Source organism: Streptomyces sp. NPDC002734 (assembly GCF_040295685.1).
Classification (GTDB): domain Bacteria; phylum Actinomycetota; class Actinomycetes; order Streptomycetales; family Streptomycetaceae; genus Streptomyces.
The window spans coordinates 285,980-368,520 of sequence record NZ_JBEOVU010000001.1 but is presented as its reverse complement, the minus strand read 5'-3'; the positions used below and the strand labels follow the sequence as shown (position 1 = coordinate 368,520).

73 protein-coding genes, 1 rRNA gene and 1 pseudogene are annotated in these 82,541 nt (G+C 72.5%); 52 read left to right on the top strand and 23 right to left on the bottom strand.

Annotated features, from left to right (window positions below):
• Positions 1 to 144: 144 nt before the first annotated feature.
• From rrf to ABT026_RS01645, 7 genes are all read left to right on the top strand, one after another.
• Positions 145 to 261 (top strand): 5S ribosomal RNA (gene rrf, locus ABT026_RS01675).
• A 69-nt stretch (positions 262 to 330) separates the two neighbouring features.
• Positions 331 to 975: an HAD family hydrolase gene (locus ABT026_RS01670; protein WP_351110987.1), complete on the top strand. Its 645-nt coding sequence runs from the start codon at positions 331 to 333 to the stop codon at positions 973 to 975.
• Between the two features lie 18 nt (positions 976 to 993).
• On the top strand, positions 994 to 2,166 hold the full coding sequence (locus ABT026_RS01665) for an acetoin utilization protein AcuC (protein WP_351110985.1): 1,173 nt from the start codon (positions 994 to 996) through the stop codon (positions 2,164 to 2,166).
• Between the two features lie 1,300 nt (positions 2,167 to 3,466).
• Positions 3,467 to 3,679, top strand: coding sequence for a helix-turn-helix domain-containing protein (locus ABT026_RS01660; protein WP_159105670.1), 213 nt, complete (start codon positions 3,467 to 3,469; stop codon positions 3,677 to 3,679).
• A gap of 155 nt (positions 3,680 to 3,834) precedes the next feature.
• Positions 3,835 to 3,933 carry a 30S ribosomal protein bS22 gene (locus ABT026_RS01655; RefSeq protein ID WP_003948845.1) on the top strand — a complete coding sequence of 33 codons (99 nt, stop codon included), beginning with the start codon at positions 3,835 to 3,837 and terminating at the stop codon, positions 3,931 to 3,933.
• A gap of 231 nt (positions 3,934 to 4,164) precedes the next feature.
• A complete protein-coding gene (locus ABT026_RS01650; protein ID WP_351110983.1) occupies positions 4,165 to 5,217 on the top strand; it encodes an NAD-dependent epimerase/dehydratase family protein in 1,053 nt (350 codons plus the stop codon).
• Positions 5,218 to 5,237: 20 nt separating this feature from the next.
• Positions 5,238 to 6,326 carry a lysophospholipid acyltransferase family protein gene (locus ABT026_RS01645; RefSeq protein WP_351110981.1) on the top strand — a complete coding sequence of 363 codons (1,089 nt, stop codon included), beginning with the start codon at positions 5,238 to 5,240 and terminating at the stop codon, positions 6,324 to 6,326.
• An 84-nt stretch (positions 6,327 to 6,410) separates the two neighbouring features.
• On the opposite strand, the gene ABT026_RS01640 is transcribed toward ABT026_RS01645, so the two are convergent.
• From ABT026_RS01640 to ABT026_RS01625, 4 genes are all read right to left on the bottom strand, one after another.
• Entirely contained in the window at positions 6,411 to 7,643 is a 1,233-nt protein-coding gene (locus ABT026_RS01640) for a DUF5667 domain-containing protein (RefSeq protein ID WP_351110979.1), read from the bottom strand.
• A gap of 222 nt (positions 7,644 to 7,865) precedes the next feature.
• A complete protein-coding gene (locus tag ABT026_RS01635) occupies positions 7,866 to 8,636 on the bottom strand; it encodes an ECF subfamily RNA polymerase sigma factor, BldN family (RefSeq protein WP_351110977.1) in 771 nt (256 codons plus the stop codon).
• Between the two features lie 367 nt (positions 8,637 to 9,003).
• Entirely contained in the window at positions 9,004 to 9,918 is a 915-nt protein-coding gene (locus tag ABT026_RS01630; protein ID WP_351110975.1) for an HAD family hydrolase, read from the bottom strand.
• Positions 9,919 to 10,057: 139 nt separating this feature from the next.
• A complete protein-coding gene (locus ABT026_RS01625) occupies positions 10,058 to 10,303 on the bottom strand; it encodes a glutaredoxin family protein (RefSeq protein ID WP_502967875.1) in 246 nt (81 codons plus the stop codon).
• A gap of 465 nt (positions 10,304 to 10,768) precedes the next feature.
• Between ABT026_RS01625 and ABT026_RS01620 the strand changes: the two genes are divergently transcribed.
• The 6 genes from ABT026_RS01620 (at position 10,769) to ABT026_RS01595 (ending at position 17,261) form a co-directional block, all read left to right on the top strand.
• Complete coding sequence (locus tag ABT026_RS01620) at positions 10,769 to 11,560, top strand: redox-sensing transcriptional repressor Rex (protein ID WP_351110971.1); 792 nt, start codon at positions 10,769 to 10,771, stop codon at positions 11,558 to 11,560.
• The gene (locus ABT026_RS01615) at positions 11,557 to 13,350 is read left to right on the top strand and encodes a glutamyl-tRNA reductase (RefSeq protein WP_351110969.1); all 1,794 of its coding nucleotides are present in this window, start codon (positions 11,557 to 11,559) and stop codon (positions 13,348 to 13,350) included. Before ABT026_RS01620 ends, ABT026_RS01615 begins: the two co-directional genes overlap by 4 nt.
• Positions 13,347 to 14,306 carry a hydroxymethylbilane synthase gene (hemC, locus tag ABT026_RS01610; protein ID WP_351110967.1) on the top strand — a complete coding sequence of 320 codons (960 nt, stop codon included), beginning with the start codon at positions 13,347 to 13,349 and terminating at the stop codon, positions 14,304 to 14,306. Before ABT026_RS01615 ends, hemC begins: the two co-directional genes overlap by 4 nt.
• Entirely contained in the window at positions 14,303 to 15,991 is a 1,689-nt protein-coding gene (locus ABT026_RS01605) for a bifunctional uroporphyrinogen-III C-methyltransferase/uroporphyrinogen-III synthase (RefSeq protein WP_351110965.1), read from the top strand. Before hemC ends, ABT026_RS01605 begins: the two co-directional genes overlap by 4 nt.
• A 264-nt stretch (positions 15,992 to 16,255) precedes the next feature.
• Positions 16,256 to 16,867 carry a LysE family translocator gene (locus tag ABT026_RS01600; RefSeq protein ID WP_351110963.1) on the top strand — a complete coding sequence of 204 codons (612 nt, stop codon included), beginning with the start codon at positions 16,256 to 16,258 and terminating at the stop codon, positions 16,865 to 16,867.
• Positions 16,868 to 16,883: 16 nt separating this feature from the next.
• The gene (locus tag ABT026_RS01595) at positions 16,884 to 17,261 is read left to right on the top strand and encodes a VOC family protein (RefSeq protein WP_351110961.1); all 378 of its coding nucleotides are present in this window, start codon (positions 16,884 to 16,886) and stop codon (positions 17,259 to 17,261) included.
• A gap of 76 nt (positions 17,262 to 17,337) precedes the next feature.
• On the opposite strand, the gene ABT026_RS01590 is transcribed toward ABT026_RS01595, so the two are convergent.
• Entirely contained in the window at positions 17,338 to 19,428 is a 2,091-nt protein-coding gene (locus ABT026_RS01590; RefSeq protein WP_351110959.1) for a PE-PGRS family protein, read from the bottom strand.
• A 15-nt stretch (positions 19,429 to 19,443) separates the two neighbouring features.
• Positions 19,444 to 20,949, bottom strand: coding sequence for a transcriptional regulator (locus ABT026_RS01585; protein WP_351110957.1), 1,506 nt, complete (start codon positions 20,947 to 20,949; stop codon positions 19,444 to 19,446).
• Positions 20,950 to 21,172: 223 nt separating this feature from the next.
• Between ABT026_RS01585 and ABT026_RS01580 the strand changes: the two genes are divergently transcribed.
• From ABT026_RS01580 to ABT026_RS01565, 4 genes are all read left to right on the top strand, one after another.
• Complete coding sequence (locus ABT026_RS01580; protein ID WP_351110955.1) at positions 21,173 to 21,952, top strand: DUF4232 domain-containing protein; 780 nt, start codon at positions 21,173 to 21,175, stop codon at positions 21,950 to 21,952.
• 192 nt (positions 21,953 to 22,144) lie between these two features.
• Positions 22,145 to 23,137, top strand: coding sequence for a porphobilinogen synthase (gene hemB, locus ABT026_RS01575; RefSeq protein ID WP_351110953.1), 993 nt, complete (start codon positions 22,145 to 22,147; stop codon positions 23,135 to 23,137).
• Positions 23,138 to 23,319: 182 nt separating this feature from the next.
• Complete coding sequence (locus ABT026_RS01570; protein WP_351110951.1) at positions 23,320 to 24,201, top strand: SAM-dependent methyltransferase; 882 nt, start codon at positions 23,320 to 23,322, stop codon at positions 24,199 to 24,201.
• Between the two features lie 69 nt (positions 24,202 to 24,270).
• On the top strand, positions 24,271 to 24,681 hold the full coding sequence (locus ABT026_RS01565) for a hypothetical protein (protein ID WP_351110949.1): 411 nt from the start codon (positions 24,271 to 24,273) through the stop codon (positions 24,679 to 24,681).
• 61 nt (positions 24,682 to 24,742) lie between these two features.
• Here the strand turns inward: ABT026_RS01565 and ABT026_RS01560 are convergent, their stop codons facing one another.
• Entirely contained in the window at positions 24,743 to 25,558 is an 816-nt protein-coding gene (locus ABT026_RS01560; protein WP_351110947.1) for a DUF4253 domain-containing protein, read from the bottom strand.
• 179 nt (positions 25,559 to 25,737) lie between these two features.
• On the opposite strand from ABT026_RS01560, the gene ABT026_RS01555 reads away from it, so the two are divergent.
• From ABT026_RS01555 to ABT026_RS01545, 3 genes are read left to right on the top strand one after another with little or no spacing between them, the layout of a single operon-like run.
• A complete protein-coding gene (locus tag ABT026_RS01555) occupies positions 25,738 to 26,166 on the top strand; it encodes a hypothetical protein (RefSeq protein ID WP_351110945.1) in 429 nt (142 codons plus the stop codon).
• Positions 26,167 to 26,187: 21 nt separating this feature from the next.
• Positions 26,188 to 28,509, top strand: a complete 2,322-nt coding sequence (locus ABT026_RS01550) for a hypothetical protein (protein WP_351110943.1) — start codon at positions 26,188 to 26,190, stop codon at positions 28,507 to 28,509.
• 38 nt (positions 28,510 to 28,547) lie between these two features.
• Complete coding sequence (locus ABT026_RS01545; protein ID WP_351110941.1) at positions 28,548 to 29,168, top strand: hypothetical protein; 621 nt, start codon at positions 28,548 to 28,550, stop codon at positions 29,166 to 29,168.
• Positions 29,169 to 29,225: 57 nt separating this feature from the next.
• Here the strand turns inward: ABT026_RS01545 and argS are convergent, their stop codons facing one another.
• Complete coding sequence (argS, locus tag ABT026_RS01540; protein WP_351110938.1) at positions 29,226 to 31,016, bottom strand: arginine--tRNA ligase; 1,791 nt, start codon at positions 31,014 to 31,016, stop codon at positions 29,226 to 29,228.
• Between the two features lie 212 nt (positions 31,017 to 31,228).
• On the opposite strand from argS, the gene lysS reads away from it, so the two are divergent.
• Together lysS and ABT026_RS01530 are read left to right on the top strand one after the other, a co-directional pair.
• A complete protein-coding gene (lysS, locus tag ABT026_RS01535) occupies positions 31,229 to 33,007 on the top strand; it encodes a lysine--tRNA ligase (RefSeq protein WP_351110936.1) in 1,779 nt (592 codons plus the stop codon).
• Between the two features lie 165 nt (positions 33,008 to 33,172).
• Positions 33,173 to 33,352, top strand: coding sequence for a hypothetical protein (locus ABT026_RS01530; protein WP_351110935.1), 180 nt, complete (start codon positions 33,173 to 33,175; stop codon positions 33,350 to 33,352).
• 33 nt (positions 33,353 to 33,385) lie between these two features.
• Here ABT026_RS01530 and ABT026_RS01525 read toward each other — a convergent pair whose 3' ends face one another.
• From ABT026_RS01525 to ABT026_RS01515, 3 genes are all read right to left on the bottom strand, one after another.
• Complete coding sequence (locus ABT026_RS01525) at positions 33,386 to 34,912, bottom strand: DUF2637 domain-containing protein (protein ID WP_351110933.1); 1,527 nt, start codon at positions 34,910 to 34,912, stop codon at positions 33,386 to 33,388.
• 210 nt (positions 34,913 to 35,122) lie between these two features.
• Positions 35,123 to 35,929, bottom strand: coding sequence for a DUF3558 family protein (locus ABT026_RS01520; RefSeq protein ID WP_351110931.1), 807 nt, complete (start codon positions 35,927 to 35,929; stop codon positions 35,123 to 35,125).
• A 178-nt stretch (positions 35,930 to 36,107) separates the two neighbouring features.
• The gene (locus ABT026_RS01515) at positions 36,108 to 36,998 is read right to left on the bottom strand and encodes a DUF3558 domain-containing protein (protein WP_351110929.1); all 891 of its coding nucleotides are present in this window, start codon (positions 36,996 to 36,998) and stop codon (positions 36,108 to 36,110) included.
• Between the two features lie 192 nt (positions 36,999 to 37,190).
• Here ABT026_RS01515 and ABT026_RS01510 point away from each other — a divergent pair, with 192 nt between their 5' ends.
• On the top strand, positions 37,191 to 38,384 hold the full coding sequence (locus ABT026_RS01510) for an RtcB family protein (RefSeq protein WP_351110927.1): 1,194 nt from the start codon (positions 37,191 to 37,193) through the stop codon (positions 38,382 to 38,384).
• Positions 38,385 to 38,447: 63 nt separating this feature from the next.
• On the opposite strand, the gene ABT026_RS01505 is transcribed toward ABT026_RS01510, so the two are convergent.
• The 5 genes from ABT026_RS01505 to ABT026_RS01485 all read right to left on the bottom strand — a co-directional run bounded on the left by ABT026_RS01505 (position 38,448) and on the right by ABT026_RS01485 (position 43,501).
• Entirely contained in the window at positions 38,448 to 39,326 is an 879-nt protein-coding gene (locus ABT026_RS01505; protein ID WP_351110925.1) for a hypothetical protein, read from the bottom strand.
• 155 nt (positions 39,327 to 39,481) lie between these two features.
• Entirely contained in the window at positions 39,482 to 40,885 is a 1,404-nt protein-coding gene (locus ABT026_RS01500) for a HAMP domain-containing sensor histidine kinase (protein WP_351110923.1), read from the bottom strand.
• 4 nt (positions 40,886 to 40,889) lie between these two features.
• Positions 40,890 to 41,609 (bottom strand): response regulator transcription factor, encoded by a 720-nt coding sequence (locus tag ABT026_RS01495; protein ID WP_351110921.1) that lies wholly within the window; start codon positions 41,607 to 41,609, stop codon positions 40,890 to 40,892.
• A 111-nt stretch (positions 41,610 to 41,720) separates the two neighbouring features.
• Positions 41,721 to 42,347, bottom strand: a complete 627-nt coding sequence (locus tag ABT026_RS01490) for an FMN reductase (protein ID WP_351110919.1) — start codon at positions 42,345 to 42,347, stop codon at positions 41,721 to 41,723.
• Entirely contained in the window at positions 42,344 to 43,501 is a 1,158-nt protein-coding gene (locus ABT026_RS01485; protein ID WP_351111027.1) for an LLM class flavin-dependent oxidoreductase, read from the bottom strand. Before ABT026_RS01485 ends, ABT026_RS01490 begins: the two co-directional genes overlap by 4 nt.
• Before the next feature lie 146 nt (positions 43,502 to 43,647).
• Between ABT026_RS01485 and ABT026_RS01480 the strand changes: the two genes are divergently transcribed.
• The 10 genes from ABT026_RS01480 (at position 43,648) to ABT026_RS01435 (ending at position 55,997) form a co-directional block, all read left to right on the top strand.
• Complete coding sequence (locus ABT026_RS01480) at positions 43,648 to 43,983, top strand: YnfA family protein (RefSeq protein ID WP_351110917.1); 336 nt, start codon at positions 43,648 to 43,650, stop codon at positions 43,981 to 43,983.
• A gap of 184 nt (positions 43,984 to 44,167) precedes the next feature.
• Positions 44,168 to 44,953, top strand: coding sequence for an SDR family NAD(P)-dependent oxidoreductase (locus ABT026_RS01475; RefSeq protein WP_351110915.1), 786 nt, complete (start codon positions 44,168 to 44,170; stop codon positions 44,951 to 44,953).
• A gap of 308 nt (positions 44,954 to 45,261) precedes the next feature.
• Entirely contained in the window at positions 45,262 to 47,265 is a 2,004-nt protein-coding gene (gene glxA, locus ABT026_RS01470) for a radical copper oxidase GlxA (RefSeq protein ID WP_351110913.1), read from the top strand.
• Positions 47,266 to 47,553: 288 nt separating this feature from the next.
• Positions 47,554 to 49,341, top strand: a complete 1,788-nt coding sequence (gene ctaD, locus ABT026_RS01465; protein WP_351111025.1) for an aa3-type cytochrome oxidase subunit I — start codon at positions 47,554 to 47,556, stop codon at positions 49,339 to 49,341.
• Position 49,342: 1 nt separating this feature from the next.
• Entirely contained in the window at positions 49,343 to 49,654 is a 312-nt protein-coding gene (locus ABT026_RS01460; protein WP_351110911.1) for a hypothetical protein, read from the top strand.
• 172 nt (positions 49,655 to 49,826) lie between these two features.
• Positions 49,827 to 50,837, top strand: a complete 1,011-nt coding sequence (locus tag ABT026_RS01455) for a hypothetical protein (protein ID WP_351110909.1) — start codon at positions 49,827 to 49,829, stop codon at positions 50,835 to 50,837.
• A 97-nt stretch (positions 50,838 to 50,934) separates the two neighbouring features.
• A complete protein-coding gene (locus ABT026_RS01450; RefSeq protein WP_351110907.1) occupies positions 50,935 to 51,996 on the top strand; it encodes a hypothetical protein in 1,062 nt (353 codons plus the stop codon).
• A gap of 111 nt (positions 51,997 to 52,107) precedes the next feature.
• Entirely contained in the window at positions 52,108 to 52,851 is a 744-nt protein-coding gene (locus tag ABT026_RS01445) for an NUDIX hydrolase (RefSeq protein WP_351110905.1), read from the top strand.
• A complete protein-coding gene (locus ABT026_RS01440) occupies positions 52,852 to 54,021 on the top strand; it encodes a 5'-methylthioadenosine/S-adenosylhomocysteine nucleosidase family protein (RefSeq protein WP_351110903.1) in 1,170 nt (389 codons plus the stop codon). It begins immediately after the preceding gene.
• Positions 54,018 to 55,997 (top strand): hypothetical protein, encoded by a 1,980-nt coding sequence (locus tag ABT026_RS01435; RefSeq protein ID WP_351110901.1) that lies wholly within the window; start codon positions 54,018 to 54,020, stop codon positions 55,995 to 55,997. The genes ABT026_RS01440 and ABT026_RS01435 overlap by 4 nt, the downstream gene beginning before the upstream one ends.
• Positions 55,998 to 56,099: 102 nt before the next feature.
• On the opposite strand, the gene ABT026_RS01430 is transcribed toward ABT026_RS01435, so the two are convergent.
• Positions 56,100 to 56,723: a hypothetical protein gene (locus ABT026_RS01430; RefSeq protein ID WP_351110899.1), complete on the bottom strand. Its 624-nt coding sequence runs from the start codon at positions 56,721 to 56,723 to the stop codon at positions 56,100 to 56,102.
• Between the two features lie 323 nt (positions 56,724 to 57,046).
• Between ABT026_RS01430 and hemL the strand changes: the two genes are divergently transcribed.
• From hemL to ABT026_RS01390, 8 genes are all read left to right on the top strand, one after another.
• Positions 57,047 to 58,363 carry a glutamate-1-semialdehyde 2,1-aminomutase gene (hemL, locus tag ABT026_RS01425; protein WP_351110897.1) on the top strand — a complete coding sequence of 439 codons (1,317 nt, stop codon included), beginning with the start codon at positions 57,047 to 57,049 and terminating at the stop codon, positions 58,361 to 58,363.
• A complete protein-coding gene (locus tag ABT026_RS01420; RefSeq protein ID WP_351110895.1) occupies positions 58,360 to 59,061 on the top strand; it encodes a histidine phosphatase family protein in 702 nt (233 codons plus the stop codon). Before hemL ends, ABT026_RS01420 begins: the two co-directional genes overlap by 4 nt.
• A 96-nt stretch (positions 59,062 to 59,157) precedes the next feature.
• Positions 59,158 to 59,781, top strand: a complete 624-nt coding sequence (locus ABT026_RS01415; RefSeq protein WP_351110893.1) for a TlpA family protein disulfide reductase — start codon at positions 59,158 to 59,160, stop codon at positions 59,779 to 59,781.
• A 1-nt stretch (position 59,782) separates the two neighbouring features.
• On the top strand, positions 59,783 to 60,556 hold the full coding sequence (locus tag ABT026_RS01410; protein WP_351110891.1) for a cytochrome c biogenesis CcdA family protein: 774 nt from the start codon (positions 59,783 to 59,785) through the stop codon (positions 60,554 to 60,556).
• Between the two features lie 3 nt (positions 60,557 to 60,559).
• Positions 60,560 to 62,479 carry a cytochrome c biogenesis protein ResB gene (resB, locus tag ABT026_RS01405; protein ID WP_351110889.1) on the top strand — a complete coding sequence of 640 codons (1,920 nt, stop codon included), beginning with the start codon at positions 60,560 to 60,562 and terminating at the stop codon, positions 62,477 to 62,479.
• 65 nt (positions 62,480 to 62,544) lie between these two features.
• Entirely contained in the window at positions 62,545 to 63,576 is a 1,032-nt protein-coding gene (gene ccsB / locus ABT026_RS01400) for a c-type cytochrome biogenesis protein CcsB (RefSeq protein ID WP_351111023.1), read from the top strand.
• Between the two features lie 117 nt (positions 63,577 to 63,693).
• Positions 63,694 to 64,476 carry a CDP-alcohol phosphatidyltransferase family protein gene (locus tag ABT026_RS01395; protein ID WP_502967874.1) on the top strand — a complete coding sequence of 261 codons (783 nt, stop codon included), beginning with the start codon at positions 63,694 to 63,696 and terminating at the stop codon, positions 64,474 to 64,476.
• A 111-nt stretch (positions 64,477 to 64,587) separates the two neighbouring features.
• Positions 64,588 to 65,565 (top strand): DMT family transporter, encoded by a 978-nt coding sequence (locus ABT026_RS01390; protein WP_351110887.1) that lies wholly within the window; start codon positions 64,588 to 64,590, stop codon positions 65,563 to 65,565.
• Here the strand turns inward: ABT026_RS01390 and ABT026_RS01385 are convergent.
• The 3 genes and pseudogenes from ABT026_RS01385 to ABT026_RS01375 form a co-directional block, all read right to left on the bottom strand.
• Positions 65,540 to 66,361 (bottom strand): annotated as a pseudogene (locus tag ABT026_RS01385) (LysR family transcriptional regulator); the annotation flags it as partial. The gene ABT026_RS01390 and the pseudogene ABT026_RS01385 sit on opposite strands and share 26 nt — an antisense overlap.
• A 5-nt stretch (positions 66,362 to 66,366) precedes the next feature.
• On the bottom strand, positions 66,367 to 66,771 hold the full coding sequence (locus tag ABT026_RS01380; RefSeq protein WP_351110885.1) for a PLD nuclease N-terminal domain-containing protein: 405 nt from the start codon (positions 66,769 to 66,771) through the stop codon (positions 66,367 to 66,369).
• Positions 66,772 to 66,941: 170 nt separating this feature from the next.
• Entirely contained in the window at positions 66,942 to 67,361 is a 420-nt protein-coding gene (locus ABT026_RS01375) for a PLD nuclease N-terminal domain-containing protein (protein ID WP_351110883.1), read from the bottom strand.
• Between the two features lie 136 nt (positions 67,362 to 67,497).
• Between ABT026_RS01375 and ABT026_RS01370 the strand changes: the two genes are divergently transcribed.
• Positions 67,498 to 68,961 carry a menaquinone biosynthesis decarboxylase gene (locus tag ABT026_RS01370; RefSeq protein WP_351110881.1) on the top strand — a complete coding sequence of 488 codons (1,464 nt, stop codon included), beginning with the start codon at positions 67,498 to 67,500 and terminating at the stop codon, positions 68,959 to 68,961.
• Positions 68,945 to 69,874: a menaquinone biosynthesis prenyltransferase MqnP gene (gene mqnP, locus ABT026_RS01365; protein ID WP_351110879.1), complete on the top strand. Its 930-nt coding sequence runs from the start codon at positions 68,945 to 68,947 to the stop codon at positions 69,872 to 69,874. The genes ABT026_RS01370 and mqnP overlap by 17 nt, the downstream gene beginning before the upstream one ends.
• Before the next feature lie 139 nt (positions 69,875 to 70,013).
• Here the strand turns inward: mqnP and ABT026_RS01360 are convergent, their stop codons facing one another.
• On the bottom strand, positions 70,014 to 70,628 hold the full coding sequence (locus tag ABT026_RS01360) for a rhomboid family intramembrane serine protease (RefSeq protein WP_351110877.1): 615 nt from the start codon (positions 70,626 to 70,628) through the stop codon (positions 70,014 to 70,016).
• A gap of 223 nt (positions 70,629 to 70,851) precedes the next feature.
• Here ABT026_RS01360 and ABT026_RS01355 point away from each other — a divergent pair, with 223 nt between their 5' ends.
• The 8 genes from ABT026_RS01355 to ABT026_RS01320 all read left to right on the top strand — a co-directional run bounded on the left by ABT026_RS01355 (position 70,852) and on the right by ABT026_RS01320 (position 78,600).
• Entirely contained in the window at positions 70,852 to 71,544 is a 693-nt protein-coding gene (locus tag ABT026_RS01355) for a UbiX family flavin prenyltransferase (RefSeq protein ID WP_351110875.1), read from the top strand.
• Positions 71,545 to 71,654: 110 nt separating this feature from the next.
• Positions 71,655 to 72,110 carry an Lrp/AsnC family transcriptional regulator gene (locus ABT026_RS01350; RefSeq protein ID WP_351110874.1) on the top strand — a complete coding sequence of 152 codons (456 nt, stop codon included), beginning with the start codon at positions 71,655 to 71,657 and terminating at the stop codon, positions 72,108 to 72,110.
• Positions 72,111 to 72,273: 163 nt separating this feature from the next.
• Positions 72,274 to 72,798, top strand: coding sequence for a GNAT family N-acetyltransferase (locus tag ABT026_RS01345; protein ID WP_351110872.1), 525 nt, complete (start codon positions 72,274 to 72,276; stop codon positions 72,796 to 72,798).
• 91 nt (positions 72,799 to 72,889) lie between these two features.
• Positions 72,890 to 73,150 (top strand): DUF4229 domain-containing protein, encoded by a 261-nt coding sequence (locus tag ABT026_RS01340; protein WP_351110870.1) that lies wholly within the window; start codon positions 72,890 to 72,892, stop codon positions 73,148 to 73,150.
• Positions 73,151 to 73,514: 364 nt separating this feature from the next.
• A complete protein-coding gene (locus ABT026_RS01335; protein WP_502967873.1) occupies positions 73,515 to 74,855 on the top strand; it encodes a dicarboxylate/amino acid:cation symporter in 1,341 nt (446 codons plus the stop codon).
• A gap of 224 nt (positions 74,856 to 75,079) precedes the next feature.
• On the top strand, positions 75,080 to 75,667 hold the full coding sequence (locus ABT026_RS01330; protein ID WP_351110866.1) for a TetR/AcrR family transcriptional regulator: 588 nt from the start codon (positions 75,080 to 75,082) through the stop codon (positions 75,665 to 75,667).
• 18 nt (positions 75,668 to 75,685) lie between these two features.
• A complete protein-coding gene (locus tag ABT026_RS01325; protein WP_351110864.1) occupies positions 75,686 to 77,875 on the top strand; it encodes an MMPL family transporter in 2,190 nt (729 codons plus the stop codon).
• Between the two features lie 71 nt (positions 77,876 to 77,946).
• A complete protein-coding gene (locus ABT026_RS01320) occupies positions 77,947 to 78,600 on the top strand; it encodes a TetR/AcrR family transcriptional regulator (protein WP_351110862.1) in 654 nt (217 codons plus the stop codon).
• Positions 78,601 to 78,627: 27 nt separating this feature from the next.
• Here the strand turns inward: ABT026_RS01320 and ABT026_RS01315 are convergent, their stop codons facing one another.
• The gene (locus tag ABT026_RS01315; RefSeq protein ID WP_351110860.1) at positions 78,628 to 79,599 is read right to left on the bottom strand and encodes a MaoC/PaaZ C-terminal domain-containing protein; all 972 of its coding nucleotides are present in this window, start codon (positions 79,597 to 79,599) and stop codon (positions 78,628 to 78,630) included.
• 4 nt (positions 79,600 to 79,603) lie between these two features.
• On the bottom strand, positions 79,604 to 80,917 hold the full coding sequence (locus tag ABT026_RS01310) for a 3-oxoacyl-ACP reductase (protein WP_351110858.1): 1,314 nt from the start codon (positions 80,915 to 80,917) through the stop codon (positions 79,604 to 79,606).
• 162 nt (positions 80,918 to 81,079) lie between these two features.
• Here ABT026_RS01310 and ABT026_RS01305 point away from each other — a divergent pair, with 162 nt between their 5' ends.
• Entirely contained in the window at positions 81,080 to 82,402 is a 1,323-nt protein-coding gene (locus tag ABT026_RS01305; protein WP_351110857.1) for an acetyl-CoA C-acetyltransferase, read from the top strand.
• The last annotated feature ends 139 nt before the right edge of the window (positions 82,403 to 82,541 follow it).

Sequence of the window (82,541 nt, the reverse complement as noted above, 5' to 3'; positions counted from 1 at the left end):
GTTGATAGGCCAGATCTGGAAGCCCGGTAACGGGTGGAGGTGACTGGTACTAATAGGCCGAGGGCTTGTCCTCAGTTGCTCGCGTCCACTGTGTTGGTTCTGAAACCACGAACAACCCTTTTGCCGGTTGTTGTTTCAAAGTGTTTCGGTGGTCATAGCGTGAGGGAAACGCCCGGTTACATTCCGAACCCGGAAGCTAAGCCTCACAGCGCCGATGGTACTGCAGGGGGGACCCTGTGGGAGAGTAGGACGCCGCCGAACAAATATTGGGAAAGCCCCCGCACCTTGTGCGGGGGCTTTCCGCATTTCCGGAGAGTTTATGGTCTGAGCATGCGCTACGACCTGGTCCTTTTCGACAACGACGGTGTGCTCGTCGACAGTGAGCCGATCTCCAACCGGCTGCTGGCCGGCTACCTCACCGAACTCGGGCACGAGACCTCCTACGAGGACTCCGTCCGGGACTACATGGGTTCGGCCATGCACCGCATCCACGACCTGATCCTCGAGCGGACGGGGCAGCGGCTGCCGGAGGACTTCGACGACGAGTTCCACGCCCGTGTCTTCGCCGCGTTCGAGCGGGAGTTGAAGCCGGTGCCGGGCGTCGCGGACGTGCTGCGGCAGCTCGCTGCGGCCGGGGTCCCCTTCTGCGTGGCCTCCTCGGGGAGCCACGAGCGGATCCGGGTGGGTCACCGGAAGACCGGGCTGGACCGGTGGTTCGACGACGCGCGGATCTTCAGTGCGCAGGACGTCGGCCGCGGGAAGCCGGCGCCGGACCTGTTCCTGCACGCCGCACGGTCGATGGGGGTCGCGCCGGAGCGGTGCGCGGTGGTGGAGGACAGCCCGCTGGGGGTTCGGGCGGGTCTCGCCGCGGGGATGGACGTGTACGGGTTCACGGCGATGACGCCGGCGGAGAAGCTGGTGGGCGTGAAGGCGCCGTTCACCACGATGGGGGAGCTGGCGGCTCTCCTGGCCTGAACGGCTACCGTGGCGTTCATGAGCGGCCGCGCGCAGATGATGTGGGACGAGGCAGTCACCGGCTACGACTTCGGGCGAGGGCACCCGATGGACCCGGTCCGCCTGAAGCTGACGCGGCGTCTGGTCGCGGCGCTGGAGCTGGACCGCGAGGTCACCGTGGCCGGGGGCAGGGCGGCGGGGGACTCCACGCTGCGGCTGGTGCACCGCCAGGACTACATCGAGGCGGTGAGGGCGGCCTCGGCCGAGCCGGAGGCCGCGGACCCGGCGTACGGGCTGGGCACGGAGGACGACCCGGCGTTCCGCGGGATGCACGAGGTCTCCGCGTTGATCGCCGGCCTGTCGGTGGGGGCGGCGGAGTCGGTGTGGCGGGGGGACGCGCTGCACGCGGTGAACTTCGCCGGCGGGCTGCATCACGCGATGCCGGGGGCGGCGTCGGGGTTCTGCGTCTACAACGACGCGGCGCTGGCCGTCGCGCGGCTCCTGGAGCTGGGTGCGGAGCGGGTCGCCTATGTGGACGTCGACGTGCACCACGGGGACGGCGTCCAGGCGGTCTTCTGGGACGACCCCCGTGTGCTGACGATCTCCCTGCACGAGCACCCGCGCACGCTGTTCCCGCAGACCGGCTGGCCCGAGGAGACGGGCGCTCCGGGCGCGGAGGGCACGGCGGTGAACGTGGCGTTGCCGGCGGGGACGGGTGACGCGGGGTGGCTGCGGGCGTTCGACTCGGTGGTGCCGGAGCTGCTGGAGGAGTTCCGGCCGCAGGTGCTGGTCACGCAGCACGGGGCCGACACGCACTTCGAGGACCCGCTGGCGCATCTGGCGGTCTCGCTGGACGCGCAGCACGCGGTGCAGGCGGCCTGTCACGGGCTGGCGCACGCGCACGCGGACGGGCGGTGGATCGCCCTCGGTGGCGGGGGTTATGAGGTGGTCGACGTGGTGCCGCGGTCGTGGACGCATCTGGTCGCCGTGGCGGCGGGGCGGCCGGTGGCGCCGGAGACGTTGGTGCCGGAGGGGTGGCGGCAGGAGGTGTACGCGTTGACCCGGCAGGCGGGGCCGCGGCGGATGACGGACGGGCGGTGGCCGGTGACCTTCCGGTCGTGGGGGGACGGGTACGACCCGGCGGATCGGTTGGACCAGGCGATCCTCGCCACGCGGAAGGCGGTGTTCCCCCTGCGGGGGCTGATGCCATGATCCTTCGCGGTTCCCCCTGCGGGCGCGGACGTCGCCTCGTGCGGCAGTGAGGTCATCCGGCCCTGCGAGCCCTGGCGCGCGGTCCGGGCCGCCTCCGCCCTTGCGGGCCTGGGCCGTCCACGCCCGCCCGTCCTGCGGGCAATCGTGCCGCTGGGGCGATGGGGGTCCCCCCGGACGAAGTCTGGGGGAGGGTGGGCGCAGGGCCTTATGTCCTCACGTGACGGCTCGCTTGCCGGAACGTCAGGTCCCTCCCGGGAAGGGGGCGGGTCGGGGGAACAAGACAGTGCGCTCTACCGGGGCTCGGCCTTGGGTCGTTCTGAGGTTCGGGTTGCGTGCGTACGGTGCCGTTGGCTTGCGGGGTGGGGGAGCCGCTCGCCGCGGAGGCTGGGGCCTGCGCCCGCCCTCCCCCAAGCTCTCGGCTTCGCTCGAGCAGGGGGGACCCCCATCGCCCCCTGGGCGGCCCAGCCGCCCGCAGGGGGTCGGGCACGCCGCTCCGCAGGGACGGCGACTCCGCAGGGACGGCGACGCGGCGGTGGGTTGGTGTGGTCGGGATTTAGTGGGTTGTGGTCGATTGTTGGCGGGTGGGCGGGCAGTATGTGATCGGGGACGATCGCGTCGACGAGACGGTCCGCCTCGTCCCGGAGCCAACCGGAACCCCCGCCGCAGGCCCTGGCCACCGGGGAGCCCCCGCTTCCGGGGGCCGGCGGAGCGCGCCCGGTGCCAGTCGCGCTCGGACCGGGCGGCAGCCGGGCTCTCGACGTTCCGCGGTGATGCGCTGCGTCCGATGCAGGGCGGCAGTGTCGACAAAACGACCCGGTTCCGACTACGCATCAGCAACCCCGGCAGCCCCGCGCCCGTCCCCCCGCCGGTGGTGCGGGGATTCCGCCGCCGGGGGCGCACCACCGCGTGCCGTGGCCGGCGGCGGGTGCGGTGGCCGGCGTTCCGCGGGGCGGGTGCCGGGCCCGCGGGGAGGGGAGGCTTCCGGGACCGCCGGGCAGGTCAGTGCGGGTGCGGCGAGGCGTGCGGGCCGGGGCGGGCGGGGCGGTGAGGGCCGCCGGTGGTGCGGGGGGCGCGGATCTCCGCCGGCGTTCCGGTTGGGGTGGGTGTGGGGCCCGGGTGGCGTCCCCCGCTTATCCGTTGCGTGCTCAATCGCGGGTGTCTGTCACGGTAGGCCGGTGATGGCTGCTCCTCTTCCCCACTCGCATCATCCGCCCCTACCTTGGGGAGTGAGCACGCAGCGACGAAGAGTCACCGGAAGGGGAAGCCGGTGGCCGTCGAGTGCGAAGGGTTCAGGTGTGTCATGGCAGCTGGCAGCGAAAGGCCTCTGAACGAGGTTCAGTTCCTTACCGTGGCGGAGGTCGCCTCGGTGATGCGCGTGTCCAAGATGACCGTGTACCGGCTGGTGCACAGCGGTCATCTGCCCGCCATCCGGGTCGGACGGTCGTTCCGGGTCCCGGAGCAAGCGGTTCACGAGTACCTTCGCGAGAGCTATGTGGGGGTGGAGACGGCCTGAGGCAGTCGCTCGCGGCGGTTCCGGGGCTCTCCCGGGCCGTCGCGCAGCCCCTCGATTACGACCTCATGGCCGGGGGAAGGTAGGCTTTCCCCTCGAAGGTCGTATGGGCCCATGGCGCCCAACGCCGAGTGATGAGAAGTGAGCGAGGGTAAGTCGTGGGCTCTGTTATCAAGAAGCGGCGCAAGCGGATGGCCAAGAAGAAGCACCGCAAGCTGCTCAAGCGCACGCGCGTCCAGCGTCGCAACAAGAAGTAACGCGACGCGGCACACGCCGCGCGAAGCGTACGTCTGTGGCCCCCCACCGGTTCGGTGGGGGGCCACAGACGTTCCCGGGGTGCTGTGGTCGGCTCTCCGTGGGGCAGACGTGTGGGAGGCGTGGGCGGAGGGCAGTGGCAGCGTGACAGCCATACCCGCGCAACACGGAGCGACTAAGTTGTCGCATACCGCCGGGAGGGAGCCCGTGCGGACGACGGGAGGGCGCTGGTCTTGGGCAGGATCGTGCTGGTGACCGGGGCGGCCCGGCGGCTGGGGAGCCAATTCGTGCGCCGGGTGCTCCAGGACCCGGACGTGGCCCGGGTGGTGGCGGTGGACGCCGTCACCCCGGAGCACGACCTGGGCGAGGCGCTGTTCGTGCGCGCGGACATCCGGCAGCCGGCGATCGGCCGGGTGCTGGCCGAGCACGCCGTGGACACCGTGGTCCATCTCGACGTCACCGGAACGGCGTTGGCCGGTGGCGGTCGGTCCTCGGTGAAGGAGACCAACGTCATCGGCACCATGCAGCTGCTGGGCGCCTGTCAGCAGTCGCCGACGCTGCGGCGGCTGGTGGTGAAGTCCAGCACCACCGTCTACGGTTCCGCCTCCCGCGACCCCGCGGTGTTCGGTGAGGCGACGACGCCGAAGGTGCTGCCCAGCGGCGGCTTCGCCAAGGACGCCGTCGAGGTCGAGGGCTACGTGCGGGGCTTCTCGCGGCGGCGGCCGGACGTGGCGGTCTGCGTGCTGCGGTTCGCCAACATCCTCGGGCCGGGCGTGGACACCCCGCTCGCCTCCTACTTCCGTCTGCCGGTGCTGCCGACCGTGCTCGGCTACGACCCCCGGCTGCAGTTCGTCCACGAGGACGACGTCACCGAGGTCCTGCTGCGGGCCTCCCGGGAGCCCGAGCGGGGGACGCTGAACAGCGGCACCTTCAACATCGCGGGCGACGGCGTGCTGACGCTGTCGCAGTGCGCGCGGCGGATGGGACGGCCCACGGCGCCGGTGCTGCTGCCCGCGGTCACCCTGACCGGGTCGCTGCTGCGGACCCTGGGGCTCTCCGACTTCTCCCCCGAGCAGATCCGGCTGCTCACCCACGGCAGGGTCGTCGACACCCACGAGATGCGCGAGATCCTCGGCTTCGAGCCGCGCCACAGCACGGCGGAGACCTTCGCGGACTTCGCCTCGGCCGCCGGGCCCGGGCTCCTGCCGCCCGCCGCGCTCGCCGCGGCCGTCGACCGGATCGCCCGGCACGTGGCGCCGGACACCAGCACCCAGGCCGAGCGGTAGACGTGAGGAGCACAGTCACCATGGCGGACGCGAAGGTCATACCGTTCGACGACGACCGCGCCAGGCGCCGCTCCGCGCCCCGCGGCGCGAGGTCCGGCGACGGAGCCGCAGTCCCGCTGCCGGCCCAGGGCCGCGGCGCGGGAGAGCAGGGCGACGAGGGAGCCCCCGGCAGCGGTCAGGGAGCCCCCGGCAGCGGCAAGGGCGCCTCCCACGGGGGCGCGGACGCCCCTCGCGGCGGTGAGGGCGCCCAGGACCCGGCGCACGGCGGCGGCGGGCTGGAGCGGCGGCTGGCGAAGGGGCTGGCGTTCCTGCGGCGGCGGGTCACCGGTGAGTACGAGGTCGACGACTTCGGCTACGACGCCGAGCTCACCGACGAGGTGCTCATGGCGATGCTGCGCCCGCTGTACGAGAAGTACTTCCGGGTCGAGGTGAAGGGCATCGAGAACATCCCCGCCGAGGGCGGGGCGCTGATCGTCGCCAACCACTCCGGGACCATCCCGCTGGACGCCCTGATGATGCAGGTCGCCGTGCACGAGAAGCACCCGGCGGGCCGTCACCTGCGGCTGCTGGCCGCCGATCTGGTCTTCACCCTGCCCGTCGTCAACGAGATCGCCCGCAAGCTCGGCCACACCCTGGCCTGCGCCGAGGACGCGGCCGAGCTGCTGGGGCGGGGCGAACTGGTCGGCGTGATGCCGGAGGGCTTCAAGGGCATCGGCAAGCCGTTCGGTGAGCGGTACAAGCTGCAGCGGTTCGGCCGGGGCGGGTTCGTCTCCACGGCGCTGCGGGCGCGGGCGCCGATCATCCCGTGCTCGGTGGTCGGCGCGGAGGAGACCTATCCGATGGTGGGCAACGCCCGGACGGTGGCCCGCCTGCTGGGGCTGCCGTACTTCCCGCTCACGCCGACCTTCCCGTGGCTGGGGCCGCTGGGCGCGCTGCCGCTGCCCACCAAGTGGACCATCCAGTTCGGGGAGCCGATACCCACCGACGGGTACGCGCCCGAGGCGGCGGACGACCCGATGCTGATGTTCAACCTGACCGACCAGGTCCGGGAGGAGATCCAGCACACGCTGTACAAGCTGCTGGTCCGGCGGCGGTCGATCTTCTTCTGACCGGCCCGGAAGGCATGCGGAGGAAGGCACGGGAAGGCATGCGGAGGAGGGGGACGCCCGGCGGGCGTCCCCCTCCTCGCGACGTCACTCCGACGAGTCCCCGCCGAGACCGAGGCCCGGGAGGAGGTCGGGGAGCAACGGGGGCAACGTGACCCGGTGGCCGCCGTCCTCCTCGTCCTCCGGCTGGGAGGTCGAGCCCTGGTCCTCCTCGTCCGGCGGGTCGAACAGGCCGCCGGTGCTGCCGCCGAGCAGACCGTCGGTGTCCGAGGACGGGGAGGCCTCGGGCTCGCCCCCGGTGCCGGTGGAGGAGCCCTTCTCGCCCCTGTCCTTGCCCGGGGCGGTGGACTCGCCGGACGGGGACGAACCGGGGGAGCGGGAGCCGGTCTCGTGGCCCGGCCGCGAGTCGTCGCCGGGCGAGGGCGCCTCGGGCAGCAGGGGCCGCAGCGGGGCGACGTCCTGCTCCATGGCGTCGAAGACCGACGAGACCTCCTCGCTCACGTCGCCGAGCTGCACGGGGAGCCGGCCGCGCAGCTCGTGCCACGTCCGGCCGTGCCGTTCGGTGAAGGAGGAGAGCGCCTGGATGGGGGCCAGGGAGTCGGGGTCGCGCCGGTAGGCGTCGTGGAGCAGGCGGTGGCCCTCGACGGCGTCCTCGCGCATGCCGGAGAGGGTGCGGCGGATCTCGACCACCGATTCGTGGTCCAGATGGCCGCCGCGGCCGCGCTCCATCAGCCGCCGGGTCTCCGCGAGACGCCGGGAGGCCTGGTCGAGGAGCATCTCCCCGCGCTCCGTGCCGTCGTCGGCGAGACCGAGACGGAAGTCCTCGATCCCGCGTTTGAGGCCGTAGAGGGAGTCACCGGGGAGGGCGTCGGAACTGGCCGCGGCCACGCCTCCGAAGGCACTGGCCGCCACGCCGACGCTGAGCCCGCCGGCGGCCAGGCCCTTGGTCAGGCGGGAACGCGGCCGGAGCTTTCCCAGGGCGCTCGCCCGGTGGGCGCCCCGCGCCCGGGGTGAGCGTTGGCCGGGAACCTGCGCGGACGCGTCCGTGCCCAGGGCGCCCTCCTGGACCATGGCCTCCATGGCGGCCACCAGTTGGGCGCGCTGGACGACCTTCACCTCGGGGTCGAGCTCCGGTTTGGGCAGTTCGCCGAGACCCGTGGCGACGGCCGTCATGGCCGCCTGCCCGGTGTCTTCCGCGGCAGCGGGGTTCGGTGCCGCCGATCCCTGTGGCTGCTCGGCCGCCGTGCCCCGGTCGGACAGCTCCTCCAGGGCCTGGGCGAAGGCGTTCGCCCGCCTGTGCGCCGATACGTTCGCGATCACTGGCGGCACCTCCTCTCGTCATGACGGACGACTCCCGGCGTGGACCTCGGGGAGTCCGCAGGGAGCCTGTATCCCGGACAACGAGCGGCTGGGCACTTCGGTTACGGACTTCGGGCGGACTGGCGGTGGAATCAACCGCCTTTCACCTTAAGTGAGTTGATGATTGCGGAGGGTGGCCTCCCGAGACGCGGCCGCCGGGGGCGGCCGCAGGCCCTCCCCCGGTCAGCGGGCGTCGTCGGGAAGCAGCCTGGCCAGGGTGCGGACGGCGCGGTACTGGAGCGTCTTGATGGCGCCCTCGTTCTTGCCCATGACCCGCGCCGTCTCGGCGACCGAGAGCCCCTGCAGAAAACGGAGCGTGACGCATTCCTGCTGCTGGGGGTTGAGCCTTCGGACGGCGTCGAGCAGGGCGGCGTTGGACAGATGCTCCAGGACGGAGTCCTCGGGCGAGCGCTCGACCTCGTTGGCGTCGAGCATCTCGCCGGTGGTCACCTCGAGACGGAAACGGCTGGACTTGAAATGGTCGGCGACCAGGTTGCGCGCGATGGTGACCAGCCACGCGCCGAAGTCCCTGCCCTGCCAGGTGAAGGTGCCGATCCGGCGCAGGGCGCGCAGGAAGGTCTCACTGGTGAGGTCCTCGGCGGTCGCCCTGCTGTTCACCCGGTAGTAGATGTAGCGGTAGACGGTGTCGCTGTACTGGTCGTACAGCCGCCCGAAGGCCTCGGCCTCCCCTCCTTGGGCGCGTTCGACCAGATCCATCATGCGTGCGCTGTCGCTGTCCGCCGCGGGACGGCGGGCGGGCGCGGCGGCGGTGGCGCCCGCGCGGCCCCTCCGGACGACCGTGCCCGAGCTCTCGGCGAGGGCGTAGCACGGGCCGGCGGGGGCGGCGAGGGCGGGAACGGCGTACGCGGTGGGGACGAAGCCGCGCAACAGCTCCAGGGCCGCTGAGCGGAGCGCAGCCAGGCCCGAGGCGTCAACCCCGACGTGTGGGTACACGGGACTCCCAGAGGCAGAGCTTCCATCACGTGCAGTGCGGAACCGTTCACCCGTCGTGGCGACGGAGGGGTACCGAATTGCGTCTGAGGAGAATAACGCTTCGTGCAGGGCCTGCTACGCCGAGTTGCCCAAATCATCGATTACGTCGCTTCCCTGGCCGGTTCGGGTCGAATTCGATGACATGGAGAGATCGTATGGCGACCACATCCGGCCATGTTGCGAGCATCCGGTGTCCGGCTCCGGCCGATGTGAGCGGAGCGTCAGGGCGGCGAAGGGCGCGTACGACGACGCCCGACGGCATCGCCGGCCGGGAAGGGCCGGGCGCCGTCGGGCGTCGGACGGGCTGAGGGGTGAGGGAAAGCGCCGGTCAGGCCAGGCGCCGGCGGCGGTGCAGGGCCAGCGCGGCGGCGGTTCCGCCCGCGACCGCGCCGACTCCGGCGGCCGCCGGGATGCCCACCATGGCGGCCTTGCGGCCGGTGCGGTAGTCACGCAGTCGCCATTCCCGTTCGCGTGCGTATTTGCGCAGCCGGGGGTCGGGATTGACCGCATAGGGGTGGCCGACCAGCGAGAGCATCGGGATGTCGTTGTACGAGTCGCTGTAGGCGGCGCAGCGCGTCAGGTCCAGGCCCTCGGCGGCGGCGAGGGCGCGGATCGCCTCGGCCTTGGCGGGCCCGTGCAGGGGTTCGCCGACCAGGCGGCCGGTGTAGACGCCGTCGACGGACTCGGCGACGGTGCCCAGGGCGCCGGTCAGGCCGAGCCGGCGGGCGATGGTCTGGGCGATCTCCACCGGGGCGGCCGTCACCAGCCACACCTTCTGCCCGGCGTCGAGGTGCGCCTGGGCCAGGGAGCGGGTGCCGCTCCAGATGCGGCCGGCCACGTACTCGTCGTAGATGTCGTCGCCGATCATCTCGAGTTCCTCGACGCGGTGCCCCTTCACGATGGACAGGGCGGCGTCGCTGGCCTCCTGCATGTGGGCGGGGTCCTCGATGCCGGCCAGCCGGAAGTAGGCCTGCTGCCAGGCGAACCGGAGCAGCTCCCGGGTGTCGAAGAACTTGCGCTTGTACAGGCCCCGGCCGAAGTGGAACAGGGCCGCGCCCTGCATGACCGTGTTGTCCAGGTCGAAGAAGGCGGCGGCGCTGGTGTCGCCGAGGACCGGGAAGCGGTCCTCCTGCTCGAGCGCGCCGGAGGACTTGCGGGCGGCCTCCGCCGCGGCCTCGCCGGCCAGGACACTGCGCGCCGTGGCGAAGCGCTTTCGGGGGAGGAGCCATCCAAGTGCGGCCATGCGGTGAGCATATCCAGATCGTGGGACGGGTTCGGGGCGGAGAGGTTGTCGTCCTGTGAACACCGCGGGGCCCTCCCGTACGCCGGCGGCACACCGGCCGCCGGCGCACGGAGCGGGTCCGCCCGGGAGGTGCAGCGGTTCAGGCGAGGGCGGCGCGCAGGCGGGACTCGTCCACCCGCCAGAAGGTGTGCTGCCGCCCGTCGATCAGGACCACCGGGATCTGCTCCCAGTAGGCGCGGTGGAGTTCTGGGTCCTCGGTGATGTCCTTCTGCTCCCAGCGCACGCCGAGTTCGTCGCAGACCTTGGACACCACCTTCTCCGCGTCCTCGCAGAGATGGCACCCGGGCTTGCCGATCAATGTCACCAGACCACTCATGTCCGCCATTGTCCCGTGCCCCGCAGCGGTCACGCGCAGGCGTGGGCGGCGGGCGGACGGTGACGAGGTCGTGATCGTCTTCACGAATGCGGCGCCCTGTCGACGGTCGTGGACGCCCCGTTGAGGAGAGATAGCTCTCACGGGACCCCGGAATCAGGCGCTGACCTGCGGATTCGCCAGACGTGACGGTTCGGCGGAACCGGCTGTGTGGCTTACGATTTGACCGCGAATTTGCTTGCGGGGGCGTGCATCGAACGAGGAGCGTGTGCTGCTTTGTCCCCGACGAGTGAGGGAGCCGGACGTCTGTCCGCCGGTTCCGCGCGCGTGCGTGAACACCGCGTGACCCCGGTCACGTCGGTGGGGCAAAACGGACACCATCTTTGTGCACACGTTCACAAAGACATAGCCTGCATCCGACGAGGCGGTCCGGGGACGTGTGGCCGCCCCCAGCCCCGCTCTACCCGCAGGAGCATCGTGGCAACTGGCCGAACTCACCGACCGGCGACCCGCAGCCGAGGAATTCCCGAGGCCACCGTCGCCCGGCTTCCGCTGTACCTCCGCGCGCTGACCGCTCTGTCGGAGCGCTCGGTGCCGACCGTCTCCTCCGAGGAGCTCGCGGCCGCCGCCGGGGTCAACTCCGCGAAGCTGCGCAAGGACTTCTCCTACCTGGGCTCCTACGGCACCCGGGGCGTCGGTTACGACGTCGAGTACCTCGTCTACCAGATCTCCCGCGAGCTCGGTCTGACCCAGGACTGGCCCGTGGTCATCGTCGGCATCGGCAACCTGGGCGCGGCGCTCGCCAACTACGGCGGCTTCGCCTCGCGCGGTTTCCGGGTCGCGGCGCTGATCGACGCCGACCCCGCGATGACCGGGAAGCCGGTCGCCGGGATCCCCGTGCAGCACGCCGACGCGCTCGAGGACATCGTCCGCGACAACGGCGTCTCCATCGGCGTCATCGCCACCCCGGCCGGCGCGGCGCAGCAGGTCTGCGACCGTCTCGTCGGGGCCGGCGTGACGTCCATCCTGAACTTCGCGCCGACCATGCTGACCGTTCCGGACGGCGTGGACGTGCGCAAGGTGGACCTCTCCATCGAGCTGCAGATCCTCGCCTTCCACGAGCAGCGCAAGGCCGGCGAGGACGCCGCCGCCGACTCCGACAGGCCGGTGCCGCCCGCCGTCAAGGGCGCGGCCGCGGCCGCCGCCGCGATGGACGAGGCGGACCCGAAGGGCACCGACGGGGAAGCCCCCGCCGTGATGCCGGCATGAGTCTGCTCGTCGTCGGTCTGAGCCACCGCAGCGCGCCGGTCAGCGCGCTGGAGCGCGCCGCGCTGGGCGCGGAGGCGAAGACCAAGCTGCTGCAGGACACGGTGGCCGCCGAACCGGCCGCCGAGGCCGCGGTGCTGGCCACCTGCAACCGCATCGAGCTCTACGCCGACGTGGACAAGTTCCACGCCGGTGTCGCCGAGCTGTCCACGCTGCTGGCCCGGCACAGCGGGGTGGGGCTCGAGGAGCTCACTCCTTATCTTTATGTGCACTACGAGGACCGCGCCGTCCACCACCTGTACTCGGTGGCGTGCGGGCTGGACTCGATGGTCGTGGGCGAGGGCCAGATCCTCGCCCAGATCAAGGACGCCCTGGCCCAGGCGCAGGAGCTGCACACCGCCGGCCGGCTGCTCAACGACCTGTTCCAGCAGGCGCTGCGGGTCGGCAAGCGCGCCCACTCGGAGACCGGGATCGACCGGGCCGGCCAGTCGCTGGTCACCTTCGGCCTGGAGCAGCTCGCCGACGGCGCCGAGGTGCCGGCCTGGCTGGACGGCAAGCGGGCGCTGGTGATCGGCGCCGGTTCGATGTCCTCGCTGGCCGCCGCCACGCTGGCGCGCGGCGGGGTCGCCGAGATCGTGGTCGCCAACCGCACCGTGGAGCGCGCCGAGCGGCTCGCGGAGATCCTCACCGCGGGCGGCGAGTCCCCGGTCCGCGCCCGCGCGGTCACCATGGACGCCGTCGCCGAGGAGCTCGCCCGGGCCGACATCGCCGTGTCCTGCACCGGCGCCACCGGCCTGGTGCTCACCGCCCAGCAGGTGGCCGCCGCGGTCGAGGGCCGGGTCCGCCCGGCCGGTCCGACCGACGTCACCGCCGGCGGCGCACCGCGCACGGCGGAGCCTTCCGGCGCCCGCGAGACCGAGGACGCCGACGGTTGCCCCCTCGGCCTCGGCGCGGCCGCGCCGGCCGACCTGACCGAACTGCCGCAGGGCGCGCCCGGCGCCGGCTTCCCCGCCTCCGGCGAGGCGGCCGTGGCCGGCATGGACGCCGCCACGCTGGAGCAGCACGGCGCCTGGGTGGACCGCGGCGACGCGGAGCGCCTGGAGGCCGCGCGCACCGGGCAGGACGTGCGGCCCGAGCCCGACCCGGAGCTGGTGACCGCGCTGGCCGCGACCGCTGCCGCGGTGGGCCGGATCCCCGAGCGCCGCCGTCCGGAGGCCGTGGAGACGATCCGCCCCGAGCCGGTCCTGTCGCTCCTCGACCTGGCGATGCCGCGCGACGTGGACTCCGCCGTGCACCGGCTCGCCGGGGTGCGGCTGGTGGACATCGAGTCGCTGGCCGACGCCTCCGCGGACGCTCCGATGGCCGCCGACGTGGACCAGGTGCGGCGGATCGTCGCCGACGAGGTCGCCGCGTTCGGCGCCGCCCAGCGGGCCGCGACCATCACGCCGACCGTGGTGGCGCTGCGCTCCATGGCCGCCGAGGTGGTGGCGGGCGAGATCGCCCGGCTGGAGGGCCGGCTTCCCGACCTCGATGCCAAGCAGCGCCAGGAGATCACCCAGACCGTCCGGCGTGTGGTGGACAAGCTGCTGCACGCGCCGACCGTGCGGGTGAAGCAGCTGGCCGCGGAGCCCGGCGGCGCCGGGTACGCGGACGCGCTGCGCACCCTGTTCGACCTCGACCCGGAGACGGTGGCGTCCGTCTCCCGGGCCGACAAGGCCGCCGGCCGCAGCGCCGACGACACCCTCCAGAACACCCTGATCGACGCCAACGCCAAGAACCGAGGGCGAGCATGACAGAGAAGGCTTTGAGGCTCGGCACCCGGCGGAGCAAGCTCGCCATGGCCCAGTCCGGGCACGTGGCGGAGGCTGTGGGCCGGGTCACCGGCAGGCCCGTCGAGCTCGTCGAGATCACCACGCACGGCGACGTCTCGCGGGAGCACCTGACGCGGATCGGCGGCACAGGAGTGTTCGTCGCCGCCCTGCGCGAGGCGCTGCTGCGCGGCGAGGTGGACTTCGCGGTCCACTCGCTGAAGGACCTGCCGACCTACCCGGCCGAGGGTCTGACGCTGGCCGCGATACCGGTCCGCGAGGACCCCCGGGACGCGCTGGTCGCGGCCGGTGGCGCCAAGCTGGCCGACCTGCCGGCCGGCGCCCGCGTCGGCACCGGTTCGCCGCGCCGCCAGGCCCAGCTCAACGCGCACGCGCGGGCCAACGGGCTGCGGCTGGAGACGGTGCCGATACGGGGCAACGTCGACACCCGCATCGGGTTCGTGGAGAGCGGGGACCTCGACGCCGTCGTCCTCGCCGCCGCGGGCCTGAACCGGATCGGCCGCGCGGACGAGGTCACCGAGCTCCTGTCGGTCGACACCGTCCTGCCGGCTCCCGGCCAGGGAGCCCTGGCCGTGGAGTGCTCCGCGGACGCCGCGGAGCTGATTGCCGCACTCTCGCAGCTCGACGACCCGCTCACGCGGGCCGCCGTGACCGCGGAGCGATCACTGCTCGCCGCCCTGGAGGCCGGTTGCAGCGCACCTGTGGGTGCCCTGGCCGACCTTCTGGGGGACGGGCAGATTGTCAAGGAAATGCGCCTGCGGGGCGTCGTCGGCACGACCGACGGCTCCCGGACGGTGCAGATGTCCACCACCGGTCCCGTCCCCGAGACGCATGAGCAGGCGATGGCGCTCGGCCGCGAACTCGCCGCCGAGATGCTTGCCCGGGGCGCGGCCGGTCTGATGGGGGAGCGAGCACAGTGAGCCCCACCACCCTTCCCGCGGTTCCCGATCAGGGGCACGTCACCTTCCTGGGTGCCGGTCCCGGCGATCCGGGACTGCTCACGCTGCGCGCCGTCGAGGCGCTGGCGGGTGCGGACGTCCTCGTCGGCGAACCCGACGTGCTGGACGTGGTGCGCACACACGCCAGGCCGGGCGCCGTCCTGGAGAGCACCGGCGCGGACACGGACACGCCGCAGCTCACGGTGGTTGACGGCACGTCAACAACCGTTGCCGTTCCGGCGGAACGTGATGCCGTTCATCTTGTCATGGCGGCCGTACGCTCCGGCAGGCGGGTGGTCCGTGCCGTCACGGGCGACCCCGGCCTCGACTCCGACGCGGCGCGCGAGATGCTCGCCTGCGCCGCCGAGGGCGTGCGGTTCGAGGTGGTGCCCGGCATCGCCTCGGCCGTGGGCGTGCCCGCGTACGCCGGTGTGCCGCTGCGCGACGCGGACGGCGCGGACGTGCGGTTCGTCGACGCCCGCACCGCCAACGCCCGCTGCTGGACCGAGCTCGGCGCCTCCGACGGCACCGTGGTCGTCTCCACCACGCTGGACGGCGTCGCGGCGACCGCGGCCGAGCTGGTCTCGGCCGGCCGCAAGCCGGACACCCCGCTCACCGTGACGGTGGCCGGCACCACGACCCGCCAGCGCAGCTGGACGGCGACGCTGGGCACCATCGCGCAGGTCTTCAAGCAGGGCAAGGTGCTGCCCTCCGCGGACGGCGGCCAGGCCGTCATAGCCGTGGTCGGCGAGCGCGCCGCCGCGGGGGACCGCCGCGACCAGCTGTCCTGGTTCGAGTCCAAGCCGCTGTTCGGCTGGAAGGTCCTGGTGCCGCGCACCAAGGAGCAGGCGGTCTCGCTCTCCGACCAGCTCCGTTCCTACGGCGCGGTGCCGCACGAGGTGCCGACCATCGCCGTGGAGCCGCCGCGCACCCCGCAGCAGATGGAGCGCGCGGTCAAGGGCCTGGTCACCGGCCGCTACGAGTGGATCGCCTTCACCTCGGTCAACGCCGTCAAGGCGGTCCGGGAGAAGTTCGAGGAGTACGGCCTGGACGCGCGCGCCTTCGCGGGCATCAAGGTCGCGGCCGTGGGCGAGCAGACCGCCAAGGCGCTGATCGCCTTCGGCGTGAAGCCGGACCTGGTGCCCAGCGGCGAGCAGTCGGCCGCCGGTCTGCTGGAGGACTGGCCGCCCTACGACCCGGTCTTCGACCCGATCGACCGTGTCTTCCTGCCGCGCGCCGACATCGCCACGGAGACCCTGGTCGCCGGGCTGATCGAGCTGGGCTGGGAGGTCGACGACGTCACGGCGTACCGCACCGTGCGCGCCTCGCCGCCTCCGGCGGAGACCCGTGAGGCGATCAAGGGCGGCGGCTTCGACGCGGTGCTGTTCACCTCGTCGTCGACCGTGCGGAACCTGGTCGGCATCGCGGGCAAGCCGCACAACGTGACGGTGATCGCCTGCATCGGCCCGGCCACCGCCAAGACGGCGGAGGAGCACGGTCTGCGGGTCGACGTGATGGCCCCGGAGCCGTCGGTCACCAAGCTGGCGGCCGCGCTCGCCGAGTTCGGCGCGAAGCGGCGTGAGGCCGCGCTCGCGGCGGGCGACCCGGTCACCCGGCCGTCCGAGAAGCGTCCCGGCGCGCGTCGCCGGAGGGCCACGACCAGCTGACGGCCCGTCCGTCCCGCCTTGCCCCCGCACCCGGGTCCCGGGTGCGGGGGCGCGGTGCTTCCCCGCCCCCCGTCTTCCCCGTCGCGGGGGCGGTAGTCGCTCGGACCTCCTGCCTCTCGCGTGCGGCTCATGGCGTCCCGCGTGCGGCTCATGGCGTCCCGCGTGCGGCTCATGGCGTCTGGCGTTCCGGGGGTTCGTCGTAGTCTTCTCGCGTTCCCCAGCCGTTCCCGGCCGCCCGCGGCCGTCCTTCTCCGGAGGTGCCTGGTGGCCGAGGTGCTGGCCGTGGCCGTCATCACCGTGCTCGCGGTGATCAGCCCGGGCGCCGACTTCGCCATGATCGTCCGCAACAGCTACCTGTACGGGCGCACGGCGGGTCTGCTGGCCGCGCTGGGTATCAGCCTGGGCGTCCTGGTGCACGTCTCCTACACCATGCTGGGCGTCGGGCTGCTGCTCTCCGGGACGCCGGCGCTGTTCACCGCGGTGCGGATCGCCGGCGCCTGCTACCTGGTGTGGATCGGCTGGAAGACCTTCCGCTCCCGGGTCGAGGTGGACACCTCGGGCGAGGTGGGCGAGCCGCTGTCGAACGGCGCGGCCCTGCGCACCGGATTCCTCACCAACGCGCTCAACCCGAAGACCATGCTGTTCATCGTCTCCACCTGGACGCAGGTGGTGCACGCGGGCACCCCGCTGCTGCGGCAGGCGGGCTACGGCCTGTTCATCTCGGTCGCCCACCTGGTGTGGTTCTCCCTGGTCGCGGGCGTGCTGTCGGCGCCGGCGCTGCGGACGCGGCTGCTGAGGCGGCAGGTCCCGCTGAACCGGACCATCGGCGCCGTTCTCGTCGCCCTCGGCATTTCGCTCGCCTTCACCTCGGCCTGATCCCTAGGCTCGACGCATGATCGCGACCCTGCAGTGCTTCGTCATCGACTGCCCGCGACCGCGTGAACTCGCGGCCTTCTACCGGGAGCTGCTCGGCGGGGAGGTGGACCGGGAGGACCCCCGCTGGTCCACCGACCAGGCGTGGTCCACCCTGCACACGCCGGGCGGCCCGGTCCTCGCCTTCCAGCAGGCCCCCGACCTCCGGCCGCCCGCCTGGCCGGACCCGTCCCGCCCGCAGCAGTACCACCTCGACCTCGGCGTCCAGGACCTCGACGCCGCCGAGGCGAAGGTGCTGGAACTGGGCGGCGCGCTGCTCGACGCGGGCGACCCGGGGCGCGGCTGGCGCGTCTACGCGGACCCGGTGGGGCACCCGTTCTGCCTGGTGCGCGAGTGACGGACGGGGCCGGCCCGCCGCCGGGCTCCGTCGTCGTCACGGCGGCCCGCGCCGAGGGTGCCGGCTGAGGCGCCGGTCAGCCGTCGCCCAGGGCGAACTCGACGAGCCCGGCCATGCGGCGGCGGACCGCCGGAGGGACGCCCGGGTGACCGACCGCGCGCGAGGCGGTGCGGGGATCACGCAGGAGGCGGGCCAGGACCCGGGCGGGCAGCGACGGGTGGCCTGCCGCGGCGTGGCGGACGGAGCCGTCCGGGTCGTCGAGGAGCAGCACCGCCGTCGCCGTCGACAGCCGCGGGTCCTGCGCCGCGCGGTACCGGACCGAACTCTCCGGGTCGAGGGCGAACGCCTCCACCGACGCGGGTGTGGACTCCGGGTCGTCGAGGGCGAGCCGTCTGAGCAGGTGGTTGGGGTCGTCGGCGAACCGCAGCAGGCCCTCGCGCGGGAAGTTGGGGTGCGAGCGCGGGCGGTCGGGGAAGGTCAGGCTGCCGGACCACCAGGCGGCGACGCGCAGCAGCATGTCGGCGGGGGCGTCGTCGCAGGACTCGGCGAGGAAGAGCTGGACCACGCGGTCCTCGTCACGGGCCAGGTGCTCGACCACGTCCGGCGGCAGACGCCGGGCCCGGGCCACGCTGCGGCGGATCAGCGGGTGCGTCGAATGCGCGAGGCGGCGCATCGCCTCGGGATCGTCGTGGAGGTCGAAGACCCACAGCGGGCGCATGTGGCCGACCGCCGGGTCGGAGTCGAACTCCACGGCGGCACGCTGTTCCTCGGTGAGGTCGGGGCGCAGCGAAAGGGTCCAGCGGACCCGCGGGTCCGGGTCACGGGTGAGGCGGAGCGCCTGGCCGGTGGGGGTGCGGGGGTTGCCGGCCAGGGCGGCGCGCTGCCCGGCGTCACCGTGGCGGATCAGGTGATCGGTCAGGTCGTCGGCGGGGACGCAGGAGCGCAGCGCGTCCCGCCCCAGTTTCTCGGCCTCGAACACGGCCCGGGGCAACGGGTGTTCGCGGTGGTGCACGAGGAGGGCCGGTCGCCGGACCTCGGGGCGGGGGTCCTCCAGGACGGCTCGGCGGGTGGCGTCGTCCAGGTGCGCCCAGGCCGTGAGGACGGCGAAGGAACGGACGGTGGGCTCGGGGTCCTCGGCGAGCCGGAGGGCGAGCGGGACCGGGAGCCCGGTGAGGCGGACTGCCTCCAGCCGGACCCGGGCGGACGGGTCGGCGGCGAGCCGTTCGCAGGCCTCCTCGGTGAGCTCGTCGCGCCGGGTCGCGGCCAGCAGGGCGAAGACCGACCGCGTCCGCTCGTCCGTCTCGGCCAGGATCATCTCCGACCGTTGCTCCCGGGTGAGGGGCTGCTGCTCGAAGACGTCCTGCCGGATCCTGCGGCTCGGGTGGGTGAGGGCCGCCGCCAGCACCGCCGGGGCGAGGCGGCTGTGGAAGAGGTGGCGCTCCTTCCCCAGGAGGCGGACGAGCAGCGAATCGGGGGTGTCCTGCTGGTAGGCCAAGGAGCCGGCCCAGTCGTCCAACGGCAGTCGGCCGGCCGGCGTGGCGAGCAGGGCCTCCCAGACGCCGGCCTGCTCCTGTGCGCTCTGCGGCGCCGCTTCCGCCTCGGCCGCCGCCCTCCTGCGGGCCGGTACGTCGTCCACCAGGGTCAGCCGGGTGACGCCGTCCCGCGTCACGGCCCCGACCAGCGTCCTGCCGTCGGGCGAGAGGGTGACGAAGTCACCGAGGACCCCGGCCAGGGCGACCCCGGATCCGGCGCGGACGCGGACCCGGATCCAGGGGTCGGGGTCCGGGTCCGGGTCGAGGTGGCGCGGGCGGGCGCAGGTGCAGGGGTCGACACTTCGGAGGCGGGTGGCCTGGACGAGGAACTCGGCCGGTCCGGACGGTGACCCGGAGGCCGCAGCGTCCGCGGACGGCCCGGGCGCCGACGTGTCCGCGCGGTCGCCGGCGCGCCACGGGACCAGTGCGCGCCAGGCGGCGTCGATCGCGGCATGGCGGCCGGCGGGGATCTCCGCCGACGGCGTGACCTCGCCGTCGGTCACCGCCAGCCAGGCGGCAGGCACCGGCAGGACCGGCGGCAGGACCGGAGGCGGGGTATCGGGGCCCGACGGGGCGGCCACCTCCAGCCCGGCGCGGCGCAGCAACTCTTCGACGTCATCCCTCGGTTCCCCCACACCGCACATCCTGCGTCATCCGAGGGGGCGGTTCCAGGCGGTGGCGCCCAGCGGATATTCGTACCGGGGGCGGCCGGTGTTGCCGCTGGTGCGGAACGGGCGTCCGTGGTCGTCGACGCGGACCGTCCCCGAACGGCCGCCGCTGGACCACTCCAGGTCCAGCGCCCAGCTCACGTCGTGGGCCAAGGCGTGCGCGGTGACGTACACGACCAGCGGCTCGGCGGCGCTCACCTTGTAGGGGAACGCGCCCTGACCTCCCTGCGGCCGGGCGGCCGGGCGCGGGTCGTCGAGGCGGACGTCGAAGGACTTGGTGGCCACGTTGCCGCCGCAGCCGACGCCCATGGCGTAGTCGTTCCAGGGCAGCGGGGCGGAGGACCTGAGGACGCGGACGTGGATCGCGTCGAGAACGACGGTCCGGTCGCCCTTCGCCTGGAAGGTCAGCGCGACCATCTGGTCGCGCGCGGAGACGGCGCCCATGGCGGCCACCCACCCCGGCGCGTCCGGCTCGGTGGGCGGCGGGCCCATCTCGGCGGGCGGCCGGTTCACCAGGTAGTGCTGGCTGCAGGGGTCCTCCCACACGAAGGGGCGGGTGGAGACGGTGAGCGGCGTACCGGTGACCTGCGGGGCGGCGGAGGCTTCGGGGAGCGGCGTGGGCGCCTCCGGCTCGTCCTCCTTCGCCTTGCTCGCCGACACGGAGGGGGAGGGGGAGGCCGTGTCCTCGGAGGAGACGGGCGTGGGGGCGGGGTCCTTGTCGGGCGCGGCCGCGCCGGCGGCGGCGGTGCGGTCCGGGGCGTGGTCGTCTTCCGCCCCGTGACGGGCGATCAGGGTGCCGGTGAGGACCACGGCGGCCACGGCGGCGACGGCGGAGCCGACGAGCAGGCGTCGGCGGGCGGGGGAGTGGGGGGCGCGGGCGCCCGGTTCGGAGGTCGCCCCTGCCTCAGCCCCAGTCCCGGCCCCGGCCCCGGCCCTTGCCCCAGTCCCGGCCCCGGTTTTCGGCCCGGTTGTCTTCGGCCGGGCCCCTGCCCCGGCCTCCGGCGGGGCGGCGGCAGCGGCCGCCGTTCGGGCCTGTGGGGCGGTCGGCAAGTGCGCGGGGGTGGGGCCCTCGCCGGGAGCGTCCGCCGGGGTGCCCGGCCTGGCGGTGCCCGGCGTGGGGGTGTCAGGGACCTGGTCGTCCGGAGCCGATGCGTCGTCCGGTGTCGGGGTGTCCGGAGCCTGGTCGTCCGGAGCCGGAGCGTCGTCCGGTGTCGGGACCGGGGCCGGGGCCGGACGTCTGCGCGCGGCGTCGGCGAGGACCCAGGCCCGGTGGAGGCGCACCAGCTCCTCCGTGGACGCCCCGCACACGCGGGCGAACCGCTCGACCGGCGCGTACTCCGCAGGCACCGCGTCCCCGTTGCAGTACCGGTGCAGCGTCGACGTGCTCATGTGGAGCCGCTTGGCGAGCATGCCGTAGCTGCGTCCCGAACGGTCCTTCAGCTCGCGCAGCCGCCGCGCGAACTCCGCGGTGTCCTCTGCCCCCGTCACTGTCCCTCTCCCCCTCGTCCGTCGTCCGGGACGTCCCGTCCGGGCGTTCCAGGCGACCGCGTTCTGGCTGGTCAGGGCGTCGGGAACGTTCCAGCGTCCCGTACGCCCCGGCATCGGCGCCGGTGGGACGAATCCGCCCACAAGCTGTGGTCATCCAAGCACGCCGCTCGGCCCGACCGGTCGAGCGGCTGCCGAACTCCACTGTCTTGAGAGGTATTTCGCCATGCGTGTCTCCACCTTCCGCCGCCCCCGTGTCCGTGTCCTCGCCGTCGCGACCGCCGCGTTCGCCGCCTTCTCGCTCACCGCCTGCGACAGCGGTTCGGACGGCGGCTCCCCCGCCCCCTCCCCGGAGGGCTCCCGCCCCGCCGCCTCCGCCGGCAGCCCGGACGCCGGCACGGACACGAAGCCGGCCGGCACGGAGAAGTCGACCGGCGGCGCCTCCACCACGGGCAAGGGCGACGGCGCCTCCACCGGCTCCGCCGGAAAGCAGGGCTCGGACCAGGGCGGCTCCACCGGAGGCTCCAGCGGGGGCTCCACCGGCGGCTCCAACAGCAGCGGCGGCTCCGGTTCCGGTAGCGCCCTGGTGACCTGCACCGCCGCCAACACCAAGATCCGCGTCACCGCCGTCTCCCGCCCGATCAACCACGTCCTGATCACCGCCGTCAACACCGGTGACGCCCCCTGCCTCGCCTACCACGCGCCGTTCCTGCGGTTCGACGACGCGCAGGCGGCCGTCCCGGTGCTGAACGACAGCCGGCCGCAGGCGGTGGTGACCCTCGAGCCGGGGGAGGCCGCCTACGCCGGGGTGATGACCGCGGCGGCCACCGGCGAGGGCGAGGGCGGCCGCACCGCCCGCAAGGTGACGGTCACCTTCGCCGGGCGCTCCGGCGGCGCGAGTGGCGGCGCCGCCACCGTGTCGCTGCCCGCGGGCGGCGTGTACGTCGACAGCACCCACACGGTCACCTACTGGCAGCAGGAGATGGACCAGGCGCTGGCCTGGTGACCCGCCGCCCGGAGGGCCGCCGGACGAGCGGCGCCGTGACCGGCACGGCGCCGCCCACCGCCGTGCCCACGGACAGGGGGGCGCACACCCGGCCGCGGCGGTGCCGTGTACGGACCGCGGCCCCCGCCCCCTGCTGGGGGGCCGACCGGGCGTCGGCAAGACGTGCCTGTCCGCGGGCGTAGCGTGGTGGGTATGACGACGTACGGATCCTTCCCCGGTACGCGGCCGCGGCGGCTGCGTACGACCCCCGTGATGCGCCGCATGGTGGCCGAGACCCGGCTGCACCCGGCCGACTTCATCCTCCCCGCCTTCGTGCGGGAGGGCGTGAGCGAGCCGGTGCCGATCAGCTCGATGCCGGGGGTCTTCCAGCACACCCGGGAGACGCTGAAGAAGGCCGCCGCGGAGGCGGTGGAGGCCGGGATCTCCGGGATCATGCTCTTCGGCGTCCCCGCGGACGAGAAGAAGGACGCCCTCGGCACCTGCGGCACCGACCCGGACGGCATCCTTCAGGTCGCCCTGCGCGATGTGCGGGCCGAGGTGGGCGACGACCTGATCGTCATGTCGGACCTGTGCCTGGACGAGTTCACCGACCACGGCCACTGCGGCGTGCTGGACGCCGAGGGCCGGGTGGACAACGACGCCACGCTGGAGCGGTACGCGGAGATGGCGCAGGTCCAGGCGGACGCCGGCGCCCACGTCGTGGGGCCCAGCGGCATGATGGACGGCCAGATCGGCGTCATCCGCGACGCGCTGGACCAGATCGGGCGGGAGGACGTGTCGATCCTCGCCTACACCGCCAAGTACTCGTCCGCCTTCTACGGCCCCTTCCGCGAGGCCGTCGGCTCGTCCCTCCAGGGCGACCGCAAGACGTACCAGCAGGACCCCGCCAACATCCGCGAGTCGCTGCGCGAGCTGGCGCTCGACCTGGAGGAGGGGGCGGACATGGTCATGGTCAAGCCGGCCGGCCCCTACCTGGACATCCTGGCGCGCGTCGCCGACGCGGTGGACGTGCCGGTGGCGGCCTACCAGATCTCCGGCGAGTACTCGATGGTCGAGGCGGCGGCCGAGAAGGGCTGGGTCGACCGCGACAAGGCGATCCTGGAGACCCTGACCGGCATCAAGCGGGCCGGCGCGCAGAACATCCTCACGTACTGGGCGGTGGAGGCCGCGCGCATGCTGCGCTGACCCACCACCTGGCGGGGGAACGGAACGGAACGGGACGGGACGGGGCGGGGCGGAACCGGACGGGGCGGACCTGCGGCAGGTCCGCCCCGATCTTGGCGGAAATCGGCCCCGCGCCCCGCCCCCGCGTCCCGCTAGGTTGTCGACGGAACCGGCACGGCATGCCTCGGGGGAGGGGACGTTCCATGTCCGATGACGACGTGTGGCGCAGGATCGACACCAGCAGGCCGCACCCGGCGCGGGTCTACGACCTGCTGCTGGGCGGCAAGGACCACTACGAGGTGGACCGCGCCGCGGCCGCGGCCGCCGCCCGGGTCAATCCCCGGGGCTACCTCGACGTCCGCCACAACCGGGACTTCCTGCGCCGCGCGGTCACCTCGCTGGCCCGCGACGAGGGCATGGACCAGTTCCTGGACATCGGTTCGGGCCTGCCCACGCAGGAGAACGTGCACCAGATCGCCCAGCGGTTCGTGCCCTCCGCGCGCGTCGTGTACGCCGACAACGACCCGATCGTCCTGGCCCACGCCCGCGCGCTGCTGACCAGCAGTCCCGAGGGCCGCACCGCCTACGTCGAGGGCGACCTGCGGGCGGCCGACGCCCTCCTCGAACAGGCCTCCGCCACCCTCGACCTCGACCGTCCCGTCGTCCTGGTCCTCGCCGCCGTCCTGCACTTCGTCGAGGACGCCGACGCGTACGGCGTCGTGAAGCGGCTGACGGACGCGCTGCCCTCCGGCAGCCGGCTGGTGCTCAGCCACCTTGGCCACGACCTGAACCCGGAGCGGATCCTGCCCGTCCAGCGGACCATGCGGGAACGCGGCATGACCTTCGTCCTGCGGGACGAGGCCGGTGTCGGGCGCTTCTTCGACGACAACGGGCTGGTGGTCGAGGAGCCGGGCATCGTCCCCGTGCACCGCTGGCGCCCCGACGGAGCGGCCCCCGTGCCCGAGCCGCCGGCCCCGGAGCTGCTGGCGTCCATGGAACCGGTGGACCGGCTGCGGTACGCCGACATCAACGACGTCACCGACGAGGACATCAGCGTCCACGGCGCCGTGGGCCGCAAGCCGTGAGGGGGTTGGGGCGGTTCGGGAGGCCCGGACTCCGCGCGGCCCGACGCGTCGGCCGTCACGCCCGGTCCCATGCCGCGTAAGGCGCACGCGCCGCGCCGTCTGGTCGCTGACGGGCGCGAGTACCGGTGGACGCACAGCCACAGTCACCGGCGGCCGAACGGCGGGCCGCCCGTGGACTGCCGCCAGACGCTCACGCTGACGTACCGCCCGGGTGAGCGGGCCGTCAGCCGCTTCCGGGTCGTCTTCGACCAGGGCCCCGGCCGCTACGTCCCCGGCGGGGGCTTCACCGGCTCCGGCGACGTCGGCTTCGTCCGGGGCCCCGACCTCAACCTGCACGAGCCCGGCGCCGTGCGCGCCCTGCTCCAGGTGGCGCTGCGCCGCGGCTGGCAGCCGGACGTGCCGGGCGAGACGACAGCCGACGGCTGGACCCTCCTGGAGGAAGCGGTGGCCCTGCGGCAGAGCGCGTTGAAACCGGGCTAGTCCGAAGGCGAGTTCCGGATGTGCGGTCCGGCCGCACATCCGGAACTCACTCAACGCGCTCTCAGTCCCACCAGAAGATCCACACGGGGCTGTCGCGCACCGCCTGCTCCGCGTACTCGGCCAGCGAGGAGGCGCCCTGGTAGATGTTGTCGGGGCAGAACGCGTAGTGCTCGGCGGCGACCGCCTCGGCGTGCTCCGGCGTGGTCGGCGGGGCGGCGACGGTGAGAGCGAGCCGGTCGGCGGTGAGGGCGAGGACACGGGTGCCGAAACGGTCCTCCCAGGAGCGCAGGACGGCGCAGAGGCGAGCCACGTCGTTCTCGTGGTTCGTCGGGCCACTCCAGCCGATGGCCGCCGGGATGTCGGCGCTGCGGCGGGCCGGGACGAGCGCGGGACGCGGGTCGTGCAGCCAGGGCACGCCGTCGGCGACGAAGTCCGCGGTCTCGGCGGCCTCCGCGTCCGGGTCGGCGCCCGGGGTGGTGGCGGGGGCGAGCCCCTGCCAGGCGTCGCCGGGGACGACCTCGTCCTCGTTCTCGTCCTCCTCCTCGTAGTCCGTGAACGCGGGGCTCTCCAGGTACCGGTCCCAGTGGGCCTCCAGGACTGCGGCGGCGTCGTGGTCGCCGGGGTACGACATCCGGGCGGGGGCGAGGCTCCACTCGTCGGGGGTGCCGTCATGGCCGACGTCCAGGAGGACCGGCAGGAGACCGAGGCCGCGGCCGGTCGCGCGGAGCACCGCCCAGTCGCCGACGGCGAGGGGCACGTCGCCGTACCAGAGCAGCGGCTCGTGCCAGGGCCCGTCGACGGTCGTGTCGACGAGACGGCCGGGCGGCAGGCGGAGGGAGGCGGGCGGGTTCACGAGAGCGTTGGGAAGGCTGGCCATGGGGTCGGACTGTAGGGGGCGGCGCCGACAGTCGGCCTGCGGTGTGGGGAAGTTGACGCTGATCGCACCATCGGCCCGTATGTCTTGTTCGCGCTCTTTGACACGAGATGCCCCGAGCTGATCTGCTGCCTCCACCGAAGCAGGGGCTTCGCGCGGGCAGGGGTGGAACGGGGCAGGACATGGCCTGGAACGAGTGGGAGCGGCTCAAGGGGGAGGCGGCCGCACGGCAGGGGCGGGACGGCTCCGACCTCCGCGTGCACCAGGACGACCTCGGCGCGGTCGGGCACGAGGCGTTCGTGCTGCACGAGGACCTGCGCAGGGTCGCCGACGTCGGGTGCGACGGTGCGGACGGTGACGGGGTGACCTGGCGGGCGGCCACGGTGCTGCGGTCCTCCGGCTTCGTGACGGGCGGCGCGTTGGCGACCACGCTGGAGACCTGGTCGGCGCAGGTGCGGACCGTGCTGCAGGCGGCGGCGCACATCTCGAACCACCTCGACCACAGCCGGAGGTCCCACGCCCGGGACGACGCGGAGATCGCGGCCGTGCTGACCGGGCCGGACGGGTCGTCCGCAGTGCCGGTGTCGGTGCTCGCGACGTACTTCACGTAGAGACGGACGGGGTCGTAGGTCATGGGGCTGTCGTTCTCCGACCTGTACCAGGTCGACCTGGGGGTGCTGGCGGACGCCGCCGACGACTGGAAGCGGACGGTCGCCGGGCTGAAGGCGCTGCGGGAACAGGCGCGGAAGGGACTGAAGGCGAAGGCGGACGCCGCGCGTTGGGCGGGGGTGAACGCGTCCGTGTCCCGGGAGTTCGTCGGGATGACGGTGAAGGAGATCGGCGACCTGTACGGCGAGGCGCGCGGCGTGCACCGGGCTCTGAGCGACGCGCACGCCGATCTGTCCGGCTGCCAGACACGGATGCGTGCCGCCGTGGACGAGGCGACGCGGCTGGGCCTGATCGTCGCCGAGGGGAGCGGGGGCAGGGCCCGCTGCCGGTTCGCCGCCGCGCCGGACGCGGCGGACGCGCCGGGGGTCGCCGCCCGGCCGGAGACCTCGCGGGAGGCGAGGCGGAAGGCGCTGGAGGCGGAGATCAACCGGATCCGTGACGTGGCGGCGGAGCTCGACGAGAACGTCGCCGCGACGCTCGCCCGGATCCACGGCGGGGACCCGCACGACGCCGACGGGCGGTACGTCACCGTAGACCAGGTCGAGGTCGAGCGGGCCGCGCGCCTGGTCGCGCACGCACGGGCCCTGGCCGGGCGGGGGGAGACGCTGAGCGAGGCGCGGCTGCGGGAGCTGGACCTGATCCTGGAGGGGAACGTCGGCGACGCGGAGTTCGCGACCGGGTTCTACCGGTCCTTCGGGAAGCCGGAGGCGGTGCTGGAGTTCTACGGCCGGATGTCCCTGGACGGCACGGAAGGCCACGACGCGAGCCGGCTGGCCCTCACCCGGCGGCTGCAGGAGGGGATGGGCCTCGCGCTGGCCACGGCGACGGATCCGGACAGCCGGGTGCGTCTGCCGGCCGGCTGGGGCGAGGAGTTCCGGCGGCTGGGCACGCAGCCGGTCGCGGTGAACCCGCTGGGGCCCGTGCAGCCGCTCGGCTACCAGGTGCTGGGCGGGCTGCTGCGGCACGGGGAGTACGACCCGCGCTTCCTGCTGCCGATCGCCGAGCACGTGGCGCAGTTGCACCATCGGAGCCCGCACCTGTTCGAGCTTGCGACTCCCGGGGCCTTGGGTGAGGACAGCGACCTCGGCTTCAACCCGGGAGGCGGTACGGGCAACGGGTACGACCCCTTGGCCAGTGTGCTGGAAGGGCTGGGCCACAGCCCGGAGGCGGCGAAGCAGTTCTTCTCCGATGCGACGCCGACCGTGTACCGGGACGACGGCTCGGTGGAGCCGACCGGGAAGCTGGGGTACAGCTACTTCGACGAGCTCACGAGGGCGGACTTCGATTGGCCGTCGGAGTCCTCGGCGAGTCCTGGCAGCGAGAAGGGCATTGCCGCAGCGTCCCATGGACCGGACGCGCTCGGCCACGCCTTGGAGGCGGCGGTCACGGGCGCGCCGTGGGACTCTGCCCACGGTGGGCTACCGCGGGATCCGGAGTCGGTGGAGATCATGCGGAAGGTGATGGACCGGTACAACGTCACGCGGGAGACGCCACCGCCGGACGCGATGATGGACAGCCTCGGCCGCATGGGGGCGGCATACATCGACGAGTTCAACTACGGGAGCTACGGCGTCGGGGGTGGTGATCACGCGAACAGGGAGGTCATCTTCGCGGACTCCAGCAGACTCGGGTCGGAACCGGCGTTCGGAGAGACGGACATCGCGAACTTCCTCATGCTGGCGGGCGGCCACGAGGAGGCTTACGGGACGCTGAAGTCCGCGCAGTCGCTGTATGTGGCGAGCGGCCTGGCGGCGCTGGAGAACGATCACGGCCGGGGCAGCCTGTTCGCGCAGAACACGGCAGAACTGCATGGCATGTTGGACGAGTCGCGGGCTCATGCCGTGCGCCAGGAGTTCAGGGACATGGAGGACGAGAAGAACCTGGCTGGCGAGCAGGCGGCCGAGTGGCGGAAGAACGGCGTCAACGCCGGGGTGGGCGTGGTTGTCGGTGCCGGAGTGGCGCTGATCGCGGGACCCGCGGCGGGGGTGGTCACGGCCGTGGCCGTGCCGATCTTCGTGGAGTCCGTCGGCTCCACCGTCAACACGGCCTACGGGACACACACGTTGGAGTACCTGGAAGCCAGCGAGTTCAACAACGACGGGCGGGCGATCATCGAGGCCGGAGCTGTTACGGAAGAAGGCGAGAAAAGCGCCGTGCGGCCCACGGAGCGCTACGCCATGCGGTCCGGGATGGGGTACGAGCAGGTGGGTCAGTTGAACCAGGACGTCGGCCGGTCGTACCACCAGGGCAGGGGCACGATCAAGGACAGGGAACTGGCGCAGTGAACGGGAGGAGACCAAGCCTGAGGGCCCTCTCCGGAGCCGTGTTCCTGGTGATCGCGCTGAGTGGTTGCGCCACGGCGCCGGACGGCGAAAGGCATCCCCTCTCCACCTCCGCACCCGGATGCGATGAGTTGCTGGGGCGTGACCGTGTGGGCGCTGTTGTACGCGCCATGGGTGGGGGACCGTTCACCGCATTCAGCAGCAGTAACCAGGTTGCACAGGCCGCTGAGTCGCTGTCTTCCACAGCGGTTCGGTGGAAACCGGGTGAGTCCCCCTCGGTCGGGGACGGCACAGAGCCCTGCGGGCTGCAGAGCTTGAAGAACACGGCCCGGTTCAGCGTGACGGTTCACTGGGCGCCGTTCACGCTGGACATGCTGCGCAGCCGAGTACCGCGGGAGCCGTACGAGCCGGTGGGAGACGGGCTGTACCTGCAACGCAGTGCGGAGACCTACCCCGTCCTTCGGCTGGCAATGGCATGCAAGGTGCGGGGGACTCCCCCTGAACAGGCGGCGGCGTTGCCCTTGGAGGTGCAGGTGCGCCTCGAGCGACTGGATGCCTCCGGAGCCCGGCTGCAGGAGGATGTGGTTCTTCACGTCGCCCGGCAGATGGTGCGGTACATCCCCTGTCGGAACCATCCCCGCATCCCGGACACTGTCCGGTGAACGGGTGAGGCCCGCCGCGGGGGTCGCGGCGGGCCTCACCCGGGGGCGGGCGGAGGGCTACAGGCGCTCGGGGGTCTGGATGCCCAGGAGGGTCATGCCCTGGCGGAGGGTGCGGCTGGTGAGGTCGCAGAGGAACAGGCGGTTCTCCCGCTGCTCCGCGGTGTCGGCCTTCAGGACCGGGCAGTCCGCGTAGAAGGACGTGAGGTGCGACGCCAGCTGGTACAGGTACGCCGTCAGCTTGTGCGGCGCGTACTCCGCGGCGGCCTCGGCGACCAGATCGGCGAAGCCGTCGAGGTGCAGCCCCAGCGCCCGCTCCGCCGCGTGGAGTTCCAGCTCCGGGTGGGCGACGGGGCGGGCCTCGCCGGCCTTGCGGAGGATGGACCGGGCACGGGCGTACGCGTACTGGAGGTACACCGAGGTGTCGCCGGTGAGCGAGACCATCTGGTCGAGGTCGAACTTGTAGTCGCGGTTCGCGGACGTGGAGAGGTCCGCGTACTTCACCGCGCCGATGCCGACCTGCGCGCCGCGCTCGGCGATCTCCTCCTCGGTGAGCTCGATGTTGCCCTCCTCCGCCTTCTCCCGCACGACCGCCGCCGCGCGCTCGGACGCCTCGTCGAGGAGGTCCTCCAGGCGCACCGTCTCGCCCTCACGGGTCTTGAACGGCTTGCCGTCCTTGCCGAGGACCGTGCCGAACTGCAGGTGGACGGCCTTGACGGCGTCGCTCAGCCAGCCGGCGCGGCGGGCCGTCTCGAAGACCATGCGGAAGTGCAGGGCCTGGCGGGCGTCCACGACGTACAGCAGCGTGTCGGCCTTGAGGTCGAAGACGCGGTTGCGGATGGCGGAGAGGTCGGAGGCGGCGTAGCCGAAGCCGCCGTCGGCCTTCTGGACGATCAGCGGGACGGGCTTGTCGTCCTTGCCGCGGATCTCGTCGAAGAACACGACCAGCGCGCCCTCGGAGCGCACGGCGACGCCGGACTCCTCGAGCATGTGGGCGGTCTCGGCCATCATCGGGTTGTACGCCGACTCGCCGACGATCTCGTCGTCCGCGACGGGCATGTCCAGCTTGGCGAAGACGGAGTAGAAGTAGATCTTCGACTCGTCGACGAACCGCTGCCACAACGCGAGGGTCTCCTCGTCGCCGGACTGCAGGGCCACCACCCGCTGCCGGGCGCGGGTCTTGAACTCCTCGTCGGAGTCGAAGACGGCCCGCGAGGCCTTGTAGAGGCGGTTGAGGTTGGACATCGCCTCCTCACCGGCCGCCTCGACGTCCGCCGAGGGGTCGGCCTCGTGGTCCAGCTCGTGCGGGTGCTCGATCAGGTACTGGATGAGCATGCCGAACTGGGTGCCCCAGTCGCCGATGTGGTGGCGGCCGATCGTCTTCTCGCCGGTGAAGTCGAGCATCCGGCGCACCGCGTCGCCGATGACGGCGGAGCGCAGGTGGCCGACGTGCATCTCCTTGGCGACGTTCGGCTGGGCGTAGTCGATGACCGTGGTGCCCGCGTCCTCGCGCTGCGGCACGCCGAGGCGGCCGGTCTCGTCGGCGGCGCGCGCGGCGAGGTTCTCGGTGATCGCCCTGTCGGAGACGGTCACGTTGAGGAAGCCGGGGCCGGAGACCTCGACGTCCGCGATCAGGTCACCGGTGACGACGTGCTCCACGACCTGCGTCGCCAGCTCGCGCGGGTTGGCCTTGGCCTTCTTGGCGAGGGCGAGGATGCCGTTGGCCTGGTAGTCCGCCCTGTCGCTTCGTCGCAGCAGCGGGTCCGCGGAGGCGGCCTCCGGCAGGGCAGCCGAGAGGGCGTCCGCGAGGCGCGCGTGGACGGAAGCGGTGAGGGACTTGACCGAGGTCATGGAGTGGGTGCCGTTCTCCTCGAGGGATGGGTGTGCCCGCCCAGTATCCCACCGCCGGGGGTCCGGCCGCCTCGCCGTTTCGCGGGCACGCGGCGCGGCGCGTGGGACAGGAGGGAAAGGCGTTTTCACGGTGGGGCCCGCACCTGGGAGAATGGGGGAACGGCCGCGCGGGCGTCGCGGCGGCCGGGCGTCTCCCCTCAGGAAAGAAGGACGTGCCGATCGTGGCTCAGAGCACCGAGACCACCGACTGGGTCTCCCGTTTCGCGGACGAGGTCATCGAGGCGTCGGAGCGTCGGGCCCCGGGCAAACCTGTCGTGGTCGCGTCCGGTCTCTCCCCGTCGGGGCCGATCCACCTCGGCAACCTGCGCGAGGTGATGACCCCGCACCTGGTCGCCGACGAGATCCGCCGCCGTGGCCACCAGGTCCGGCACCTGATCTCCTGGGACGACTACGACCGGTACCGCAAGGTGCCGAACGGCGTCGAGGGCGTCGACGGGTCGTGGGCGGAGCACATCGGCAAGCCGCTGACCTCGGTGCCCGCGCCGAAGGGCTCCGAGCACCCGAACTGGGCCGAGCACTTCAAGGCCGCGATGGTGGCCTCGCTGGGCGAGCTGGGCGTGGAGTTCGACGGCATCAGCCAGACCGAGCAGTACACCTCGGGCGTCTACCGCGAGCAGGTCCTGCACGCGATGAGGCACCGCGGCGACATCGACGCGATCCTGGACCAGTACCGGACCAAGAAGAAGGACCCGGCCCAGGAGCTCAAGCACAAGCAACAGAAGCAGCAGAAGCCTCTCGACGAGGCCGAGCTGGAGGCCGCCGAGGGCTCCGGCGCGGCCGAGGAGGACGACGGCAGCTCCGGCGCCGGCGGCTACTTCCCGTACAAGCCGTACTGCGGCGGCTGCGGCAAGGACTTCACCACGGTCACCTCGTACGACGACGAGACGACCGAGATGGCCTACACCTGCACGGTGGAGTCCTGCGGCTACTCCGAGACGGTGCGGCTGAGCGAGTTCAACCGCGGCAAGCTGGTCTGGAAGGTCGACTGGCCGATGCGGTGGGCCTACGAGGGCGTCGTGTTCGAGCCGTCCGGCGTGGACCACTCCTCGCCGGGCTCCAGCTTCCAGGTCGGCGGTCAGATCGTCGGGATCTTCGGCGGCGAGCAGCCGATCGGCCCGATGTACGCCTTCGTCGGCATCAGCGGCATGGCGAAGATGTCCTCCAGCAAGGGCGGCGTGCCGACGCCGGCCGACGCGCTGAAGATCATGGAGCCGCAGATCCTGCGCTGGCTGTACGCGCGGCGCAGGCCGAACCAGTCGTTCAAGGTCGCCTTCGACCAGGAGATCCAGCGGCTCTACGACGAGTGGGACCGCCTGGAGTCGAAGGTCCGCGACGGCAGCGCGCTGCCCGGCGACATCGCCGCGTACACGCGTGCCGCGTCGACGGCCGCGGGCGAACTGCCGGGGACGCCGCGTCCGCTGTCGTACCGCACGCTGGCCTCGGTCGCCGACATCACCGGCGGCCACCAGGACCAGGCGCTGCGCATCCTCAGCGACCTGGAGCCGGAGCACCCGCTGTCCTCGCTGGACGAGGCGCGGCCGCGGTACGACAAGGCCGAGGCGTGGATCAACACGCAGGTGCCGGCCGACCAGCGGACCATCGTGCGCGACGAGCCGGACGCGGAGCTGCTGGGCTCGCTGGACGAGACCTCCCGCGAGTCGCTGCGGCTGCTGCTGGACGGGCTGGACGACCACTGGTCGCTGGACGGACTGACCCACCTGGTCTACGGCGTGCCGAAGGTCCAGGCCGGGTTCTCGGCGGACGCGACGCCGAAGGAGCTGCCGGCGGAGATCAAGACGGCGCAGCGCACCTTCTTCGCGCTGCTGTACCGGCTGCTGGTCTCCAGGGACACCGGGCCGCGGCTGCCCACGCTGCTCCTCGCGGTGGGCGCGGACCGCGTCCGGGCGCTGCTCGGCGGCGGAGCCGGCTGACGCCCGCTCCTGCGCGGGCGCACGCACGACGGTGCCCCGGTGGTCTCGCGACCACCGGGGCACCGGTGCGTTCAGCCGTTCGAGTCCCCGGCCTGGGGCGGGTGGCTAGAGTGCCCTCGGCCCACTGCGTGATCTTGGGGCCTCACTTCGGAGAGAGGTACGCACATGGGTCGTCTCATCGGGCAGATCGTGGTCGTGGTGATCGCGTTCGTCGCCCTGCTCACGCTGATCGGATCCCGGGCGGGCGCGCTCGAGGTCGGCATCCTGACGGTGCTGTTGGTCGCGGCGCTCGGACTGGTCGTCCGCGGGTACCTGCGGCGGCGGTCGACGGCGCGCCGAACCTGAGCCGCCGGTCCGCGCCGTCGGGCGTGTGCCGCGTCAGGCGATGTGGTCCTGGGCGAGCTCGACGTCGTGACGGGTGGCGAAACGTTCCACCATGGCCTTGAGCTCGGTGGACGTCGGCTTGTGGCCGTACTCCGCCTCGATCTCCTCGCCGAACTGACGCGGCGTGGGGAAGCCGTTGTCGATCGCGCGGCGGAACACCTGGTAGTACGCGTCCTCGCGCTCCCGCTCCGACTCGAACTCCACCGGGGCGCTGCTTTCGGGCTGCTGCTCCTGGCGCTGGCCCGGGATGGTGATCTCCGGCGCCGACACCGGCGCGGGCTCCGGTTCGGGGGCCTGCTCCGCCTCGGGCGGGGCGCCCTCACCGAGTTGGCGGGTGCGGCCGCCGGGCTGGCCGACGGGGACCGGGAAGGTGCCGGTGTCCTCGGGCGAGGCGGCGGACGGGGCGGGCTCCGGCTGCGGGTCCTGCTCGGGGCGGTAGGGCGCCTGCTGGGCGTACCACTGCTCGGTGGCCGGGTCCGGCTGGTAGGTGGCGGGGCTGTAGCTGCCCAGGCGCGGGTCGTAGAACCACGCGCTGCCGTCCTCGCCGTAGTGGATCTGCTGGTCGGCGGGCATCTGCGGCTCCCCGGCCCAGCCCTGCTGATCCGCGGGCGCCTGCTGGTAGCCCTGCTGGGGCTGGGGCTGGGGCTGGGGCTGGGGCTGCCACGGCTGCCCCGGCTGCTGCCGGTCGTACCGGGGAGGCTGCTGGGGCTGCGGGGTGCGGGCCTGGGGCCGCTGCGCGGCGGTGCCCTCCAACTGCGGGACGCCCTCGGCGGCGCTCACGGCGGAGGCGGCGGGCGTCTCGCGCTCGACCTCGGCGGCCGGGACGACGGCCGGCTTGATGCCCGCCGCCGCCAGACCCGCCGCGGCGGTGTCCGCCAGCGGGACGCCGAACTTGGCCAGACGCAGCGGCATCAGGGACTCCACCGGGGCCTTGCGGCGCCAGGCGCGGCCGAAGCGGGCCCGCAGCCTGGTGCGGTACACCAGCCGCTCCTGCTCCAGCTTGATGACCTCCTCGTAGGAGCGCAGCTCCCACAGCTTCATCCGCCGCCACAGCAGGAAGGTCGGCACCGGCGACAGCAGCCACCGGGTGAGGCGCACGCCCTCCATGTGCTTGTCGGCCGTGATGTCGGCGATGCGCCCGATGGCGTGCCGGGCGGCCTCGACGGCGACCACGAACAGGACCGGGATGATCGCGTGCATGCCGACGCCCAGCGGGTCCGGCCAGGCGGCGGCGCCGTTGAAGGCGATCGTCGCGGCCGTCAGCAGCCAGGCCGTCTGGCGCAGCATGGGGAACGGGATCCGGATCCACGTCAGCAGCAGGTCCAGCGCCAGCAGGACGCAGATGCCGGCGTCGATGCCGATCGGGAAGACGTACGAGAAGTTCCCGAACCCCTTCTGGAGGGCGAGTTCCCGCACGGCCGCGTACGAGCCGGCGAAGCCGATGCCGGCGATGACCACGGCGCCCGCGATCACCACCCCGATGAGGATGCGATGCGTCCGTGTGAGCTGTGGCGTGGCCACCCGACTCCCCTTCCAGACTGTCCGTTGCGCGCACCAGGGTTGCACATGTGTACGGGTGCCGGTCGGTCGGTCGACCGCACCGGCACCCGTGACGTGCCGCACGACCCGGACGGCGCAGGACGTAGGGGACGTCTCGCACGGCCCTCCCGGCCACCCGCCGCCGCGACGCGGCCGGGGCCGTTCTCGCGGGCCGGGCGGGCGGCCCGGGGGTCAGGACTTGGCGGCGGACTTCGAGGCGGAGGCCGACGGGGAGGCGGAGGAACCGTCCGCGTCGCCGGCGCCCTCGGCGTCGTTGGCCGTGGTGACCTTGCCGACGGCCTCCTTCGCGGCGTCGACGGCCTGCTCGCTCAGCTTCTTCGCGCTCGGCGCGCCCTCGCCGGCCAGACCGGCGCCGTTGTAGTCGATCGTCACGACGGCGTTCTCCACCAGCACGACCACGGTCTGCTGCTTGAAGAGGCCTTCCTTCTTCTTCAGGTCGTAGGTGACCAGGGTGGCCTCGTCGCCGACGCCCTTGACCGGCTTGTCGGCGACCTTCTTGGCGTCCGCGGTGTTGCGGGCGTCCTCGATCGACGTCTCGTACTGCTTCATCGCCTGCTCGGCGGCCGCGCCGCGGACCGTGTCGGAGTCGAAGCGCAGCAGGGAGACGCTGAGCCAGCGGTACTGCGAGCCCTTCACGCCGTTGTCGTCCAGGCTGTTCCAGGTGCAGCTCGCCCGGGTGCCGGCGTCGTCGGTGCGGCCGGCCTTCTCGGACTTCCCGCGCTTGGGCACCAGGTCGTCGAGCGTCTTCTTGCCCAGCGCGTCGCACGCCTTCGGCAGCTCCTTGTAGGCGGCCGGCTCCAGCGTCGGGGAGGGCTTGGCGGAGGGCTTGTCGCTGCTCGCGCTCTGCTTCGCGTCGGACTTCGGCTCCGCGTCCGAGGAGCACCCTGCGGCGACGAGCATCACGGGGAGGACTGCCGCGCCCGTCAGGGCGCGGACGACTCGCTGAACGGGACGGTTGGCTCGGTGCGCTCGCTGCATGGTTCCTTCACTCACGGCTTCGCTTCGGCTCCTGCGGGACCCGGATACCCCCGACCCGGCGGATGACGTCAGGTCTGGTGATCGATCCGGTCCGACAGGCCACGGTACGCGGTGAGCGAGGGCCGTCGCCCGGCCCGAGGCGTTCCGCGGACAGGCGGGCGAGCGCTGTGCCAGGGTGTCAGCCGGCCAGTTCCTCGGCCAGCTCAGCGGCCAGTTCCTGGGCCCTGTCCTGCATTTCCTCGCTGTCGGCGCTCTCGCCGGCGCGGGTCGGACGGCTGGTGTACTCGACCGTCACGAGGACGTTGGACGTGCGGAACACCACAGTCACGGTGCGCTCGGAAGCGCTGGTTCCGGTGGTGCCGAGGGTGTCGTCGACGAAGGCCTCGTCGCCGAGCTCCTCGAGGGAACGCGGCGACGGGCCGGCCCCGGCCGGGTCCTCCGGACTTCCGGTGTCCCCGGCCTCGTCCGAGGCCCCGGACCCGCTCGCGGCGGCCCCGGTCGCCTTGTCCCCGGTCGCCCCGCCCGTGTCCTTGTCCGCGGGCTTCTTCGACGACGAGGAGGATGACGAGGGTGAGGCGGAGGAGGAGGGGTCGGCGTCCGCGGAGGGCTCGGCGCCGGGCGCGGGTACGCCGGCCTTCTCGCGCTGGGCGGTGAAGAGCTCGGCGGCCTTGTCGTCGTCGCCCACCTCGGGCTCGTAGGAGACCACCCGCTCGAAGTCCACGGACAGCGAGGAGGTCGCCGACTTCGACTCGGCCTGCCAGCGGCAGCCCACCTGGCGGTCCAGGTCGTAGGTGAGGGAGGCCGTGCCCTCGTAGGCGGCCTCGCGCTTCTTCTCGTCCGCGATCCGCCGCAGGCCGGGCAGCAGCTGGTCCAGCCGCTCCTCACCGACCGCGCCGCAGGGCTCGGGCAGCGTGCGGTAGCGGCCGGGCTCGGCCTCGGCCACGGTGGCGTCGGCCGCGCCGGGCTTGGAGTCGTCGGCCTGCTCCCCCTCGGACGGGCCGCCGCTGCAGCCGGCCAGCACGGCCGTGAGCAGCGCGGCGATGCCGAGGGTGTACGCCTTCCGCTGCACGGACGGGCTCCTCTCCAGGGGTTAATCGGTTGCCGACGGGACCGGGTCCCGGCAGACAATGTGTATCGCACACGCCACCGGGAACGCCGGTCTGCGGTCGCATTCGTGACGTTGGTCATGCTTTTCGGGATTGTCCGGGCCTGTCAGGTCCTGGGCGTCTTTCGTTGTCGCTTTCGGGGGAGATGGTCGGTCATGTCGTACGTCGAGGTACCGGGCGCCAAGGTGCCGATCCGTATGTGGACGGACCCCGCCGCGGTCGAGGACGTCGCCATGCGGCAGCTGCAGAACGTCGCGACGCTGCCGTGGATCAAGGGCCTCGCGGTGATGCCCGACGTCCACTACGGCAAGGGCGCGACGGTCGGCTCGGTGATCGCCATGCAGGGCGCGGTGTGCCCGGCGGCGGTGGGCGTCGACATCGGCTGCGGGATGTCCGCGGTGAGGACGTCGCTGACCGCGAACGACCTGCCGGGCGACCTCTCGCGGCTGCGCTCGAAGATCGAGCAGGCCATCCCGGTCGGCCGGGGGATGCACCACTCCCCGGTGGACCCGGGCCGGATGCACGGCTTCGCCACCGCCGCGTGGGACGACCTGTGGGACCGGTTCGACGGGATCGCCGATGCGGTCAAGTTCCGTCAGGAAAGGGCTGCGAAGCAGGCGGGAACGCTTGGATCCGGCAACCACTATATTGAACTGACGCTCGATTCTGAGGGCTCGGTGTGGCTCACTCTGCACTCCGGCTCGCGGAACATCGGCAAGGAACTCGCCGAGCACCACATCGGCGTCGCGCAGAGCCTGCCGCACAACCAGGGTCTGATCGACCGCGACCTCGCGGTGTTCGTCGCGGACACGCCGCAGATGGCTTCCTACGAGAACGACCTGTACTGGGCGCAGGAGTACGCCAGGTTCAACCGGTCGATCATGATGGCGCTGCTGAAGGACGTGGTCCGCAAGGAGTTCAAGAAGGCGAAGGTGGCCTTCGAGCCGGAGATCAGCTGCCACCACAACTACGTCAACCTCGAGCGCTACGACGGTATGGATCTCCTGGTCACGCGCAAGGGCGCGATCAGTGCGCTGCCGGGTCAGTTCGGCATCATCCCGGGTTCCATGGGGACGGCCACGTACATCGTCAAGGGACTCGGCAATGCGAAGGCGTTCAACTCCGCCTCGCACGGCGCGGGCCGGCGGATGAGCCGGAACGCCGCCAAGCGGCGCTTCACCGCGGCGGACCTGGAGCGGCAGACGCAGGGCGTCGAGTGCCGCAAGGACTCCGGCGTGGTGGACGAGATCCCGGCGGCTTACAAGCCGATCGAGCAGGTGATGGACCAGCAGCGTGACCTGGTGGAAGTGGTGGCCAAACTCAAGCAGTTCATCTGCGTGAAGGGCTGACGGTTGCCGGGCCGTCGTGCCCCCTTTTCACGGCTCGACCGTGAAAAGGGGGCACGACCACGATCAGGCCTCGGTGGTCGGCATGGGAACTTCGCCGTGCCGGAGCCGCCAGAGGCGAATCGTGCAGCTCTTCTGCGTGCGGCCGAGCACCTCTGCGGCGGCTTTCGGATCGTTGAGTCGGAGAAGCGCCCGGTCCTCGTGAGTTGCCCATGCCCGCCGGGTGTGCGCCGCCCGCATGGTCTCCGGCCTCTTCCATGAGGCGAGGGAGTCCGCTGCTCGCTGCTTCCGCTCGAGCGCGAGGCACCCGGGGTAGTAGAGGTGGGCGGCGAAGGTCTGCGCGTGCTCCATGGCGAGCATCACGTTGTAGACACTGTCGCGGGTATTGCGCCCGGCGGTGCGCCGTACGCCGCACACCTCGTGCGCGTAGTGGCAGAAGTAGGTGGCGATCGCTGTGCTCTCGGTGGTCAAGCTGACGAAGGGCAGCCCGGTGCGGGTGAAGCCCACTGAGCCGTCGGCGTCGATGACGCCGCGCAGGTAGTCGGGCCGGCAGAAGTCACCTCGCGGCGGAGCGACGGCCCGGGACTTCTTTCCGTAAGGCAGCCCCAGCTCGTTGAGCCGGGTTCTCGCCGCGAGAGAGCAGAGCGTCCATGTGGCGGAGTGGTGCGAGGCCGAGAAGTTGGTCGCCCGGGAGCGCTCCCGGATGCTGCTCGGGTGCGGCGTCAGCCGCTGGAAGCGCTGCAGGATCTCGATGTCCCGCACATTGAGTTCGGCTGTGAGATGGCCCTTTTTGCCAGGGCTCCCCTGCAGATGACCGTCAGCCTGCAGGAATCCGAACATGTAGGAGTACTCGGGGACTGTCAGGTCCATGAAGGCGGGTGACGCGGAAGCGTCCAATGCCTCGTCGAGCGTCAGTTGTCGAGCGCTAGGCTCGCAGTCGGCCATGGGGAGTCAGCCCTTCCCTCGGTCAGGCCCTTGGCGGGGTGCCTCCCGTCAAGGGCCCTCGTGTTTACCTGAGCTGCGAGCGTAGGCAGGGCGTTCGCGCATCGGAGGCCCGATCGACCAGCTTCACGCGTAGGGGTGGAAAGGCGAGTCCTCGTTCAGTGTTCGTCGTAGTTTTCGTTCACCGTGAACCCGATGACCGAGCCGCCGCCGTCGCGGCGGAAGGCGAAGGGGGCGCCGTCGTGGGAGGCGGAGACCTCGCGGACGATGGCGAGGCCCAGGCCGGAGCCGGGGAGGCTGCGGGCGGCGGGGGTGCGGTAGAAGCGGTCGAAGACGCGGCCGAGGTCGGCGGGGGCGATGCCGGGGCCGCGGTCGAGGACCTCGACGCGGACGTGGGCGGCGCCCTCGGGGCGGATGACCCGGACGTCGATGGGGGCGGTGCCCCCCTGGTCGAACTTGGCGGCGTTCTCCACCAGGCTGGAGATGGCCCGCTGGAGGGCGGAGGGGCGGCCGTCGACGGTGGTGTCGCCGGCCACGGAGACCCGGACGTCGCGCCCGGTGCGGCGGCGGGCGTGCACCGCGACGTCCTCGGCGAGGTCCGCGAGGTCCACCGGGCGGACCGGTTCGGTGTCCGACTGGCCGGCCGCGAGGTCCACCAGCTCGTTGACCAGGTCGGTCAGCTCGCGGGACTCGGTGGCCAGGTCCTCCACCAGCTCCTCGCGGACCCGCGGCGGGAGCTCGTCGATCCGGCCGAGCATGGAGATGTTGGTGCGCAGCGAGGTCAGCGGGGTGCGCAGTTCGTGGCCGGCGTCCTGGACGAGGCGGCGCTGGTCCTCCTCGGACTGGGCGAGCCGGTCGAGCATGCGGTCGAAGGCGCGCCCGAGGCGGCCCACCTCGCCGGCGCCGGTGACGGGCACCTGGATGGACAGCCGCCGGGTGCGGGCCACCGCCTCGGCGGCGTCGGTCAGGGCGACCAGGCGGCGGGTGATGCGGTGGGCGAGCCACCAGCCGAACAGGCCCGCGGCGAAGACGACGGCGACGATCTGCCAGGCGGTGCGGCGCTGCAGTTCGCGCAGCAGGTCCTCGGTGTCGCTGAACTCGTGGGCGACCTGGACCGCGCCGCGTCCGCCGCCGAGCGAGACGGTGGCGATGCGGTACATGTCGTGGCCCGCCTCGATGTCGGCGTGCTCGACGCTGTGTCCGGCGGCCTGCCGCAGAGCGGTGCGCCGGTCGTCGTCGGTGACCGGCAGGGCGGGGCGGCCGGGGTCGTCCACGGAGCCGTCCGGGCCGAGGACCTGCACGACGGTGCGGCTGGGGCGGACGATGTCGTGGCCGGGGACGTGCGAGGAGAAGTCCTCGGGCGTCATGCGGCGCTGCCGCACCTCGGCCCGCAGGTCGCCGACCACCTCGGCGAATATCGTCTGCTGGTCCACCCGGACCATCCGGGCGGCAGCGTTGTAGGAGAGCAGGCCGACCACCACGGTGACGGCGGCGGCGACCGCCGCGAAGGAGACGGCGAAGCCGGTCCGCAGCGAGGCCAGCCGGCCCAGACGTCCGCGCATCCGCTCAGCCCTCCCGCAGCACGTACCCGACGCCCCGCACGGTGTGGATCAGCTGCGGGGCGCCCGGCTCGTCGAGCTTGCGCCGCAGGTAGCCGACGTAGACGGCGAGGTTCTTGGAGCCGGGGCCGAAGTCGTAGCCCCAGATGCGGTCGTAGATGGTGGTGTGGTCGAGAACGACGCCCGCGTGCCGCAGCAGCAGTTCCAGCAGGTCGAACTCGGTGCGGGTGAGTTCGATCTCGCGTGCGCCGCGCCAGACGCGGCGGGCCGAGGGGTCCATCCGCAGTCCGGCCGCGGTCAGGGTCCGGGGGTCCTGGGCGGAGTCCGCCGGGCGCGGGGCGGGCGTGTGGACGGGCTCCTTGCCGGCCCGGCGGAGCAGGGCGCGCAGGCGGGCGAAGACCTCGTCGACCTCGAACGGCTTGGGCACGTAGTCGTCGGCGCCGGCGTCCAGGCCGGCGATCCGGTCGGCGGTCTCGACCAGCGCGGTGAGCATCAGGATGGGGGTGCGGTCGCCGCGGGCGCGCAGTTCGCGGCAGACCTGGAGCCCGTCGACGCCGGGCATCATCACGTCCAGCACCAGCACGTCGGGGGCGGTGGCGGCGGCCTGCTCCAGCGCGGCGGCGCCGTCGGCGACGGCGGTGACCTCGTAGCCCTCCAGGGTGAGGGCACGGGCCAGGGCGTTGCGGATGGCGCGGTCGTCCTCGGCGAGCAGCACGGTGTGGGGCACGGGCCCAGTGTGTCATTCCTGTGCCCGGCCCCTTCGGGCCGCGGCGGCCCGCCCGGAGCGGGTGGTGGGCCGGGCGGGGCCGGGACTGGGTCAGGAGGGGGCAGAAGGGGGTCAGGAGGGGCGGCGCAGTGCCTGGAGGGCCTGTTCGAAGGGGACGGTCTCCAGGTCGCCGACCCGCACGACGCCGCTCTCGTCCTCCTGGGCCGCCCGGGCGGCGGGCAGCCGGCCGGGGCCGGTCATCAGCGCCGCGAGCTGCCCGGCCGCGCGGGTGATCCGCTCCTGGAGGCCCTGGGCGCCCCAGTCCTCCGAGGCCGCGTAGACGCCGGTGGGCACCACCACGGCGCGCAGGTAGGAGAAGAGCGGCCGCAGGGCGTGGTCCAGGACCAGGGAGTGGCGGGCCGAGCCGCCGGTGGCGGCGATCAGCACGGGCTTGCCGTCGAGGGCGTCCTGGTCGAGGACGTCGAAGAAGGCCTTGAAGAGCCCGCTGTAGGAGGCGGAGAAGACCGGGGTGACGACGACCAGTCCGTCGGCGGCCGCCACCGCCTCCTGGGCGGCGGCGAGCTCGCGGCCGGCGAAGCCGTTGGTGAAGTTGTGCGCGATCTCCACAGCGAGGTCGCGCAGCTCGACCACCGTGACCTCGGCGCCGGTGCGGTCGGCGGTGGCCTGGGCCAGGCGGTCGGCCAGCAGGCGGGTGGACGACGGGACGCTCAGACCCGCCGAGACGACGACCAGCTTCATCGTGCGGCCTCCTTCTCGGGTGCGGTGACGGCGGTGGTGGCGGGGGCGGCGGTGGCCTCCGCGGCTTCGGCGGCGGCGCGCTCCCGGGCCCGGTCGACCCGCGCGGCGTGGCTCGGGGCGTCCGGCACGTCGGCCGGGCGGCCCTTGGCGAACTCCTCGCGGAGCACCGGGACGACCTCCTCGCCGAGGATGTCGAGCTGCTCGAGCACGGTCTTCAGCGGCAGGCCGGCGTGGTCCATCAGGAACAGCTGGCGCTGGTAGTCGCCGGCCACCTCGCGGAAGGACAGGGTGCGCTCGATGACCTGCTGCGGGGAGCCGACGGTCAGCGGGGTGTCCCGGGTGAAGTCCTCCAGGGACGGGCCGTGGCCGTAGACCGGGGCGTTGTCGAAGTAGGGGCGGAACTCGCGCACGGCGTCCTGGGAGTTCTTCCGCATGAACACCTGGCCGCCGAGCCCGACGATCGCCTGCTCGGGGCGGCCGTGCCCGTAGTGGGCGTAGCGGGTGCGGTAGAACTCGACCATCCGGCGGGTGTGGTCGGCGGGCCAGAAGATGTTGTTGTGGAAGAAGCCGTCGCCGTAGTAGGCGGCCTGCTCGGCGATCTCGGGGGACCGGATCGAGCCGTGCCAGACGAACGGCGGCACGCCGTCCAGGGGGCGGGGCGTGGAGGTGAAGCCCTGGAGCGGGGTGCGGAACTTCCCTTCCCAGTTCACCACGTCCTCGCGCCACAGGCGGTGGAGCAGGGCGTAGTTCTCGATCGCGAGGTTGATGCCCTCGCGGATGTCCTGGCCGAACCAGGGGTAGACCGGGCCGGTGTTGCCGCGCCCCATCATCAGGTCCATCCGGCCGTCCGCGAGGTGCTGGAGCATCGCGTAGTCCTCGGCGATCTTCACCGGGTCGTTGGTGGTGATCAGCGTCGTCGAGGTGGACAGGGTGAGCCGCTCGGTGCGCGCCGCGACGAAGCCCAGCATCGTGGTGGGGGAGGACGGCACGAAGGGCGGGTTGTGGTGCTCGCCGGTGGCGAAGACGTCGAGGCCGACCTCCTCCGCCTTGAGGGCGATGGCGACCATGGCCTTGATCCGCTCACGCTCGGTCGGCGTGCGGCCGGTGGTGGGGTCGGCCGTCACGTCGCCGACCGAGAAGATCCCGAACTCCATGGTCATGGTCGCTCACTCCAATGTTGTTGATTGTTGAACTATATCCGACAACGAGGGGGGCGCGACGGGTATTCCTGCGCGGTCGGAGGCGGACCCGGGGGCGTCCGGCGGCGGACGGGCCGCGGCGGGCATGGCAGGGTGGCCCGATGGGGATCGTGAGGTCCGCGGCGCTCTTCGTGCTGGCCGCGGTGTTGCAGATCGGCGGCGCGTGGCTCGTCTGGCAGGGCTTCCGCGAGAGCCGCGGCTGGGCGTGGATCGGCGCGGGGGTGCTGGCGCTGGGGGCGTACGGGTTCGTCGCGACGTTCCAGCCGGACGGGGAGTTAGGGCGGGTGCTGGCCGCGTACGGCGGGGTCTTCGTCGCGGGGTCCCTCGCGTGGGGGGCGATCGCCGACGGTTACCGCCCCGACCGCTGGGACGTCACCGGCGCCCTCGTCTGCCTCGCGGGCATGGCCCTCATCATGTACGCGCCCCGCGGCCGCTGACCCCGGCCCTCGGGAGGGCGCCGGCCGCGCGGCGGCCTGGGCCGCTCCCGTCGCCGGGCCGCGGGCCGAGGCGGGGCCGCGAGCAGGGGCCGTCACGTGATGGGACGGCTTACCGCCGGGGCGGGGGGCGTGCCTATTCTGGCGGCGTCCTGGAAACGCATTCGAACGGGAGCGCCGCGCCGACATGACCGCCGCCTACACCGCCACCCCCACCCCCGCCTCCCGCATCGCCGTCGTCACCGGCGCGAGCAGCGGCATCGGCGCCGCCACCGCGCGGCAGCTGGCGGCGGCCGGGTACCGCGTGGTGCTGACCGCCCGCCGCAAGGACCGCATCGAGGCGCTCGCGGAGGAGATCGAGGCGGCGGGCCACTCCGCCACCGCGTACGCCCTCGACGTCACCGACCGTGCCGCCGTCGACGAGTTCGCCACCGCGTTCAAGACCATCGGCGTGCTGGTGAACAACGCCGGCGGCGCCCTCGGCTCGGACCCGGTGGCCACCGGCGACCCGCAGGAGTGGCGCACGATGTACGAGACGAACGTCATCGGCACCCTCAACGTCACCCAGGCCCTGCTGCCCGCGCTGACCGCGAGCGGCGACGGCACGGTGGTGGTGGTGTCCTCCACCGCGGGGCACAGCACCTACGAGGGCGGCGCCGGCTACGTGGCCGCCAAGCACGCCGAGCACGTGCTCGCGGAGACCCTGCGGCTGGAGATCGTCGGCACCCCGGTGCGGGTGATCGAGGTCGCGCCCGGCATGGTCAAGACCGAGGAGTTCGCCCTGACCCGCTTCCACGGGGACCAGGAGAAGGCGGCCAAGGTCTACCAGGGCGTGGCCGAGCCGCTGACCGCGGACGACGTCGCGGACACCATCGCCTGGGCGGTCACCCGCCCCAGTCACGTCAACGTCGACCTGCTCGTCCTGCGCCCCCGCGCCCAGGCCTCCAACACCAAGGTGCACCGCGAACTGTGACCACCCGGGCCACGCGGTGACCCGGAACCGGACCGGGGTCACGCCGCGTAGCCGGCCACGGCGGCCTCCCGGCGCCCGTCCACACCCTGTGGACGGGCGCCGCCGCGTTGTGCGCCGCCGCCTTGCGCGCGTGGCGACCGCACCGCCGAACGAGGGGGCGTGACTCTCCGTGGCGTTTCGTTGCCCGGTGCGAGTGGCCGATGTTCCTACGATCTTCCCAGCTGCTCAACATCTGATGATCCATCCGATGAGCTGCAGGGGCGGGGATCCAGCGAACGTCAGCGCAACCGATTCCGGAAGTCACCTCCATGGCAGATACGAACAGCCGTCCGCGGACCCGCCGGACCGTTCTCGGCGCCGCGGGAGTGCTGGTCCTGGCCGCTCTCAACGCCCCCGCCGTCTACGATTTCGCGTCCCGGACCTACCACGCCCACCTGATCGAGCAGACGTCGTACAAGGCCGACCACGGTCACTGGCAGATCGTCGACGTCCCCGAGCGATTCCGGATCAACACGATCCACGCCGCGCTGCTGAGCACCGGCAAGGTGCTGCTGATCGCCGGGTCCGGCAACAACGCCAAGATGTTCGACGCCAAGTCCTTCCGCACCGTGGTGTGGGACCCGGTCCGCAACACGTTCAAGAACGTGGAGACACCCAGCGACCTGTTCTGCGCGGGCCACACCCAGCTGCCCGGCGGCAACCTGCTGGTGGCGGGCGGCACCCAGCGGTACGAGACGCTGAAGGGCGACGTCGAACGGGCCGGCGGCCTGATGATCGTCTACAACGAGAACCCCGACAAGCCGAAGACGCTGCCCGAGGGCACCCTCTTCACCGGCAAGGAGAGCGGGAAGACCTTCGCCTCCCGGGCGAGCCTGGTGGTGCCGCGCGCGAAGAAGGAGATCGACCCCGGCACCGGAAAGGCCACCGTCACCGCCTCCTCCGCGCGGGTCTACGTGGAGGCGACCCAGGACGGTCCGCAGCACCAGACCGGCTCGCAGGACCAGTACCGGATCAAGGGGCTGAAGGGCGCCGAGAAGCGTAACGTCTACGGGATCGCGCAGAAGCTCTCCTTCGACAAGAAGGACTTCCAGGGGATCAAGGACGCCTACGAGTTCGACCCGGTCGCCGAGAAGTACATCAAGGTCGACCCGATGCACGAGGCCCGCTGGTACCCCACGCTGACCACGCTGGAGGACGGCAAGGTCCTCTCCGTCTCCGGGCTGGACGAGATCGGGCAGGTGGTCCCGGGCAAGAACGAGGTCTACGACCCGAAGAAGAAGGACTGGGAGTTCGTCCCCAGGTCGCGCTTCTTCCCGACCTACCCGGCGCTCTTCCTGGCCCAGGGCGGGAAGATCTTCTACACCGGTTCGAACGCCGGGTACGGACCCGCCGACAAGGGCCGCGAACCCGGCCTGTGGGACCTGAAGAGCGGCGCCTTCACCGAGGTGCCCGGGCTTGAGGACCCCAAGCTGCTGGAGACCTCGATGTCGGTGCTGCTGCCGCCGGCGCAGAAGCAGCGCTACATGGTGATCGGCGGCGGAGGCGTGGGCGAGAGCCCGCGGTCCACCGACCGGACCGGGCTGGTGGACCTGAAGGCGAAGGAGCCGGCGTTCGTCTCCGGGCCCGACCTGTACGCCCAGGCCCGCTACCCGTCCGCGGTGATCCTCCCCGACGACACCGTCCTGGTCACCAACGGCTCCGGCGACTACCGCGGCAAGGGCGACAGCAACGTGCTCAAGGCGGCGGTCTACGACCCGGCGAGCAACCGGTTCCGCGAGGCGGCGGAGCCGCTGGTGGGGCGGAACTACCACTCCGGGGGCCTGCTGCTGCCGGACGGCCGGGTGATGACCTTCGGCTCCGACTCGCTCTTCTCGGACAAGGCCGACTCCAAGCCCGCCGTCTTCGACCAGCGCATCGAGATCTGGACCCCGCCCTACCTGCACCAGGGCGGGCAGCGCCCGCGGCTGCGGGAGGGCGAGGACTCCCGCCGGACGGTCGAGCTCGGCGCGTCGACCACCTACGCCAGCCCGGACGCCGCGCGGATCGAGAAGATGCGGCTGATCCGCCCGGGCGCCTTCACCCACGTCACCAACGTCGAACAGCGGTCGGTGGCGGTGGAGTTCACCAAGCAGCGGGGCCGGGTGAAGGTCACGCTGCCCGACGACCCGTCGCTGGTGCCGCCCGGCTGGTACATGCTCACCGCGGTCGACGGGCGGGGCGTGCCGTCGGAGGCGGTGTGGGTGAAGGTGCCGGTGTCCGACGACGCCACGTCGCTGAAGACCACCGAGGAGCCGCCCGCGCCCGCGCTGTAGTCGGCCCGGCGGCGCCCCGTCCAGGGCGCTCGCCACGCCGTGCGTCCGCCTCGCCGGGACCGAAGTCCCTGGTCGGCCGGGACTTCGGGCCCTCCGACCAGGGACTTTCGCTGTCCGGCGACGGGTCCCAGGGCCCTGGGGCGTGACCCCCGCCCGGGGCCAGCATGAGCGGTGGCAGGCCGGGAAGGCCGTCGACCGTCCTCCTCCCCCGTAGGACCGGACCGCTCTCCCGGCCCGCCCGACGTATCAGCGCTTCGGGAGGACGACCCGGTGGACACCGCACAGCCGATGGAGACGGACGAACGGAAGGCCGTCACCGGACCACCGCCTCCCGGCACCGATCCCGCCTCCGGCCCCGATTCCTCCTCCGGCACCGACCCCGCCTCCCGCACCGATCATGCCCTCGCCGCCCCCGGGGCCCGGCGGGCCAACTGGGTCGACTGGCTGACCACCACCGACCACAAGAAGATCGGCACGATGTACCTGGTCAGCGCCTTCGTCTTCTTCGGGATCGGCGGCGTCCTGGCCCTGCTGATGCGCGCCGAACTGGCCCGCCCCGGGACGCAGATCCTCTCCAACGAGCAGTTCAACCAGGCGTTCACCATGCACGGCTCGATCATGCTGCTGATGTTCGCCATGCCGCTGTTCACCGGCTTCGCCAACTGGATGATGCCGTTGCAGATAGGCGCGCCGGACGTGGCGTTCCCGCGGCTGAACATGCTGTCCTTCTGGCTGTTCCTGTTCGGCTCGCTGATCGCCGCGTTCGGCTTCCTCACCCCGCAGGGCGCGGCCAGCTTCGGCTGGTTCCTCTACGCGCCGCTGTCCTCGGAGCTCTACTCGCCGGGCATCGGCTCCGACCTGTGGATCATGGGCGTCGCCCTCTCCGGCTTCGGCTCCATCCTCGGCGCCGTCAACTTCATCACCACGATCATCTGCATGCGCGCCCCCGGCATGACGATGTTCCGGATGCCGATCTTCACGTGGAACGTGCTGCTGACCGGCGTGCTGATCCTGCTGGTCTTCCCGGTGCTGGCCGCCGCGCTCTTCGCCCTGGAGATGGACCGGAAGTTCGGCTCGCACATCTTCGACGCGGCCAACGGCGGAGCGCTGCTGTGGCAGCACCTGTTCTGGTTCTTCGGCCATCCCGAGGTGTACGTCCTGGCGCTGCCGTTCTTCGGCATCGTCTCCGAGGTCATCCCGGTCTTCTCCCGCAAGCCGATGTTCGGCTACATGGGCCTGGTGGGCGCCACCGTCGCCATCGCCGGCCTCTCCGTCACCGTGTGGGCGCACCACATGTACGTCACCGGCGGGGTGCTGCTGCCCTTCTTCGCCTTCATGACGATGCTGATCGCGGTGCCCACGGGCGTGAAGTTCTTCAACTGGGTCGGCACCATGTGGCGCGGCTCGCTGTCCTTCGAGACGCCGATGCTGTGGGCGGCCGGGTTCCTGGTGACCTTCCTGTTCGGCGGGCTCACCGGCGTCATCCTGGCCTCGCCGGTCCTGGACTTCCACGTCTCCGACTCGTACTTCGTGGTCGCGCACTTCCACTACACGCTCTTCGGCACGGTGGTGTACGCGATGTTCGCCGGATTCCACTTCTGGTGGCCCAAGTTCACCGGCAAGATGCTCGACGAGCGGCTCGGCAAGGTCACCTTCTGGACGCTGACCGCCGGCTTCAACCTGACCTTCCTGGTGCAGCACTGGCTGGGCGCCGAGGGCATGCCGCGCCGGTACGCCGACTACCTGGCCGCCGACGGCTTCACCGCGCTCAACACCCTCTCCACCATCGGGTCGTTCCTGCTCGGCCTGTCGGTGCTGCCCTTCCTCTACAACGTGTGGAAGACGGCGAAGTACGGCAAGCCGGTCGGCGTGGACGACCCGTGGGGCTGGGGCCGCTCGCTGGAGTGGGCCACCTCCTGCCCGCCGCCGCGCCACAACTTCGAGCGGCTGCCCCGGATCCGCTCGGAGTCCCCGGCCTTCGACCTGCACCACCCGGGCATCGGCGACCGCGAGACCGGGACGGTGAAGACCGAGACGGTGAAGGTCCAGCCGGTGAAGACCGGGACGGTGAAGTGACATGGGCGTCCTCGCCCTCGGGTTCGCCGTCGTCGCCCTCGCCGGATACGTCTGGTACGTGCCCGCCCTGCTGGAGCTGAAGGCCGGCCCGGCGGACCGGCCGCCCTCCCGCCGCAGCTCGGCCGCCGCCTGCCTGGTGGCGTGGACCACGGTGGCCCTGACCGCCGTGCTCCTCCCCGCCGACGGCGTGGGATCGCTGGCACTGTGCGCGGCGGGCGCGGCGGTCACCGTCGCCCTGCGGCTCAGGGCCCTGGTGCTCTCCCGGCGCGAGACCCGCGAGGCGGCGGGGGTGTGGGCGGAACTGCACCGGTGAGGGCGGGGGCCGGCGGCCCCCGGGGACCGCGGGTGAGGGCAGGTGAGGTGAGGTATCCGTCGGTCCTGCCGTACAACCTTGTCCGGGGCAAACGGGTCACACACCGCGAAACCCTTGGCCATGCCCGAGCTCCCGACCGGGTGGCCGCCCTCCTGACCTGCGAGAGGTTCCCATGAGAGTTCGCCGTGCCCTGGCCGTCGCGGCGGCCACCGCCGTCGTCGCACCGCTGACCCTGCTGTCGGCGCCGGCGGCGTTCGCCGAGGACCCGATACCCTCCGCCTCGCAGAGTCAGCCGGCGGGCGGGACCCCGGAGACCGGCGGTGCGGCGACCACGGAACCCGCCGCGGGAGGCGATGCGACCGACGCCGGGACGCCCGCCGCGGGTGGCGGGACGACGCCGGAGGCCGGCGGGACGCCCGCCGCGCCCGCCGCCCCGGGCGAGGACGAACTCACCGGCAGGGTCGGGGACCTGGCCGAGGGCGAAGGTGAGGAAGAAGGCGAGGGCGAGGAGTACCCGCTCTGCGAGAAGCGGGCGATCGACAAGGGCCTGAGCACCAAGATCACCGGGCTGCCCGCCGCCTACGTCGCCGGCTCCGGCTGGGACGAGTTCCGCCTCACCGTCACCAACCGGACCGGCAAGGAGCTGGACCGGGTCTGGTTCGACGTGTCGATCGAGCTGGGTGCGGCCGAGGTCGAGTACCTCGACGAGGGCGGCTGGACGGACGAGTTCCGCTGGGAGGGCGACACCGCCAGCTTCGGCGGCTACGCGGAGGACGTCGCCGCGGGTGAGGCCCTGGTCTCCGACCTCCGCGTCCGCGTACGGGCCGGCGCCCAGTCCGACGAGTCGTTCGCGGTGGGCGGCGCCCTGTACCAGGGCGCGGACGACACCTGCTTCCACAACGGGAACACCTACGAGTTCATCGTCCTGCCCGCCGGGACGAGCACCCCGTCGCAGACGCCCTCGCCGTCCGCCTCGCCCAGTGTGACGGCGTCCCCGTCCCCGTCGCACAGCGGCACCAGCGCGTCGCCGCAGGGCGGCGGGCAGAGCACCACCGGCAACCTCGCCGCCACCGGCAGCGACCGGGCCCTCGGCCTGGTGGGGGCCGCGGGCGCGGCCGCCGTCGTGCTCGGCGGCGGCGCGGTGCTGGTCACGCGGCGCAGGAACGCGGGCGCGCGGCTCTGAGTACAACCCTCGCGGGGGTGAGCGGGTCACATGATCCGAACGCAGGCCACGCCGACAGCACGTCGGCGTGGCCGTCCCGCCGACCTGCGAGGTTCCCATGAGAGTTCGTCGTGCCCTGGCCGTCGCGGCGGCCACGGCCGTCGTCGCGCCGCTGACCCTGCTGTCGGCGCCTGCGGCGTTCGCGGGCGATCCCGCGCCGTCCCGGTCGGCCTCGGCCGCGCCGACGCGGGGGCAGGACGCGACGGCGGACCCCGGTGACGGGACCGGCGACGCCACCGCGGCGCCGGGCGACTCCCCGGCCCCGGTCCCTGACCCCGTCCCCGCCTCGGAGTCGCCGGCCGCCGGCGACGAGCAGCCGGAGCGGGGGACGCCCGGGACGGGGGCGGGGGAGACCCGCAAGGAGGCGGTCGGCGACCTGCCCGACCACGCTCTCTGCGACCGCAGCGAGGTCGACGAAGGGCTCCGGACGAAGGTCACCGGTCTGCCCCGGCGGATCGAGGCCGGGTCCGGCTGGGACGTCTTCCGGTTCACCGTCACCAACGACACCGGCAAGGACCTGGACCGGCTGTGGCTCGACCTGGCCGTCACCTACCAGGAGAACCCGGAGCTGCTGGCGGAGGGCCTGGCCGAGATCCAGTACCGGAGCGACGGCCGGTGGTCGGACGAGGAGTACCACCGCTGGCCGGGGAGCACCGGCAGCTACAGCGACGTCCTCGAGCACGTCCCGGCCGGCGCCACCTTCACCGCTGACCTGCGGATCCGGATCCGCGAGGACGCCCCGGCCGGAGCGTCGTGGGCCTACACCGACGTCGTGTACGACGAGGACATGACCTGCTTCCGCGGCAAGGACAACCTCCAGGAGTTCACCGTCGTCGCGGCCGACGCCGATCCGTCGCGCCCTCCGCGGCCGGCCCCCTCCCGCAACGGCCGCCCGACCCCGTCCGGCCCGAGCGGACACGACGCCGAGGGTGGCGATGCCGCCGACGGCGGGACGCGTTCGCAGCGCGGCCCGGACGCCACGTCGGGCTCCGGCAGCCTCGCCGCCACGGGCGCCGGTGACGCCCTTCCGCCGGTGGCGGCCGCGGGTGCCGCGGCCGGCGCCGTCGGCGCGGCCGGAGTCCTCGCCGTCCGCCGCCGCAGGGCGTCCGCCCACACCTGATGTGTCCGGCGGGCTCACCCGCCGGTTCGATCCTCCTGACGCACCCGTCACCGGCAGCCCTTCCAGCCCTACTTCTTGTGCGAGTGACAGTAACCAAATAGCCTGTGTGGCATGGCAGTTGGCGAGTGGTCGCCTCCGTCGGTGCTGCTGACGGTCGACCTTGTGATCCTGACCCTGAAGGAAGGGCGGCTGTGCGTCCTGCTCGTGGAGCGAGGCGAAGATCCCTTCCAGGGCCTGCGGGCCCTGCCCGGCGGCTTTCTCAACAACGCCGCTGAGGAGATCTTGGACGCCGCCCACCGCGAGCTGGGCGAGGAGACCGCTCTGGCCGCCGGATGCGTCCATCTCGAACAGCTGGCGGTCTACGGGGACGCCGGCCGCGACCCCCGCGGACGCGTCGTCTCCGTGGCCCACCTCGCGATCGCGCCGGGGCTCCCCGAACCGGTCGCGGGAACGGACGCCTCGGACGCCGCGTGGGTTCCCGCGGAGGCGGTCCTGTCCGGCGAGGTGGAGCTGGCGTTCGACCACCACCGGATCGTGGCGGACGGGATCGAACGCGCGCGCACCAAGCTCGAGCACTCGGCGCTGGCCACCGCCTTCTGCGGAGAGCTCTTCACCATCGCCGAGCTGCAGCAGGTGTACGAGGCGGTGTGGGGCGCGGAACTCGACACCCGGAACTTCTACCGCAAGGTCCAGGCCGTGAAGGGATTCATCGTCCCCGGCGGCTCGGGGCGCAGGAGCACCGGAGGACGGCCCGCGCGGCTGTACCGGGCCGGGCCGCGGGCGGTGCTGTTCCCGCCCCTGATCCGGCCCGTGCCGTCCGACGCGGAAGAGAGCACGACGGAGGAAGGAAGGTAGATGTCGAAGGACATGGTGGTGATCCTCACCGCCCTCAATCTCGAGTACGAGGCGGTGCGCCGGAAGCTGGCCGGCCCGCGGTTACACCTCCACCAGCACGGCACGCGCTTCGAGGTGGGGACCGTGCGGGGCACTTCCTGCCGTGTCGCGCTGGGCCTGACGAACAAGGGGAACCACTCCGCCGCGGTGATCGCCGAGCGTGCCGTCCAGGAGTTCTCGCCGGCGGCCGTGCTGTTCGTCGGCGTCGCCGGGGCCCTGTGGGACACCGCCAGGCTGGGTGATGTGGTGGTGGCGACACACGTGTACGCCTACCACGGCGGGACCAGCGAGGACGACGGGCTCAAGGCGCGCCCCCGGGTGTGGGAGGCGCCCCACGCGATCAGCCAGCTCGCCTCGCACCTGGCTCGCGTGAACGACTGGACCGACGGCGACGACGCCGCCGGGCGCGGACGGGCGCCGCAGGTGCGCTTCGGCGCGGTCGCCGCCGGCGAGGTCGTGCAGAACTCCAGGATCTCGGCCGAGGCCCGGTGGATCCGGCAGCACTACAACGACGCCCTCGCGATCGAGATGGAGGCCGCCGGTGTGGCGCAGGCCGGTCATCTCAGCGGGGCGCCGGTGGCCGTCGTCCGGGGGATCAGTGATCGGGCGGACGGCACGAAGGGCAGCGCGAAGGACCGGAACTGGCAGCCACGGGCTGCCGCGAACGCGGCCGCGTTCGCCACGCGGCTGGCCGTGGAGCTGGTGGGAGTACAGGAGCAGATGGCGATGTCCCAAGCGGACAGGAGCCCGACGGCCGCTGGACGGACCGGGGGCGTGAGCAACACCGCTCACCGCAGCACTGTCGGCATCATGGCCGGCACGGTCCACGGCAGCAGCGTCCACCTCAACGGGGACCCGGGCACGGCCGCTCCGGTGGACCTGGTCGCCGCGCTGGACGAACTCCGTGAGCGGCTGGGGCGTCATCATGCCGAGCGCGGTCTCGATGACGACACCTACCCGGAGGCGCTGGCGGAGCTGGAACTGGCCCGCCGGGCGGCGAAGGAGAACACGAGCGGAGCGTCCAGGAGGGCGACCATGGCACTCAAGCGGTTACGCGGTCTGATCGCGGATCTTCCCGGTCCGGCGGCCGAGGTGGCGTCCCTGATCACCGTGGCGGGAGACCTGTCATGAACGGCGGCGGCAACGGCACCCACAACTGGGCCTACGACTCCACCGTCGGAATCCAGGCCGAGACCGTCCACAACTCCACCGTGTACGTCGTCCCCCCGGACGCGTCGCCCGAGGAGAAGTACAGGGTCGGTCTGCGGTACCTGGAGAACGGGGTGCCCAGTCGCGCCCGCGACATGTTCCGCCAGGCGATCAACAACGGCTACGACAACGCCGAGGTCACCTTCCACTGGGTGCTCGCCATGCTCGGCGCACGGTCGTACCACGACCTCGGCGCCGAGGAACTGCGCGAGCTGCACGCGGCCTTCGCGCGCATGCCGGCCCACCCCGAGGGGGAGTGGAAGGAGTCCCTGCGTGTGGCCTTCGCCCTGCTGGAGACGGCCGGCACCGAGGACGGGGACACCAAGCGTGTGCTCGACCAGGTGCGTGCCCTGCCACCGCTCCAGCGCGACGCGATCCTCCTCCACTTCGACCTCGTCCTCGCCGGAGGGCTGAAGGACGGCCTGTGGGCCGAGAACCGCAAGCAGGCCGAGGCGGACCGCTTCGGCAACGACCGGATCGGACGGGTCTGGGCGTACTTCGAACCCGACCCCATCGGCCCGCGGGCCGTGCCGCCCCGTCCGAGCACCGCTGCCGCCGCCCGGAAGGCCCTGCCCGTGCGGGCCGGCGTGTTCGGCGGTCTGGCCGCGTTCCTGTGGATCCTGGCGCTGATCGCGGATCCCGCCGCAGCGGTCCTGCAGTTGCTGGTGGTGGCCGGCGCCGGCCTGACCGCCGTTCACTTCGGCCGCCAATGGTCGTACCGGGAACAGCGGTCCAAGACCACCGGCCTTGGGGCGCAGGTGCCGTTCACCGGGCATCCCGCGGCCAACGGTGACGGATTCACCAACGGCGTCCGCCATTCCTTCGACCACTACTTCAGCAACCGCGTGCCCCGGGGGATCACCCCGCACGACTGGCTCGGCTGGACCGCCCACCTGCGCTCGAGCCTGGTCGCCGAGATCGCGCTGCTCTACCGCGAGAGCCGCGTCGGCGTGGACCGGGTCAACTGGCTGATCCGCCACCTCGCGGAGGACGCCCGGGACCGTCACGAGCGGGGCGTCCTGTTCGACGACCAGCGGGAGAACCAGGCGACGTCGGCGTTGAAGGCGCTGTGCGTGGTCGCTCTGGTCGTGTGCGGCATCACGGCACTGGCCATGCTCGGGACGGTCTTCTCCGGCGGCGGGGCGCAAGTGCTGCTCGCCCTGCTGACGGTGGTCGGCATGGTCTGGTCCGGATCCACGGCCGCGTCGATGTGGCAGCAGACCCAGGGCGAGGAGCACCGGGTGGCCGTGGAGACCCGGGAGTACGAGCAGCGGCTGGCGGAGCGGCAGGTGGCGTACGAGAAGTGGAGGACGTACCTGGAGGCCACGCGACCCAGCGAGCTGGAGATGGAGACCTGGCTCGCCTGCGACAAGACGCTCTTCGTCGACGAGGCGCTACGTCACTACCAGCTCAACTGGCGCGACCTGATCACCCACACCATCCTGATGACCCCCGCCCGCCCGTACAAGCGAGGACGGGTCAGGGGCGGTCCCTGGCGGTACTCGCGCTACAGCCTGCGGCTCTTCCTGGTCACCCAGGACGGCGTGCGGGAGATCAGCACCGAGTTCGACTTCACCGACGCCTCGCGCGGGGACGAGCAGCGCAGCAACTACCGGTTCGACGCTCTGTCCTCGGTACAGGTCACCGAGCGCGCCCAGGTCGGCTACGACCTGGAGCTCATCCTCACCAACGGGCCGGCCCGGAGGATCCGGGTGAAGGATGCCGACACCCATCAGCTGGCGCCGGACGAGAACGCCCAGGAGATCGCCGAGATCAACCTGAACGCTGCCGGCTTCATCCACACGTTCCGCCTGCTGGAAGGCATCGCGGCGGACGGGAAGGGCTGGATCGAGCGCAACAACGCGGGCGACCCGCCGTCCTTCGGCACCGACGACTGACCCGGGAAGGGGCCTGCGAACCCGAGGGACCGCGAACCTTCGGGTCCGCGAGGTTCCGGGCCCCCGCCCCGGCGGTCGTCGGCCGCGGCCGGGGCGCGCCGGTCAGGGCCAGACAAGGCAGTACGGCTGGTGGCCCGCCTCGTGGAGCCGGTGGCTGAAGTCCTGCCACTCGTGCAGCAGCTGGTAGACGTTGAACGCGTCGCGGGGGCCGCCGCGGTCGGGGACCGTGGACCAGATGAACGCGGCCGCGCCGACCGCCTCCTCGCCGATGCCGCGCAGCGGGTCGACGGTGGTCATGGGCAGCTTGACCACGGCGTACTGGGGGCGCAGCACGACGAGTTCGAGCGGGGGGACCTTGTTCAGCGGGACGCCCTCGATGCCGGTGAGGACCATCGCCGCCACCGTCTCGGGCTTGATGCGGGTGAAGAGGCCGCCCATGCCGAGCTCGTCGCCGCCGAGCTCCTCGGGGCGCATGGTCTCGGGGACGCGGGCGGCCGCCGCGCCGCTCGGCGCGCCGAAGTACTTGTACGTCACTCCCAACCGGCTGCTCCTTGCCACGGGTCCCGCCGGCTTCTCGGCGCCGTCACTCTGCGCGCCCGCCCGGCGGGCCGCGGCCTCGGCCGCTTCAGTCGTCGTCTCGTCCGCCTCGCGCCGGTGCTTGCCCCGACGGGAACGCCGAGGACCCATGTCGCCAGTCCCCTCGCCCAGTCCGCCACCGCGATGCATATCTCCACCCGACTGCTGTTCTAGGACGCGTCGCCCCCGCCGCGCAACCCGATCACCCGTTCATCGTGTCAGTGACCTCCCCCACGTCCGCCCCACGAAACGTACACAGGAGAAGACCCGGAAGGAGGAACGCGCACGGGGTTCTCGTCACAGTCTCGCAGATGGGCGCAGAACACGCTCCGTTATCTCCGGACCAGGGCCGGTACGCCCCGAAGGGCCGGGCCGGCCGCCCACCCCCGTGCCACGGGGTCGGGTCACGACCGCTGGCCTACCCTGTGGGAGTCCCCCGTAACCGCAGTCGGAGATCCGGAGAAGCCGCAGGCATGACCGTTCCGTCCTACCCCTACGAAGCCCCTGCCTCGCAGGCGCTGTTCGACCGAGCGGCCGCCGTCACGCCGGGTGGTGTGAACTCCCCGGTGCGCGCCTTCCGCGCCGTGGGCGGCACGCCCCGGTTCATGGTCTCCGGCAGCGGCCCCTACCTCACCGACGCCGACGGCCGCGAGTATGTGGACCTGGTCTGCTCCTGGGGCCCGATGATCCTGGGCCACGGCCGGCCCGAGGTGATCGCCGCCGTGCAGGACGCCGTCACCCGCGGCACCTCCTTCGGCACGCCCGGCGAGGGCGAGGTCGCGCTCGCCGAGGAGATGGTGGCGCGGGTCGCCCCGCTGGAGCAGGTCCGCCTGGTCTCCAGCGGCACCGAGGCCACCATGTCCGCGATCCGCCTGGCCCGCGGCTTCACCCGCCGCGCCAAGGTGGTCAAGTTCGCCGGCTGCTACCACGGTCATGTCGACTCGCTGCTGGCCGCCGCGGGCTCCGGCGTCGCCACCTTCGCGCTGCCCGACACCCCGGGCGTCACGGGCGCGCAGGCCGGGGACACCATCGTGCTCCCCTACAACGACCTGGACGCGGTCCGCGCCGCCTTCGCCGCGCACCCCGGTGAGATCGCCTGCGTGATCACCGAGGCGTCGCCCGGCAACATGGGCGTCGTCCCGCCGCTGCCCGGCTTCAACCAGGGGCTCAAGGACCTGTGCGCCGAGAACGGCGCGCTGTACGTCTCCGACGAGGTGATGACCGGTTTCCGCACGTCGAAGGCCGGCTGGTTCGGCGTCGACGGCGTGGTCCCGGACCTGATGACCTTCGGCAAGGTGATGGGCGGCGGCTTCCCCGCCGCCGCGTTCGGCGGCCGTGCCGACGTGATGGCGCACCTCGCCCCGGCCGGCCCGGTCTACCAGGCGGGCACCCTCTCCGGTAACCCGGTCGCCACCGCAGCGGGCCTGGCCCAGCTGCGGCTGCTGGACGACGCCGCCTACGAGAGGCTGGCGGACTCCTCGGCCCGGATCCAGGCGCTGATCGGTGACGCGCTGAACAAGGAGGGCGTCGCGCACACCGTGCAGAAGGCCTCCAACATGTTCTCGGTGTTCTTCACCGACCGCCCGGTGCACGACTACGAGGACGCCAAGGCCGCGGAGTCCTTCCGCTACACGGCCTTCTTCCACGCGATGCTGGCGAGCGGGGTCTACCTGCCGCCGTCGGCGTTCGAGAGCTGGTTCCTGTCGACGGCGCACGACGAGCGGGCTCTGGAGCGGATCGCCGACGCGCTGCCCGCCGCCGCCCGCGCCGCCGCGGAGGCCACGGCATGAGCGGGGGGAACGACGTGAGCGCGGAGAAGGACGTCACCGTCGTCCACCTGATGCGTCACGGCGAGGTGGAGAACCCGACCGGGCTCCTCTACGGACGGCTGCCCGGCTACCACCTGTCCGAGCTGGGCCGGAAGATGGCGGACCGGGTCGCCGAGCACCTCGCGCCCAGGGACGTCACCTACGTGTGCGCCTCCCCGCTGGAGCGGGCGCAGGAGACGGCCACGCCGATCGCCAAGGCGCACGGTCTGGAGCTGGACACCGACGAGCGGCTGATCGAGGCGGAGAACGTCTTCCAGGGGAAGACCTTCGGCGTCGGCGACGGCGCGCTGAAGCGGCCCGGCAACTGGAAGCACCTGGTCAACCCGTTCAAGCCGTCCTGGGGCGAGCCGTACGAGGTGCAGGTGGCGCGGATGCGCGCGGCGCTGGACGCCGCCGCGGCCGCCGCCCGGGGCCACGAGGCGGTGCTGGTCAGCCACCAGCTGCCGATCTGGATCGTGCGGTCCGCGGTCGAGGGCCGGCGGCTGTGGCACGACCCGCGGCGCCGGGAGTGCACCCTGGCCTCGCTGACCTCCTTCACCTACGAGGGCGACCGGATCGTGGCCGTCGGCTACACCGAGCCGGCCCGGGACCTGGTGCCGGCCCACCTGCTGGCCGGCGCCAAGCCGGTCAAGGGCGGACAGAAGGCGTTCGGAGCCTAGCCTCCGCGAAGGCCCGCGCACCCCCGCCGACGTGGGGGTTCGCGGGCCGCAGGGGGGTCCCCAAGATCCCCGGAACGGACATGCGAAACTTTTCACATGACTGGCCACAAGCCTCGTGCGCACCGCCGCCGCCGCGCCCAGGCCGCGGCGGCCACCGCTGCCGCCGCCGCTCTGCTGCTGTCGGCGTGCGGCTCGGAAGGTGACGGCGGCTCCTCCGCCGCCGGCGGCGGAGGCACCAACTTCGTCACCAGCACCAACGGCATCGCCACCGTCGCCGAGGGCGACCGCCGCGCCGCCCCCCGCCTGAAGGGCGAGACGCTGGACGGCGGGCAGCTGGACACCGGCGACTACAAGGGCGACATCGTCGTCCTCAACGTCTGGGGCTCCTGGTGCGCCCCGTGCCGTGCCGAGGCCAAGAACTTCGTGAAGGTCGCCGGCGAGACCAAGGACCAGGGCGTCCGGTTCGTCGGCATCAACACCCGCGACACCTCCACCCAGCCCGCCCTCGCCTTCGAGGAGGAGGAGGGCATCGAGTACCCGAGCCTGTACGACCCGACGGGCCGGCTGCTGCTCCGCTTCGAGAAGGGCACGCTCAACCCGCAGGCGATCCCCACCACCCTGGTCATCGACCGGGACGGGAAGATCGCGGCGCGGGCGATGCAGCCGCTGAGCGAGGACAAGCTGCGGGAGATGCTCGACCCGGTGCTGGCGGAGAAGTGACGTGACGCTCCTCGCCGTGGATGCGCTCGCCGTGGACGTGTCGGACACCGTGCTGAACGGGGCCCTGCTGCTGGCCCTGCCGGTCGCGGTGCTCGGCGGTCTCGTCTCGTTCTTCTCGCCCTGCGTGCTGCCGCTGGTGCCCGGTTACCTCTCCTACGTCACCGGGGTCACCGGCACCGACCTGGCGGAGGCCCGCCGCGGCCGGATGGCGGCCGGGGCCTCGCTGTTCGTGCTGGGCTTCACCGTGGTGTTCGTCTCCACGGGCGCGCTCTTCGGCTACTTCGGGGCGACGCTGCAGGAGTACAGCGGCGTGCTGTCCAAGGTGCTCGGCGTGCTGATGATCGCGCTGGGCGTCTTCTTCATGGGGCTGATGCCCTGGCTGACCCAGCGGGAGTTCCGCTTCCACCGCAAGCCGGCCGCAGGGCTGGCGGGCGCGCCGCTGCTGGGCGCCCTGTTCGGCATCGGCTGGACGCCCTGCATCGGCCCGACGCTGGCCTCCGTGCTGGCGCTGTCGCAGGAACAGGCCAGCGCCGGACGCGGGGCGATTCTGACCGTCGCGTACTGCCTGGGCCTCGGCATCCCGTTCGTGCTGGCCGCGGTCGCCTTCCGCAAGGCGCTGGGCGCCTTCGGCTGGGTCAAGCGGCACTACGTCTGGGTGCTGCGGATCGGCGGCACGATGATGATTGTGACCGGTGTGCTCCTGCTCACCGGGGTCTGGGACCTGCTCGTGCAGCAGCTGCAGACCTGGACCACTGGCTTCACACCGGGGATCTGATCCATGAGCGAGACCACCACCGGGACGACCGGCGAGAAGACCGGCGAGGCCGGCGACACCGAGGCCGGGACCCGGCTGTCCACCGCGCCGGTCGAGTCGACCGCCGTGCCCGGCTCCTTCGGCGGCCGCCGCGCCCCGGGCGTGTGGGGACGGATCACCTGGACAGGCCGTGAGGTCACGGGCTGGGTGCGCTGGTTCTGGCGCCAGCTGACCTCCATGCGGACGGCACTGCTGCTGCTCCTGCTGCTGTCACTGGCGGCCGTCCCCGGTTCGCTCATCCCGCAGAACCGCGTCGACCCGATCAAGGTCGAGGAGTTCCGCGAGGCTCACACCACGCTGACGCCGCTCTACGACGCGCTGGGCATGTTCAACGTGTACAGCTCGGTGTGGTTCTCCGCGATCTACATCCTGCTGTTCGTCTCGCTGATCGGCTGCATCGTGCCGCGCACCTGGCAGTTCGTGGGCCAGCTGCGGGGACGTCCGCCGGGCGCGCCGCGCCGGCTGGACCGGATGCCCGCGTACACGACCTGGCGCACCGCGAAGAGCCCCGACGAGGTGCGCGACGCCGCGCTCGGCGTCCTCAAGGGCCGCCGGTTCCGCGCGCACACGGCGGGCGAGGCGGTGGCCGCGGAGAAGGGCTACCTGCGGGAGGTGGGCAACCTCGCCTTCCACCTGGCGCTGATCGTGATGCTGATCGCCTTCGGCTGGGGCGAGCTGTTCAAGTCCGAGGGCAACAAGCTGATCGTCGAGGGCGACGGCTTCGCCAACACGCCCGTCCAGTACGACGACTTCCGGGCCGGCAGCCTCTTCTCCTACGACGACCTGGAACCGTTCAGCTTCGACCTGGACGACTTCCGCGCCACCTTCGCCCCCTCCGGCCCCAACCGCGGCACGCCGCGCACCTACGAGGCGACCCTCACCTACCGCGAGGGCGTCGACGGGGCGGAGAAGAAGAAGGTCGTGCAGGTCAACAAGCCGCTCGAGGTCGGCGGCTCCAAGGTCTACCTGACGAGCCACGGCTACGCGCCGGTGGTCACGGTCCGCGACGGCAAGGGGAAGGTGGTCTTCTCCCAGCCGGTGCCCATGCTGCCGATCGACCAGAACATCACCTCGCAGGGCGCGGTCAAGGTGCTGGACGGCTACCGGGACCCGAAGGGCAAGGAGGAGCAGCTCGGCTTCTCCACGGTGTTCGTGCCGACCTTCGCCGGCAAGGGCAGCGGGACGATGTTCTCCCAGTTCCCGGCGCTCGACTTCCCGGTCCTCGCGGTCGCCGGCTTCCACGGCAGCCTGGGCGTGGACTCGGGCATCCCGCAGAACGTGTACCAGCTCGACGACCGGAAGCTGAAGCAGTTCAAGGACGAGAACGGCGACATCCTCCGCAAGATGCTGCTGCCGGGCGAGACCATGGAGCTGCCCGGCGGCGCCGGCTCGATCACCTTCGAGAAGGAGATCAAGGAGTGGGCGAACTTCCAGGTCGTGCGACAGCCCGCCGGCGGCTGGGCGCTCGGCGGGGCGCTCGTCGCCATCGCCGGTCTCTCGGGCTCCCTGTTCATCCAGCGCCGCCGCGTCTGGGTGCGCGCCACGGCCGGTGAGGACGGGGTGACCGTCGTCGAGATGGCGGGCCTGGGCCGCAGCGAGTCCGCGCGGCTGCCGCAGGAGCTGGGCGAGCTGGTCGGGCTCGTCCACGACCGGGCGCCCACCGCACCCGGCACCGCACCAGACTCCGGGCCGGACGCCGCACCGGACGCCGCCCCGGATGCCGCACCGGACTCAGGGCCGGACGCCGCACCCGGCACCGCACCGGGCTCCGGGCCCGATGCGACGCCGGACCCCGCGTCGGAGACCGCACCGCACCCCGGGTCCGGATCCGCGCCGGACCCCGCAGATTCCCCCGTACCTTCCCCTGAAGGGGCTGACAAGTGACGACGCTCGCCGCCACGACCAACGAGAGTCTCGCGCAGATCAGCAACGTGCTGATCTACTCCGCGATGGCCGTCTACACCCTGGCCTTCTTCGCCTACATCGCCGAGTGGACCTTCGGCAGCCGCAGCAAGGTGGCCCGCACGGCCTCCGCGCTCACGGGCGGCGCGGGCGCGCAGAAGAACGCCGCTTCCGCCCCGGCCGTGACGGTCAAGAAGGCCGGCGGCACCGCCGTGCTGGAGCGGCCCGAGGTCGTCGTCCGTTCCTCGGACGCCTCCCGCGCCGACGTCCCGGACGGCCCCGGCGCCCACGGCGGCGACGCGCAGGGCGACCTGTACGGCCGGATCGCGGTCTCGCTCAGCGTCCTCGGCTTCCTGCTGTCCTTCGGCGGCGTGCTGACCCGCGCGCTGTCCGTGCAGCGGGCGCCGTGGGGCAACATGTACGAGTTCAACATCACCTTCACCACGGTGGCCGTCGGCGTCTACCTGGCGCTGCTGGTCCTCCGCCGCAACGTCCGCTGGATGGGCCTGCCGCTGATCACCGTGGTCCTGCTGGACCTGGGTCTGGCGGTCACGGTCCTCTACACCGAGAGCGACCAGCTGGTCCCGGCGCTGCACTCGTACTGGCTGTACATCCACGTCTCCACCGCCATCCTCTGCGGCGCGGTGTTCTACGTGGCGGCGGTCTCCACGGTCCTCTACCTGTTCCGCGACTCCTACGAGGCCAAGCTGGCCGGCGGCGGCAAGCCGGGCCGCTTCGCCACCTCGGTCATGGAGCGGCTGCCCGCGTCCTCCTCGCTGGACAAGTTCGCCTACCGGGTCAACGCGGCGGTCTTCCCGCTGTGGACGTTCACGATCATCGCCGGCGCCATCTGGGCGGGCGACGCCTGGGGCCGCTACTGGGGCTGGGACCCCAAGGAGACCTGGTCGTTCATCACCTGGATCGCCTACGCCTGTTACCTGCACGCCCGGGCCACCGCGGGGTGGAAGGGCCGCAAGGCCGCCTACCTGGCGCTGATCGCCTTCGGCTGCTGGCTGTTCAACTACTACGGCGTCAACATCTTCGTCTCCGGCAAGCACTCCTACGCCGACGTCGGCTGACGCACCGCCCCCGTCGTTCCCGGAGCCGCCCCTGTGGAGGGGGCGGCTCCGGGCGTTCGGGCGGGCTGCTCTACCCTGGGCCGTCACTCGGCCCATCGGTGGAAGGAAAGCGTGAACATGGTGGCTGCTGCCCCGGTCCTGGAGGAGCTTCGGGAGGTCTGCCAGCCGCAGGCCAAGCTGGCCAGCCGCAACGGCGAGCACTGGGCCGGCCGGATGTACATGCGGGCTATCTCCCTGCGGGTGACGCGCCAGCTGGTGCGGACTTCGGTCACCCCGGACGCGCTGACCTGGACGATGGTGGTCTGCGGCGTCGCCGCGGGCGCCGCCCTGCTGATCCCCGGGCTCACCGGCGCGATCCTGGCCGCCGTGCTGTTCCAGCTGTTCCTGCTGTTCGACTGCGTCGACGGCGAGGTCGCCCGGTGGAAGGGCCAGAACAGCGCGGCCGGCATCTACGTCGACCGGCTCGGCGCCTACCTCGCCGACGCGGCGCTGCTGGCCGGCGCCGGCTTCCGGGCCGCCGGCTGGGGCGACGGCGGCTCCTTCGACGGCTGGGTCGCGCTCGGCCTGTTCACCGCCATGGGCGTCGTCCTGCTGAAGGCCTCCACCGACCTGGTGGACGTGGCCCGCGCCCGGCGCGGACTGGCGGTGGCCGACGACGAGTCGACGCGGCCCCGCTCCGAGGGCGTGGCCACCCTGCGCAAGCTGGCCGCCGCGTTCAAGATCCACCGGCTGACCAACGGCATCGAGGCGTCCCTCGTCCTCCTGGCCACCGCGGTGGTGGACGCGGCCCTGGGCAACCTGGACGCCACCCGGATCGCCCTGGTGGTCCTGGCGGCCGTGACCTGGGTGATGGTCCCGGCCCACCTGTTCTCGATCCTGTCCTCCTCGCGCCTGCGCTGAGCGCTCCTCCACGGCGCTGACCTGGGGTCATCGGCTCTGCCGATGGCCCCATCGGCATCACGGGGTGGTCCGGCGTGGCCCCGGGCGCCGGGCGCGCCGTAGCTTCGACGCATGACAACAGAGACGAAGGGGATCGCCCAGCTCACCACCGCCATGGTGCTGTCCGGGACGATCGGCGTGTTCGTGGTCGAGTCGGGGGCCTCCTCGCTCAACGTGGTGTTCTTCCGGGTGCTCTTCGGCGCGCTGGCCCTCGGCGTCTACGTCGCCGCCCGCGGCTGGATACGCGGGCACGGGTTCACCCGGCGCAGCCTGACGCTGACCGTCCTCGCCGGGCTGTTCATCGTGGGGAACTGGATCCTGCTGTTCGAGTCGTACGGCAACACCTCCATCTCGGTGGCGTCGGTCGTCTACCACATGCAGCCGTTCTTCGTGGTGATCTTCGGCGCCCTGCTCTTCCGGGAGCGGCTGGCCGCCGCCACCCTCGGCTGGGTGGCCGTCGCCTTCGCGGGCCTGGTCCTGGTCTCGGGCGTCCGGCCGGAGGACCTGACCGGCGGCGACGGCCGCTACCTGCTCGGCATCGGCCAGGCGCTGGGCGCCGCGGTGCTCTACGGACTGGCCACCCTGGTGGTCAAGCGGGTGCGGGGCGTGCGCCCGCACCTGATCGCCCTGGTGCAGGTGGTCGTCGGCATCCCGCTGCTGCTGCCGTTCGCCGACCTGGGCGCGATGGGCGGCGCGGGAGCCGGCGCCTGGGGCTGGCTGGTGGCGCTCGGCGTCTTCCACACCGGCGTGATGTACGTGCTGATGTACGCCGCCTACGCCAAGCTGCCCACCGCGAAGATCGCCGTGCTGGCCTTCGTCTACCCGGCCGTCGCGATGCTCACCGACTGGGCGGTGTACGGACACGTCATGGGCTGGCTTCAGGCGCTGGGCCTGCCGCTCATCGTCCTCGCGAGCCTGAAGGTGACGCTCAGGAAGCCGGCGGCCGCGCCTGCTGCTCCCGCAGCAGTCGCCGGGTCTGCTCCACGAACAGACGCGCCGCGGGAGGCAGTTGCTTCCCGGACCGCCACGCCAGTTGCGAGTGGAGAGTGAACGACGGCCGCCAGTCGAGGCGCTGAAGCGCCTGGGCGGCCAGCGCGTCGGCGACCGTGACCTCGGGGAGCAGGGCGATCCCCAGGCCGGTCGCCGCGGCGCGTTTGGTGGCCTCCACGGTGCCGAACTCCCGGAAGGCGACCGGCTCCCCGGCCGCCTCGGTGAGCTCGGCCTCGAACAGGTCGCGGAACGCGCAGCCGGACTCCACGGCGAGCAGCGTGGCCCCGCACAGCTCGGCGGTGGACAGGGGCCGGCCGGCGAGCGGGTGACCGGGGGCCGCCACCAGGGCCAGCGGCTCCGGCAGCAGGACCACCGTCTCCAGCCCGGCGTGCTCGGTGCGGGCCTCCATCAGGAAGCCCAGGTCGTAGACGCCGCGCCGGAGCGCGTCCCGCGTCTCGTCGCCGATGGTGGTGCGCAACGACAGCCGCACCTTCGGATAGCGGTGGTGGAACAGCTCGAACAGCGGCGGCAGCCGGTACGACGTCAGCGACTCGATGGTGCCGACGGTCAGCTGCCCGGACGGCTCGTCCGGCTCGACCGCGGCGGCACGGGCCTCGGCGGCCAGGTCCAGGAGGCGGCGGGCGTACGGCAGCAGCCGCTCCCCGGCCTCGGTGAGCCGGATGCGGCTGCCGAGGCGGTCGAAGAGGGCGACGCCCAGGTCCTGTTCCAGCGCCCGTACCTGCGCGGTCACCGTGGACTGCGCGTACGCCAGCTCGGCGGCCGCGCGGGTGAAGCTGAGCAGGGCGGCGACCTTCTCGAAGGTCGCCAGCAGCCGCAGGTCGAGCGCCGGGGACATGGGTCTCAGTTCTCCTTGCGGTTCTCGCCGCGCTCCTCGCGGCGCAGCTGCTCCTCGCGGCGGCGCAGGTCGGCCTCCCAGTCCTTCAGGAGGGCCTCGTCCCGCTTGTTCTCCTCGGCCAGCCGGGCGAGGAACGCCGGGTCGTCGTCCGGGGCGACGGGGGCCGAGGGGCGGTGGTTGCGGTGCCACTCGGAGGGCGTGGAGCCGCGGTGGGCGGCGGCGCCGTCACGGACCTTGCCGGCCACCAGCCAGGCGATCGGGCCGACCAGCACCTCGCCGAGGAAGAGGATGATCAGCACCCAGACCACCTTGGGCAGGCCGCGCACCTTCTCCTCGGGGGTGTTGAGGCAGTCGATGAAGGCGTAGATCCACAGGGCCAGCACCAACAGGAACGGCAGAATCCGGAGCATGCGCAAGTCCCCCCAGGACGCGACGAGTTGTTCGGACGGTGAGGACCGGCAGACTAGCGGCTGCGCAGGACAGCCCGCCGGGCGGCTCCAGGGGGAGCGTCAGGGGGCGGGCGCCGGCGCCGCGTGGCGGGGTGGTGGCCGGGTCCGTGGGGCGGGGCCGTCGCCGCGCGTCAGCTCTCCGGGGCGTCCTCGTCCCGGCCGCGTCGCTCGTCGCGCGGGTCCTCCCGCTGGTCGCGCTGCTGGGGGTCCTCGTCGTCCTTGCCGCGCCTGCGGGTCTCCTCGCCCAGCGACTTGAGGAAGTCGGGGTTGTCGTCCGGCGCCACGAAGCGCTGCCGGCGCTGCCCGCCGCGGGGACCGCCCCGCTGCTCGCCGCGCGGGCCGAAGGCGCCGTCGTTCGCGCCGCCGTGGCGGACCTTGCCCGCGACCAGCCACGCCACCGGGCCGATCAGCGCCGTGCCGAGCAGCAGGATCAGCATCGCCCAGATCGGCTTCGGCAGGACCCGGACGTCCTCCTCCGGGGTGTTCAGGCAGTCGATGAACGCGTAGATGGTCAGGGCCAGCACCAGGAGCAGCGGCAGGATCCTCAGCATGACGGGCGTACCCCCAGTGGAACGACGGCGGGACGGCGGCGGCCGACCCGTGACGTCACCAGGCTAGCGGCTGCGCGGGTGCTTCGTCCGAGGGGCGGACGCCACCTCCGCGAGGCCCTCGGCGATACTGGGGGGCATGGCTTACGACGATCTTCGCTCCTTCCTGCGGGCCCTGGAGCGCGACGGAGACCTGAAGCGGGTGACGGCCGAGGTCGACCCCCATCTGGAGGTCGGGGAGATCGTCGACCGGGTCCAGAAGTCGGGCGGCCCCGCGCTGCTCTTCGAGAACGTGCGCGGCTCCGCGATGCCGCTCGCGATGAACGTCTTCGGCACCGACCGGCGGCTGCTCAAGGCGCTCGGCCTGAAGTCGTACGAGGAGATCGGCGACATCATCGGCGGCCTCCTCAAGCCCGAACTGCCGCAGGGGTTCATGGGCGTCCGGGAGGCGTTCGGCAAGCTCGGGACCATGACGCACGTGCCGCCGAAGAAGGTGAAGGACGGCCCCGTGCAGGAGGTCGTGCTCACCGGCGACGACGTGGACCTCGACCAGCTCCCCGCGCTCTTCACCTGGCCGCAGGACGGCGGCGCGTTCTTCAACCTGGGCCTGACGCACACCAAGGACCCGGAGTCCGGCGTCCGCAACCTCGGCCTGTACCGGCTTCAGCGCCACGACAGGCGCACCATCGGCATGCACTGGCAGATCCACAAGGACAGCCGCAACCACTACCAGGTGGCGGCCCGCCGCGGCGAGCGGCTGCCGGTCGCGATCGCCTTCGGCTGCCCGCCCTCGGTCACCTACGCGGCGACCGCGCCGCTGCCGGGCGGGATCGACGAGTACCTGTTCGCCGGGTTCGTCGCGGGCCGGCGGATCGAGATGGTCGACTGCAAGACCGTCCCGCTCCAGGTCCCGGCCAACGCCGAGGTCGTTCTGGAGGGCTGGCTGGAGCCGGGCGAGATGCTGCCGGAGGGCCCCTTCGGCGACCACACCGGCTTCTACACGCCGCAGGAGCCGTTCCCCGCGCTGACCATCGACTGCGTCACCATGCGGAAGAAGCCGCTGCTGCAGTCCATCGTGGTCGGCCGGCCGCCGACCGAGGACGGGCCGCTGGGGCGGGCCACCGAGCGGTTCTTCCTCCCGCTGCTCAAGATCATCGTGCCGGACATCGTGGACTACCACCTCCCCGAGGCGGGCGGCTTCCACAACTGCGCGATCATCTCGATCGACAAGAAGTACCCGAAGCACGCGCAGAAGGTGATGCACGCCATCTGGGGCGCGCACATGATGTCGCTGACCAAGCTGATCGTCGTCGTCGACTCCGACTGCGACGTGCACGACCTGCACGAGGTCGCCTGGCGCGCCCTCGGCAACACGGACTACTCACGCGACCTCACGGTCGTCGAGGGCCCCGTCGACCACCTCGACCACGCTTCCTACCAGCAGTTCTGGGGCGGCAAGGCGGGCATCGACGCGACCGCGAAGTGGCCCGAGGAGGGGTACACGAGGGACGGCGGCTGGCCCGAGATGGTCCTGCCCGACCCGGAGACGGCGGCGAAGGTCGACCGCCGGTGGAAGGAGTACGGCATTGACCGCCGCCGCTGACGCCACGGGCGCCACAGGTCCTGTTCCCGCCGAACGCCGGCCGGGGCGGGTGAAGGCCTTCCTCCGCCTGGTGATGATCGAGCACTCGGTCTTCGCGCTGCCCTTCGCCTACATCGCGGCGCTCACCGCGATGTTCACGGTGGACCGCTCCGTGCACTGGGTCGACCTGCTGCTGGTGACCGTCGCCATGGTCGCGATGCGCACCTTCGCGATGGCCGCCAACCGGATCATCGACCGGGAGATCGACGCGCGGAACCCGCGGACCGCGCAGCGGGAGCTGGTCACCGGCGCCGTGTCGGTGCGGACGGCGTGGACCGGTGCGCTGGTCGCGCTCGCCGTCTTCCTGGTCACGGCGGCGCTGCTCAACCCGCTGTGCCTGATCCTCGCGCCGCTCGCGGCGATCCCGATGGTGGTCTACCCGTACGGCAAGCGGTTCACGAACTTCCCGCAGGCCATCCTGGGGCTCGCCCAGGCCATCGGCCCGCTCGGCGGCTGGCTGGCCGTCACCGGCGAGTGGTCCTGGGACGCCGTCGTACTGGGCGTCGCCGTCGGCGTGTGGATCGGCGGCTTCGACCTGATCTACGCGTGCCAGGACGTGGAGACGGACCGCGAGGTCGGCGTGAAGTCCGTCCCGGCGCGGTTCGGGATCCCCGCGGCGATCTGGGGCGCGCGTGGCTGCCACCTCGTCACCACCGCCCTCTTCGCCTGGTTCGGCCTCCTCACCGGGGCGGGCCTGTTCTTCTGGCTGGGCCTGCTGATCGTGGCGGGCGCGTTCGTCTACGAGCACACCATCGTCCGCCCGCACGACCTGTCCCGCCTCAACCGGGCGTTCTTCAGCGTCAACGGGTTCATCGGCATCGCCCTGTTCGTCTGTGCGCTGCTGGACCTGGTGGTGCGAGGCCTGACCGTCTGAGCCCGCGTGCGCCAGCAGTGCAGGCGGGACCGGCGTCCGGTCCGCCGGACCCCGGCGCGCCCGGCGGAGCCGCCCGCACCGATTGACCTGGCCGGCGTCGGCGTCGTGGTGGTGGGGCTCTTCTCCGCGAAGAGCGGCCCTAGGCCGCGCGGGCGCGGCGGGCGAGGAGGAAGGCGGCCGCGACGCCGGACAGCAGGCCTATCAGGTGGCCCTGCCAGCTGACCCCTGTCTGGGTGGGGGCCAGGCCCGCCAGGATCGAGCTGCCCCAGACCGCCGTGATCAGCACGGCGACCACCACGCCCAGCGGCCGGCGCTCCACGAAGCCGGAGACCAGCAGGAAGCCGAACAGGCCGAAGATCACCCCGGAGACCCCCGCCGTGTTCACCCCGGCCGGGGATATCAGCCAGACGCCCACCCCGTCGGCCACCATGATCAGCAGGCACACCGCGAGGAACCGCCGTATCCCGCCGAGCGCGGCGAGGAACCCGAGGACCAGCAGCGGCAGCGTGTTGGCCGCGACGTGGGCGAAGCCGAAGTGCACGAAGGCGGACGGGACGACGTCCGCCAGCTCGCCGGGGTCGCGCGGCACCACGCCGAAGCGGTCGAGGGCGTTGCCCGAGGCCGCGTCGACGATCTCCAGCACCCACAGCAGGGCGACCCAGCCCAGCATCAGCTTCCCGGCCAGCCGGACCCGCTCCCCGCGCGACACCTCCGCGCCCGGACCGGCGCCCGTACCGCCACCGATGGCTGCCATGGTCGTATCCCCCGTCTCCCTCTGCCGTGCCGGCGACCGCTCCGGCTTCCCTGACCTCACCTCTGTCCCCACAACGCTTTGCCCCCCTTGTCCGGTTCCCGGCCCCGCACGCCTGACCGAAATCGGTGCGCCGCCAGGAACGCGGTCACCCGCCGCGCCGCGGCGTACGCGCCGTGGTCCTGCCCGTGCCGGGGCTGTCGGGCCACGCCGGTAGGCTCGGGGTGTGAACGCAGGGGAAAAGCGGCGGACCCCTTGGATCGTGGGGGTCTCCGGGGCATCCGGCACGCCATACGCGGCGGCGGTGCTGCGCGGGCTGATCGAGGCCGGGGAGAGTGTCGACCTGGTGGTGAGCCGGGCTGCCCGGCTCACCCTGCTCGACGAGACCGGGATCTCCTTCCGGGACGCCCACTGGCAGGACGACCTGGACCGCTGGCTGGCCATGGGCGCCGACGGCAAGCCCGACACCTTCGACCCCGGCACCTCCGGGGAGGCCGCGGGCGACGTCCGGTACTGGGCGGCCGGCGACCTGGCCGCCGGGCCGTCGTCCGGTTCGTACCCGGCCCGCGGGATGCTGATCGTGCCCGCCTCCACCGCCTGTGTCGCGGGGGTCGCGCTGGGCCTCTCCAAGGACCTGCTGCAGCGTGCCGCGAGCGTGACGCTCAAGGAGCGCCGCCCGCTGGTGGTCTCCGTGCGTGAGACCCCGCTCAACGGGCAGACGCTGCGGCACCTGGTCACGCTGGACGACGCGGGGGCGAACGTCGTCCCCGCCTCCCCGGCCTTCTACGCGGGCGCCACCCACATCCAGGACCTGGTCGACTTCGTCGCCGGCCGGGTGCTCGACGCGGCGGGGGTCCCGCACACCCTGTACCGCAGGTGGAAGGGCGGACTCGGCGAGGCGAGGGCCGCCGGGAACTGATCACCGCACCACCCGTCGATCACCCGGACCGCATGACCGCCGCCGCTCATGCCGGTCCGTCCTCGGTCACACACGTCGCAGGAACACCTCACCGGAAGGCAATCGATCGCATGGACGCCGTGGACAGGCAGCTCATCCAGGCTCTCAGGGAGAACGGACGGGCCTCCTACGCGGAACTGGGACGCCTCGTCGGTCTGTCGGGGCCCAGCGTCACCGACCGCATCAACCGGCTGGAGGCGGCCGGGGTCATCACCGGGTACCGGGCCACCGTCGACGCCGCCTCGCTCGGCCTGGGCGTCACCGCGCTGATCGGCATCTCGCTCTCCGACGCCGCCGACCACGAGGAGGTGGCCACGCGGCTGAAGGAACTCCCGGAGATCGAGGACTGCTGGTTCATCGCGGGCGACGACAGCTACATGCTGAAGGTCCGCGCGGCGGACGTGGACGGGCTGGAGCGGATCATCCGGCGGCTCTCCGGCACCCACGGGGTGTCCCGGACCCGCACCACCATCGTGCTCTCCACCAAGTGGGAGAACCGGGTCGGGGAACTCCCCGAGGAGGTCTGAGGCGCGTCGGCACCCGGGACGCCCCGGCGACCCGGCGCCCTTTACGCCTACGCCCCACGCCCTCGACGCCCCGGCGGGTTCGCCGGGGCGTCGGGGGCGTCGAGGGCGTCCAGCCTGTGGAACCCGTTTGAGGGCAGCGGATGGTAAGGGCTAGGTTCGCAGCATGACCCTTACCTTCACGTTCGAACCGGTGATCACTCCTGCCGTCCGTGACGGGATCCTCGACCTCTGGACCGACGTGACCGACGCCGGCGGCGCCGTCGGCTTCGTGCCTCCGGCCGACCGCGACGCCATCCGTGCGGCGCTGGTCAAGCAGCTCACCCAGGTCGCCGACGGCACCGCCCGGCTGCTGATCGGGCAGGACGGCGACGGGCGGGTGCTGGCCACCGGGTTCCTGGCCTCCAACGGCCACCGGCTGATGCGGCACTGGGTGATGGCCTACACGGTGATGGTCCACCCGGCCCACCAGGGCAAGGGGTACGGCCGCGACCTGATGGCGGCCCTCGCCGACGCCGCCCGCTCCATGGAGGGGCTCGAGGCCGTCAAGCTCACCTGCCGCGGCGGCCTCGGCCTCGAACGCTTCTACGCCTCCTGCGGCTACAAGGAGGTCGGCCGCGTGCCCGGCGCCATCCGCGTCGCGCCGGGCGACGACCGGGACGACGTCACCATGTGGCTCCCGCTCACCTGACCTCCGTGCGACCGGCCCCCGCGCAAGATCCCTCCGGCGGCGTGTTTCACTGGACGGCAGTGCTCTCGACGGACGGAAGAGTGGGTTAGAGATGCTCCGCTACACACTGATGCGCCTCGGCATCTTCGTCGGCTGCTTCGCGGTCGTCTGGGGAGGCGTCTACGCCGGTGTGCTGCCGAGCGCCGTCGGCGACTCCAACGGCATCTGGGTCGTCCTGCTCGCCCTCGTCGTCTCCGCCCCGATCAGCTTCGTGGTGCTGCGCGGCGTGCGCGACCGCGCCTCCGAGCAGATCATCGAGCGGATGGACCGCGCCAAGGTCAACCTGGAGCTCAACCGAGCCCAGGAGGACTGACCTCCCCGCGCCACGCGTCGTCGGTGCCCCGTCTCCTCGCCGGAGACGGGGCGCTTGTCATTTCTCGGGCGGAAGAGCGTCTCACCTCACAAAGCAAGGCTTTGGGTATCCCAAAGCTTTGCTGTTAACGTATCCGCATGACGTCAGCAGCCGCGCCCCTCACGCCGCAGAGCCTCCGGCTCGTGGCGCGCCTGCACGTGGACCTCTGCCGCCGAACCACCGCGGCGTGTCGGCCCTGACGGAGCCTCCGGCCCGGTCCGGGTCCGACCTCGTTCCACATCTCTCGCGGCGCTGCTGACCGATCCGGGGCGCCGCTCCTCACCGTTTCGTTTCCCCGCGCCACCGCGCGTCCCCCCGACGGAGTGTGTCCGTGTCCGAGAACACGCATGCCGTGAGCAGGCCCAGGCGCCGGCTCAAGGTGCCCTTCTGGGTCCAGATCATCACCGGTCTGGTCCTCGGCGTCCTGCTGGGCTGGCTGGCCCGCAGCCAGGACCTGGCCTGGCTGGTCACCACCCTCGACAAGGTCGGCGGAACGTTCGTCCAGCTGCTGAAGCTGGCCGTCGCCCCGCTCGTCTTCTTCGCGATCCTGGTCTCCATCACCAACCTGCGGAAGGTCAACAACGCCGCCCGGCTGGCCTCCCGCACGCTGCTGTGGTTCCTGATCACCTCGCTGATAGCCGTGGTCATCGGCCTCGCCATCGGCCTGATCACCAACCCGGGCGCCGGCACCGGCCTGACCCCGAAGGACGGCGCCAAGCCGGAGAGCCAGGGCAGCTGGATCGACTTCCTGACGGGCATCATCCCGACCGACGTCATCACGCCGTTCACCGAGCTGAACGTGCTGCAGATCGTCTTCATGGCCGCCGTCGCCGGTATCGCCGCCCTCGCCATCGGCGAGAAGGCGCAGCCCGTGCTCGCCTTCAGCGAGTCGGTGCTCGAGCTGCTCCAGAAGGCGCTGTGGTGGGTCATCCTGCTCGCCCCGATCGGCACCGTCGGCCTCATCGGCCGCGCCATCGCCACCTACGGCTGGGACCTGATCGGCAAGTACGCGACCTTCACCGCCGACGTCTACATCGGCTGCGCGCTGGTGATGTTCGGCGTCTACCCGCTGCTGCTCGCCACGGTCGCCAAGGTCAGCCCGGTCCAGTTCTTCAAGGGCGCCTGGCCGGCCATCCAGCTGGCCTTCGTCTCCCGCTCCTCGGTCGGCACCATGCCGCTGACCGCCAAGGTCGTCGAGCGCCTCGGCGTGCCGCGCGAGTACACCTCGTTCGCCGTCCCGTTCGGCGCCACCACCAAGATGGACGGCTGCGCCGCCATCTACCCGGCGCTCGCCGCGATCTTCGTGGCGCAGATCTTCGACATCCAGCTCGGTGTGCAGGAGTACCTGCTGATCGCGTTCGTCGCGGTCGTCGGCTCCGCCGCCACGGCCGGTCTCACCGGCGCCACGGTGATGCTCACGCTGACCCTGTCGACGCTGGGCCTGCCGCTGGAGGGCGTCGGCCTGCTGCTGGCCATCGACCCGATCCTGGACATGATGCGCACCGCCACCAACGTGGCCGGCCAGGCGGTCGTCCCGGTGCTGGTCGCGGCCCGCGAGAACATCCTGGACCGCGACGCCTACCGCCGCGCCTCCGCCTCCCCGCTGGAGGGCGACGAGCCCGAGGTGCGCGACCGCGCTCCCGAGCCGGTGGGCGCCACCGCCTGACCCGCCCGCGCGGCCTGCCTCGGCGGAGGCAGGTCCGCCGTGGCCGGCTGCGCGAGCCCGCCTCCGCGAGCCACCGAAGGCCCCCTTCGCCCCTTCAGGGCGAAGGGGGCCTTCGTCCGTCCCGGAGGGCGAAGACGCCGTCCGGGCGAAACCGTGAGGGAACACACATCGGTGCGCCTGTCCGAACGGTCAGATCTGACCGTTCGGACAGTTACCGTGAGGTCATGGCACGCACGTCCAGCGGGCTGCACGAGCGACTGCTCGCCTCCGCCCTGCGCCTGTTCGTCTCCCGCGGTTTCCGCGGCACGTCCCTCGCGGACATCGCCGCCGACGTGGGCTGCTCCAAGGCGTCGTTGCTCTACCACTTCAGCAACAAGGAGGCGATCCTCACCGAGCTGCTGATGCCGGTGGGGAACGAGGTCTTCGACCTCGACGCCCGGCTGGCGGAGCTGGACGGCGAGGAGGCCGCGCGCACCGCCGTGCACTCCTTCGTCGGCATCACCCTGCGGTTCCGCCGCGAGATCAAGCTGCTCTTCGACAACCTCGCCGACGTCTCCTGCCTGCCCGACCTGGGCGTGGAAACCATCGACGGCATCCGTGACCGGCTGGTCGACGCCGTCGCCGGACGCTCCACCGATCCACGGGACCGCATCGCCGCCTCGATCGCCCTCGGCGGGATCTTCGCCACCGGCGCGGCCGACCTGCCGTACGACGACCGGACCCTGCGCGAGGCGCTGCTCACCGGCGCGCTCCGCACGCTCGACCTCGGCCCCGACCGGGCCGGCCTCGATTCAGAGCTCGGGAAGAACTAGAAGAAGGGCCCCTCTCCCATGGCGACCTTGCTCTACCGGTTGGGCCGCGCGTGCTTCGGGCGCCGCGGCCTGGTGGTGGCCGTGTGGCTGCTGCTGCTCGCCCTGATGGGCGGTGCGGCGGCGGCCTTCATGGGCACCACCACCAACGCGTTCCGGATGCCGGGGACCGAGTCCCAGCGCGCGATGGACGCACTGCAGAAGCAGTTCCCGCAGGCCGCGGGCGCCACCGGCACCGTGGTGGTCACCTCCGACGAGAAGCTGACCCCCGCCGACGTCGCGCCGGTCGTGAAGGACGCGGCCGCGATACCCGACGTGGTCGCCGCGATGGACCCGTTCCAGACGCGCTCGATCTCCCAGGACGGCCGATACGCGCTCGTCCAGGTCCAGTTCGAGGACGAGATCGCCGACATCACCGACGAGCAGCGCGAGGCCTACGCCGACCTGCCCGAGAAGTACGACGGCGAGGACGGCACGGTCCGCGTCGAGGTGGGCGGCGAGCTCGCCCAGACGCCGCCGGAGATCGGCTCCACCGAGGCGATCGGCGTGGTGATCGCGGCCGTGGTCCTGGTGGTCACCTTCGGCTCGCTGGTCGCCGCGGGCATGACGCTGCTCAACGCCCTGGTGGGCGTGGGCGTCGGCATGGCCGGTCTGTACGCGCTGACCGGGTTCGTCGAGCTCAACAGCACCAGCCCGGTGCTGGCGCTGATGCTGGGCCTGGCCGTCGGCATCGACTACTCCCTCTTCATCACCTCCCGTTACCGCGGCTTCCTCGTCGAGGGCATGGAGCGGCGCGAGGCGGCCGGACGGGCCATCGGCACCGCCGGCTCCGCGGTCGTCTTCGCCGGCGCCACCGTCGTCATCGCGCTGGCCGGTCTCTCGATCGTCGGCATCCCGTTCCTGTCGGCCATGGGCCTGGCCGCGGCGGCGACCGTCGCGGTGGCCGTGCTGGTGGCGCTCACCCTGCTCCCGGCGGTGCTCGCCTTCGCCGGGGACAAGATCCTGCCGCGCAAACTGCGCGACTCCGTCGCCGAGAAGCGCGAGGAGGGCGGCACCGTCGAGGTGAAGCAGGGCTTCGGCCACACCTGGGGCCGCCTGGCGCTCAAGCTGCGCATCCCGATCCTGATCGTCGGCGTCGCCGGTCTGGCCGCGCTGACGCTGCCCGCCCGCGACATGCACCTGGCGCTGCCGGACGCCGGCACCGCCGCCGTCGAGACCACCGAGCGGCAGGCGTTCGACCTGACCGCCGAGGGCTTCGGCCCCGGCTTCAACGGCCGCCTGATGGCCGTCGTCGCCGCCGACACCCCGGCCGCCACCAAGGCCGCGGTGCAGGACGTCACGACCTTGGTCAAGGACGTCAAGGGCGTCGCGGCCGTCGCCCCGCCGCAGTTCAACCAGGACGGCACGACGGCCCTGGTCGCCGTCGTCCCGACCACCGGGCCCACCGACACCGCCACCGAGGACACCGTCCACGCCATCCGCGGCAAGGTCGCCGACGTCCAGGGCGCCGACGTGGCGCTGACCGGCGTCACCGCGATCGGCATCGACATCTCCGAGAAGCTCGCCGACGCGCTGCCGATCTACCTGCTGCTGGTGGTCGGGCTGTCGGTGCTGCTGCTGATGCTGGTCTTCCGCTCGGTGCTGGTGCCGGTCAAGGCCGCGCTCGGCTTCCTGCTCACCGTCGGCGCGACCTTCGGGCTGACCACGGCCGTCTTCCAGCAGGGTCACCTCGCCGACCTGGTGGGCGTGGATACCCCGGGACCGCTGGTCAGCTTCCTGCCGATCATCCTCATCGGCATCCTCTTCGGCCTGGCCATGGACTACGAGGTCTTCCTGGTCTCCCGGATGCGCGAGGACTTCGTGCACGGGGCCCCCGCGCGGGAGGCCACCGTCAGCGGCCTCGGCCACAACGCCCGCGTGGTGACCGCGGCGGCGCTGATCATGACCGCCGTGTTCGCGGGCTTCGTCTTCGCCCACGACCCGATCATCAAGTCCATCGGCTTCGCGCTCGCGGTGGGCGTCCTGATCGACGCCTTCGTGGTGCGGATGACGCTGGTGCCGGCGATCATGTCGCTGCTGGGCCGCGGCGCCTGGTGGCTGCCGAAGTGGCTGGACCGCGCGCTGCCGGACCTCGACATCGAGGGGGAGAAGTTGCGGCACGCCCTCGCCGAGCCGGCTCCCGCCGACCGGGACAAGGTCTCGGTGGGCTGACGCCCGAGTCAGGCATTCCTTTTACCGACGAGGCCCCGGTGGATCCACCGGGGCCTCGTTATGGTTGCCGCATGGTTGAGGGAGCGGTGCGGACCCGACGGCTGCCACGGGCGGAACGCGAACGACAGATGATGGACGCCGCCGTCCGGGTGTTCGGCCGCCAGGGCTACCGCGGGGCCTCGATGGACGAGGTGGCCGAACTCGCCGGTGTCTCCAAGCCGTTGGTGTACCTGTACCTGAACTCCAAGGAGGACCTGTTCACGGCGTGCATCCGCCGTGAGGCGAAGGCCCTCACCGAGGCGGTCCGGGAGGGCGTCGCCGACCCCGCGCTGCCCGCCGACCGGCAACTCTGGGAAGGGCTCCACGCGTTCTTCCGCTACACCGCCGAGAACCCGGACGGCTGGGCCGTGCTGCACGTGCAGGCCCGCACGCACGGCGAGCCGTTCGCGGCGGAGGTCGCCGCGATGCGCGCCGAACTGGTCGTCTTCGTCACGCAGTTGATCGCGGTGGAGGCGCGGGCGGCGCACCGGGACCCGGACCTGCCCGAGCGGGAGGTCGCCGGGCTGGCGGAGGCGCTGGTGGGGGCGGCGGAGTCGCTCGCCGCCTGGGCCAACAGCACGGACGGGGTCTCCGCGCGGCAGGCCGCCGCGACGCTGATGAACTTCGCCTGGGCCGGCCTCGGCGACCTCACCGCGGGCCGCCCGTGGACCCCGCCGCCGGCCTGAGGGCGCGACGCGGGGTCCCCGCGGCTCCTACTCCAGGGGCGAGGTCTCGCCCTCGAGGTGGAGGCGGTCGCCGCCGCGGAGTTCGAAGCGGTCGCCGGACGCGCCGTACGCGACGGTGCCGGGAAGGAACACCGGCGCCCTGAACCGCACCGTCACCCGCCCCGCCTCCGGCATCCCGTGCGCCGCCACGCACCGCGCCGCCGTCCACATGCCGTGCGCGATGGCCCGGGGGAAGCCGAAGAGCCGGGCCGTCGCCGCCGTGAGGTGGATCGGGTTCCGGTCCCCGGACGCGGCCCCGTACCGCCGCCCCAGGTCACCCGCGAGCCGCCACTCCGCGGCCACCGGCAAGGCCTCGCGCTCCTCCGCCTCGGGGCGGTCCTCCCGCTCCGTGCGTTCCTCCCGCTCCGCGAGGGCCTCCGGCTCCGACCGGTCGTCGCCCTGCTCGCGGGCCCCCGCCGACGGGCCGACCCGGTGCCGCGCCAGGTACGTGCTCCGCGACTCCCACACCGGCTCGCCGTCCGCCCGCGCCTCGGTGACGACCGTCGCCTCCGTGCCCCGGCGGTGCGGCGCCAGCCCCGCCACGTGCACGGCGATCTCGTACGGCCGGTCCGCCGGCATCGCGGCCCGCCGGGTGACCTCGATCGAGGTGTGCACCAGCCCCAGCACCGGCAACGGGAAGGCCCGCTCGCTCATCAGCCGCATCGTCGGCGCGAAGCCCAGCACGTGCGGGTACGTCGCCGGCAGGGCGCCGTCCGCGTCGAACCCGCAGATCCGCTCGTACGCGGCCAGCCGCCCCGCGTCCGCGCGCACGGCGGGCAGCACCAGCCGGGTGCGCGGGTACGGCGCGTCGGGCCGCGGCCGCTTGGTGGGGGAGAGCAGCGCGCCGCGGGCCAGCAGCGGCGCCAGCGCGGGTGCGCGTGTCAGCACCACGTTGTGCGACTCCTCCGGCGCGGCCCCGGCCCCGGAGGCGGCACCCGGCCCCGATATCCCCTCGGTCATCGACTCACGCTCCCAGCATGCTCTGGCCGCAGACCCGGACCACCTGGCCGTTGACGCCCCCGGAGGCGGGGTTCGCGAACCAGGCGTGGGTCTCCGCGACGTCCACCGGCAGGCCGCCCTGGACCAGCGAGTTCATCCGCCGCCCGGCCTCCCGGATCATCAGCGGGACCGCCGCCGTCATCTTGGTCTCGATGAAACCGGGCGCCACCGCGTTGACCGTGACCCCGTGCTCGGCCAGCGCCCGCGGCGCCAGCGCGCGGACCAGGCCGACGATGCCGGCCTTGCTGGCCGCGTAGTTGGTCTGCCCGGAGTTGCCGGCGATGCCCGCGATGGAGGCGGTGGCGGTGATCCGGCCGCCGCGCGGGATGAGCCCCTGCGCCAGCAGCGTGTCCGTGGTGTGCAGCACGCTCGCCAGGTTGACGTCGAGGACCGAGGCCCAGCGGTCGGCCGGCATGTTGACCAGGCGGCGGTCGCGGGTGATGCCCGCGTTGTGGACCAGCACGTCCAGACGGCCGTCCGGCAGCACCGCGGCGATCCGGTCGGCGGCGTCGGCGGCGGTGATGTCCAGCCCGAGGGCCGTCCCGCCCAGCCGCCCGGCGAGGGCGCGGGCCTCCTCCTCGGCCTGCGGAACGTCCAGCACGACGACATGGGCGCCGTCCCGCGCCAGGGTTTCCGCGACCGACGCGCCGATGCCCCGCGCCGCCCCGGTGACCAGCGCGGTCCGGCCGGCCAGCGGACGGTCCCAGTCCTCGGGGACGGCCGGCTCGGTCTCGTCAACCTCCATCACCTGGCCGTCCACGAACGCCGACTTCGGGGAGAGCAGGAACCGAAGCGTGGACTCGGCGGAGGCGGCGTCGGTGAGGCGGACCAGGTTGACGGTCCTGCCCCGGCCGATCTCCTTGCCGAGGGAGCGGACGAAGCCCTCCAGACCCTGCTGGACCGCCGCCTGGTGGTGGTCGGCCGCGTCGAGCGGGGCGCCGAGGACGACCACCCGGCCGGAGTCGGCGATCGCGCGGACCACGGGGTGCAGCGCGGCGTGCACCTCCGCCAGTGCCTCCACGGTGCGCACGCCGGTGGCGTCGACCACCACCGCGGCGGGCCGCTCGACACCCCCGGTGCGCACGTCCAGCCCGGTGTGGGCGAGGACCGGGGCCAGGTCGACGGCCGGCTTCCCGGCCGTCAGGTGGAGCACGGGGCCGTCCAGCGACGGCTGTTCGGCCGACCACCGGCGCAACGGGGCGGGCTGCGGCAGGCCCAGCCGCTTGGTGAGGAAGCGGCCGGGCGCGGTCCGGGTGAAGCTCTGATAGCGGTCGGCCATGTGGGGGCTCCCAGGCATGTGCTGTACGGACGGGGTGGGCTTACTCTGCAGTAAGGTTACCGATGGTAAGGCCCTGCGTGCCGGGCCGACGGGCCGGGCAGGACCAGTGGTAGGCCGCCGATGGTAGGGCGGCTCGAGGAACAAGGTAAGGAGCAGGCCGAGATGAGCGATTCCCTGCAGCCCCCGGCGACCCGCCGCGTCGCCGTCGTCGGCGGCACCCGCATTCCCTTCGCCCGCTCCGACGGCCCCTACGCCACCGCCTCCAACCAGGAGATGCTGACCGCCGCGCTCGACGGCCTGGCCGAGCGGTACGGACTGCGGGAGCCCGGCGCGGTCGGCGAGTTCGTGGCCGGCGCGGTCCTCAAGCACAGCCGCGACTTCAACCTGGCGCGCGAGACGGTGCTGGGCTCGGGGCTGGACGCGCGCACTCCCGCCTACGACATCCAGCAGGCCTGCGGCACCGGGCTCCAGGCGGTGATCGCGGTCGCCAACAAGATCATGCTCGGACAGCTGGAGTCCGGGGTGGCGGGCGGCGCGGACACCGCCAGCGACGCGCCGCTCGCCCTGAACGACCGACTGCGCAGGATCCTCCTGGAGGCCCGCCGGGCGAAGTCCGCGGGCGCGCGCCTCAAGGTGCTGTCCAAGGTGCGCCCGTCCCACCTGGTGCCCGACATCCCGCGCAACGCGGAGCCGCGCACCCACCTGTCGATGGGCGAGCACGCGGCGGTCACCGCCCGTGCCTGGGGCATCGGCCGCGAGGCGCAGGACGAGCTGGCCGCGGCCAGCCACCGCAAGCTGGCCGCCGCCTACGAACGCGGTTTCTTCCAGGACCTGGTGGTGCCCTTCAAGGGCCTGGAGCGCGACCAGAACCTGCGGCCCGGCTCCACGGTCGAGAAGCTGGCCACGCTCAAGCCGGTCTTCGGCCTGGACGGTCCGAACCCGACGATGACGGCGGGCAACTCCACGCCGCTCACCGACGGCGCGGCCACCGTGCTGCTGGCGAGCGAGGAGTGGGCGCGGGCCCGCGGGCTGAAGCCGCTCGCCTACCTGACCGCCTACGAGACGGCGGCCGTGGACTTCGTCCACGGAGACGTCGCCGGGGGCGGCGGGGAAGGGGCCGCCGGTGGCGACGGCGGTGGCGACGGCCTGCTGATGGCTCCCGCGTACGCGGTGCCGCGCATGCTGGAGCGCGCCGGGCTGGGCATCGAGGACTTCGACCTGGTCGAGATCCACGAGGCGTTCGCCTCGCAGGTGCTGGCCACGCTGGCCGCCTGGGAGAAGCAGGGCCTGGCCCCGGTGGACCGGGACCGGCTGAACGTCGCCGGCTCCTCGCTGGCCACCGGGCACCCCTTCGCCGCCACCGGCGCCCGGGTCGTCGCCACCCTGGCCAAGCTGCTCGCCGAGCGGGAGGGCCCGGCCCGCGGCCTGATCTCCGTCTGCGCGGCCGGCGGCCAGGGCGTCACGGCGATCCTGGAGAAGGCCTGAGACACGCGTCGGGCGGGCGGTCCGCGTCGGACCGCCCGCCCGGGCGGAAAGGCAGGAGCCCCCGGACGCCGGTCATGACCGGCAGGGGGCTCCTTGGGTACTGCACTCGTTCCGGAATCAACTCAACCGGAGCAGAGCA

What these genes read in the sequence shown, in the direction of transcription:
- ABT026_RS01670 (WP_351110987.1), top strand. Translation starts at nt 331, where the DNA reads ATGCGCTACGACCTGGTCCTTTTCGACAACGACGGTGTGCTCGTCGAC.
- ABT026_RS01665 (WP_351110985.1), top strand. Translation starts at nt 994, where the DNA reads ATGAGCGGCCGCGCGCAGATGATGTGGGACGAGGCAGTCACCGGCTAC.
- ABT026_RS01660 (WP_159105670.1), top strand. Translation starts at nt 3,467, where the DNA reads ATGGCAGCTGGCAGCGAAAGGCCTCTGAACGAGGTTCAGTTCCTTACC.
- ABT026_RS01645 (WP_351110981.1), top strand. Translation starts at nt 5,238, where the DNA reads ATGGCGGACGCGAAGGTCATACCGTTCGACGACGACCGCGCCAGGCGC.
- ABT026_RS01630 (WP_351110975.1), bottom strand. Translation starts at nt 9,918, where the DNA reads ATGGCCGCACTTGGATGGCTCCTCCCCCGAAAGCGCTTCGCCACGGCG.
- ABT026_RS01625 (WP_502967875.1), bottom strand. Translation starts at nt 10,303, where the DNA reads ATGGCGGACATGAGTGGTCTGGTGACATTGATCGGCAAGCCCGGGTGC.
- ABT026_RS01615 (WP_351110969.1), top strand. Translation starts at nt 11,557, where the DNA reads ATGAGTCTGCTCGTCGTCGGTCTGAGCCACCGCAGCGCGCCGGTCAGC.
- hemC (WP_351110967.1), top strand. Translation starts at nt 13,347, where the DNA reads ATGACAGAGAAGGCTTTGAGGCTCGGCACCCGGCGGAGCAAGCTCGCC.
- ABT026_RS01595 (WP_351110961.1), top strand. Translation starts at nt 16,884, where the DNA reads ATGATCGCGACCCTGCAGTGCTTCGTCATCGACTGCCCGCGACCGCGT.
- ABT026_RS01580 (WP_351110955.1), top strand. Translation starts at nt 21,173, where the DNA reads ATGCGTGTCTCCACCTTCCGCCGCCCCCGTGTCCGTGTCCTCGCCGTC.
- hemB (WP_351110953.1), top strand. Translation starts at nt 22,145, where the DNA reads ATGACGACGTACGGATCCTTCCCCGGTACGCGGCCGCGGCGGCTGCGT.
- ABT026_RS01570 (WP_351110951.1), top strand. Translation starts at nt 23,320, where the DNA reads ATGTCCGATGACGACGTGTGGCGCAGGATCGACACCAGCAGGCCGCAC.
- ABT026_RS01565 (WP_351110949.1), top strand. Translation starts at nt 24,271, where the DNA reads ATGCCGCGTAAGGCGCACGCGCCGCGCCGTCTGGTCGCTGACGGGCGC.
- ABT026_RS01560 (WP_351110947.1), bottom strand. Translation starts at nt 25,558, where the DNA reads ATGGCCAGCCTTCCCAACGCTCTCGTGAACCCGCCCGCCTCCCTCCGC.
- ABT026_RS01555 (WP_351110945.1), top strand. Translation starts at nt 25,738, where the DNA reads ATGGCCTGGAACGAGTGGGAGCGGCTCAAGGGGGAGGCGGCCGCACGG.
- ABT026_RS01550 (WP_351110943.1), top strand. Translation starts at nt 26,188, where the DNA reads ATGGGGCTGTCGTTCTCCGACCTGTACCAGGTCGACCTGGGGGTGCTG.
- argS (WP_351110938.1), bottom strand. Translation starts at nt 31,016, where the DNA reads ATGACCTCGGTCAAGTCCCTCACCGCTTCCGTCCACGCGCGCCTCGCG.
- ABT026_RS01530 (WP_351110935.1), top strand. Translation starts at nt 33,173, where the DNA reads ATGGGTCGTCTCATCGGGCAGATCGTGGTCGTGGTGATCGCGTTCGTC.
- ABT026_RS01520 (WP_351110931.1), bottom strand. Translation starts at nt 35,929, where the DNA reads ATGCAGCGAGCGCACCGAGCCAACCGTCCCGTTCAGCGAGTCGTCCGC.
- ABT026_RS01510 (WP_351110927.1), top strand. Translation starts at nt 37,191, where the DNA reads ATGTCGTACGTCGAGGTACCGGGCGCCAAGGTGCCGATCCGTATGTGG.
- ABT026_RS01505 (WP_351110925.1), bottom strand. Translation starts at nt 39,326, where the DNA reads ATGGCCGACTGCGAGCCTAGCGCTCGACAACTGACGCTCGACGAGGCA.
- ABT026_RS01500 (WP_351110923.1), bottom strand. Translation starts at nt 40,885, where the DNA reads ATGCGCGGACGTCTGGGCCGGCTGGCCTCGCTGCGGACCGGCTTCGCC.
- ABT026_RS01490 (WP_351110919.1), bottom strand. Translation starts at nt 42,347, where the DNA reads ATGAAGCTGGTCGTCGTCTCGGCGGGTCTGAGCGTCCCGTCGTCCACC.
- ABT026_RS01485 (WP_351111027.1), bottom strand. Translation starts at nt 43,501, where the DNA reads ATGGAGTTCGGGATCTTCTCGGTCGGCGACGTGACGGCCGACCCCACC.
- ABT026_RS01480 (WP_351110917.1), top strand. Translation starts at nt 43,648, where the DNA reads ATGGGGATCGTGAGGTCCGCGGCGCTCTTCGTGCTGGCCGCGGTGTTG.
- ABT026_RS01475 (WP_351110915.1), top strand. Translation starts at nt 44,168, where the DNA reads ATGACCGCCGCCTACACCGCCACCCCCACCCCCGCCTCCCGCATCGCC.
- glxA (WP_351110913.1), top strand. Translation starts at nt 45,262, where the DNA reads ATGGCAGATACGAACAGCCGTCCGCGGACCCGCCGGACCGTTCTCGGC.
- ctaD (WP_351111025.1), top strand. Translation starts at nt 47,554, where the DNA reads ATGGAGACGGACGAACGGAAGGCCGTCACCGGACCACCGCCTCCCGGC.
- ABT026_RS01460 (WP_351110911.1), top strand. Translation starts at nt 49,343, where the DNA reads ATGGGCGTCCTCGCCCTCGGGTTCGCCGTCGTCGCCCTCGCCGGATAC.
- ABT026_RS01455 (WP_351110909.1), top strand. Translation starts at nt 49,827, where the DNA reads ATGAGAGTTCGCCGTGCCCTGGCCGTCGCGGCGGCCACCGCCGTCGTC.
- ABT026_RS01450 (WP_351110907.1), top strand. Translation starts at nt 50,935, where the DNA reads ATGAGAGTTCGTCGTGCCCTGGCCGTCGCGGCGGCCACGGCCGTCGTC.
- ABT026_RS01445 (WP_351110905.1), top strand. Translation starts at nt 52,108, where the DNA reads ATGGCAGTTGGCGAGTGGTCGCCTCCGTCGGTGCTGCTGACGGTCGAC.
- ABT026_RS01440 (WP_351110903.1), top strand. Translation starts at nt 52,852, where the DNA reads ATGTCGAAGGACATGGTGGTGATCCTCACCGCCCTCAATCTCGAGTAC.
- ABT026_RS01435 (WP_351110901.1), top strand. Translation starts at nt 54,018, where the DNA reads ATGAACGGCGGCGGCAACGGCACCCACAACTGGGCCTACGACTCCACC.
- ABT026_RS01430 (WP_351110899.1), bottom strand. Translation starts at nt 56,723, where the DNA reads ATGCATCGCGGTGGCGGACTGGGCGAGGGGACTGGCGACATGGGTCCT.
- hemL (WP_351110897.1), top strand. Translation starts at nt 57,047, where the DNA reads ATGACCGTTCCGTCCTACCCCTACGAAGCCCCTGCCTCGCAGGCGCTG.
- ABT026_RS01420 (WP_351110895.1), top strand. Translation starts at nt 58,360, where the DNA reads ATGAGCGGGGGGAACGACGTGAGCGCGGAGAAGGACGTCACCGTCGTC.
- ABT026_RS01415 (WP_351110893.1), top strand. Translation starts at nt 59,158, where the DNA reads ATGACTGGCCACAAGCCTCGTGCGCACCGCCGCCGCCGCGCCCAGGCC.
- resB (WP_351110889.1), top strand. Translation starts at nt 60,560, where the DNA reads ATGAGCGAGACCACCACCGGGACGACCGGCGAGAAGACCGGCGAGGCC.
- ccsB (WP_351111023.1), top strand. Translation starts at nt 62,545, where the DNA reads ATGGCCGTCTACACCCTGGCCTTCTTCGCCTACATCGCCGAGTGGACC.
- ABT026_RS01395 (WP_502967874.1), top strand. Translation starts at nt 63,694, where the DNA reads ATGGTGGCTGCTGCCCCGGTCCTGGAGGAGCTTCGGGAGGTCTGCCAG.
- ABT026_RS01390 (WP_351110887.1), top strand. Translation starts at nt 64,588, where the DNA reads ATGACAACAGAGACGAAGGGGATCGCCCAGCTCACCACCGCCATGGTG.
- ABT026_RS01380 (WP_351110885.1), bottom strand. Translation starts at nt 66,771, where the DNA reads ATGCTCCGGATTCTGCCGTTCCTGTTGGTGCTGGCCCTGTGGATCTAC.
- ABT026_RS01375 (WP_351110883.1), bottom strand. Translation starts at nt 67,361, where the DNA reads ATGCTGAGGATCCTGCCGCTGCTCCTGGTGCTGGCCCTGACCATCTAC.
- ABT026_RS01370 (WP_351110881.1), top strand. Translation starts at nt 67,498, where the DNA reads ATGGCTTACGACGATCTTCGCTCCTTCCTGCGGGCCCTGGAGCGCGAC.
- ABT026_RS01360 (WP_351110877.1), bottom strand. Translation starts at nt 70,628, where the DNA reads ATGGCAGCCATCGGTGGCGGTACGGGCGCCGGTCCGGGCGCGGAGGTG.
- ABT026_RS01350 (WP_351110874.1), top strand. Translation starts at nt 71,655, where the DNA reads ATGGACGCCGTGGACAGGCAGCTCATCCAGGCTCTCAGGGAGAACGGA.
- ABT026_RS01345 (WP_351110872.1), top strand. Translation starts at nt 72,274, where the DNA reads ATGACCCTTACCTTCACGTTCGAACCGGTGATCACTCCTGCCGTCCGT.
- ABT026_RS01340 (WP_351110870.1), top strand. Translation starts at nt 72,890, where the DNA reads ATGCTCCGCTACACACTGATGCGCCTCGGCATCTTCGTCGGCTGCTTC.
- ABT026_RS01330 (WP_351110866.1), top strand. Translation starts at nt 75,080, where the DNA reads ATGGCACGCACGTCCAGCGGGCTGCACGAGCGACTGCTCGCCTCCGCC.
- ABT026_RS01325 (WP_351110864.1), top strand. Translation starts at nt 75,686, where the DNA reads ATGGCGACCTTGCTCTACCGGTTGGGCCGCGCGTGCTTCGGGCGCCGC.
- ABT026_RS01320 (WP_351110862.1), top strand. Translation starts at nt 77,947, where the DNA reads ATGGTTGAGGGAGCGGTGCGGACCCGACGGCTGCCACGGGCGGAACGC.
- ABT026_RS01315 (WP_351110860.1), bottom strand. Translation starts at nt 79,599, where the DNA reads ATGACCGAGGGGATATCGGGGCCGGGTGCCGCCTCCGGGGCCGGGGCC.
- ABT026_RS01310 (WP_351110858.1), bottom strand. Translation starts at nt 80,917, where the DNA reads ATGGCCGACCGCTATCAGAGCTTCACCCGGACCGCGCCCGGCCGCTTC.
- ABT026_RS01305 (WP_351110857.1), top strand. Translation starts at nt 81,080, where the DNA reads ATGAGCGATTCCCTGCAGCCCCCGGCGACCCGCCGCGTCGCCGTCGTC.